Source organism: Burkholderia sp. Bp9004, assembly GCF_003858025.1.
In the GTDB taxonomy this organism is placed as follows: domain Bacteria; phylum Pseudomonadota; class Gammaproteobacteria; order Burkholderiales; family Burkholderiaceae; genus Burkholderia; species Burkholderia diffusa.
The window spans coordinates 169,626-261,546 of the sequence record NZ_QTQD01000006.1; the positions used below are offsets into that span (position 1 = coordinate 169,626).

80 protein-coding genes and 2 pseudogenes (1 of these 82 running past the window's edge) are annotated in these 91,921 nt (G+C 66.9%); 36 read left to right on the forward strand and 46 right to left on the reverse strand.

Annotated elements, in window-relative coordinates:
- The 3 genes in view from hydA to DIE08_RS09830 are tightly spaced (at most 51 nt apart) and all read right to left on the reverse strand, a layout consistent with a single transcriptional unit that may run on beyond the window.
- A protein-coding gene (gene hydA, locus DIE08_RS09820) for a dihydropyrimidinase (RefSeq protein ID WP_124901763.1) crosses the window boundary here: on the reverse strand, nucleotides 1-1,210 show its 5' portion. 206 nt of this gene lie to the left of the window's left edge; the window shows 1,210 of its 1,416 coding nt (coding positions 1-1,210); it begins with the start codon at nucleotides 1,208-1,210; its stop codon lies beyond the left edge, outside the window.
- Between the two features lie 10 nt (nucleotides 1,211-1,220).
- Nucleotides 1,221-1,949 carry an aspartate/glutamate racemase family protein gene (locus DIE08_RS09825; RefSeq protein ID WP_059604763.1) on the reverse strand — a complete coding sequence of 243 codons (729 nt, stop codon included), beginning with the start codon at nucleotides 1,947-1,949 and terminating at the stop codon, nucleotides 1,221-1,223.
- Nucleotides 1,950-2,000: 51 nt separating this feature from the next.
- Nucleotides 2,001-3,299, reverse strand: coding sequence for an MFS transporter (locus tag DIE08_RS09830; RefSeq protein ID WP_124624587.1), 1,299 nt, complete (start codon nucleotides 3,297-3,299; stop codon nucleotides 2,001-2,003).
- 172 nt (nucleotides 3,300-3,471) lie between these two features.
- Here DIE08_RS09830 and DIE08_RS09835 point away from each other — a divergent pair, with 172 nt between their 5' ends.
- Together DIE08_RS09835 and DIE08_RS36145 are read left to right on the forward strand one after the other, a co-directional pair.
- Entirely contained in the window at nucleotides 3,472-4,185 is a 714-nt protein-coding gene (locus DIE08_RS09835; RefSeq protein ID WP_124901764.1) for a GntR family transcriptional regulator, read from the forward strand.
- 103 nt (nucleotides 4,186-4,288) lie between these two features.
- Nucleotides 4,289-4,411: pseudogene (locus DIE08_RS36145) on the forward strand (AsnC family transcriptional regulator); the annotation flags it as partial.
- Between the two features lie 9 nt (nucleotides 4,412-4,420).
- On the opposite strand, the gene DIE08_RS09845 reads toward DIE08_RS36145, so the two are convergent.
- The 16 genes from DIE08_RS09845 to DIE08_RS09920 all read right to left on the reverse strand — a co-directional run bounded on the left by DIE08_RS09845 (nucleotide 4,421) and on the right by DIE08_RS09920 (nucleotide 24,607).
- Nucleotides 4,421-5,038 carry a PolC-type DNA polymerase III gene (locus DIE08_RS09845; RefSeq protein ID WP_059604755.1) on the reverse strand — a complete coding sequence of 206 codons (618 nt, stop codon included), beginning with the start codon at nucleotides 5,036-5,038 and terminating at the stop codon, nucleotides 4,421-4,423.
- 227 nt (nucleotides 5,039-5,265) lie between these two features.
- Complete coding sequence (locus DIE08_RS09850; protein ID WP_124901765.1) at nucleotides 5,266-6,990, reverse strand: tannase/feruloyl esterase family alpha/beta hydrolase; 1,725 nt, start codon at nucleotides 6,988-6,990, stop codon at nucleotides 5,266-5,268.
- Between the two features lie 27 nt (nucleotides 6,991-7,017).
- Complete coding sequence (locus DIE08_RS09855; RefSeq protein ID WP_059604750.1) at nucleotides 7,018-8,166, reverse strand: porin; 1,149 nt, start codon at nucleotides 8,164-8,166, stop codon at nucleotides 7,018-7,020.
- A gap of 66 nt (nucleotides 8,167-8,232) precedes the next feature.
- Nucleotides 8,233-9,438, reverse strand: coding sequence for a 3-(3-hydroxy-phenyl)propionate transporter MhpT (mhpT, locus tag DIE08_RS09860; RefSeq protein WP_124901766.1), 1,206 nt, complete (start codon nucleotides 9,436-9,438; stop codon nucleotides 8,233-8,235).
- Nucleotides 9,439-9,580: 142 nt separating this feature from the next.
- Entirely contained in the window at nucleotides 9,581-11,488 is a 1,908-nt protein-coding gene (locus DIE08_RS09865; protein WP_124901767.1) for a feruloyl-CoA synthase, read from the reverse strand.
- A complete protein-coding gene (locus tag DIE08_RS09870; RefSeq protein WP_124901768.1) occupies nucleotides 11,485-12,933 on the reverse strand; it encodes an aldehyde dehydrogenase in 1,449 nt (482 codons plus the stop codon). The genes DIE08_RS09865 and DIE08_RS09870 overlap by 4 nt, the downstream gene beginning before the upstream one ends.
- A gap of 47 nt (nucleotides 12,934-12,980) precedes the next feature.
- A complete protein-coding gene (locus DIE08_RS09875; protein WP_124901769.1) occupies nucleotides 12,981-13,811 on the reverse strand; it encodes a p-hydroxycinnamoyl CoA hydratase/lyase in 831 nt (276 codons plus the stop codon).
- 231 nt (nucleotides 13,812-14,042) lie between these two features.
- A complete protein-coding gene (locus DIE08_RS09880) occupies nucleotides 14,043-14,558 on the reverse strand; it encodes a MarR family winged helix-turn-helix transcriptional regulator (protein ID WP_059604738.1) in 516 nt (171 codons plus the stop codon).
- A 158-nt stretch (nucleotides 14,559-14,716) separates the two neighbouring features.
- Nucleotides 14,717-15,616, reverse strand: coding sequence for an SMP-30/gluconolactonase/LRE family protein (locus DIE08_RS09885; RefSeq protein ID WP_124901770.1), 900 nt, complete (start codon nucleotides 15,614-15,616; stop codon nucleotides 14,717-14,719).
- Between the two features lie 51 nt (nucleotides 15,617-15,667).
- On the reverse strand, nucleotides 15,668-16,687 hold the full coding sequence (gene araH / locus DIE08_RS09890; RefSeq protein ID WP_124624613.1) for an L-arabinose ABC transporter permease AraH: 1,020 nt from the start codon (nucleotides 16,685-16,687) through the stop codon (nucleotides 15,668-15,670).
- Between the two features lie 32 nt (nucleotides 16,688-16,719).
- Nucleotides 16,720-18,261: an L-arabinose ABC transporter ATP-binding protein AraG gene (gene araG, locus DIE08_RS09895; RefSeq protein ID WP_124624616.1), complete on the reverse strand. Its 1,542-nt coding sequence runs from the start codon at nucleotides 18,259-18,261 to the stop codon at nucleotides 16,720-16,722.
- A gap of 20 nt (nucleotides 18,262-18,281) precedes the next feature.
- Nucleotides 18,282-19,295 carry an arabinose ABC transporter substrate-binding protein gene (locus DIE08_RS09900; RefSeq protein WP_124624619.1) on the reverse strand — a complete coding sequence of 338 codons (1,014 nt, stop codon included), beginning with the start codon at nucleotides 19,293-19,295 and terminating at the stop codon, nucleotides 18,282-18,284.
- A gap of 83 nt (nucleotides 19,296-19,378) precedes the next feature.
- Nucleotides 19,379-20,308: a Gfo/Idh/MocA family protein gene (locus tag DIE08_RS09905; protein WP_059604726.1), complete on the reverse strand. Its 930-nt coding sequence runs from the start codon at nucleotides 20,306-20,308 to the stop codon at nucleotides 19,379-19,381.
- Between the two features lie 24 nt (nucleotides 20,309-20,332).
- Entirely contained in the window at nucleotides 20,333-21,262 is a 930-nt protein-coding gene (locus tag DIE08_RS09910; protein WP_059604723.1) for a dihydrodipicolinate synthase family protein, read from the reverse strand.
- 50 nt (nucleotides 21,263-21,312) lie between these two features.
- Nucleotides 21,313-22,671 (reverse strand): MFS transporter, encoded by a 1,359-nt coding sequence (locus tag DIE08_RS09915; RefSeq protein WP_059604721.1) that lies wholly within the window; start codon nucleotides 22,669-22,671, stop codon nucleotides 21,313-21,315.
- Between the two features lie 184 nt (nucleotides 22,672-22,855).
- A complete protein-coding gene (locus DIE08_RS09920) occupies nucleotides 22,856-24,607 on the reverse strand; it encodes an IlvD/Edd family dehydratase (RefSeq protein WP_059604718.1) in 1,752 nt (583 codons plus the stop codon).
- A 114-nt stretch (nucleotides 24,608-24,721) separates the two neighbouring features.
- Between DIE08_RS09920 and DIE08_RS09925 the strand changes: the two genes are divergently transcribed.
- Entirely contained in the window at nucleotides 24,722-25,672 is a 951-nt protein-coding gene (locus DIE08_RS09925; protein WP_124624626.1) for a LysR family transcriptional regulator, read from the forward strand.
- A gap of 117 nt (nucleotides 25,673-25,789) precedes the next feature.
- On the opposite strand, the gene DIE08_RS09930 is transcribed toward DIE08_RS09925, so the two are convergent.
- Nucleotides 25,790-26,266, reverse strand: coding sequence for an OsmC family protein (locus tag DIE08_RS09930; RefSeq protein ID WP_124901771.1), 477 nt, complete (start codon nucleotides 26,264-26,266; stop codon nucleotides 25,790-25,792).
- 135 nt (nucleotides 26,267-26,401) lie between these two features.
- Between DIE08_RS09930 and DIE08_RS09935 the strand changes: the two genes are divergently transcribed.
- Nucleotides 26,402-27,043 (forward strand): GntR family transcriptional regulator, encoded by a 642-nt coding sequence (locus DIE08_RS09935; RefSeq protein WP_124901772.1) that lies wholly within the window; start codon nucleotides 26,402-26,404, stop codon nucleotides 27,041-27,043.
- Between the two features lie 105 nt (nucleotides 27,044-27,148).
- On the opposite strand, the gene DIE08_RS09940 is transcribed toward DIE08_RS09935, so the two are convergent.
- The gene (locus DIE08_RS09940) at nucleotides 27,149-28,183 is read right to left on the reverse strand and encodes a LacI family DNA-binding transcriptional regulator (protein ID WP_059604706.1); all 1,035 of its coding nucleotides are present in this window, start codon (nucleotides 28,181-28,183) and stop codon (nucleotides 27,149-27,151) included.
- 191 nt (nucleotides 28,184-28,374) lie between these two features.
- On the opposite strand from DIE08_RS09940, the gene DIE08_RS09945 reads away from it, so the two are divergent.
- The 8 genes from DIE08_RS09945 (at nucleotide 28,375) to DIE08_RS09980 (ending at nucleotide 37,416) form a co-directional block, all read left to right on the forward strand.
- On the forward strand, nucleotides 28,375-29,523 hold the full coding sequence (locus DIE08_RS09945; RefSeq protein ID WP_124901773.1) for an ABC transporter ATP-binding protein: 1,149 nt from the start codon (nucleotides 28,375-28,377) through the stop codon (nucleotides 29,521-29,523).
- A gap of 9 nt (nucleotides 29,524-29,532) precedes the next feature.
- The gene (locus DIE08_RS09950; RefSeq protein ID WP_124901774.1) at nucleotides 29,533-31,524 is read left to right on the forward strand and encodes a beta-galactosidase; all 1,992 of its coding nucleotides are present in this window, start codon (nucleotides 29,533-29,535) and stop codon (nucleotides 31,522-31,524) included.
- A 63-nt stretch (nucleotides 31,525-31,587) separates the two neighbouring features.
- Complete coding sequence (locus tag DIE08_RS09955) at nucleotides 31,588-32,847, forward strand: ABC transporter substrate-binding protein (protein ID WP_059604697.1); 1,260 nt, start codon at nucleotides 31,588-31,590, stop codon at nucleotides 32,845-32,847.
- A gap of 54 nt (nucleotides 32,848-32,901) precedes the next feature.
- Nucleotides 32,902-33,846 carry a carbohydrate ABC transporter permease gene (locus DIE08_RS09960; RefSeq protein WP_124901775.1) on the forward strand — a complete coding sequence of 315 codons (945 nt, stop codon included), beginning with the start codon at nucleotides 32,902-32,904 and terminating at the stop codon, nucleotides 33,844-33,846.
- A 17-nt stretch (nucleotides 33,847-33,863) separates the two neighbouring features.
- Nucleotides 33,864-34,715: a carbohydrate ABC transporter permease gene (locus DIE08_RS09965; protein ID WP_124901776.1), complete on the forward strand. Its 852-nt coding sequence runs from the start codon at nucleotides 33,864-33,866 to the stop codon at nucleotides 34,713-34,715.
- A gap of 341 nt (nucleotides 34,716-35,056) precedes the next feature.
- The gene (locus tag DIE08_RS09970; RefSeq protein WP_124901777.1) at nucleotides 35,057-35,803 is read left to right on the forward strand and encodes an SDR family oxidoreductase; all 747 of its coding nucleotides are present in this window, start codon (nucleotides 35,057-35,059) and stop codon (nucleotides 35,801-35,803) included.
- A 153-nt stretch (nucleotides 35,804-35,956) separates the two neighbouring features.
- A complete protein-coding gene (locus DIE08_RS09975) occupies nucleotides 35,957-36,811 on the forward strand; it encodes a DJ-1/PfpI family protein (RefSeq protein WP_059604685.1) in 855 nt (284 codons plus the stop codon).
- A gap of 122 nt (nucleotides 36,812-36,933) precedes the next feature.
- Nucleotides 36,934-37,416: an SgcJ/EcaC family oxidoreductase gene (locus tag DIE08_RS09980; RefSeq protein ID WP_059604682.1), complete on the forward strand. Its 483-nt coding sequence runs from the start codon at nucleotides 36,934-36,936 to the stop codon at nucleotides 37,414-37,416.
- 92 nt (nucleotides 37,417-37,508) lie between these two features.
- Here DIE08_RS09980 and DIE08_RS09985 read toward each other — a convergent pair whose 3' ends face one another.
- Nucleotides 37,509-38,396, reverse strand: coding sequence for a GlxA family transcriptional regulator (locus tag DIE08_RS09985; protein ID WP_260436501.1), 888 nt, complete (start codon nucleotides 38,394-38,396; stop codon nucleotides 37,509-37,511).
- On the opposite strand from DIE08_RS09985, the gene DIE08_RS36150 reads away from it, so the two are divergent.
- Nucleotides 38,340-38,549 carry a hypothetical protein gene (locus tag DIE08_RS36150; RefSeq protein ID WP_260436502.1) on the forward strand — a complete coding sequence of 70 codons (210 nt, stop codon included), beginning with the start codon at nucleotides 38,340-38,342 and terminating at the stop codon, nucleotides 38,547-38,549. The genes DIE08_RS09985 and DIE08_RS36150 overlap by 57 nt on opposite strands.
- 51 nt (nucleotides 38,550-38,600) lie before the next feature.
- Here the strand turns inward: DIE08_RS36150 and DIE08_RS09990 are convergent, their stop codons facing one another.
- The gene (locus DIE08_RS09990; RefSeq protein WP_124901778.1) at nucleotides 38,601-40,076 is read right to left on the reverse strand and encodes a nitronate monooxygenase; all 1,476 of its coding nucleotides are present in this window, start codon (nucleotides 40,074-40,076) and stop codon (nucleotides 38,601-38,603) included.
- Between the two features lie 196 nt (nucleotides 40,077-40,272).
- Entirely contained in the window at nucleotides 40,273-41,043 is a 771-nt protein-coding gene (glcC, locus tag DIE08_RS09995; RefSeq protein WP_124901779.1) for a transcriptional regulator GlcC, read from the reverse strand.
- A gap of 232 nt (nucleotides 41,044-41,275) precedes the next feature.
- Between glcC and glcD the strand changes: the two genes are divergently transcribed.
- From glcD to DIE08_RS10035, 8 genes are all read left to right on the forward strand, one after another.
- The gene (gene glcD, locus DIE08_RS10000) at nucleotides 41,276-42,775 is read left to right on the forward strand and encodes a glycolate oxidase subunit GlcD (RefSeq protein WP_124901780.1); all 1,500 of its coding nucleotides are present in this window, start codon (nucleotides 41,276-41,278) and stop codon (nucleotides 42,773-42,775) included.
- Nucleotides 42,775-43,857 carry a glycolate oxidase subunit GlcE gene (glcE, locus tag DIE08_RS10005; RefSeq protein WP_059604667.1) on the forward strand — a complete coding sequence of 361 codons (1,083 nt, stop codon included), beginning with the start codon at nucleotides 42,775-42,777 and terminating at the stop codon, nucleotides 43,855-43,857. The genes glcD and glcE overlap by 1 nt, the downstream gene beginning before the upstream one ends.
- Nucleotides 43,858-43,881: 24 nt before the next feature.
- Complete coding sequence (glcF, locus tag DIE08_RS10010) at nucleotides 43,882-45,102, forward strand: glycolate oxidase subunit GlcF (RefSeq protein ID WP_124901781.1); 1,221 nt, start codon at nucleotides 43,882-43,884, stop codon at nucleotides 45,100-45,102.
- A 22-nt stretch (nucleotides 45,103-45,124) separates the two neighbouring features.
- The gene (locus tag DIE08_RS10015; protein WP_059604661.1) at nucleotides 45,125-45,529 is read left to right on the forward strand and encodes a heme-binding protein; all 405 of its coding nucleotides are present in this window, start codon (nucleotides 45,125-45,127) and stop codon (nucleotides 45,527-45,529) included.
- A 36-nt stretch (nucleotides 45,530-45,565) separates the two neighbouring features.
- Nucleotides 45,566-47,740, forward strand: coding sequence for a malate synthase G (locus DIE08_RS10020; RefSeq protein ID WP_124629532.1), 2,175 nt, complete (start codon nucleotides 45,566-45,568; stop codon nucleotides 47,738-47,740).
- Between the two features lie 551 nt (nucleotides 47,741-48,291).
- The gene (locus DIE08_RS10025) at nucleotides 48,292-49,854 is read left to right on the forward strand and encodes a sensor domain-containing diguanylate cyclase (RefSeq protein ID WP_124901782.1); all 1,563 of its coding nucleotides are present in this window, start codon (nucleotides 48,292-48,294) and stop codon (nucleotides 49,852-49,854) included.
- A gap of 115 nt (nucleotides 49,855-49,969) precedes the next feature.
- Entirely contained in the window at nucleotides 49,970-51,349 is a 1,380-nt protein-coding gene (locus DIE08_RS10030) for a cache domain-containing protein (RefSeq protein WP_124901783.1), read from the forward strand.
- Between the two features lie 31 nt (nucleotides 51,350-51,380).
- Complete coding sequence (locus tag DIE08_RS10035) at nucleotides 51,381-52,025, forward strand: response regulator transcription factor (RefSeq protein WP_059680172.1); 645 nt, start codon at nucleotides 51,381-51,383, stop codon at nucleotides 52,023-52,025.
- 127 nt (nucleotides 52,026-52,152) lie between these two features.
- Here the strand turns inward: DIE08_RS10035 and DIE08_RS10040 are convergent, their stop codons facing one another.
- On the reverse strand, nucleotides 52,153-52,749 hold the full coding sequence (locus DIE08_RS10040) for a phospholipid-binding protein MlaC (protein ID WP_124629529.1): 597 nt from the start codon (nucleotides 52,747-52,749) through the stop codon (nucleotides 52,153-52,155).
- 327 nt (nucleotides 52,750-53,076) lie between these two features.
- Between DIE08_RS10040 and DIE08_RS10045 the strand changes: the two genes are divergently transcribed.
- Both DIE08_RS10045 and DIE08_RS10050 read left to right on the forward strand, forming a co-directional pair.
- A complete protein-coding gene (locus DIE08_RS10045; protein ID WP_124901784.1) occupies nucleotides 53,077-55,710 on the forward strand; it encodes an MMPL family transporter in 2,634 nt (877 codons plus the stop codon).
- Nucleotides 55,703-56,704, forward strand: a complete 1,002-nt coding sequence (locus DIE08_RS10050; protein ID WP_124901785.1) for a VacJ family lipoprotein — start codon at nucleotides 55,703-55,705, stop codon at nucleotides 56,702-56,704. The genes DIE08_RS10045 and DIE08_RS10050 overlap by 8 nt, the downstream gene beginning before the upstream one ends.
- 120 nt (nucleotides 56,705-56,824) lie before the next feature.
- On the opposite strand, the gene DIE08_RS10055 is transcribed toward DIE08_RS10050, so the two are convergent.
- The 5 genes from DIE08_RS10055 to DIE08_RS10075 form a co-directional block, all read right to left on the reverse strand.
- Nucleotides 56,825-57,481, reverse strand: a complete 657-nt coding sequence (locus DIE08_RS10055; RefSeq protein WP_059604817.1) for a phosphorylase — start codon at nucleotides 57,479-57,481, stop codon at nucleotides 56,825-56,827.
- A 54-nt stretch (nucleotides 57,482-57,535) separates the two neighbouring features.
- On the reverse strand, nucleotides 57,536-59,509 hold the full coding sequence (shc, locus tag DIE08_RS10060) for a squalene--hopene cyclase (RefSeq protein WP_059604640.1): 1,974 nt from the start codon (nucleotides 59,507-59,509) through the stop codon (nucleotides 57,536-57,538).
- Between the two features lie 11 nt (nucleotides 59,510-59,520).
- Nucleotides 59,521-60,774 (reverse strand): hydroxysqualene dehydroxylase HpnE, encoded by a 1,254-nt coding sequence (hpnE, locus tag DIE08_RS10065; protein WP_124629526.1) that lies wholly within the window; start codon nucleotides 60,772-60,774, stop codon nucleotides 59,521-59,523.
- A gap of 4 nt (nucleotides 60,775-60,778) precedes the next feature.
- The gene (gene hpnD / locus DIE08_RS10070; protein ID WP_124901786.1) at nucleotides 60,779-61,627 is read right to left on the reverse strand and encodes a presqualene diphosphate synthase HpnD; all 849 of its coding nucleotides are present in this window, start codon (nucleotides 61,625-61,627) and stop codon (nucleotides 60,779-60,781) included.
- 257 nt (nucleotides 61,628-61,884) lie between these two features.
- Entirely contained in the window at nucleotides 61,885-62,217 is a 333-nt protein-coding gene (locus DIE08_RS10075) for a hypothetical protein (RefSeq protein WP_059604635.1), read from the reverse strand.
- A gap of 212 nt (nucleotides 62,218-62,429) precedes the next feature.
- On the opposite strand from DIE08_RS10075, the gene DIE08_RS10080 reads away from it, so the two are divergent.
- Nucleotides 62,430-63,314: an alpha/beta fold hydrolase gene (locus DIE08_RS10080; RefSeq protein WP_124901787.1), complete on the forward strand. Its 885-nt coding sequence runs from the start codon at nucleotides 62,430-62,432 to the stop codon at nucleotides 63,312-63,314.
- 38 nt (nucleotides 63,315-63,352) lie between these two features.
- Here the strand turns inward: DIE08_RS10080 and DIE08_RS10085 are convergent, their stop codons facing one another.
- The 3 genes from DIE08_RS10085 to DIE08_RS10095 are packed head-to-tail and all read right to left on the reverse strand — an operon-like array spanning nucleotide 63,353 to nucleotide 65,287.
- Nucleotides 63,353-64,303 (reverse strand): GGDEF domain-containing protein, encoded by a 951-nt coding sequence (locus tag DIE08_RS10085; RefSeq protein ID WP_059604628.1) that lies wholly within the window; start codon nucleotides 64,301-64,303, stop codon nucleotides 63,353-63,355.
- Entirely contained in the window at nucleotides 64,300-64,926 is a 627-nt protein-coding gene (locus DIE08_RS10090) for a chemotaxis protein CheC (RefSeq protein ID WP_059604625.1), read from the reverse strand. The genes DIE08_RS10085 and DIE08_RS10090 overlap by 4 nt, the downstream gene beginning before the upstream one ends.
- Nucleotides 64,919-65,287 (reverse strand): response regulator, encoded by a 369-nt coding sequence (locus tag DIE08_RS10095; protein WP_040138947.1) that lies wholly within the window; start codon nucleotides 65,285-65,287, stop codon nucleotides 64,919-64,921. The genes DIE08_RS10090 and DIE08_RS10095 overlap by 8 nt, the downstream gene beginning before the upstream one ends.
- A 467-nt stretch (nucleotides 65,288-65,754) precedes the next feature.
- Here DIE08_RS10095 and DIE08_RS10105 point away from each other — a divergent pair, with 467 nt between their 5' ends.
- The gene (locus DIE08_RS10105; RefSeq protein WP_124901788.1) at nucleotides 65,755-67,998 is read left to right on the forward strand and encodes a hybrid sensor histidine kinase/response regulator; all 2,244 of its coding nucleotides are present in this window, start codon (nucleotides 65,755-65,757) and stop codon (nucleotides 67,996-67,998) included.
- A 45-nt stretch (nucleotides 67,999-68,043) separates the two neighbouring features.
- Here the strand turns inward: DIE08_RS10105 and DIE08_RS10110 are convergent, their stop codons facing one another.
- Complete coding sequence (locus DIE08_RS10110) at nucleotides 68,044-68,598, reverse strand: NADPH-dependent FMN reductase (protein WP_124901789.1); 555 nt, start codon at nucleotides 68,596-68,598, stop codon at nucleotides 68,044-68,046.
- A 373-nt stretch (nucleotides 68,599-68,971) separates the two neighbouring features.
- On the opposite strand from DIE08_RS10110, the gene DIE08_RS10115 reads away from it, so the two are divergent.
- A complete protein-coding gene (locus tag DIE08_RS10115) occupies nucleotides 68,972-69,568 on the forward strand; it encodes an RNA polymerase factor sigma-70 (protein ID WP_124901790.1) in 597 nt (198 codons plus the stop codon).
- Nucleotides 69,549-69,788, forward strand: a complete 240-nt coding sequence (locus tag DIE08_RS10120; protein ID WP_124901791.1) for a zf-HC2 domain-containing protein — start codon at nucleotides 69,549-69,551, stop codon at nucleotides 69,786-69,788. The genes DIE08_RS10115 and DIE08_RS10120 overlap by 20 nt, the downstream gene beginning before the upstream one ends.
- A 212-nt stretch (nucleotides 69,789-70,000) precedes the next feature.
- On the opposite strand, the gene arsC is transcribed toward DIE08_RS10120, so the two are convergent.
- Nucleotides 70,001-70,357, reverse strand: a complete 357-nt coding sequence (gene arsC, locus DIE08_RS10125; protein ID WP_059604814.1) for an arsenate reductase (glutaredoxin) — start codon at nucleotides 70,355-70,357, stop codon at nucleotides 70,001-70,003.
- Between the two features lie 945 nt (nucleotides 70,358-71,302).
- On the opposite strand from arsC, the gene parA reads away from it, so the two are divergent.
- Together parA and DIE08_RS10135 are read left to right on the forward strand one after the other, a co-directional pair.
- Nucleotides 71,303-71,965, forward strand: coding sequence for a ParA family partition ATPase (parA, locus tag DIE08_RS10130; RefSeq protein ID WP_040138954.1), 663 nt, complete (start codon nucleotides 71,303-71,305; stop codon nucleotides 71,963-71,965).
- A gap of 23 nt (nucleotides 71,966-71,988) precedes the next feature.
- Nucleotides 71,989-73,050: a ParB/RepB/Spo0J family partition protein gene (locus DIE08_RS10135; RefSeq protein WP_124901792.1), complete on the forward strand. Its 1,062-nt coding sequence runs from the start codon at nucleotides 71,989-71,991 to the stop codon at nucleotides 73,048-73,050.
- Between the two features lie 90 nt (nucleotides 73,051-73,140).
- On the opposite strand, the gene DIE08_RS10140 is transcribed toward DIE08_RS10135, so the two are convergent.
- Entirely contained in the window at nucleotides 73,141-74,505 is a 1,365-nt protein-coding gene (locus DIE08_RS10140; protein WP_059604605.1) for a replication initiation protein, read from the reverse strand.
- A 1,816-nt stretch (nucleotides 74,506-76,321) separates the two neighbouring features.
- Here DIE08_RS10140 and DIE08_RS10145 point away from each other — a divergent pair.
- A complete protein-coding gene (locus DIE08_RS10145) occupies nucleotides 76,322-77,503 on the forward strand; it encodes a DNA-binding protein (RefSeq protein ID WP_124901793.1) in 1,182 nt (393 codons plus the stop codon).
- Nucleotides 77,504-77,642: 139 nt separating this feature from the next.
- Here DIE08_RS10145 and DIE08_RS10150 read toward each other — a convergent pair whose 3' ends face one another.
- From DIE08_RS10150 to DIE08_RS10160, 3 genes are all read right to left on the reverse strand, one after another.
- A complete protein-coding gene (locus DIE08_RS10150) occupies nucleotides 77,643-78,656 on the reverse strand; it encodes a tyrosine-type recombinase/integrase (RefSeq protein WP_124901794.1) in 1,014 nt (337 codons plus the stop codon).
- A gap of 102 nt (nucleotides 78,657-78,758) precedes the next feature.
- Nucleotides 78,759-79,136, reverse strand: coding sequence for a DUF2471 family protein (locus DIE08_RS10155; RefSeq protein ID WP_059604597.1), 378 nt, complete (start codon nucleotides 79,134-79,136; stop codon nucleotides 78,759-78,761).
- 130 nt (nucleotides 79,137-79,266) lie between these two features.
- The gene (locus tag DIE08_RS10160; protein WP_040138960.1) at nucleotides 79,267-79,878 is read right to left on the reverse strand and encodes a helix-turn-helix domain-containing protein; all 612 of its coding nucleotides are present in this window, start codon (nucleotides 79,876-79,878) and stop codon (nucleotides 79,267-79,269) included.
- Between the two features lie 161 nt (nucleotides 79,879-80,039).
- On the opposite strand from DIE08_RS10160, the gene DIE08_RS10165 reads away from it, so the two are divergent.
- Both DIE08_RS10165 and tdh read left to right on the forward strand, forming a co-directional pair.
- Nucleotides 80,040-81,239 carry a glycine C-acetyltransferase gene (locus DIE08_RS10165; RefSeq protein WP_124901795.1) on the forward strand — a complete coding sequence of 400 codons (1,200 nt, stop codon included), beginning with the start codon at nucleotides 80,040-80,042 and terminating at the stop codon, nucleotides 81,237-81,239.
- Nucleotides 81,240-81,252: 13 nt separating this feature from the next.
- Nucleotides 81,253-82,281 carry an L-threonine 3-dehydrogenase gene (gene tdh / locus DIE08_RS10170; RefSeq protein WP_059529060.1) on the forward strand — a complete coding sequence of 343 codons (1,029 nt, stop codon included), beginning with the start codon at nucleotides 81,253-81,255 and terminating at the stop codon, nucleotides 82,279-82,281.
- A gap of 524 nt (nucleotides 82,282-82,805) precedes the next feature.
- On the opposite strand, the gene DIE08_RS10175 is transcribed toward tdh, so the two are convergent.
- Entirely contained in the window at nucleotides 82,806-83,207 is a 402-nt protein-coding gene (locus tag DIE08_RS10175) for a hypothetical protein (protein ID WP_124901796.1), read from the reverse strand.
- A complete protein-coding gene (locus DIE08_RS10180) occupies nucleotides 83,204-83,842 on the reverse strand; it encodes a GNAT family N-acetyltransferase (RefSeq protein WP_059604589.1) in 639 nt (212 codons plus the stop codon). The genes DIE08_RS10175 and DIE08_RS10180 overlap by 4 nt, the downstream gene beginning before the upstream one ends.
- 191 nt (nucleotides 83,843-84,033) lie before the next feature.
- Between DIE08_RS10180 and DIE08_RS10185 the strand changes: the two genes are divergently transcribed.
- Nucleotides 84,034-84,648 carry a TetR/AcrR family transcriptional regulator gene (locus DIE08_RS10185; RefSeq protein ID WP_124901797.1) on the forward strand — a complete coding sequence of 205 codons (615 nt, stop codon included), beginning with the start codon at nucleotides 84,034-84,036 and terminating at the stop codon, nucleotides 84,646-84,648.
- Between the two features lie 55 nt (nucleotides 84,649-84,703).
- Nucleotides 84,704-85,183 (forward strand): nuclear transport factor 2 family protein, encoded by a 480-nt coding sequence (locus DIE08_RS10190; RefSeq protein ID WP_059604582.1) that lies wholly within the window; start codon nucleotides 84,704-84,706, stop codon nucleotides 85,181-85,183.
- 443 nt (nucleotides 85,184-85,626) lie between these two features.
- Here DIE08_RS10190 and DIE08_RS10195 read toward each other — a convergent pair whose 3' ends face one another.
- Complete coding sequence (locus tag DIE08_RS10195; RefSeq protein WP_124901798.1) at nucleotides 85,627-86,712, reverse strand: tartrate dehydrogenase; 1,086 nt, start codon at nucleotides 86,710-86,712, stop codon at nucleotides 85,627-85,629.
- Nucleotides 86,713-86,829: 117 nt separating this feature from the next.
- Between DIE08_RS10195 and DIE08_RS10200 the strand changes: the two genes are divergently transcribed.
- Nucleotides 86,830-87,753, forward strand: a complete 924-nt coding sequence (locus DIE08_RS10200) for a LysR substrate-binding domain-containing protein (protein ID WP_175816307.1) — start codon at nucleotides 86,830-86,832, stop codon at nucleotides 87,751-87,753.
- 168 nt (nucleotides 87,754-87,921) lie between these two features.
- On the opposite strand, the gene argC is transcribed toward DIE08_RS10200, so the two are convergent.
- Complete coding sequence (argC, locus tag DIE08_RS10205; RefSeq protein ID WP_124901800.1) at nucleotides 87,922-88,860, reverse strand: N-acetyl-gamma-glutamyl-phosphate reductase; 939 nt, start codon at nucleotides 88,858-88,860, stop codon at nucleotides 87,922-87,924.
- A 118-nt stretch (nucleotides 88,861-88,978) separates the two neighbouring features.
- Here argC and DIE08_RS10210 point away from each other — a divergent pair, with 118 nt between their 5' ends.
- The gene (locus DIE08_RS10210) at nucleotides 88,979-89,863 is read left to right on the forward strand and encodes a LysR family transcriptional regulator (RefSeq protein ID WP_124901801.1); all 885 of its coding nucleotides are present in this window, start codon (nucleotides 88,979-88,981) and stop codon (nucleotides 89,861-89,863) included.
- A 76-nt stretch (nucleotides 89,864-89,939) separates the two neighbouring features.
- Here the strand turns inward: DIE08_RS10210 and DIE08_RS10215 are convergent, their stop codons facing one another.
- The 3 genes and pseudogenes from DIE08_RS10215 to DIE08_RS10225 all read right to left on the reverse strand — a co-directional run.
- Complete coding sequence (locus DIE08_RS10215) at nucleotides 89,940-90,404, reverse strand: hypothetical protein (protein WP_059604569.1); 465 nt, start codon at nucleotides 90,402-90,404, stop codon at nucleotides 89,940-89,942.
- A gap of 60 nt (nucleotides 90,405-90,464) precedes the next feature.
- Nucleotides 90,465-91,682, reverse strand: a complete 1,218-nt coding sequence (locus tag DIE08_RS10220; protein WP_185633855.1) for a patatin-like phospholipase family protein — start codon at nucleotides 91,680-91,682, stop codon at nucleotides 90,465-90,467.
- 129 nt (nucleotides 91,683-91,811) lie between these two features.
- A pseudogene (locus tag DIE08_RS10225) lies at nucleotides 91,812-91,921 on the reverse strand (3-hydroxybutyrate dehydrogenase); the annotation flags it as partial.

Sequence of the window (91,921 nt, forward strand, 5' to 3'; positions counted from 1 at the left end):
CGACGATATCCGCATCGGCGCCGACCGCGATCGTCCCCTTGCGCGGATACAGCCCGTACAGCTTCGCGGGCCGCAGCGACGTCAGCTCGACGAACTGGTGCAGCGACAGGTGACCCTTGCGCACGCCGTCGAACAGCAGCGGCAAGCGGGTCTCGAGCCCCGGAATTCCGTTCGGGATATGGTCGAACGACACGGTATGCCCACCCGGATGCTTGCCGCACGGATCGTCGTAGTTGAACGGCGCGTGATCGGACGAGAATACCGAGAACACGCCCTGCTTCAACGCCTTCCACACGGCCTGCTGGTTCGCCGGATCGCGCGGCGGCGGGCTGCACACGCACTTCGCGCCTTCGTACCCGTCGTGACCGCCATGGCCGAGATCGGCTGCCGTCAGGTACAGGTACTGCGGGCAGGTTTCGGCCAGGATCGGCAACCCGCGCGATTGCCCCCAGCGGATCTGCTCGATCGCCTCGGCACCCGACACATGCACGATCAGGATCGGCACGTCGACGAGTTCCGCGAACGCGATCGCACGATGCGTCGCCTCGCGCTCGACCACCGCCGGCCGCGCATGCGCGTGGAAATGCGGCGCGACGTGGCCGTCGCCGAGCAGCCGCTCGGTCAGCCAGCCGATGCAGTCCGAGTTCTCCGCATGCACCATCACGAGCGCGCCATGCTCGCGCGCGACCGACAGCACGTCGAGCATCTGCCGGTCGTTCAGCTTCAGGTCGTCGTAGGTCATGTACACCTTGAACGACGTGTAGCCGTTCGCGATCAGCCGCGGCAGTTCCTCGGCCAGCACGTGCGGCGTCGGATCGGCGACGATCAGGTGAAAGCCGTAGTCGATCAGCGCGCGCCCTTGCGCGCGCCGGTGATAGTCGTCGACGGCCGCCTGCAGCGACTGCCCCTTCGCCTGCGCGGCGAACGGCACCACGGTGGTCGTGCCGCCGCACAGCGCGGAGCGCGTGCCGGACAGGAAGTCGTCGGCCATCTTCAGCCCGTCGGGCATCGGCTGGTCGAGATGGCAATGCGCATCGACGCCGCCCGGCATCACCAGCATCCCGGTCGCGTCGAGCTCGCGCGGCGCGCGCGGGAGCCCGTGGCCGAGCATGGCCACGCGCCCCGCGCGGATGCCGATGTCGCACGAGAACCGGTCCGCCGCCGTCACGACGTCCGCGTGACGGATCACGAAATCGAGATCGTTCGACATGGCGCGCGCCTCAGATCACGTCGCTGAAGAGACGCCCCCAGCCCTTCACCTGCCGCGTGTCGTAGTCGGCGAGCTGCAGCGACTTCCACACGACGGTCGAGATCGTGTCGTAGATCGGAATGCCCGTCTCTTCCTCGAGCGCCGGCACCAGGTGCGCGGCGTTCAGGTTCGTGCAGAAGATCGAGATCGCGCGCGGGCCGGCCTTCGCGACTTCGCGGACCATCCCGCCGATCTGGTCGCCCGTCACTTCGGAGAACGAGAAATTGACCTTGAGATTCAGGTGGCGCTCGGCGATGCAGTTCAGCCCCGAGCGGCGGTAGTTGTCGACGATCTTCGTCTGCACGTCGTCGAGGTACGGCGTAACGAGGCCGAACTCGTGCGCGTGGGTCTTCTTCAGGATCTCGTTGAGCGCGAGCACGGAGGTCGTGGCGGGAATCCCCGTCGCCTCGGTGATGCGCTGGCACAGCCGCTCGTCGGCCTCGAAGCCGAGCCAGCCGGACGACGTGCCGTTCCACGCGATCACGTCGACCTTCGCGTCGGCGAGCAGCATCGCGGCCTGGATGATCTTGTCGTCGTCGAACTGGCCGAGCGCCTGGCCCGTCAGCGAGATCTCGGTGACCGGGAAGCGCGCGAAGTGCGCGGACACGCCCGGCAGGCCGGCGACCATCGCGCTCGTCAGCGGCTCGAGCGACGTGTTGGACGACGGGGTGAGCATGCCGAGCAGGGTACGTTTCTTCATGATGGGTTTCTCTCTACCAGTGAATGCAGTCGATGCAGTGAAAGCGGTCGGTCAGACCGGGAGCTTGTTTTCGTAGTCGATCGCGCTGGAGCACACGAGCAGGCCGACGCCGGCCGCCGCGAACACCATCAGCGCAAGGAAATAGGAACCGGTGAACTGCACGATCGTGCCGACGACGATCGGCACGGTGATGCCGCCGATGTTGCCGCCGAGGTTCATGAAGCCGCCGAGGAAGCCGATCTTGTTGCGCGTGCCGAGCGACGACGGAATGCACCAGTACAGCCCGCACCAACGCAGGAAGAACAGGGTCGACGACAGCAGCGCGACGCACACGACCGGGCTCTTCACGTAGGCGACCGAAAAGATCGACACGGTCGCGATCACGGCCGCGATGCCGAACAGCGTGCGCATCACGACGTTCGGACGGCCGCCCGCGGCCTTCCACTTGTCGGCGATCCAGCCGCCGAGCAGCTCGCCGACGAAGCCGCAGAAAAAGATGATGAAGGTCGAGCCGCCCATCTGCTTGATGTCGAAGCCGTGCACCTTGTGCAGGTAGTTCGGCATCCACGTGAGCAGCCCGTAGAACACGCTGTTGAAGCACATCCAGCCGAAGAACATGCACCACACCGAGCGGTACTTGAAGAAGTCGCGCGAGCGGCCCGACGCATTGGCCGGCTCGGCCGCGAGATCACTCGCGTGCGACGCCTCGATGTAGTCGGCTTCGAGATCGTTGACGCCCGGATGCTCGCGCGGCGTATTGCGGATGTAGTACCACGCAAGGAAACCGGCCAGCACGGTGCCGACACCGGCGACCGCAAACGCGAGCCGCCACGAGCCGAGCAGCGCGATCAGCCCGGCGATCAGCACCGCGCCCAGGGCCGCGCCGAGCGGCGCGCCGCCGTCGAGCAGCGTGGCGCCGCGACCGCGCTCGGTTTGCGTCATCCAGATCGCGTTGAGCTTGCCGCCGGCCGGATAGATCGGCGCTTCGGACGCGCCGAGGCCGAGGCGCGTGAGCAACAGCGACGGCGCGTTCGTGCACAGCGCGGCGATCGCCTGGAAGAAGCCCCAGAACACGGTTGCCGTCGCGATCACGATGCGCGGCTTGAACCGGTCGGCCAGCATCCCGCCCGGGATCTGCATCACCGCATAGGTCCAGAAGAACGAACTGAGGATCAGACCCTCCATCGCCGGCCCGATGTTGAACTCTTGCGAGATGTAAGGCATGGCGACGGACAGCGACGCGCGATCGACGTAGTTGATCGCGATGAGGCTCAGCATGACGACGAATATCTTCCAGCGGACGGCGGATTTGCCGACCGTCATGGCGGCGACACCGGAGGTTGAAGACATGGACGGACTCCAGGAGTGAACGAGGATGGTCAGGACGTCGCGCAACGTGGAGCCGAGTATAGGATTAGAAATTTATAATTACCGTTATCGTAAACACTTGGTTTCATTGAATTTGTTGTATCACTAAGATGGTGCAGGGTAAGCCCCGATATCGTGATAAGCTTGCCCCATCATGAGCCAGACACCCCGCAATCCCCTGCTTCTGCGCACCCGCGGCATGGCCGCGGAGATCGCCGCGCGCCTGCGCGTGATGATCGACGAAGGCGAATTGCCGCCCGGTGCGCGGATCGACGAAAAGGAACTGAGCCTCGCGTTCGACGTGTCGAAGACGCCGCTGCGCGAAGCGCTGAAGGTCCTCGTCGCGGAGGGCGCCGTCACGCATCGCCAGTACATCGGCTATCGTGTCGCACCGATCGACGTCGACGATCTCGTGTCGACGTTCGAGCTGCTGCACGGGCTCGAGGCGATGGCGGGAGAGTTGCTGCGCAAGCGCATCGCCGCGTCGACGCTCGCCGCGTTGCAGGCGAAGCACCGGCGGATGGTGGAGTGCCACGAGGCCGGCAAGCGTGTCGAATATTTCCGGCTGAACCAGCAGATTCATCAGATGATCGTCGACGCGGCGGGCAACCCGGTGTTGTCGGGCATTTATGCGTCGCTGATGTCGAAGGTGCACCGCGCACGTGGCGCCGCGAACGCGGACACGCTGCGCTGGGCCGAATCGCTGCACGAGCACGAAGCCATCATGGCCGCGCTCGCCGATCCCGACCACACGCAGCTGCCGCAGGTGCTGCGCAGCCATTCGGAGAACACCGCGCGCGAAGTGCTGGCGATCCTCGATCGCACGAGCACGGCCGACGCGCCGGGCAAGCGGGCGGCCGAAGCGTAACCGCTTCGTGACAGCCGCCCTGTTCCGGCGGCCTGACGCCCGTTACACCGCCTTCAACGCGCGCCGCGCCACTTCCGCGAAATAGCGCGCACCGACCGGCCATCAGCACCACGCGCTCACGCGCGAGCTGTTCTTCGCGAACAACAACGCGAAGCGGTTCAAGACGCTGGTGAGCATGAGCCGCGTGAAGGTCGGGCTCGAAGTGCCGGTGGAGATCGGCGAGTGACGATCGACGTCAGCGCCGGTCGGCGGCCAATGATCCGAAAAACGTCGCGACCTTGGCCTTGCTCGTCGCCTGCAATCGCGACATGAGCCCGTGATCGACTTGTCGCAGCCCGTAAGTCTCGCCGATGTCGCGCTGCATCCGGCACCACAGATGGCTCGCGATCTCCGCGTCGACCATCGCGCGGTGCGCACGGCCTGCCTTCGGCAGCCGCAGCATGTCGGCGAGGCTCGACAGCCGGTGACTTTGCGCGTGCGGGTAGATGCGCCGCGCGACGAGCATCGTGCACGCGAACGCATGCTCGGCCGCCATGCCGAGCATGCCGAGCTCGGCCTGCCAGAATCGCTTGTCGAAGCCGGCGTTGTGCGCGACGACGGGGTGGCTTCCGACGAATGCGGCGGCTTCCTTCATGACCTTCGACACCGGCGGCGCCGACGCAATCATCTCATTCGTGATTCCGGTGAGCGCGACGACGTCGGACGGAATGCGGCGCCCCGCGTTCATCAGGCTCTGGTAGCGGTCGACGATCTCGCCGTCGCGCAGAAGAATCACGGCGATCTCGGTCGCCCTGTCTCCCATGTTCGGGGAAAGCCCGGTTGTTTCGAAGTCGAGTACCGCAACGGTTTGCATGGTCGAATCAGAGGAAGGATACCTGGCGAGCAACGTCGATCAGGACGCGTCGCGCCGATGGAAAAGCGCCATAGTATCCCCGGATGCGGCGTCCGGCGGCAAACGCCATCGTCGTGCGCGGCGCATCGCCGCTTCCGTTCAGGCCGGCACGATCGCCACGTCCCCTGCAAAACGACGGTGAATGTACCGATGCACCCGCGCATCGGTACATTCACACGTCCGCTAGGTCAGCGACAACTGAAGCTCGCCGCCGAATTCACGTCGCCCGACCCGTTGTAGCGCGCGACCTGCGGATACGGACACAGCGGACGCGTGCGCCCCGTTCCCCACGACGTCGGCACGTCCGCATTCGGCACCGCGTTCGTCGTGTCGCGCGCCGCGGCGACGATCGCCTTGGGCGCCTGCCCCTGCTCGACCCACGCGACGAGCGGCGTCAGCATGTCGAACTGGTCGGCTGCCGGCCCGCCCGAGCAGTGGTTCATGCCCGGCACGGGATAGAAGCGCGCGAAGTCCGACGCGTCGCCGCCGTTCACCTGCGCGAGCCGCCCGTACCAGTCGCTCGTGTCGTTGTACGAGAAGACCGGGTCGCCGGTGCCGTGATAGGCCAGCAGCTTCGCGCCGCGCGACTTCAGCGCGGACAGGTTGGTCTCGTCGGGCGGCGTCATGAACGACCACGCGGATTGCGTGTATGGGCCGTTCGTCGCGAAGATCGCCGGCGCGTCGTTGTCCATGTCGAAGCCGAGCGCGAAGCCGGCGAGGTTCGCGAGCGTCGCGGCGGTTTTCGGCGGCGTCATGAACGTGAACGCCATCGCGGCCGGGTCGAGCGTGATCGAATTCGACTGCTTCCACGCGGCCCAGCCGCCGCCGGCAATGCCCGGATCGTACGGAAAGCTCGCATAGAGCGCCGTGCCCGCGCTGTTGCGCGCGCCCGCGAACACGTTCTCGAGCGCGCTCTTCTGCGCGACCGTCAGGCAGGTGCCGGTACGCGTGCCGTTCGCGCAGGTCGGGATGTCCGTCTCGACGCTGAAATGCGCCTGGCATGCGGCGACGTCCTGCACCATCCCGTCGGCCACGCCGTCGAGCGCATCGCACTTGTCGAGAATCGTCGCGCCGACGAACCGGCGCTCCGCGTCGTTGAAGCCGCTACGGATGTCCGGCAGCCCGTTCGAGCCGGTCGCCGACGCGATCTTCGCGAACTGCTGCGCGCCGTACATCTCGCCGATCGCCGCCTTCGGCAGATGGAAGCCCGGGTCGCCCGCGATGATGCCGTCGTAGTCGGCCGGGTTGCGCACCGCCGTGACCATCGCATGACGGCCGCCGTTCGAGCAGCCGCCGAAATAGCTGCGGTCGGGCGCCTTGCCGTATGCAAGCCGGATCACCTGCTTCGCCATCGGCGTGAGCGCGTCGACCGCGCCGTAGCCGTAGTCGATGCGCGCCTGCGGGTCGACGCCGAACAGCGGGTTCTGTGCGGCGCTGTGCCCGGAATCCGAGCTGATCACCGCGAAGCCCATGTTCAGCGCGTCGGTCAGCGGCCCGCCGCCGCCGATCTCGCCGGTCGCGGTCACGACGTTGCCGTCGAGCCCGCCGTTCGCCTGGTAGAAGAAGCGGCCGTTCCACGCTTTCGGTAAGCGCATCTCGAAACCGATCGCATAGGTCTTGCCGTCGACCGCGCTCACGCGCTCGTTCATCTTCCCGTCGATCACGCAGTGCTCGGCGATCGGCTTGCCGGCCACCGTCAGCGCGCCGGCGGCCGCGGTCGTCACCGACGTGAACGACGCGTTCGCATACGACAGCTTCGCGGCAAGCGCGTCGCAGGTCTGCGTCATCGCGGCCGGCGTCGCGGCGCTCAGGTGCGTCGGCGTGGCGCTGACCGAATCGTCGCCGCCGCACCCGGCGAGCATGGCCGCCGCCGACAGCGGTGCAATGCAAAGGAATGCAGATTTTCTGTTCAAGATAGCTCCCGTTCGTCAGGCTGCGGATCAGAACATGTGCCGCACGCCGACCATCGCGCCGAGCTGCCCCATCCCCGCGCCGGGCGTCGTGCCGGGCCCGCCGCCGCTGACCGCGTAGCGTGCATGCGCGCTGTTCCACAGATACGACGACTGCGCGTAGACAGCCGTGCGCTTGGTCAGCAGATAGGTCGCGCGCAGCGTGGCCATCGTCGCGCGCGTGTCGTGCGCGCTGTTGACGATCCGGTAACCCTCGCCGTCGACGACGAAGTCGGGCTTGATCGCATACGACGCACCGACGAAGAACAGGTCCGAATGCGCGCCGGGCGCGGCCGGCGAACCGGTCGACACGCGCCGCCCGATCCAGCCCGCGCCGATCTTCGCGCCGGCCGCCTGCGCATACGCGCTCACGTGCGTGCGCGCGTCCTTGCCGCCGCTGCTGGTGAAGGGGACGGGCGCCACGCCGTCGAAGAAATTCGCGGCCGCGCCGGTGCCGCCGCGCTGCTCCTCGTACGACGCCGCCGCACCGAAATACGCGCTGTCATACTTGAGCATCACCGACCAGTTGCGGCACTGGACGGCATCGCCCGGCACCTGCCCCGCGCACGTGCCCTGCCCCGGCGAGTTGCCGGTGCCGGCGCCGTCGCGGCCGAACGAATACGCGGCGCCGAGCGTCACGCCGCGATATGTGCCGACGTAGGTCACCGCGTTGTCGGCGCGGCCGTTCGGCACGTATGCGTCGAACGAGCCGAGCCCGTAGATGTCGGGGCCGATGATGTCCGCGCCCTGCAGCGCGAGATAGGTCATCGTGTACTGGCGGCCGAACGCGAGCGTGCCGAAGCCGCTCTTCAGCCCGACGAACGCCTGCCGCCCGAACAGCCGGCCGCCCTGCCCGAGATCGCCGCCGCGCACGTTGAAGCCGCTTTCGAGCGTGAATACCGCCTGGTAGCCGCCGCCGAGATCCTCGGTGCCGCGCAGGCCCCAGCGCGACGGCAGCTCGCCCGTCACGCCCGGCATGCGCACGACGTGGTCGCCGGCGGCGTTCGCGTGCGACACGAACTCGACGCCGGTGTCGATGATCCCGTACAGCGTCACGCTCGACTGCGCGTGCGCAACCGGCGCGGCCAGCGCGCAGCACGCGCCGGCGGCCAGCAGGCCGTTCCTTGTCTTCGTCTTCATTTCGTTGCGTCTCCAGACCTTGATGAATTGCGCGCTCTGTCGGCGCGCATGGATAAAAACGAAACGTCAGTCGCTCGCTTGCGGGCGGCGAATCAGCACCAGCGCGGCGACGGCCGCGACGAGCGTGACGGGGATGCTCGCGCCGATCACGACGGGCGCGCTGCGGCCGGCGGCCAGCAGCGTCGCGGCCGCGAGCGGCCCGACGACGGAACCGAGCCGGCCGACTGCCACCGCCGCGCCGACGCCGGTGCCGCGCATCGCGGTCGGGTAATAGATCGCCGCGAGCGCATACAGCACCGACTGCCCGCCGACCACGAACATCCCCGCCGCGAACGCGGCCGCCGCGAGCGACGCGAAACCGGGCGCGGCCGCGAGCGCGGCGAGCGACAGCACGATCCCGACATACATGCCGCCAACCACGCGCGACGCGCGCATCCGGTCGAGCGCCGCGCCGATGCCGAGCGCGCCGAGCCCCGCGCCGACGTTGAACGCGATCTGCACGAGGCCGACGTGCGCGCGATCGAGCCCGCGCGAGGCCATCAGCGACGGCAGCCAGTTCAACAGGAAGTAGAGGACGATCAGCGTGCAGAAGTAGCTGACCCACAGCGCGACCGTCGATGTCGTGCGGCCGTCGCCGAACAGCGTGCGCGCGACGCTGGTGCGCGCGGCCGGCGTGCCGGCGACGTCGAGATACGCGCGCGATTCCGGCAGGAACAACGCCAGCAGCGGCACGAGCAGCAGCGGCCCCACGCCGCCGACGTAGAAGATGTGCCGCCATTCGGTATCGCCGGCGAGCAGCACGCCGATCAGCGACGCGATCACGCCGCCGAACGGGATGCCGCAGTACATCGTCGCCACCGCGCTGCTGCGCGAGCGCGGCTCGACCGCCTCGGACGACAACGCGATCAGGTTCGGCATCGCGCCGCCAAGGCCGATGCCGGTCAGCACGCGCACGACGACGAGCATCGCGAAGGTCGATACCTGCGCGGTGGCGATCGACAGCAGTCCGAACAGCACGGTCGACGCGATCAGCACGCGCTTGCGTCCGATCCGGTCGGCGAGCCACCCGCCGAGCATCGCGCCCGGCAGCAGCCCGAAGGTGCCCGCGCTGAACGCGATGCCCATCTCCGACACGGAAAGCCCGAATTCGCGCGCCATGCGGGGCGCGGCGACGCCGACCGACTGCAGGTCGAGCCCTTCGAGGAGTGCGATCGCGAAACACAGCGCGAGCGTGGTCGCGACCGTGGGTTTTTCGGCAACGTAAGTGTTCATCGTGTCTCCAGTCCCATGTCTTGTAGTCGGTCGGCCCGTACCGGCCGACCTTATCAGGCAGCCTGATTCACTGGCCGCAAGAATGCCTGCCGGTATCGTGGCCGGCAGGTCGTTGTTCCTGCTTGCTTCGGTTTGCTTCTGCTTACGCGTAGATCACGTCGGGATCGCGTCGCGCCGGGTCGTACAGCGCGTCGATCGTCGCCGCGCGATGCTTCTGCACGGCCGCCTGGTTCAGCGAACCCTTGTCGGTCACTTCACCGAGATCGAGCGACGGCGGCGTGTCGATCAGCCGGATGCGCGCGACGAACGTCGAACCGCCGCTTGCATGCCGGTTCAGCCCGGTGAGCCATGCTGCGAACGCCGCGCGCACGGCCGGTGCGCGCAGCACGTCGGAAACCGATGCATCGGCTGCGAGCCCCGCCAGCGCACGGCACGCGTCGATGCGCGGAAACACCAGCAGCCCGATGTCGTCGCGATTGATCCCGGTGACGACCACGTCCTGCACGTACGGCGCGCCGCTCGACACCGCGTTCGCCCGCAACGGCCCGACGCTGACGAACGTGCCGCTGCTCAGCTTGAAATCCTCGGTCAGCCGGCCGTCGAACAGCAGCCCGAGTTCCGGCCGCGCCGGATCGGCAAAGACGCCCGCGTCGCCGCTGCGGTAATACCCCTCGTCGTCGAACACGTCGCGCGGATCGACGTCGGCATGCCAGTAGCCGCGCATCACGTTCGGCCCCTTGAAGCGCAGTTCGAGCTTGCCGCCGCACGGCACGAGCTTCGCGTCGCAGCCGGGCGCGGGCAGGCCGATATAGCCGGCGCGCATCAGCGGCCCGGTCGTGAACAGGCACGACGGCGACGCCTCCGTCATCCCGAGGCCAGCCATGATCCGGATGCGCTCGCCGCAATGCGCGTCGGTCACGCGGTCGAGCCGGTCCCACGCGGCCTGCGACAGCCCCGCGCCGCCGAAGAAATACAGCTTCACGCGCGAGAAAAACGTGTCGCGCAGCACGGCATCGCGCTCGAGCGCGGCCGTCAACTCTTCCCAGCCCTTCGGCACGTTGAAGTAGATCGTCGGCGCGATCTCGCGCAGGTTGCGCACGGTTTCGTCGAAGCGGCCCGGCATCGGGCGGCCGTCGTCGATGTACAGCGTGCCGCCGTTGTACAGCGCGATGCCGAGGTTGTGACTGCCGCCGAACGTGTGATTCCACGGCAGCCAGTCGACCAGCACCGGCGGTTCGCGCGTCAGCTCGGGCATCGTCTGGCGCAGCATCTGCTGGTTGCTGCACAGCATCCGGTGCGTGGTCGGCACCGCCTTCGGCAGCTTCGTCGAACCCGACGTGAACAGGATCTTCGCGAGATGATCGGGGCCGATCGCTTCATGGATCGCGTCGATCGTACGCGGGACGGTCGCGAGCAGGCGCGACAGCGGCACGACGCTGCCGGCCGCGCCGGTTTCCGCATCCGCATCGTTCGCGACGATCAGCGCCGCATCGCCCGGCAGCGTCGCGTCGAGGGCACGCGTGAACGGCGCGCGTTCGGCGACGAACACCGCGCCCGGCCGCAGCACGCCGAGCGTGTGACGCAGCTTGCCGTAGTCGGTCGACACCAGCGAATACGCGGGCGAGATCGGCGCATAGGGCACGCCGGCCAGCATCGCCGCGAACATCAGCTGCAGATGCTCGAGATCGTTGCCGGACAGCACCGCGAGCGGCCGCTCGACCGACAGCCCGAGATCGACGAGGCCCTGGCCGAGCGCGCGGGCGCGTTCGAGCATCTGCGCGTAAGTGATCTCGATCCAGCGGCCGTCGGCGCCGCGCCGCGCGGCGAGCACGCGGTCGGGATGCGCGTGCGCGCCGCGCACGAGGCAGTCGGTCAGGCGCGTCGGATAGTCGCCGAGCGGTTCGCGCGAGCGCAGGTACCACGTGCCGTTTTCCGCGCGACGAATCTCGGCCGAGCCGACCGCGACGGCCGCCGCGCGATAGCGCACGCCGTCCGTGTCGTTCGCCGGCCCGCTCGCGGGCGTCGCAACATTCATCGTCGGCTCGCTCATATCGGGTAGCGACGCGGTGTGGTCTGCACGGTGATCCAGCGCAGCTCGGTGAATTCGGCGATCGACGCGCGGCTGCCGAAGCGGCCGTAGCCGCTCGCCTTCGTGCCGCCGAACGGCATCTGCGCCTCGTCGTGCACGGTCGGCCCGTTGACGTGGCAAATCCCCGATTCGATCCGGCGCGCGACCGTCATCGCGCGTGCGATATCGCGGCTGAACACGCTCGCCGACAGCCCGAACTCGCTGTCGTTCGCGAGCGCGACCGCTTCGTCGTCGCTGTCCGCGCGCAGGATCGCCACCACCGGCGCGAACGATTCCTCGCGATAAAGCCGCATGTCGCGCGTGACGCCGTCGACGATCGCGGGCTGCATCGTCGCACCCTCGATCCGGCAGCCGAGCGGCAGGCGCGCGCCGTGCAAACGCGCATCCTCGACGAGCGACGCGGCACGCGCGGCCGCGGCCGCATCGACCATCGTGCCGAGCGCATGGCCCGCCAGCAGATCGCCGGCGACCAGCGTGCGCGCCTTGTCGGTCAGCCGTTCGACGAGCGCATCGGCGACCGGCCGCGCGGCGATCACGCGCTCGGTCGACATGCAGATCTGCCCCTGGTTGAAGAACGCGCCGAACGCGATCGCGTCGACGGCCGCATCGAGATCGGCATCGTCGAGCACGAGCACCGGCGCCTTGCCGCCGAGTTCCAGCAGCACGGGTTTCAGGTGCGCGGCCGCATGGCGCGCGATGATGCGCCCGACGTGCGTGGACCCGGTGAAGTTGATCCGCTTCACGTGCGGATGCGCGATCAGCCGCTCGACGAGTTCGGGTGCGTCGGCCGCCGCGTGCGTGATCACGTTGACCACACCCGCGCCGAGCCCGGCGTCATCCAGCACCGCGCCGATCAGCGCGTGCACGCCCGGGCACGCTTCGGACGCCTTCAGCACGACCGTATTGCCGCACGCGAGCGGCATCGCCAGCGCGCGTGTGCCGAGGATCACCGGCGCGTTCCACGGCGCGATGCCGAGCACGACGCCGCACGGCACGCGCATCGCGAGCGCGAGATTGCCGGGCACGTCGGACGGGATCACGTCGCCGTCGATCTGCGTCGTCATCGACGCGGCCTCGCGCAGCATGTTCGCCGCGAGCGTCACGTTGAAGCCGAGCCAGCCGGGTGTCGCGCCGGTTTCGGCCACGCCGGTCGCGATGAACGCGTCGATGCGCGCGTCCATCAGGTCGGCTGCCTTCAGCAGCCGGCGGCGCCGCTCGGTCGGCGCGAGCGCCGCCCATGCGGGGAACGCGCGGTGCGCGGCATCGATCGCCGCGTCGGCGTCGGCCACGCCGGCCGCCGGCGCGCGCGACGCGAGCGCGCCCGTCGCGGGGTTGAATCGGTCGAAGGTTCGGCCGTCGCGGGCGGTACACCACTCGCCGGCGATCAGCATCCGTCTGTCGGTCATGTCGTCTCCTGCCTTGCCTGTCTCTGTCGATTGCGTCGGCGCTTGTATCAGCGCTTGTATGCCTGCAGGCCCGGCTTGATCGTCTTTTCGTCGAGGAACTGCTTCAGCCCCTGCTCGCGGCCGCGCTCCGGATCGCGCAGCTGCGCCTGGTCGAGCTTCGCATACAGGTAATCCTCGCACTGCTCCCACGTGAGTTCGCGCGAACGCTTGAAGCCGTGCTTCGCCGCGCGCAGCACGACCGGGTTCTTGTCCATCAGCCGCGCGGCGAGCGCGATCGTCGCGTCGCGCAGGCCGGCCAGCGGCACGCTGCTGTTCACGAGGCCCATTTCAGCGGCCTCCACACCGGTGAACGTGTCGCCGGTCATGATGTAGTGCAGCGCGCGGCGATGCCCGACCGTGTCCGCCATCGCCTTGCTGACGAGGTTGCCCGGCGGGATGCCCCAGTTGATTTCCGACAGGCCGAACACCGCTTCGTCCGCCGCGATCGCAAGGTCGCACGCGACGAGCGGCGAGAATCCGCCGCCGAAGCACCAGCCGTTCACCATCGCGATCGTCGGCTTGTTGTACATCCGCAGGCGGCGCCACTGCCACTCCGACGCGTCGCGCCGCACCTTTTCCTGCAGCGCGTCGGAGCCGCCGTCGATCTCGCGGAAATATTCCTTCAGATCCATGCCGGCCGTCCACGCGGCGCCCGCGCCGGTCAGCACCAGCACCTTTGCCTCGTCGTCGAATTCGACCGCGTCGAGGACTTCCAGCATCTCCCGGTTCAGCGTCGGGCTCATTGCGTTGCGCTTCTCGGGGCGGTTCAGCGTGACCCACGCGATGCCGGCCTCCACCTTCACTTCAACGGTCTGCCAGCGGTTGTCGTACTTGCTCATGTCGGTTCCTGTCGTTCGTTCCTGTGCGATTCGGTGCGCAGCATTCCTGCTGCGGACGGCTTCATTTAATATCAGGCTACCTGATATTGCAAGCGGCACGAGCGCCGGTGTAAACCCGGAGCGGAACGCGGCGGCAACGATGGAATCGGGGAACGGTCAGGCGACCGGCGAGCAGGCGGGAAAGCGAACACGGGCCGCACGGGCCCGTGTCGTGGAGGTTCGGGGAAAGGGTCAGCCGCGCAGGTTGCGTGCGAACAGTTCGAGCGCGCGCTGCACGTGCGTGGCGTCGTCGATGGAGACGTCGCCGAGCATCCGCGTCTCGAGCGGACGCAGCACGGCTTCGCATTCGCGCAGCATCGCCGCTCCTTCGTCGGTCAGCGTCAGCAGGATGATGCGGCCATGCGACGGGTCGGCTTCGCGCGTGACGAAACCGCGGGCGGCCATCACGCTCATGACCTCGTTCGCCGATTGCGGCGTGATGAACGAGCGCTCCGCCAGCTGCGCGTTCGACGACGCACCGCGCGCCTCGAGCACCGACAGCGCCGTGTATTGCGCGAGCGTGATGCCGAGCGGCGCGAGCGCGTCGGTCATGTGGCGGCGCAGCAGCCGTTCGAGACTGCCGACCACGTAGGTCAGGCGCTGCGGCACGCGGGCCTTCGGCTTGTCGCCCGTCGCACGGGCGGCGTTCTTCGCGGCGTTCTTCGCGGCGTTTTTCGGGTTCGCGGGCTTGGTCGGTGCGGAACTCATGGTGCGGGCGGGATGGAATTGCGGGCCATCTTACCAGCACGTCGGGGCGCGAACGGCGTGCTCCGGCAAGCCGGACTGCCACCGTGCGTTCGTGCATGCGCGGCAGACCGCGCGCCTGATCGCCTGGCGCGCCGCGTCAGACGCATCCCATGAACGGGTCAGCCGCGCGGCGCCCCCGCGAATCGCGCCGTCGGCAGCCCCATGTAGCGCGTCCGGGCGACGAATACGCCGCCGGCGTGCGCATCGCTCGCCAGCGCGTCGTCGCTCAACCCGACACGGGCGCTCGTCACATAAAGCCGGCCTTCGCCGTCGAGCGTCACGCAGCTCGGCTGCGCAGTCGGCACGGTAACGCGGTCCGTCTCGACGCCGTCCGGCCCGTAGCGCACCACCCGCCGGCCGCCCCACTGCGCGTTCCACAGGCCGCCGTCGCGATCCATCGTCGAGCCGTCCGGGTCGCCGTCCGCATCGGTCAGTCGCGCGAACGGCCGCACATTGGCCACGTCGCCGCCCGCGCCGTAATCGCAGACGAGAATCTCGCGCACCATCGAATCGCAGAAGGTCATCTTCGTGCCGTCCGGCGAGAACGCGATGCTGTTCGCGATCGCCGCCGCCGGCAACGCAAGCCGGTCGAGCGTGAGGTCCGGATTGAGCCGGTAGAAGCCGCCGACCGCGCGCGGCGGGTCGCCGCCTTCGTCCTTCATCCCGAACACGAACGCGCCGAACGGATCGCAGCGGCCGTCGTTCAGGCGCGCCGGCAGATCGGGTTCGACGTCGACGATCCGCGTGAATTCGCCGCTGCGCAGATCGAAGAACGCAAGATGCGTCGCGAGCCCGACGAGCAGCACATTCGGCTCGTTCGTCAGCGCGAAGCACGCGAGCCGTTCAGGCATCGGCCACTGCGCGAGGTCCGAGCCGTCCGCGCGGCAGCGCCACAGTCGCGCGCCTTCGATGTCCGTCCAGTACAGTGCGTGCGTCGCGTCGCACCACGTCGCGCCTTCGCCGAGCGTATTGCGGCTGTCGACCAGCAGCGCCGCCGCGCCCGGATGAATCTGTTGCATGCCGTCTCCCGATGTCTGTCGCCTTCGCGGGCGGCCGCGCGTTCGTCAGGGTCAGATCTTCATCGCGCGCCGCTGGTTGCGACGATACTGGTCGAACAGCACCGCGAGCAACAGAATTCCGCCGCGTATCAGATATTGGTAAAAGGTCGGCACGTTCAGCAGGCTCATCGCGTCCTGCACGGAACCCATGATCAGCACGCCGACCAGCACGCCGGAAATCGTCGCGACGCCGCCCGTCAGCGACACGCCGCCGAGCACGCACGCGGAGATCACGCCGAGCTCGAGGCCGACGGACGTTTTCGGATCGCCGAGGCTCATCCGCGACGCAAGCATCACGCCGGCGAAGCCGGTCACGAGCCCCTGCAGCACGAACACCGCGATCTTGATGCGCATCACCGGCAGCCCCGCGAGCAGCGCGGCCTCGCCGTTGCCGCCGACGGCCAGCACGTTCTTGCCGAACACCGTCTTGCGCAAGAGGAAGCCGAACACGACGAAGCCGACGATATTGCTCCAGATCGGATACGAGATGCCGAGGAACGACCCGCCGCCGAGCTCGAAGAAGCGCTCCTCCGAAATCATCACCGCGTCGCCGTTCGACGTGATGAACGCGAGCCCGCGCACGACTTCCATCATCGCGAGCGTGACGATCAGGGAATTGATCCGCCAGCGCGCGATCAGCACGCCGTTGACGAGCCCGACCGCACCGCCCGCGAGCACGCCGGCCGCGATGCCGAGCACGACGCTGTGCGTCGCGGTGATCAGCGTCGACGCGACGACGCCCGAGAACGCGACGATCGACGCGACCGACAGGTCGACTTCGCCGAGCGCGAGCACGAACATCATCGTCACCGCGATCGAGCCGATCAGCGTGACCGACAGCAGCAGGCCCTGGATGTTGCGGGGTGTGAGGAAGTCCGGCACGGTCAGCGACAGCGTCGCGAACAGCACGAGAAACACCATCACGATGCCGGAACGGTTGATCAGCTGCCACACGCCGCCGCGCGCGCGTGCGGGCACGGCGGCGGCATCGGGGGACGGGGAAGTGCGTTGGGGTTGCATTGCCTGGCTCATTTCATTTGCATCCGGTTGATCGTTGCGGGGCGCTAGCGCGGCAGCGCGAGCTTGATCAGCGCGTCGGGCGTCGCCTGCGCCTTCGCGACCTCGCCCGCGATCCGTCCTTCCTTCATCACGACGATCCGGTCCGACACGCCGATCACCTCGGCCAGGTCGCTCGACACGATGATCACCGTGCGGCCCGCTTCCGCGAGCTCGTAGAACAGGTTGTAGATTTCCGCGCGCGCGCCGACATCGATGCCGCGCGTCGGCTCGTCCATCAGGAACACGTCGATGCGCTCGGCCAGCCAGCGCGCGAGCACGACTTTCTGCTGGTTGCCGCCCGACAGCGCGCCGATCGGCGTCTCGCCGTCGCGGGTCTTGATCGCCAGCCGCTCGATGTAGCGTTGCGCTAGCTCGCGTTCACGCCGTGCGTCGAGCAGCACGCGCGCCGGGCTGAAATGCCGGCGCGCGCTGATGTTCAGGTTGTCGGCCACCGACGCGATCGCGACGATGCCTTCCTGCTTGCGGTCTTCCGGGCACAGCGCGATGCCGGCACGCACCGCGTCGCGCGGGCTCCCGAACGCGACGCGACGCCCGTTCAGCTCGACGTGCCCCGCACTCGGGCGCGCGGCGCCGTACAGCAGCTTCATCAGCTCAGAACGGCCCGCGCCGACGAGCCCGAAGAAGCCGACGATCTCGCCGCGCCGCGCGGCGAACGACACGGGCTCGGATAACCCGGGCCCCGCCAGCCCTTTCGCCTCGATCAGCACGTCGCCGGCCGTGCGCGGCCGGTAGCCGTACACGTCCTCGATCGAGCGGCCGACCATGCAGCCGATCAGCCGGTCGCGATCGAGATCGGCGACGGATTCGAACGTGTCGATGCGGCGGCCGTCGCGAAACACGGTCACGCGGTCGCACAGTTCATACACTTCCTCCATCCGGTGCGTGACGTAGATGATCGCGCGGCCTTCCGCGCGCAGCGCGCGGATGATGCGGAACAGCTGCTTGGTTTCGCGCGCGGACAGCGAGCTGGTCGGTTCGTCGAACGCGATCACGCGCGCGTCGCGCATCAGCGCCTTGCCGATCTCGATCATCTGGCGCTGGCCGATCGACAGATACTTCACCGGAATGCCCGGATCGATGTGCTCGCCGAGCCGCTCCAGCGCATCGAGCGCGCGCACGGCAAGCGCACGTTCGTCGACCACGCCGAGCCGGCTCGGCAACTGACCGAGCATCAGGTTCTCCGCGACCGTCAGCTCGGGCACCAGATGCAGTTCCTGGTAGATGATCGCGATGCCGGCCTCGAGCGCCGCGCGCGTCGACGCGAAGCGCTGCACGGTGCCGTTCAGCGTCAGCGTGCCGGCCTGCGGCTGGTTCACGCCGGACAGCACCTTCAGCAGCGTCGACTTGCCCGCGCCGTTCTCGCCCATCAGCCCGTGCACTTCGCCCGCGCGCACCGACAGCGACACGCCATCGAGCGCGCGCACGCCCGGGAACGTCACCGTGATGCCGTCGAGCGCGAGCAGCGCGCCGCCGGAGGTGGCCGCGTCGTCGTTGTCGGAAACGGCCGTCATCGTCTGCATCGTCATCGCGTCGTCGCCCCGCACGCTCAGATGCCGAGCTCGGTGCGCACGGCCTGCCAGTTCGCGCGCGTCATCAGCTTGCCGCTCGTCTGCGTGTCGGCGGGCGGCGTCTTGCCGTTACGGATCCAGTCGACGAGGTTCTGCGTGCTGTCCTTGCCGTGGTTCGTCGAGCTGACCGCGATCGTCCCGTAGAAGCCGGTCGGTTCCTTCTTCTGGAATTCGGCGAACGCCTCGCCCGCGCCGTTGATGCCGACGCCGATCACGTCGGCCGCCGGGATGTGCAGCTGTTCGGTCGCGCGCACCGCGCCGAGCACGGTTTCCTCGTTCAGCGCGAAGACCACCCACTTCTTCACGTTCGGATGGCGTGAGAGCACCGGGAAGGCCGCTTCGAGGCCGCCGCTGTCGTCGGTCGTCTTCTGCGGCGCGTCGAAGATGTTCTCCTTGCGGAAGCCGTTCGCGAGCAACGCCTGCGTCGCACCGTCGGTGCGCAGCTTCGCCGTCGGCAGTTCGTAGTTGGTGATGCGCAACGCGCCGACTTCCTCAGGCTTCCAGCCGCGTCGCTTCATCTCGTCGGCGATCGCCTGGCCGACCTGGTTGCCGATCTTGGTCGCCGACATCCCGAGGTGCGGCACGTTCGTGAGCGGCTTGCCGGTCGAGTCGACGAGCTGGTCGTCAACCGTCACGAACTTCATGTTGTAGCGCTTCGCGCGCGCGGCGATCGCCGGCCCGAGGCGCACGTCGGGTGCGCAGATCACGAAACCCTGCGCGCCTTGCGAGTTGAGGTTGTCGATCGCGGCCAGCACCTTCTCGCCATCCGGCGTGCCGATCTTCACGACCGAGAAGTTCTCCTTCTGGCCCAGCGCGGACGCCGCGTTCTGCTCGTTGATGAACCATGCCTGCTCGGGCATCTTCACCAGGAAGCCGATCTTCAGCGGCGCGTCGGCATGCGCGGCGCCGTGCATGCCGAGCGGCGCGATGCAAAGCGCGGCCAGCAGCGCGCGCAGGGTGTGCCGGCGAATCGTTCGGTTGGTTCGGTTCATGCGGTGTCTCCTTGTCTATTGGCTGGGGTCTTCAATACTCATCGCGCCGGGTCGCGCTCGCTGTGGCGTGCGCCGGCACGGTGTCAGCGGCCGAACGCGTCGGTCCCGACGCGCCGCCCGAACAGAAACGCGTCGGCGACGAGCCGCAACGGCCGTACGTCGACGTCGCTTTCGCCGCGCGCGATCAGCGCGCGGAAATGCGCATACAGCGCCGGATACTCGCGCTCCGGCCCGATCTCGACCGGCGCGCCGTCGATCGACAACTGCGCGCCGCCGCGGCTGATCGCGAGCACGCCGTCCGACGTGTCGACCGCGATCTCCCACTGCTCGACCGGGCCGTGGCGCCAGTCGAATTCCGCACGCACCGGCACGCCGTCCGTATCCGCGCAATCGAGTTCGGCCGCGATCGGCATCTGCGCGTCGCTCGGCACATAGAGCGTCGCTTCGCGCAGCACGAGTTCGCGCGGCAGGATCCGCGTGACGATCGACAGCGCGTTGATGCCTGGATCGAACACGCCGAGGCCGCCCGGCTCCCAGATCCACTGCTGCCCCGGATGCCAGCGTCGCACGTCTTCCTTCCAGCGCACCTGCACCGCGCGGATCGTGCGCGTCGCGAGCCATGCCCGCGCCGGCTCGACCGCGCTCGCGCAGCGCGAATGCCAGGTCGCGAACAGCGTGAGGCCGCGTTCGCGCGCGAGCGCGTCCAGCGCAGCCACTTCGCCGAGCGTCGCGCCCGGCGGCTTCTCGAGCATCACGTGCTTGCCGGCTTCGAGCGCGGCGCGTGCCTGCGCGTAGCGCACCTGTGGCGGCGCGCACAGCGACACGGCGTCGAGTTCGCGCTCGGCGGCCAGCAGCGCGGTCAGATCCGGATAATTGCGTACCCCATTGACCTCCGCGTGACGGCTCGCGCAGGCGGTCAACACGAAGCCCGGCTCGGCGGCGATCGCCGGCAGATGCTGGTCGCGCGCGATCTTGCCGATCCCGATCACGCCCAGCGAAATCACCTTGCTCATGTGCGTTTCTCCTTCGCCATTCGCTCAGCGCGCCCAGCGCAGCACGAGCGGATCGAGCCGGCGTGCGATCGCGATCAGCTCCGCACGCGTATCAGGGTGCAGTTCCGGCATCGGATGCCGCGGCCGCTCGCACGCGATCACGCCGCCTTCGCGCATCAGCGCCTTCGCAGTCAGAATCCCGGACTGGCGGTTCTCGTGATTGATCAGCGGCAGCCACGCCTGATAGCGCGCGAACGCATCGTCGTGCCGCCCTTCGCGGAACGCTTCGAGGATCGGCCGGATGCCGTCCGGAAACCCGCCGCCCGTCATTGCGCCGGTCGCGCCCGCATGCAGGTCAGCGAGCAGCGTGATCGCTTCCTCGCCGTCCCACGGCCCTTCGATCGCGTCGCCGCCGAGCCGGATCAGCTCGCGCAGCTTGTTCGCCGCACCGGGCGTCTCGATCTTGAAGTACGCGACCTGCTCGATCTCGCGCGCCATCCGCGCAAGGAACGGCGCGGACAGCGCGGTGCCGCTCGCGGGCGCGTCCTGGATCATGATCGGGATGTCGATCGCGTCCGACACGCGCGCATAGAAATCGAAGATCTGCGCTTCGGGCACGCGGAACGTCGCGCCGTGGTACGGCGGCATCGCCATCACCATCGCCGCGCCGAGCTGCTGCGCGCGCAGGCTGCGCGCCGCGCAGACCTGCGTGCTGTAGTGCGATGTCGTGACGATCACCGGCACGCGGCCGGCGACGTGCTCGAGGATCGTGCGCGTGAGCACGTCGCGCTCGTCGTCGGTGACCGCGAATTGCTCGGAGAAGTTCGCGAGGATGCACAGGCCGTCCGAGCCGGCGTCGATCATGAAATCGACCGCGCGCTTCTGGCTCGCGAGGTCGAGCTCGCCGGTGTCGGTAAACGTCGTCGGGACGACGGGGAAGATGCCGCGATAGCGCGGTGTGCTGCTCGATGTCATGGTTCGGTCCTGCGTCAGTCGAAGCGGCGTTCAGCCGGAAAACAATGCGTTCAGGATTCGCCGGCGAACGCGCCCGCGGCCGGCTCGGGCGTGCGCAGCGCGGCGCGGACCACGAACGTCATCAGCACCGCGAACAGCAGCGTGGCCGCGAGAAAATACAGGCCGGCCGCGAGGCTGCCGGTCGATGCCTTGATCAGCCCGATCCCGTAAGGTCCGAAGTAGCCGCCGAGATTCGCGAGCGAATTGATCGCCGCGATACCGACCGCCGCGCTCGTGCCGGTCAGGAATTCGCCGGGCAGCGCCCACACGACGGCCTGGATCGAATAGAGCGAGAACGCGGTCAGGCAGATGAACATGAACTGCAGCGCCGGTTGCCGCACCCACGCGCTCGCGGCCATCGTCACCGCGGCCGCCGCCGACACGACGACGATGTGCCAGTAGCGCTCGCGCTTGCGATCCGAATGGCGCGGCACGACGAGCAGGCCGACCACCGCGAACAGGTACGGCACCGCGGACAGCAGCCCGGTCGCCGCATCGCCGGTGCCGAATGCGTGGATGATCGTCGGCAGCCACAGCGAAAGCCCGTAAATGCACAGCGGAAACGGCAGGAACAGCGCGGCGAGCAGCAGCACGCGGCGGTCGCGCAATGCGGCGAGCGGATTGCCGTGCGAATCGGGGCGATAAGTGTCGCGGTCGGCGGCGAGCTGCCGTGCGATCCAGCGGCGTTCGTCGTCGTTCAGCCAGCGCGCATGCGCGGGCGACTCCGGAAGCAGCCGCAGCGTGGGCCATGCGAGCAGCACAGCCGGCAGGCCGCTCACGACGAACAGCGTCTGCCAGTCCGACAGGCCGAACAGCCCGTGCGTGGACAGCAGCCAGCCGGCGAGCGGGCCCGTCACGATGCCGGCGAGCGGCTGCGCGAGCACGAGCAGGCCGATCACGCGGGCACGATCGCGCATCGGGAACCATTGCGTGAGGAAGTACAGGATGCCGGGATAGAGGCCGGCTTCGGCAGCACCAAGCAGAAAGCGCAGCACGTAGAAGCTGGTCGGCCCCTGCACGAGCGCCATCGCCATCGTGATCACGCCCCACGTCGCGAGGATGCGCGCGAACCACACGCGCGCGCCGAAGCGTCCGAGCGCGAGGTTGCTCGGCACCTCGCACAGGAAGTAGCCGATGAAGAACAGGCCGGCGCCGAGTCCGTACGCGGCATCGCCGAGGCCGATCGCCGCGTTCATGTGCAGCTTCGCGAAGCCGACGACGGTACGGTCGACGTAGGCGACCACGTAGATCAGCGCGAGGAACGGCACCAGCTTGCGTGTGAGCAGCCGCGTCAGTTGCCGTTCGTCGACGGCTGCCGGCGAATCGGACTGTTCCGCCGCGATGTGCGCGGGCGTGTACTGCGTCGTCATCTTGTCTCCTGTCGGTCTGCGTTAGCGCTTTGGCGCTTGCGTACGTCCCATGCTTCGCGGTCGGTCTGCGTTTGCGCCTTAGCCCTTACGCTGCGCCTTCCTGAGCGCTCGACCACATCCAGCGCATCACCCTGCTTCCCTCAGGCCCCGCCGCCGCCCTTGTCGGTATGCACCTGCCCGCCGCTCAATGCGAATGGCTCGGCACGTCCGCGCCGCGCGTACCGACCAGGAAGTCGAGGTCGCACCCCTCGTCGGCCTGCAGCACGTGATCGATATACAGCCGTGCGTAACCGCCCTTGCCGAGCTGCCCGGCCACGCCCGGTGCCGCGGTCGGATCGACGTCCGACAGGCGGCGCTGCAGTTCGTCATCCGTAATATCCAAGTGCAGCGTGCCGGCCTCGCAATCGAGCTCGATCCAGTCGCCGTTGCGCACGGCGGCGAGCGGCCCGCCGGCAGCTGCTTCCGGCGCCACGTGCAGCACGACCGTGCCATACGCGGTCCCGCTCATCCGCGCATCCGAGATCCGCACCATGTCCTTCACGCCCTGGCGCAGCAGCTTCGGCGGCAGCCCCATGTTGCCGACCTCGGCCATCCCCGGATACCCGCGCGGCCCGCAGTTTTTCAGCACCATCACCGAGCTCGCATCGATGTCGAGCGCTTCGTCGTTGATCGTCGCCTTGTAGTGCTCGAGGTTCTCGAACACCACCGCGCGGCCGCGATGCTTCAGCAGCTCGGGGCTCGCCGCCGACGGCTTCAGCACCGCACCGCGCGGCGCGAGATTGCCGCGCAGGATGCAGATTCCGCCGTCCGCGATCAGCGGCCGGTCGAGCGGGCGGATCACTTCGTCGTCGTAGTTCGGCGCTTCGCGCACGTTGTCCCACAGCGACTTGCCGTTGACCGTCAGCGCGTCCGGATGCGGCAGCAGCCCGCCTTCGCCGAGCCGGCGCAGCACGGCCGGCAGCCCGCCCGCGTAATAGAACTCCTCCATCAGGAAGCGTCCCGACGGCATCAGGTCGACGATCGTCGGCGTGCCGCGGCCGATGCGCATCCAGTCTTCCAGTTCCAGCGGCACGCCGATGCGGCCCGCGATCGCCTTCAGGTGAATCACCGCGTTGGTCGAGCCGCCGATCGCCGCGTTTGCACGAATCGCGTTCTCGAACGCGGCGCGCGTCAGGACCTTCGACAGCACGAGCCCTTCGAGCGCCATCTCGACGATGCGAATGCCGGACATGTGCGCGAGCACGTAGCGGCGCGAATCGACGGCCGGAATCGCCGCGTTGTGCGGCAGCGCGACGCCGAGCGCCTCGGCCATGCACGCCATCGTCGACGCGGTGCCCATCGTGTTGCAGGTGCCGGCCGAGCGCGACATGCCGGCTTCGGCCGACAGGAAGTGATGCAGGTCGATCTCGCCGGCCTTCAGCGCTTCATGCAGCTGCCACACGGCCGTGCCCGAGCCGATGTTCTTGCCTTCGAGCTTGCCGTTCAGCATCGGGCCGCCCGATACGACGATCGCCGGCACGTCGCAGCTCGCCGCGCCCATCAGCAGCGCCGGTGTCGTCTTGTCGCAGCCGGCGAGCAGCACGACTGCGTCGATCGGGTTGCCGCGGATCGCTTCCTCGACGTCCATCGAGGCAAGATTGCGCGTGAGCATCGCGGACGGCCGCAGGTTCGATTCGCCGTTCGAGAACACCGGGAACTCGACCGGGAAGCCACCGGCCTCCGAGATCCCGCGCTTCACGTGCTCGGCGAGCTTGCGGAAGTGTGCGTTGCACGGCGTCAGTTCGGACCACGTGTTGCAGATGCCGATGATCGGCCGGCCGTCGAATTCGTGATCGGGAATGCCCTGGTTCTTCATCCAGCTCCGGTACATGAAGCCGTTCTTGTCGTTCGTGCCGAACCATTGGGTGGAGCGCAGCCTGGGTTTTGTTGCCGACATCGTCAGTCCTGTGGTGACGGGATACCGGCGCAGTCTAGGCAGAATTTTGATAACTCGCTAATGACGTTTTAGGCGATTACGATATCGATTCCGATATCGATATAAACCCGTACGATGACCGAAGCCAGCCCGTGGGGAAACCGCAATCGCCTGAAGACGCGCCAGTTGCTGCTGGTCGTCGCGCTCGCCGACGAAGGCAGCATTCACCGCGCGGCGGCCGCGCTGAACATGACGCAGCCGGCCGCGTCGAAGCTGCTGCGCGAGCTCGAGGAATCGATCGGCGCCGTGCTGTTCGAGCGGCTGCCGCGCGGGATGCGGCCGACGCTGTATGGCGACGCGCTGATCCGCCACGCGCGCGCGGCGCTCGGCAGCCTCGACCAGGCGCGCGAGGAACTGGCCGCGCTGAAGGCCGGCCATCTCGGGCACGTGGCGGTGGGCGCGATCACGTCGCCGGGATTGCGGCTCGTGCCGCCGGCCGTCGCGGCCGTGAAGGGGACACATGCGAACGTGCGGGTGTCCGTCGCGATCGACACGAGCAACGCGCTGCTCGAACACCTCGCGCAGGACAAGCTCGACATCGTGCTCGGCCGGCTGTCCGCCGAGCACGACAAGCTGCACCTGCGCTACGAGCCGCTGACCGGCGAGCCGGTCGCCGCGGTGGTGCGGCCCGGCCATCCGCTGCTCGCGCAGGCGCCGCTGTCGCTCGCCGACGTGCAGCGCGCCGCGTGGGTGATGCCGCCGGCCGGCAGCGTGCTGCGCCATCGGTTCGAGCTCGTGTTCCAGCGCGCGAGCCTCGCGCCGCCGGCGAACGTCGTCGAGACGGCCGCGCTGCTGTTCATCACGCAGTTGATCGAGCAGAGCGACATGATCGCGGTGCTCGCGGAGGATGTCGCGCGGTACTACGCGCGACACGGGATCGTCACGGTGCTGCCGCTGGAAATGGACTGCCGGATGGACGATTTCGGAATCATCACGCGCACCGACCGGCTGCATTCGCCGGCCGTCGAGGTGATGGCCGACGCGATTCGGGCGGCTGCGCGGGAGGTTTACGGCGTCGCGCTGTGACGCAGCGACGGGGTGTGTGGCCCGCCCGCGTTGACTTCTTCGAGCACGAAGTGCTGCGCCATGCGTTCATTGCTTGAGTCGTAGAAAAGCTTCATCTTGCTTTCCATCGCCAACGCGTCACGCGGCTGCAAACTCGATCACCGGTTCGCAGCGGATCGGGAAGTTGACCGAATTCGCGATATAGCACTTCGCGTGCGCATCGTGATGCAGGTGTTCCGCCCGCTCGCGATCGTCACCGGCCTGGATGGTCACGTGCGGGCGCAGCACGATTTCGGTGAAGCGCCCCTGCTCGGGACTGTCGAGCATCGTCCCTTCCGCGTTGTCGACATACGCGAGCACGCGGATGCCGGCCTCGGCGCACAGATGCAGATACCAGAGCTTGTGGCACGCCGATGCCGACGCCAGCAGCAGGTCTTCCGGATTCCAGCGCGACGCGTCGCCGCGGAAGGCTGCATCCGACGAACCGGGAATGTCGGGCTTCGAACCGGCGCGGATCACATGATCGCGGCCATACTCGCGATACCCCGACGTGCCGGTGCCGCGGTTGCCCGTCCACTGCACTGCAACTCGATACTTGTGTTCGCCAGACGCCATCTCGCTCTCCAGTGATGTCGGTTGTTTGGACCAGGCCCGATTTCATTTCGTGAAGCCCGCCAATGGCCGCCATTTTGGCACCTGAATTCCATTTGGTATACCATTATTCCAAAATGAAATGAGGAACACGCAGGCATGGAAGCCAAACTCGACTCCACGGCGGACGCGGTGGCCGCATCGCTGCGGGACATGATCGTCAACGGCGAGCTGGAAGCCGGCGAACGGCTCGTCGAACGCGACCTGGCCGACCGGTTCGGCATCAGCCGGATTCCGATGCGCGAGGCCATCCAGCGTCTGGAACGCGAAGGATTGCTGGATATCTTCAGGAATCGCGGCGCCGTCGTGCGCATGCTGAGCCCGTCGGACGTGCAGGAAATCTACGATCTGCGCGCGCTGCTCGAAGGCGATGCGATCTACCGGAGCGTAAAACGGCTCGACGACGAGACGCTCGCGCGCGCCGAACTCGTTCATCGCCTGCTCGGCGACGCGACCGTGCCGCGCCGGCAGGGAGAACTGAACCGCGAATTCCACGCGTTGCTGTATTCGTGCTGCGGCAACGCGCGGCAGTTGAAGTCGATCGGGGAACTGCGCAGCCAGGTCGAACGCTACGAGCGCTTGCAGGTCACGCTGCTCGCGGATACGCCGTCGTTCCAGGTCGAGCACGAGGAGATCCTGCAGGCGTGCCGCGCGCGCAATGCGCGCGCCGCCCGTTCGATGACGGTCGCGCACCTCGAATCGGCCAGAAGCATCGTGATGCGGCTCGTCGAAGGCGGTTGAGGCCGGCGCCGCGTCTGCCGTGTTCCACACCGCACGCGGCTGCGCGGCGGGCCGCGCCGGTTGCGGCGGGAACCTCGAAGTGCTCCGCGCCGCCCCGCGCGATATCTACCGCGTCGCGCTCTCACTCGATACACGGCCTGTCGTACCGCGCACCACCAGCCGCGGGGCCGACGCCGTTCGCACGCGCGACGCATCGTCGATCTGCCCGCCCGCCTCGCGCAATGCATTGAGCAGCTCGACCGCGAGCCCCGCCGCCTCGCCAGTCGGGATCGCGACCGTCGTCAACGTAGGCCGCGTATCGCTCGCCAGATGAATATCGGTAATGCCGACGATCGACAGGTCGTCAGGCACGCGCCTGCCGCGATCGGCCGCTGCGTGCAGCGCGCCGATCGCGGGCAGGTCGTTGGTCGCGACCAGCGCGGTCAGCCCGGGATGCGCGTCCAGCAACTGCCCCGCCGCGTGCACGCCGCCTTCGATCGAATCGTGCCCGGCGCCGACGCGTGACGCGTCCAGCCCGGCTTCGCGCATCACATCGACGAAGCCGTCGTAGCGCGCGGCCTGCACGCCGTTTGCCGACCCGCCGACGATCACGCCGATCTCGCGATGCCCGAGTTCGACCAGATGCCGCGTCGCGATCCGCCCCGCCTCGCGGAAATCCACCGCGACGCACGGCAACCCTTCCGGCGGCGCATCGGGCCGCTCCCACAGACACAGCACGACCGGCACGCCGCGCCGCGCAACGTCGGCAAGATCCGGCAGGTGCAGGTTCGCGTTCGTCACGAGGATGCCTTCGGAGATCGTACCGGCGATCTGGTCGAGATACGCGCGCCCCTGCAGCGGGTCTTCATTCGTATTGCAGACGATCAGGAACTGCCCGTTGCGGCGCACCGCGCGCTCGACCGCGAGCGCGAACTCCGGATAAAACGGGTTCGCGATGCTCGACACCATCAGCGCGACCGTCGGCGCGCGCCCTTCCGCCAGCGCCCGCGCGGCCAGATGCGGCCGGTAGCCGAGCGCCTGCACCGCTTCGAGCACCCGCGCGCGGGTCTCATCGCCAACCCGGCCGCGATTGCGCAGCACGTTCGACACCGTCGCGGCCGTCACGCCGGCGCGGCGGGCCACTTCATCGAGTGTCGCCATCCATTGCTCACTATATGAGACGTTGATCCAGTATTTGCTTCGCTCATCGAAGCGGCGCATCATCGCCGCACACCTTGCCGCCCCCGCGACGGGCGCGACTCGGCCGCGATCGCTATCGGCTCTTTTTTTTGATCGCGATGATTAAGCGCTTAAGCATCGACGAAAGCGCATTAAAACATGGAGCGGAGACAATGGCGAGCATCTCGATGCGGCGCGTGCAGAAAGCCTATGGCGAGCACGCGCCGGTCATTCGCGACGTCGATCTGGAGATCGGCGCGCACGAGTTCTGCGTGTTCCTCGGTCCGTCTGGCTGCGGCAAGTCGACCCTGCTGCGGATGATCGCGGGCCTCGAGGACCTGAGCGACGGCGAGCTCTCGATCGACGGCCGCCGCGTCGACGACGTGCCGGCCGCCGAACGCGGCGTCGCGATGGTGTTCCAGAGCTACGCGCTGTTTCCGCACATGACGGTCTACGAGAACATGGCGTTCGGGCTGAAGCTCGCGCGCGTGCCGAAGGCCGAGATCGACCGGAAGGTGCGCGACGCCGCGCGGATCCTGCAGCTCGATACGCTGCTCGAGCGCAAGCCGAAGGCGCTGTCGGGCGGGCAGCGGCAGCGCGTCGCGATCGGCCGTGCAATCGTGCGCGAGCCCGGCGTGTTCCTGTTCGACGAGCCGCTGTCGAACCTCGACGCGGCGCTGCGCGGTCAGACCCGCGTCGAGATCGCGAAACTGCACCGGCAGTTCGAACGCGCGAGCGTCGTGTACGTGACGCACGACCAGACCGAAGCGATGACGCTCGCCGACAAGATCGTGCTGCTGCATGCCGGCGCGGACACCGCGCGGCACGGCAGCATCGCCCAGGTCGGCGCGCCGCTCGAGCTCTATCACCATCCGGTGAGCCGCTTCGTCGCCGGCTTCATCGGCTCGCCGCGAATGAACTTCCTGCCGGCCGTCGTCGCCGCATGCGACGCGCAGCGCACGACCGTCACCGTCGTGCCGTCCGGCGAAACCTTCACGCTGCCGCGCGACGGCTCCGCGCTCGCGCCCGGTGCCGCCGTCACGCTCGGCATCCGCCCCGAACACCTGACGCTCGGCGCCGCGCTCGACGCGACGACGCTCGCGCGCGACGTCGTGCTCGTCGAACGTCTCGGAGAGCAGACCTACGTGCACCTCGATCAGCCCGGCGGCACGCCGCTCATCGCGAAAGTGCCCGGCGACGCGGCTGTGCGCAGCGGCGAGCGCGTGCACGCGCATGCGCCGGCCGCGGCCTGCCATCTCTTCACCGAAGACGGCCGCGCGGTGCCCGCGTGCGCCGAACTTCCCGTCCACCACTACGCATAAGGATCGGGCATGCGCCTTGGAGTCTGTTACTACCCGGAACACTGGCCGGAATCGATGTGGGCCGGCGACGCCCGCCGGATGAAGGCACTCGGCATCGCGCAGGTGCGGATCGCCGAATTCGCGTGGAGCCGCATCGAGCCGTCGCCCGGAGAATACGACTGGGGCTGGCTCGATCGCGCGGTCGACGTGTTCGGCGCGGCCGGGCTCGAGATCGTGATGTGCACGCCCACCGCGACGCCGCCGAAGTGGCTCGTCGACCGTCATCCCGAGATCCTCGCGATCGGCGCGGACGGCCTGCCGCGCAAGTTCGGCTCGCGCCGCCATTACGACTTCTCGTCGCCGACCTATCTGGAAGCGTCGCGCCGGATCTGCACCGCTGTGGCCGAACGCTACGGCCGCCATCCGGCCGTGCGCTACTGGCAGACCGACAACGAACTCGGCTGCCACCAGACGGTCGTCAGCTACTCGCCGGCCGCGCTCCTGCGCTTCCGCGAATGGCTGAAGGCGCGCTACGGGACGATCGACGCACTGAACCGCGCGTGGGGCACCGTGTTCTGGAGCATGGAATACCGCCACTTCGACGAAGTCGACGCGCCGGTCGGCACCGTGACCGAAGCGCATCCGTCGCACCGCCTCGACTACCGGCGCTTCGCGTCGGACGAAGTCGCGCGCTATCACCGGATGCAGGTCGACGTGATCCGCGCGCATTCGCCGGGCCGCGCCGTCGCGCACAACTTCATGCAGCTCTTCACCGAGTTCGACCACTACGAAGTCGCGCGCGACCTCGACGTCGCGACGTGGGACAGCTACCCGCTCGGCGCGCTCGAGGAGCAATGGTTCGCGCCCGACGTGAAGGCGCGCTGGCTGCGCACCGGCCACCCGGATTTCGCGTCGTTCAATCACGACCTCTACCGCGGCATGTCGAAGCTGCCGTTCTGGGTGATGGAGCAGCAACCGGGGCCCGTGAACTGGGCGCATTGGAACCCAGCGCCGCTGCCGGGCATGGTGCGCCTGTGGAGCTGGGAGGCGTTCGCGCACGGCGCCGGCTGCGTGTCGTACTTCCGCTGGCGCCAGGCGCCGTTCGCGCAGGAGCAGATGCATGCGGGCCTGCACACGCCCGACGACAAGCTCGACGAAGGCGGCCGCGAGGCGCAACGGGTCGCGCATGAAATCGCCGCGGTGCTCGGCGCCGGCGCAGATGCCGATGCGAACGGGGCCGTGCGTGCGCCCGTCGCGCTCGTGTTCGACTACGAAGCGAAGTGGCTGCTCGAAGTGCAGCCGCAAGGCGCCGATTTCCACTACCCGCGTTTCGCATTCGAGTACTACTCGGCGCTGCGCTCGCTCGGCCTCGATGTCGACATCGTGTCGGCACACGCCCCGCTCGACGGCTACCGGCTTGTCGTCGTGCCGCCGCTGCCGATCGTGCCGGACGACTTCGCGGCGCGGCTCGCCGCGTCGGGCGCGCACGCGGTGTTCGGCCCGCGCACCGGTTCGAAGACCATCGACCTGCAGATTCCGCCGACGCTGCCGCCCGGCCCGCTCGCCTCGATCCTGCCAATGCGCGTATGGCGCGTCGAATCGCTGCGGCCGAACGTGACCGAGCGGATCGACGGCACGCTGCGCGACGGCTCGCCGCTCGCTGGCGAGGCACGCCACTGGCGTGACTTCGTCGAGCTTCACGACAACACGCGGAGCGTCGTGCGTGCGCGCTTCGCCGACGGCCATCCGGCCTGCGTGTCGCACGGCACGCTGCACTACTGGGCCGCGCTGTTCGACGATGCGACCACCGTCCGGCTGTTCGCCGATGTCGCGGCCGAAGCCGGCCTGACACCGACGCCGCTCGGCGACGGCGTGCGCGTGAGCCGGCGCGGCGGCCTGACCTACGTTTTCAACTATGGCGACGCGCCGCACACGATCGACGCGGTGCCGCCGTCCGCGTTCGTGCTCGGCACGGCGCACGTCGGGCCGCAGGACGTGGCCGCGTATCGAAGCCGTTCGTAACAACCGTCACCGGCGTCACGATGCGCCGGTGACGCACAACGACACCCAGAACAGGAGACACGTATGACACATCGCCCCCTTCGCGTCGCCACCCGGCTCGCCACGGCCGCCGCTGTCGCACTGGCATCGCTCGGCACGACGGCGCCGGCCGATGCCGGCACGCTGACGATCAACATCGCGTTCAAGGGCGCCAGCCAGCGTGCGGTCTGGCAGTCGACGCTCGAGGCGTTCCACAAGGCCCATCCTGACATCGAGGTGAAGCCCACCTTCGTCGACGAGGAAGCGTACAAGGTGCAGCTTCCCGCGTGGCTCACGACCGTCGCACCCGACGTCGTGAACTGGCACGCGGGCGAGCGGATGGCGTACTACGCGAAGCGCGGGCTGTTCGAGGACCTGAGCGGCGACTGGGCGAAGAACGGCTGGGGCGCGATGTACGCGTCGACGCGCGACGCATCGTCGTACAACGGCAAGCAGTACGCTGCGCCGACCGTCTATTACTCGTGGGGGCTGTTCTACCGCAAGGACCTGTTCCGCAAGGTCGGCATCGCCGACGAGCCGAAGACGTGGGACCAGTTTCTCGATGCGTGCAAGAAGCTGAAGGCGGCCGGCATCACGCCGATCGCGGTCGGCGGCCGCGATGCATGGACCCTCGCCGGCTGGTTCGACTATCTCGACTTGCGCCTGAACGGCAATGCGTTCCACCAGCAGTTGATGGCCGGCGACGTGCCGTACACCGACCCGCGCGTGAAGAAGGTCTACACGACGTGGAAATCGCTGATCGATTCGGGTTATTTCATCGACAACGCGCTGTCCTACGATCTCGACGGCGCGCAGCCGTTCCTGTTCCAGGGCAAGGCCGCGATGATGCTGATGGGCACCTTCATCGCCGCGGGCTTTCCGCCGAACGTGAAGCAGGAAATGGGCTATTACCGCTTCCCGATCATCGACCCGAAGGTGCCGACCGCCGAGGATGGCCCGGTCGAATCGCTGCACATCCCGACCAAGGCGAAGAACAAGGCCGACGCGCACACGTTCCTCGCGTTCGTCGAAACGCCTGAAATGGGCGCGAAGCTCGCGGAAGGGCTCGGCTCGCTGTCGGCCAACAGCAAGTCGCCGGAGCCGGCCGATCCGATCTCGCGGATCGGCTTCCGGATCCTCGCCGACACCCGGGGCGGCGTCGCGCAGTTCTACGACCGCGACATGACGAAGGAAATGGCCGACGAAGGGATGAAGGGGATGCAGCAGTTCCTTGCCAATCCCGCGCAGCTCGACACCGTGCTCGCGCAGCTCGAGCAGACCCGCAAGCGGATCTACAAGAAGTAACCGCGTGACCCCTGCGGCGGCCCCGTGCCGCCGCGTCCGCCCAGGAGGCTTGCCGTGTCCAGTCCGATCACGTCCAGACCCGTCGAAACGCCTGCCGCGCCGCCGGCCGGCAGGTCGCCCGCCGCACTGCGCGCGCGCCGGCCGTCGCCAACCGCGCGGCGGCAACGGCGCGCCGCGTGGCTCTTTCTGGCGCCCGCGTGCGCAATGGTTGCCGTCTATGTGATCTGGCCGATCCTGTCCACGCTGTGGCTGAGCCTCTGCAACTGGGACGGGATGACCGAGCGCACGTTCGTTGGTCTCGCGAACTACGCCGAGCTGCTGCACGCGCCGACGTTCTACACCGCGCTGCGCAACAACGTGATCTGGCTCGCGCTGTTCATGCTCGCACCGCCGCTCGGCCTCGCGCTCGCGCTGTACCTGAACCAGGCGGTCGCGGGCATCCGGCTCGTGAAGTCGCTGTTCTTCGCACCGTTCGTGTTGTCCGGCGTGGTCGTCGGCCTGATCTTCTCGTGGTTCTACGATCCGACCTTCGGGCTGCTCGCGCTGATCGCCGGACACGGCATCCCGGTGCTCGGCGACGCGCGCTATGCGACGTTCGGCATCGTGTTCGCCGCGCTGTGGCCGCAAACCGCGTACTGCATGATCCTGTACCTCACCGGCCTCACGTCGGTGAACCCGGAGCAGATCGAAGCCGCGCGGATGGAAGGCGCGCGCGGTTTCGCGTTGTTGTGGCACGTGGTGCTGCCGCAGTTGCGGCCGACCACGTTCATGGCGATCGTCGTCACGGTGATCGGCGCGCTGCGCAGCTTCGACCTGATCTCGGTGATGACGAGCGGCGGCCCGTTCGAGAGCTCGACCGTGCTCGCGTATTACATGTACGACCAGGCGATCAAGTACTACCGGCTCGGCTATTCCGCGGCGATCGCGGTCGTGCTGTTCGCGATCATGCTCGTCTACATCGTGTTCCAGTTGCGCCGCATGCTGCGCAACGAGCAATAACCTGACCGGTGGCCATCATGTTTCCGACTCCCGTTGCTCAATGGAAGCCTGTCTCGCGCAGGCTGTACAAGTTGTCGCTGCCCGTTGCGCTGCTGATCTGGCTGCTGCCGATGATCGCGGTGTTCGTCACGTCGGTGCGCTCGACCGAGGAACTGGTCGAAGGTCACTACTGGGGCTGGCCGCGGCACTTCTCGATGATCGAGAACTATCGCGACGCGCTGACCACGTCGCCGATGCTGCATTACTTCTGGAACAGCGTGCAGATCACGGTGCCGTCGGTGCTCGGGGCGATCGCGCTTGCCGCGATGGCCGGGTTCGCGCTGGCGACTTACCGGTTTCGCGGGAATGTCGCGTTGTTCGGGACGTTCGTCGCGGGGAATTTCGTGCCCGTGCAGGTGTTGATGATTCCCGTGCGTGATTTGTCGCTCAGGCTTGGAGTATTCAATACGGTCGAGGCGTTGATTCTCTTTCACGTCGCGTTTCAGACGGGGTTCTGCACGCTGTTTCTGCGGAATTTCATCAAGCAGTTGCCGTTCGAGCTGATCGAGGCGGCACGGATCGAAGGGGCCGGCGAGTGGACGGTGTTCTGGCGGATCGTGTTGCCGTTGATCCGGCCGGCGTTGGCCGCGCTTGCGATCCTCGTGTTCACGTTCGTGTGGAACGATTACTTCTGGGCGCTGTGTCTCACGCAAGGCGACGAGGCCGCGCCGATCACGGCGGGGGTAGCGGCGCTGAAGGGGCAATGGACGACGTCGTGGAACCTGGTCTCGGCCGGGTCGATTCTCGCTGCGTTGCCGTCGGTCGCGATGTTCTTCGCGATGCAGAAGCATTTCGTCGCGGGGCTGACGTTCGGGGCGACCAAAGGGTGAACGCGCCCTGACCGCCGATCGCGGATTCGGATCTCCCCCTCTTCATCGAGAGGATTGCCCGCTTCGGCGGGCTTTTTTATTGTTGGCGGAGCCGAGCGGAATATCGGTTATCGACTCGCTTCAGTCCAGCTGTGTCTGCCTGACACTGGCGTGACTGAACGCCGGATACGTTTTCGTCAGTTCGGATGCGGTGGCGCGTTTTGAGGGTTATACGACCTTTGCGCCATTGACCTCACGTTCCATACTTCCCTCGGACGATCAAGCCGGGAAAGGCGCACGAACGCGATTGCGTTTCGCGCTTGCGGCCTGATCAATCACACGACCATGGAAAGGAATGGAAGATGAGGCTCAAGAACAAGTCAGCTCTGATCACCGGTGGAACCAGTGGCATCGGTCTTGCAACCGCGAAGCTGTTCATTGCCGAAGGCGCCCGAGTCGCGGTTACGGGTCGCGATGACGCCGTGTTCGAGCGTGTGCAGGCCGAGCTTGGCGAGAATGCGATCGTTCTCAAGGGTGACGTGCGCTCGATCAAGGACATGCGCGCGATTGCCGCCGAGGTAAAAGAGCAGTTCGGCGGTCTCGATATCGTGTTCGCCAATGCTGGCTGGGCTTTCCCGTCAGCAGTCGACGACATCGACGACAAACTCTACAACGAGATCATGGACGTCAACGTCAAGGGTGTGGTGTTCACGCTTCAAGCGGTGCTTCCTGACTTGCGGGACGGTTCCTCAGTGATCCTCAATACGTCGTTCGTGGCGCAGACCGGTAAGCACGGCATCTCGCTGACTGCGGCGGCGAAAGCCGCGGTGCGATCGCTTGCCCGCAGCTGGTCCTATGAGTTTCTCGACCGGAGGATCCGCTTCAACGCGATCGCGCCCGGCGCAATGAACACGCCGCTGATCACAAAGTGGGGCATGTCCGACGAATGGGTTCGCGACCGTCGGGCCGAGTTCGCTGCAGCGATTCCGGTGGGCCACCTGGGCAAGGCCGAGGACATCGCCTACGCGGCGCTCTATCTCGCGAGCGACGAGTCTGCCTACGTCGTTGGCGCCGAACTGGTCGTCGATGGCGGTGCCTCGCAGCTTTGAGCCTGCGGTTCACGATTCCGGAGCCAGACGCGCAACGCCGGCTCATCCACATCCCGATCTCGCGTCCGCCACACCTTTCGTCGTGGCGGTCATTCAATCCGGCCCAGCCTGGTAGCGTTCGCAGAGGGGGCCGCAGTGCAAGGAGAAGTCATCTTGACCGACAGTAGCGAAAACAATGCTTCCGTAACGCAACTCACCCGAGCAGGCAGTTCGCGCCGCAATATGCTCAAGCTTGGCAGCGCCGCCACGCTCGGCGCCGTCCTGGGTGGTGGCGCCTTGCTCGGGCACGTCACGCCTGCTCTCGCACAGGCGGGCAGCGAAGGGCGACTTGCGCCGAATGCACCCCTCGATATTCTGATCGTCAACTACGACGGCGGTACGCTGCTCGATTTTGCCGGCCCCAGCGAGATTTTCCACCGGTTACCCAATACGAACGTTCGCTACGCGAGCCTCAATGGCGGCAACGTGACGCTCGAATTCGGCGTCGTATATGGCAAGACCGAACGACTGGCCGACATCGAGAAGACCGATGTGATCCTGGTCCCCGGCGGGTCCGATCTGACGGCCCCGATGCGACCGGAGTATCAGGCGCAGATCCGGCGTCTGGCGGAAAGCGCCAAACACGTGACGTCGGTTTGCAACGGATCGCTCGTGCTCGCCGCAACAGGCATTCTCAACGGCAAGCGAAGCGCATGCCACTGGGCCTTCGTCAACAAGCTGTCCGAGTATGGCGCCATTCCCGTTCCCGATCGCTTCGTGGAAGACGACAACGGCAGGTTCATGAGCGGCGGCGGCGTGACGGCAGGCATCGACTTCGCACTTCGCGTGGCAGCGAAGCTGCGCGGCCGACAGGCCGCCGAATTCACGCAGCTCGTGATCGAATACGACCCCGCTCCGCCGTTCCATTCCGGTCATCCGAGGGACGCGCGGCCGGAAGTCATCGCGATGGTCGACAAGGAACTGCCCGGCGCATCCAGGGGGCTCGCACGAATCCCCGGTGTGCGCTGAAACGCCTGCCTGCAATGCGTGCATGGCCGCCGCCTGGCGCGCTGGAGGCCGAGGCCGACGTTGCCGGCCCGCCCGCCCACGTGGCGCCGCCCTTTCAACTCAAGTCAGTTCGACATCACTCGATGAAACAGATACGTTCTTGCACCGCTGCGCTTGCAGCCTGCGCTTCCTTTTTTGCATTCACCGCGCCCGCCATCGCCGACGGTTCGCAACGCCCGCCCGAAGCGGCCATCAAGGCCGAGAACGCGCGATGGGCGGATGCCTTTGCGCGAGGAGACTACGAGGCGATTGGCCGCCTTTATACCGATGACGGCACGCTCCTGCCGCCCGGAGGCGACAAGGTCACGGGAAGCCGTGCGATCACCGAGTACTTCGCCAAGGGGTACGCCGGATCGAAACCCGGCACCGTATCGTTCAGTCATGACGAGTTCTACGGTGACGACCGGACCGTGACGGAAGTTTCGGATGCGGAAGTCCGCGACCACGACGGCAAGCTCCGGATCCGCGCCAAGCAGATTCTCGTCTTCGTGAAACAGGCCGGCGTGTGGAAGCTGCACCGCGACATGTGGAATGACTACGGTCCGGTCAGAAGCGCCGCACAGTGAGCGCCCGTCGAACTGGTGCGTCACGTTCCCACGCGTCGATAGAACGCCAGCGGGACATTGACCACGCAGCACGCTGATCGGCCGGCAGTCGATCAGCGCGCACCGTTCGATCTGCTCTCGCGCCGAATCGCCTGCGGTGGGTGCCCATGCAGCTTGATGAAGGCCCGCCGCATCCGTTCCGGATCGGTGAATCCCACAGCCAGGGCAATCTGTTCGATCGGTTCGCTGCCTCCCTGCAGGCGCAGCCGCGCAGCTTCGACTCGCAAGCGCTCGACCGCCCTGGCAGGCGTTTCACCGGTTTCCCGGCGAAAAGCGCGTCCGAACTGCCGCAAACTCAATCTTGCGGCATCAGCGAGCCGCTCGACAGGCAAGGCTTCAGCGAGATGTTCCCGCGCAAAATTCAGTGCGATGCGGATGCGATCCGATTCCGGCTCCATCCGCGACATGGCGGAGAATTGGGACTGCCCTCCTGGTCGACGATACGGAACCACCAGAAGCCTGGACACGGCGCGCGCAATCTCCGCGCCCATGTCGCGTTCAATGATGCCGAGCGCCAGGTCTATCCCGGAGGCGATGCCCGCCGACGTCCAGACGCGGCCATCCTCGATATAGATGCTGTCGCCGTCGACCCGGATGCGAGGGAAGCGCGACTGCAATTGCGTAGCGTATCGCCAGTGGGTCGCCGCTCTCAAGCCGTCCAGCAAGCCGGTTTCCGCAAGCAGAAAGGCGCCCGTACACACGCTCGCCACGCGCGAGGCCTTGGCGGCCAATTTCCCGGCCGCGGCAATATTCTCCGATGTCTGCATCGGATCGATATCACCACCCACGAAAATGACGGTATCGAACGCGCGCCTTCCGATCGGCATCGTCTCGATCGAAAGGCCCGTATTGCCATGAACCAGGCCTCCGGATCGCGAGATGACATGAAGCTCGTATGGCGTATGGCCGGCAGCTGTGGCCACCTGATTGAAAGCCGACAACGGCCCGCCAAGATCAAGCGCATCGTAGCCACGGCAAACGAAGAATCCGATTCTATGCATGACGAAGCAATGACTGAAATTCCGGAAGGCGCATTTTACTGGGAACCCTCGAATAGCGTCATCTGGCCTGAAACGAGGGAAAAACGTCGTTGACGCCGGCATCGCTTGCCCACGGAGGCGCTCGTCAGAGCGACGCGGGCCAAATCATTGCCCCTCCCCCCTCTCCCTCAACCGCGCATCCACCGCGCCGATATTCTTTTCGTGCGCGACCAGCATCAACGACAGCGCATGATGAATATCCGGATCCGCCAGCGTCGGCAGCAGCGTCTGCAGTTTGCGCACGACCCAGCGTTGCCCGCGGTTCAGAAACGCCATCCGCTCGGCCAGATCATCGATCGCCATCGCCTTTTCATAGAATGAACCGGTCGCACGCGTAGGCATTGCACCGAGCGTCTGAATCGCGTCGACCAGCACGCTGCACCAGTGCGCCTCGTCCTGCCGAATATGCGCGATCAGCCGGTGGAGTTCGGCGTCTTCGGTAACCGCTGCCGCTGTCTCGGATGCAACGCGCGCCCCCGCCCGCTCCGCCTCCAGCAATTCATCGAGCGCCGCGAGCAACGCCGCACGCGCCTCATTCACTTCACCAGCCGATGAAGCCGCGCTTGTCTCGACGATCGCCGCCGCATCGCACACGATCCGGCGCAGCACCTCGCCGGCCGACTCGATCGCTCGAATTCGCCCGGCCCCCGTGCCCGCATACAACGCCATCGCCTCGAAATCACCGGTCATCGTACGCAACGGCGAGTCGGTGCTGAACAGATAAATGGGCCGCCCTTCCTCGTCGCCGATCACCACGCGCGCATCATTGAACGGATCACCGCGCTCGCCACGCGTGACACTCGACGGCAGCACGCGCACCCGCGCGCCGCGCGGCCAGTTGATGTGAAAGATATCGGTCAACAGCGTGTCGCCTTCACGCGCATCGACGATCCGCTGCTGGTGATACGCATGCGCGAACGATTCGTGCGTCGCGATGAACGCCGTACCCATCACCGCCCCCTGCGCACCGAGCGCCATCGCGGCGGCCACGTCGGGGCCGTCGACGATCCCGCCGGCCGCGAGCACCGGCAACCGCGTCGCGCGAATCACTTCAGGCAACAACTCGGCCAACGGCCGATCACCACGCACGTGGCCGCCAGCCTCGCGCCCCTGGGCGATCAGCGCCTGCGCTCCGGCCGCCTCGGCCGCGCGCGCATCGTCGAGCGAGCCCACCTGATGAACCACCCGCACGCCCGCATCGCGCAGACGCCGCACGACGCCCGGCATCACATCCCAGAACAACGCAACCACGGGCACACGCAACTCGATACACGCATCGATCTGCGCATTGAGCAATTCGGTCGGCGTCGACGCGGGAATCAGGTTGACGCCGAATGGCCGCTCGGTGGCCGCGCGCACCTTTTCGACCTCGCGCCGGATCAGCGCGACCGGCTCGCGCACCATCCCGAGAAAACCGAACCCGCCGGCGGCGCTCACCGCACTCGCGAGCTCCGCCCGCGCGACGCCGCCCATGCCCGCGAGCACGATCGGCCATGCACAGCCGAGCAGGTCGCAGACGGGGCGATGCAGGATCTGGACGGCGCGGGCCTCCGGCCCGTCGCCACGCGTCGGAATCGACATGCAGCGTCCTCCTTCAAGGATTGGCGGCGCGTCACGGTCAACCGCGAAGGCGCGTGTCGCGCAAGGGCGAAACCGGTCGTGTCGGGCCACGCATCAAATGGGTCACATTGTGACATATTGATCCATGAGACCGCGCGACCAGCGCAATATGCCTGATGCACGTCACGGCGCCAACGGCCACGCCGGTTCAAGCGGCTCAGGTCCATCCTTCGAGGCGCAGCGTCGAGCGCACGAGCCGCTGCTCCTCCGCTTCGATCTCGCGCAGATAATCGACGCACTGCCGGATATGCTCGCTCGCGGCCTTGCGCGCCTGGTCGGGCAACCGCCCGGTCACCGCGTTGTAGAGCCGCGCGTGCTGACGGTCGATCTGCTTCTTCAGCGGCTCGCGGTGATAGAGGTTGTTCACCGACGCGAACACGGAACTGAGCAGCAGATCCGTCAGCGACTGCAGCGTGTTGACGAGCACCGGATTGTGCGACGCCTCGCAGATCGCGAGATGGAACGCATGGTCGAGCTTCGCGCGCGCGGCCGGGTCGAGATCCTGCGCGTCGGCCGCGGTCATTTCCTCGTATCGACGCTTGATCAGGATGAAGTCGGCGGGCGTGCCGCGCAGCGCGGCGAGCCGCGCGGCTTCGGTCTCGAGCATCCCGCGCACTTCGAACAGGTCGTACAGCGTGCGCGGCTGCGAGCCGAGCAGATGCATCATCGGCGAAACCTCGCGCTGCGGGGTCAGGCTCGCGACGAACGAGCCCTTGCCGTGCGTCGTGTCGATGATCCCGCGCGCGCGCAGCAGCTTCATCCCTTCGCGCACGGCCGTGCGCGACACGCCGAGCTTCTCGGTGAGCCGCCGCTCGGACGGCAGCGCCTGCCCGGCCTTGAGCACGCCGTCGACGATCAGTTGCTCGATCCGCTCGGCGACGACGTCGGCGACATTGCGCGCCGGCGCGTGTCGATCCTGCTTTTCCATACTGGTATGACCACTTTTGGCGAATGTCGTCGATTTTCTCACAATCCCTTGTTTGGATTGGGTTTTTCCCTTCGATCGATGCCCCTCGACAGGCACGCCTCGAAAAACTGGTATGACCACGCTGGCGGCGTCTGGACATGCCCCCTCCGCCCGCCAAGAATGCCGTCCATCCGGTGCGCCGCGCATCCCGCGGCCGCCTGCATGATGAAGAGGGTGGAGACGGAGACACACGATGAGTTTCACCTACGACGAACGGATCGACGGCCCGCTGGCGACCGTCGACCGCGACACACTCGTTGCCGCACTGCACGCGGCTGCGCCCGGCCTCGACGTGCTGCACGAGCGCGAGGCGCTCAAGCCGTTCGAATGCGACGGCCTCGCCGCATACCGCACGGTGCCGCTCGCGGTCGTGCTGCCCGACACGGTCGAGCAGGTGCGCGCGGTGCTGCGCGTCGCGGCCGCGCACGGCGTGCCGGTGGTCGCACGCGGCGCGGGCACCGGCCTGTCCGGCGGCGCGATGCCGCTCGAAAAGGGCCTCCTGCTCGTCATGTCGAAGTTCAACAAGATTCTCGACATCGACCCCGATGCCGGCATCGCGCGCGTGCAGCCCGGCGTGCGCAACCTCGCGATCTCGCAAGCGGCCGCGCCGCACGGCCTCTACTACGCGCCCGATCCGTCGTCGCAGATCGCGTGCTCGATCGGCGGCAACGTCGCCGAAAACGCGGGCGGCGTGCATTGCCTCAAATACGGGCTGACGGTGCACAACATCCTGAAGGTCGAGATCCTGACGATCGACGGCGACACGCTGACGCTCGGCGCCGACGCGCTCGACGCCCCCGGCTTCGACCTGCTCGCGCTGTTCACCGGCTCGGAGGGGATGCTGGGCATCGTGACCGAGGTGACGGTGAAGCTGCTGCCGAAGCCGCCGAGCGTGAAGGTGTTGATGGCGAGCTTCGACGACGTCGCCGAAGCCGGCGCGGCGGTCGCGCGGATCATCGGCGCGGGCGTGATCCCCGGCGGGCTCGAGATGATGGACAACCTCGCGATCCGTGCGGCCGAAGACTTCATCCACGCGGGCTATCCGGTCGACGCGCAGGCGATCCTGCTGTGCGAACTCGATGGCGCGGCGACCGATGTCGACGAAGACGCCGAACGCGTCGCCACGCTGCTGCGTGAGGCCGGCGCGTCGGAAATCCGCGTCGCGCGCGACGAAGCGGAGCGGCAGCGTTTCTGGGCCGGCCGCAAGAACGCGTTCCCGGCAGTCGGCCGCATGTCGCCCGACTACTACTGCATGGACGGCACGATCCCGCGCCGCGAACTGCCGCGCGTGCTCGAAGGGATCGCCGCGCTCTCGGCCGAATACGCGCTGCCGGTCGCGAACGTGTTCCATGCGGGCGACGGCAACATGCATCCGCTGATCCTGTTCGACGCGAACCGTCCCGGCGAGCTCGACCGCGCGGAGGCGCTCGGCGGCAAGATCCTCGAGCTGTGCGTCGCCGTGGGCGGCAGCATCACCGGCGAACACGGCGTCGGGCGCGAGAAGATCAACCAGATGTGCGTGCAGTTCAACGCCGACGAAATCACGTTCTTCCACGCGGTGAAGGCCGCGTTCGATCCGCGGCGCCTGCTCAATCCCGGCAAGAACATCCCGACGCTGCATCGCTGCGCCGAGTTCGGCGCGATGCACGTCCATCACGGCAAGCTGCCGTTTCCCGAACTGGAGCGCTTCTGATGCGACGCGAACGCGAATCCGAATCGATCGACGATAGCGCGGCGCTCGTCGCACAGGTCGACGCCGCGATCCACGATCGCCAGCCGCTGCACATTCGCGGCGCGGGCACGAAGGCGTTCGTCGGCCGCGCCGTCGAAGGCCGCACGCTCGACGTGCGCACGCATCGCGGCATCGTCGCGTACGACCCGACCGAACTCGTCATCACCGCGCGCGCGGGCACGCCGCTCGCCGAACTCGACGCGATGCTCGACGCGGCGGGCCAGATGCTGCCGTGCGAGCCGCCGACGTTCGGCGGCGCGGCCACCGTCGGCGGGATGTTCGCGGCCGCGCTGTCGGGGCCGCGCCGCCCGTGGGCCGGCGCGGTGCGCGACTTTGTGCTCGGCTGCCGCGTGATCACCGGCCACGCGAAACATCTGCGTTTCGGCGGCGAGGTGATGAAGAACGTCGCGGGCTACGACGTGTCGCGGCTGCTGGCGGGCAGCTTCGGCTGCCTCGGCGTCGTGACGGAGGTGTCGCTGAAGGTGCTGCCGAAGCCGCGCGCGACCGGCGATCTCGCGTTGCCGCTCACTGCGGGCGAAGCCGTTCAACGCGTCGCCGGGTGGCGGCGCGCGGGGCTGCCGCTCGCGGGCGCCTGCCACGCGGACGGCGTGCTGCGCGTGCGCCTCGAAGGCGGCGAGGGCTCGGTGAAGGCCGCGCGCGACACGATCGGCGGCGAGCGCATGGACGATCGCGACGACGGGTTCTGGGCGCGGCTGCGCGACCTGTCGCTGCCGTTCTTCGACGATCCCCGCCCGCTGTGGCGCGTGTCGGTGCCGGCCGCCGCGCCGCTCGATGCGCTCGCCGGTGCGGTGCTCGTCGACTGGGGCGGCGCGCAGCGCTGGCTGAAAACCGACGCCGCACCGGCCGACGTGCAGCGGTTCGCCGCGCAGTGGGGCGGCCACGCGACCTGCTTCACGGCCGGCACGACGTCCGAGCCGTTCCAGCCGTTGCCGCCCGCGCTGCTGCGCGTGCATCGCCAGCTGAAGGCGCAGCTCGATCCGCATGCAATTTTCAATCCCGGCCGCCTGTACGCGGACGTCTGACGCCAACCCGACTCCGAACCGCCGATGCAAACCAATCTCAGCGAAGCCAGCAAGGCCCTCGACCGGGCCGACGAAGCGGAAGCGATCCTGCGCGCGTGCGTGCACTGCGGCTTCTGCAATGCGACCTGCCCGACCTACCAGGTGCTCGGCAACGAGCTCGACGGGCCGCGCGGACGCATCTACCTGATCAAGCAAATGCTCGAAGGCGAACCGTGCGGCGAGCGCACGCAGCAGCATCTCGACCGCTGCCTGACCTGCCGCAACTGCGAAACGACCTGTCCGTCCGGCGTGCGCTATCACACGCTGCTCGACATCGGCCGCGCGGAAGCCGAGAAACGCGCGCGGCGTCCGGCGCGCGAGCGCCTGCTGCGCGCCGGCCTGCGTCACGTCGTGCCGCGGCCGGCGACCTTCGCCGCGCTGCTGAAGGCCGGCCGCGCGCTGCGCCCGCTGCTGCCCGGCGCGCTGCAGGACAAGATCCCGGCCACCGTGCCCGCCGCCATGCCGCGCCCGCCCGTGCGCCACGCCCGGCGCGTGCTGATGCTGGAAGGCTGCGTGCAGCCTTCGCTGTCGCCGAACACGAACGCGGCCGCCGCACGCGTGCTCGACCGGCTCGGCATCAGCGTGACGCCCGCGCGCGAGGCCGGCTGCTGCGGCGCGACCGAATATCACCTGAACGCGCAGGATGCCGGGCTCGCACGCGCACGCCGCAACATCGATGCATGGTGGCCCGCGATCGCGGCCGGCGCGGAAGCGATCGTGCTGACGGCGAGCGGCTGCGGCGCGTTCGTGAAGGAATACGGCGACCTGCTGCGCTCCGACCCTGTCTATGCGGACAAGGCGCGGCGCGTCAGCGCGCTCGCGCGCGACCTCGCGGAAGTGATCGCGGCCGAGCCGCTCGACGCGCTGGCCGATGCGACGCAGCGCCGCGTCGCGGTTCATTGCCCGTGCACGCTGCAGCACGCGCAGCGGCTCGGCGGCGCGGTGGAGAGCATCCTGACGCGGCTCGGCTTCGATCTGACGAATGTCGCCGACGGCCACCTGTGCTGCGGCTCCGCCGGCACCTATGCGCTGACGCAGCCCGAACTCGCCACCAAACTGCGCGACAACAAGCTCGACGCGCTCGAAGCCGCACGGCCGGACCTGATTGTCACGGCCAACATCGGCTGCCAGACTCACCTGAACGGCGCGGGCCGCACGCGCGTGCGCCACTGGATCGAGCTCGTCGACAACCGACTCGTCAACTGACCGCTGATTCCGGAGGAACGCCATGAAAACGAAGCCCGAACTCGAACTCGCCGACGTCGACCGCATGCTCGCCGCCGCCCGCGCGGAAGCCGAGCGTCACGGCTGGGCCGTGTCGATCGCCATCGTCGACGACGGCGGGCACCTGCTCGCGTTCGCACGCCTCGACGGTGCATCGGCGGCCAGCGCCTGCATCGCGCAGGACAAGGCGCGCGCGGCGGCGCTCGGCCGTCGCGAGACGAAGGCGTATGAGGATATGATCAACGGTGGCCGCACGGCGTTTCTGAGCGTGCCGCTGACGGGGTTGCTCGAAGGCGGCGTGCCGGTGACGGTGGATGGCCGCATTGCGGGCGCGATCGGTGTGTCTGGCGTAAAGTCCGAACAGGATGCGCAGATCGCCCGCGCCGGCACACAAAGCGTCGCGGCCTGATCCGCGCGCGTTTTTCATTCCCCGGGAGGAATCACGATGATCGACCAAGCAGGACTGCAAGTCGCGCCAGCGCTGAGCCAGTTCATTGAAAACGAAGCACTGCCGGGCACCGGTATCGACAAGACCGCATTCTGGAGCGGTTTCTCGGCCCTGGTGCACGACCTCGCGCCGCGCAACCGCGAACTGCTCGCGGAACGCGACCGCCTGCAGCAGGAACTCGACGCGTGGCATCGCGCGCACCCCGGCCCGGTGCGCGACCATGCCGCGTATCGCGCGTTCCTCGAACAGATCGGCTACCTCGTGCCGGTCCCGTCGAACGTCGCGGCAGCCACCGCGCACGTCGACAGCGAGATCGCGACGCAGGCCGGCCCGCAGCTCGTCGTGCCGCTGTCGAACGCGCGCTATGCGCTGAACGCCGCGAACGCACGCTGGGGCAGCCTGTACGACGCGCTGTACGGCACCGACGCGCTGCCGGAGGACGGCGGCGCCGAACGCACCACGGCCTACAACCCGACGCGCGGCCAGCGCGTGATCGACTACGCGCGTGAAGTGCTCGACAACGCGGCGCCGCTCGCGAGCGGCTCGCACCGCGACGCACTGCGCTATCGCGTGGAGGACGGCCAGCTCGCCGTCGAAACCGGCAAGGGCGTCGTGCATCTCGCGCAGCCGGCGCAGTTCGTCGGCTATCAAGGCGCGGCAGGCGCACCGTCCGCGATCCTGCTGAAGCACAACGGCCTGCACCTCGAGATCCAGATCGATGCGTCGACCCCCATCGGCCGCGCCGATCTCGCGAACGTGAAGGACGTCGTGCTCGAAGCCGCGGTCAGCACGATCATCGACTGCGAGGATTCGGTCGCGGCGGTCGACGCCGACGACAAGGTCCAGCTGTATCGCAACTGGCTCGGCCTGATGCAAGGCACGCTGGTCGAGGAAGTCGCGAAGGGCGGCAAGACCTTCACGCGCCGCCTGAACGCCGATCGCGAATACACGACGCCGGCCGGCGGCACGGTGACGCTGCACGGCCGCTCGCTGCTGTTCGTGCGCAACGTGGGCCACCTGATGACCAACGGCGCGGTGCTCGACCGCGACGGCAACGAGATTCCGGAAGGCATCCTCGACGGCGTCGTCACGGTGCTGTGCTCGCTGCATGACCTGAAGGCGAAGCGCAACTCGCGCACGGGCTCGATCTACATCGTGAAGCCGAAGATGCACGGCCCGGTCGAAGTCGCGTTCGCCGACACGCTGTTCGCGCGCATCGAGGACCTGTACGGCCTGCCGCGCAACACGCTGAAGATGGGCATCATGGACGAGGAGCGCCGCACCAGCGTGAACCTCGCCGCCTGTATCGCGGCGGCCGCCGCGCGCGTCGCGTTCATCAACACCGGCTTCCTCGACCGCACCGGCGACGAGATGCACACCGCGATGGAAGCCGGCCCGATGATCCGCAAGGGCGACATGAAGTCGTCGGCATGGATCCAGTCGTACGAGCGCAACAACGTGCTCGCGGGCCTGTCGGCCGGCCTGCGCGGCCGCGCGCAGATCGGCAAGGGCATGTGGGCGATGCCGGACCTGATGCATGCGATGCTCGAGCAGAAGATCGCGCATCCGCGCGCCGGCGCGAACACCGCGTGGGTGCCGTCCCCGACCGCCGCGACGCTGCACGCGCTGCACTACCACCTCGTCGACGTGCAGGCCGTCCAGCAGGAACTCGAGAAGACGCCATATGCGAGCGAACGCGACGCGCTGCTCGAAGGCCTGCTGACCGTGCCGGTCGTCGAACGCGCCGAGTGGAGCGAGGCCGAGATCCTGAGCGAAGTCGAGAACAACGCGCAGGGCATCCTCGGCTACGTCGTGCGCTGGGTCGAACAGGGCGTCGGTTGCTCGAAGGTTCCGGACATTCACGACGTCGGCCTGATGGAAGACCGCGCGACGCTGCGCATCTCGAGCCAGCACATCGCGAACTGGCTGCGCCACGGCGTGATCACCGAGGCGTTCGTGCTCGACGTGTTCAAGCGGATGGCGCGCGTCGTCGATCAGCAGAATGCCGGCGACCCGAACTATCGCCCGATGGCGCCCGGCTATGACCAGTCGACGGCATTCAAGGCCGCGTGCGCGCTGGCGCTGCAGGGCACGTCGCAGCCGAGCGGCTATACCGAGCCGCTGCTGCATCGGTTCCGGCTCGCGTACAAGGCGCAGCAACACGGCGCGTAAACCCTTGGCATGCGGGCTTTCCCGCATGCGGTTTCGCGAAACGGGCGGCCATCGTGGCCGCCCGTTTTTCATCTGCGAATTCATGCGGATACCGAAATGGATAATCGGTCCGTATCGCATGACCTCAAGTTCCTGCTTCACCGGCCGTTAAAGCAGTAAAACCGGCCAGCGTGGAATTCGCGCCGCTCCTGCCCCTGGCGCAAAGCCTTGCGCCGCAACACTCCACGCGCGATTGGCAAGTGTCGGCCACGGCGATAAGTTGATCCGGATCAACGGTCCGCAACATTCTCCGCGCATACGAATACGCGCGTTATACTCGGATCAATCCGCGCCGCCCGATTCGTCGGATCGTCGGATCGCGGCCAATCCTCCCGGTGAACGGAGTGATTTTTGCGGTTTATCTGGCCGCAATCATCGATGATCGGCTCCCGTTCCCCGGTCGATCGGGCGGCATGCGCATCGGAGACCGCATACCGGATCGCCGCCGGCAAATCATACGAACAATCGCATCGGCCCGCCGCCTGGCGCAGATGCCCATCGATCCACGAACCATGGCAGAAACCGACTACGCAATGCCCAGCGAATCCGGCCTGACGGGCCGCATCGCCGCGCAATTTCGCCGGTTCCTGCTGCCGCACCTGATCTTCTATTCAGGGCTGCTGATCGCGCTGCTCCTGTTGCTGCTGTGCGCCATCGTGCTGTACGAAGGCCGTATCGACGCACGCGATATCGCGCGCACCACCCAGCAGAACATCGCGCTGATGGCGTCGTGGGACATCGAGCGCAACATCGAGATCTATTCGCTGTCGCTGCAGGCGGTCGTCGACGGCTCGAACGATCCCGAAGTCGCCAGGCTGCCGATGTCGCTGCGCCGCCAGGTGCTGTTCGACCGCGCGACGACGGCCAAATATCTCGGCGGCATCTACGTGCTCGACGCGAACGGCGACATCGCGGTCGACGGCATGAGCGATGTGCCGCGCAAGGTCAACTTCGCCAACGAACCGTATTTCACGGTGCACCGCGACCACCCGGACGTCGGCCTGTACATCAGCGATCCGTACCATTCCCGACTGCGCGGCGGCTCGCTGAGCATCGCGCTCAGCCGGCGTATCACGCGGCCCGACGGGTCATTCGGCGGCGTCGCCGTAATGTCGATCCGGCTCGAATATTTCCAGAACCTGTTCTCGCGCCTGGCGCTCGGCGATCGCGGCTCCGTCGCGCTGATCAACACCGACGGCCGGATGGTCGCGCGCAAGCCGTACGATCCGGCGATCGTCGGCCGCGACATCAGCAAGGCCAGCACGTTCCGGCACTTCATGACCGCGAACGAGGGCAGCTTCGCCGATACCGCGTCGATCGACGGCGTGCGGCGCCTGTACGTGTTCCGGCATCTCGAAAACGTGCCGCTGATCATCATGGTCGCGCGCTCGGAAGCCGACACCTACGCAGCGTGGTACGACCGTGCGATCCCGATCGGTTCGGCGATGGTCATGCTCGCGCTCGGCTTCGCCAGCTTGTCGCTGCTGCTCGACGTGCAGCTGCGCAAGCGGCACCGTGCGGAAACCGAACTGCAGGCGCTCGCGCGCACCGACGGCCTCACCGGCCTCGACAACCGCCGGATGCTCGATGTCACGCTCGCGCGCGAATGGCGCCGCGCGGCACGCTCGCAACACGCGCTGTCGCTGCTGTTCGTCGACGTCGATCACTTCAAGCGCTACAACGACACGCAAGGCCACCAGGCCGGCGACGACGCGCTCGCCGCGGTCGGCCGCTGCATCGCGGGCTGCCTGCGGCGCCCGGCCGACTATGCGGCCCGCTACGGCGGCGAGGAATTCGTCGTCGTGCTGCCCGACGTCGACACGCCCGGCGCCGTGACGATCGCCGAAGCGATCCGCACCGGCATCCTCGATCTCGGCATCCGGCACGCCACGGGCTCGTCCGACCGCCTGACCGCGAGCATCGGCGTGACGACCTGCTACCCGGAACGCGACGACAGCATCCAGGCCGCGCTGAAGCTCGCCGACGACGCGCTGTACCGCGCGAAGGAACGCGGGCGCAACCGGGTCGTCGTGCAGACGGCCGAGAGCCTGGATCGCACGCCGCGGCGCGCCTGAGCCACGGCGGGCCGGCAGGCCGCCGCCCCGCCGACCCCGGGCGAAATCGCCGACAATGTCGGCTCGCCGCCGCGCGACACATGTGCCGGCCGGCCCGCGCCCGCTTCACACCACCATGAGACTCAAGGCAAAGATTTTCCTCCTGGCCATCGTGCCATTCCTGCTCGCGATCGCCGGCATCGGCTTCGGCGTGCGCCAGCAGGCGACGTCGCTCGCGCGCACGCAGCACGCGACGATCCAGACCGCCTACCTGTCGAGCAAGGAAGTCGAGCTGAAGCATTACGTCGAGCTCGCGACGAGCGCGATCATGCCGCTGTACGACGCGAGCGGCCGCAATGCGCGCGACGACGCGCTGCTGCGCACCCAGGCGCTCGCGATGCTGCAGAAGATGGATTTCGGCCCCGACGGCTATTTCTTCGTATACGACCTGCACGGCAATGCGCTGATGCATCCGCGCGAGCCCGAGCGCGTCGGCCACAACTACTGGTCGATGCGCGACCCGCAGGGCGCGCTGACGATCCAGCAGCTGATCGGCGCCGCGTCGCACGGCGGCGGCTACGTGCGCTACACGTGGCAGCGGCCGTCGACGGGCAAGCTCGCGCCGAAGCTCGGCTACGTCGTCGCGCTCGAACGCTGGGGCTGGATGGTCGGCACCGGCATCTATCTCGACGACGTCGACAACGCGTTGCAACGCATCGACGCGCGCGCGTCCGCGAACATCGAGCGGACGATGAGCTGGCTCACCGCGATCGCGCTGACCGGCGCGGCGGCGATCGCCGTCTGCGCGCTGGTGCTGAACGTCAGCGAGTCGCGCAGCGCCGACGCGAAGCTCAAGCAGCTCGCGCAGCGTGTCGTCGAATCGCAGGAACAGGAGCGCGAGCGGCTGTCGCGCGAACTGCATGACGGGATCAGCCAGATGATGGTGTCCGCGAAGCTGATGCTCGAATCCGCGCTCGCGCGCTTCGAGCGCGGTGCGACGCGCATGCCCGAAGCCGAGCAGGCGCTCGCGTCGGGTGTCGGACGTCTCGGCGAGACGCTGCGCGAAGTGCGGCGCATCTCGCATGCGCTGCGCCCGGCGATGCTCGACGATCTCGGCCTTGCGGCCGCGCTCGAGCAGCTCGTGCGCGAACTCGGCACGGAAAGCGGCATCGACATCGGCTATACGCAGGTGGCGCACAGCGGCGCGCGGCCGTTGCCCGCGCCGGTCAATACGGCGCTGTTCCGGATCGCGCAGGAAGCGCTCAGCAACATCGTGCATCATGCGCAGGCGTCGCGCGCGGCCGTCACGCTCGACGTCGGCGCGCATTCCGCCACGCTGACCATCGCCGACAACGGCTGCGGCTTCGATGCCGAGCGGTCGCAGACCGATGCGCGCCGCGGCATCGGGCTGCGCAACATGCGCGAGCGCCTCGACGCGCTCGGCGGCACATTGACGATCACGTCGCAGGTCGGCCACACCGTCGTGGCCGCGCGCGTGCCGCTGCGCGCCGCCTGACCACGCGCCCCATAACCGGAGACCTTTGCCCATGAGCGCCCCCGACACCGCCCGGCCCGCCGCCCGACTGCTGCTTGTCGACGATCACCCGCTGGTGCGCGACGGCCTGCGGATGCGGCTCGAGGCGGCCGACCTGTCCGTCGTCGGCGAAGCCGGCAACGCGGACGAGGCGCTCGCGCTCGCCGCGTCGCTCGAGCCCGATCTCGCGCTGATGGACGTCGGCATGAACGGGATGAACGGCATCACGCTCGCCGGCGTCTTTCACGAGCGCTTTCCGGGGATTCGCGTGCTGATGCTGTCGATGCACGACAACGTCGAATATGTGACGCAGGCCGTGCGCGCCGGCGCGAGTGGCTATCTGCTGAAGGATTCACCCGCGAGCGAGATCGTGCGCGCGATCGGCGCGGTGCTCACGGGGCAGACGTTCTTCAGCGAAGGGCTCGCCGCGCGGATGATCCAGGCGAGCGCGACCGCGTCGCCGCTCGACCGCCTGACGCCGCGCGAACGCGACATCCTCGATGCGCTGGCCGAGGGGCTGTCGAGCAAGCAGATCGCGCAGCAGACGGGGCTCTCGGTGCGCACGGTGGAAACGCACCGGCTCAATCTGAAGCGAAAGCTCGAGATCGAGGGGCAGGCGGAGCTGATCAAGTTCGCGGTCGAGCATCGGCGGCGGTAGCCCCCCCGACACCGGCGTTGCGTCGTGCCGAACATGACGCCGCCACCGCGAACCCGCAACGAAAAGGGCGCCCGAGGGCGCCCTTGATGCATGCCGACATGCTGAACAGCCGGCCGACTGGCGGCGATCAGTTCGTCCGCGAGTTGTGCTTCTGCAGATACGCGATCAGGCCGTCGATGCCGCCCGACGCGAGCTGGCTCTTGAACTGGCCCTGGTAGACCTGGATCAGCCACGCGCCCGACATGTCGATGTCGTAGATTTTCCAGTCGTTACCGACCTTGCCGAGGCGATAGCCGACCGACTGGCTGTCGCCCGGCGTCGTGACCGTCGACTGCACCAGCGCATCGGCGCCCGACGCACCGCCGGCCTTGAACGAGAACTTCGCGTCCTGGCCGCCGAGCTGCGCGAGCGACGCGGCATAGGTGCGCGTCATCAGCAGCTTGAACTGCTTGTAAAGCTCCTGCTGCTGTTGCGGCGTCGCCTGCTTCCAGGCATCGCCGACCGCGATGCGGGTCGTGCGTTCGAAGTTCGTCGCGGGCAGGAAGCGCTGCTCGACGACTTGCGTGACTTTCGCCATGTCGCCGCCGCGCGCGCCCGGATCGGCCTTCATCGCGTTGACGGTGCCTTCGACCGCATTGCGGACGATGTCGACGGGCGCGCTCTGCGCGAAAGCGGAAACCGACACGGCGGCCGCCGCGACGAAAGCAAAGAGATGACGTTTCATACGGATATCGCACTCGATGAGAAAAAACGGCCGGCGAATTGCATCGGTGGCATTGGCCGGTGGGTCGAAGTATAGCGGCCCGGCGCCCGGCCTGCCGCGTGGTGACCGACTGTTACCTTTCAACCCCTTTTGTCACAGGCCCCGTCGCGGCGCGACGCCAGTCGATTATGTAAGCATCCCCATACAAATCGCCGGGCCCCGCGCGCCGATTCCTGCGCTGCGGAGCAAATATCCTTCCCGCCCCTTTACGCTCCAACGTCGCGACCGACGCCACGTTGCGCCGGTATACTCGTTGTTTTGTCCTTGCCAGCCCCTCCCCGCCGCCACATGGTGACATCTCTCATCGTCCGACTCGTCGCATGGTCGGTACGCCGCCCCGTCTGGGTCGTCGTGCTGTCGCTCGTCGTCGCCGTCTTCAGCGGCGTCTACGTCGCGCAGCACTTCAAGATCAACACGGACATCAGCAAGCTCGTCGATGCCGAACCCCAGTGGGCCGCGCTCGGCCAGGCCGTCGACAAGGCCTTCCCGCAACGCAACGGCACGATCCTCGCGGTGGTCGAGGCCCCGGCACCCGAATTCGCAACCGCCGCCGCGCATACGCTCACCGAAGCCCTGCAGAAGCAGGCCGACGCCGGCCGCATCGGCCAGGTCGCCGAACCCGGTGGCGGCCCGTTCTTCGAGCACAACGGGCTGTTGTTCCTGTCGCCGCAGGAAGTGTCGGACACGACGACACAGCTCGCGAGCGCGCGGCCGCTCGTCAACGAACTCGCGAAGAACCCGAGCCTGACCGGGCTCGCGACCACGCTGTCCACCACGCTCGGCCAGCCGCTCCTGACCGGCCAGGTGAAGCTGCCCGCGATGGCGAAGCTGCTCGCGCGCAGCGCCGCGACGGTCGACGACGTGCTGGCCGGCAAGCCCGCCGCGTTCTCGTGGCGCGGGCTGGTCGACAGCGATGCCGCGCGCCAGCCGGCCCGCGCGTTCGTCACGGTGCAGCCGGTCGTCAACTACGGTGCGCTGAAGGCCGGTGCCGAGACGACCCAGGTGATCCGCGACACGGCGAAAGCGCTCGGCCTCGAGCAACGCTACGGCGCGGTCGTGCGGCTGACCGGCGAACAACCGCTCGCCGACGACGAATTCGCGTCGGTCGAAGACGGCGCCGCGCTCAACGGCGCGCTCACGCTCCTCGCCGTGCTCGTGATCCTGTGGCTCGCGCTGCGCTCGAAGCGGATGATCGGCTCGGTGCTCGTCACGCTGTTCGTCGGCCTCGTCGTGACCGCGGCGCTCGGCCTTGCGATGGTCGGTTCGCTGAACATGATCTCGGTCGCGTTCATGGTGCTGTTCGTCGGCCTCGGCGTCGATTTCTCGATCCAGTACGGTGTGAAGTACCGCGAGGAACGCTTCCGCGATCCGCGCATCGATCACGCGCTGATCGGCGCCGCGCACTCGATGGGCATGCCGCTCGCGCTGGCCACCGCGGCCGTCGCGGCGAGCTTCTTCTCGTTCATCCCCACCGCCTATCGCGGCGTGTCCGAACTCGGCCTGATCGCAGGCGTCGGGATGTTCGTCGCGCTGCTCACCACGCTCACGCTGCTGCCCGCGCTGCTGCGCCTGTTCGCGCCGCCGGGCGAATCGAAGACGCCGGGCTTCCCGTGGCTCGCGCCGGTCGACGACTACCTCGATCGCCATCGCAAGCCGATCCTGATCGGCACGCTCGTGGTCGTGATCGGCGCGCTGCCGCTGCTCGCGTTCCTGCACTTCGACTTCAATCCGCTGCATCTGAAGGATCCGAACAGCGAATCGATGGCGACATTGCTCGCGCTGAAGGATTCGCCGGAAGCGGCCGTCAACGACGTCACGCTGCTCGCGCCGTCGCTCGCCGAGGCCGACGCGGCCGCGAAGCGCCTCGACGCGCTGCCGGAAGTGGGCCGCACGACGACGCTGTCGACCTTCGTGCCGGCCGACCAGCCGGCCAAGCGTGCGGCGATCGCCGCCGCCGCGAGTGACCTGCTGCCCGCGCTGACGCAGCCGCCCGCGCCGCCCGCGACCGACGCGCAGCGCGTCGCCGCGCTCAAGCGCGTGTCGGACCTGCTGAGCTACGCGGCCGAAGATCACCCGGGCCCGGGCGCGGCCGCCGCGCAGCATCTGTCGGCATCGCTCGCGAAGCTCGCCGCCGCGGATGCGGCGACGCGCGACCGCGCCGAACGCGCGTTCTCCGACACGCTGCGCATCGCGCTCAATCAGCTCGCGACGCTGCTGCAACCGCAGGACATCACGCGCGAATCGCTGCCGCCGCAGCTCGTGCGCGACTGGATCGCGCCGGACGGCCACGCGCTCGTGCAGATTTCGCCGAAGGTGCCGACGGGCGTCGATCCGAACGACGACACGATGCTGCGCCGCTTCGCGAAGGCGGTGAAGGCCGCCGAGCCGGGCGCGATCGGCGGCCCGATCTCGATCCTGCATTCGGCCGACACGATCATCAACGCGTTCCTGCATGCGGCGCTGTGGTCGATCCTGTCGATCACGATCCTGCTGTGGATCACGCTGCGACGCTTCGGCGACGTGCTGCGCACGCTGGTGCCGCTGCTCGTGTCGGGGCTCGTCACGCTCGAGATGTGCGTCGTGCTCGGCATGTCGCTGAACTTCGCGAACATCATCGCGCTGCCGCTGATGCTCGGCGTCGGCGTCGCGTTCAAGGTGTACTTCGTGATGGCATGGCGCGGGGGCCAGACGGGCCTGCTGCATTCGAGCCTCACGCACGCGGTGCTGTTCAGCGCCGCGACGACGGCAACCGCCTTTGGCAGCCTGTGGCTGTCGCATCATCCGGGCACGTCGAGCATGGGCAAGCTGCTCGCGCTGGCGTTGACCTGCACGCTGATCGGCGCCGTGGTGTTCCAGCCCGTCCTGATGGGCAAACCGCGCGTCAAACGCGCCAAGAACCAATCGCAAGGAATCAATGAATAAGGTGCGAATCATTGCGGCGACCGTTGCCGCCACCGCAGTGCTGTCCGGCTGCGCGACGGGACCGAACCGCAACCCCAATGACCCGCTCGAGCCGATGAACCGGGCGATGTACAAGTTCAACGACACCGTCGACACGAACATCGCCCAGCCGATCGCGAAGGGGTACCAGAAGGTCACGCCGACGCCCGTGCGCACCGCGATCAGCAACTTCTTCTCGAACCTCGGCGATCTCGGCAACATCGCGAACAACCTGCTGCAGCTCCGCATCACCGATGCAACCGAGGATCTGATGCGCGTGGCGATGAACTCGGTGTTCGGCGTCGGCGGCCTGATCGACATCGCGACACCGGCCGGGCTGCCGAAGCATCATCAGGATTTCGGGCTGACGATGGCGCGCTGGGGCGTGCCGTCCGGCCCGTACCTCGTGCTGCCCGTGTTCGGGCCGAGCACGATCCGCGATGGCGTCGGCCGCGCGGTGGACGTTCGCTTCAACCTGCTCAACTACATCGAGCCGGCCGTGCGCAATCCGATGTACATCGCGCAGTTCATCAGCGCGCGTTCGGACCTGCTCGGCGCAACCGACCTGCTGAAGCAGGCCGCGCTCGATCCGTATTCGTTCGTGCGCGACGCATACCTGCAGCAGCGCAAGTCGCTGACGTATCGCAGCCAGTCGGCATCGGGCACGCTGCCGACTTACAACGAACCGGGTGAATCGGGCGCGGTGCCGGCGGCCACGCCGGCCGTGCCGGGGTTGCCGAACTACGCGGATCCGGGCGAGGGTGCCGCACCGAACAACGCGCCGGCTGCGCCGGGGTTGCCGCAGTATGACGATCCGGGTGCGGACGGCGCGACGCCGGCGAGTGCGCCTGCGAGTACGCCTGCGAGTGCGCCGGCGGCTGCGTCGGCCGGGGCGACGACCGCGCCGGCCGCCAACGGCGCGCCGATCGCGCCGGCGATGCCGACGGTGCCCGCGAGCGGTCCGGCCGCGCAGTAACGCGCACGGCATCCGCCCGCAAGCCGAAGAGCGCTGCATCATGCAGCGCTCTTTTTTTTGCGTGTCCGGAAAACGAAAAAGGGAAGGGGGAGAGGAGAAGCCGAACGCGGCGAGCGCCGGTCAGACGATCCGCATCGCGCCCGCACGTTCGAACGCGTGCCGCGCCTGGATCAGCGTCGTGCGCGCCGCGCGCGCATCGCCCGCGACCTGCAGCAACGGGCCAAGCTGCGACGGCTGCTTCAGCAGCTCGCGCAGGATCGGCAGAATGGCCGTGCTGCCGTCGTCGCGCAGGCCGGCCGTCGCCGCGCGCGGCAGCGTGCGCCACGCAGGGTCGACGATCGCGCGGCATACCGCGAACGGCACGCCGCGCGACGCCGCGAAGGCCGCGGCGATATGCGATTCCATGTCGACGGCAAGCGCGCCCTTCGTGCGATGCAGCGACGCCTTTTCCTGCTCGCTGACCACCGGCGCGCCGACTGCCGCCATCGTGCCGCGCGTGACGCGCGCCCACACCGGCGTGTCGTGCAGCGCGGCGACGAGCCGCGCGCTCCAGCCCGGATCGGTCTGCACGCGGCCGAACGGCCCGTCGATCGCGTCCGCGATCACGAGCGCGCCCGGTGCGAGATCGGGTGCGAGCCCGCCCGCCGTGCCGAAGCTCACGATGCCCGCGCAACCGCGCGCGGTCGCCTCGGCCAGCGCGCGCTCGAGCCGGTCGGCCCGCGCGGCGAACACGGCCTCGACGCCGTGACCGCGCGCGATGCGTGCCTCGAATGCCATCCCCGTGACGGCGATGACGGGCAACGTGCCGTTGTGCTGCGCCGGTGCCACGCGTTACATCCCGACCGTCACGCGCGTCGCATTGGCGCGCTTCAGGTTGCGATAGCGCGCGAGCGCCCACAGCGGGAAGAACTTGCGATACCCGTGATAGCGCAGGTAGAACACGCGCGGGAAGCCGGTCGCCGTGAAGCGCGTCTCGTCCCACAGGCCTTCTTCGTTCTGCTGCGCGATCAGGTAGTCGACGCCGCGTGCAACGGCCGGGTTGTTCACCTCGCCGGCCGCCATCAGGCCGAGCAGCGCCCAGGCCGTCTGCGACGCGGTGCTCGGCGCCTGCTCGAAGCCGCGGTAATTCAGCTTGTAGCTGTCGCCGTCCTCGCCCCAGCCGCCGTCCTTGTTCTGGATCGACAGCAGCCACTGCGCGCCGCGCTTCACCCGCGGATCGTCCGGCGTCAGGCCGGCCGCGTTCAGCGAACACAGGGCCGTCCACGTGCCGTACACGTAGTTCATCCCCCAGCGGCCGTACCAGCTGCCGTCCGGTTCCTGCTCCTTCAGCATGTAGTCGAGCGCGCGACGGGCCGGCTCACTGTTCAGCGCACTCTCGCCAAGTTGCGACAGCATCGACAGGCAGCGGCCCGATACGTCCGAGGTCGGCGGATCGAGCAGCGCGCCGTGATCCGAGAACGGGATGTTGTTCAGGTAGTACTGCGTGTTTTCCGGTTCGAACGCGCCCCAGCCGCCGTCGCTGCTCTGCATGCCGACGACCCATTCGCGCGCGCGCGCCATCGATTCGCGATACGTATCCGTCTGCTTGAGCTTCTGCGCACGGTCCATCGCCATCACGACCACCGCCGTGTCGTCGACGTCCGGATAGTGCGCGTTCGCATACTGGAACGCCCAGCCGCCCGGCCGCACGTTCGGGCGGCGCGAGATCCAGTCGCCGCGCACGTCGAGGATCTGCAGCGGGCGCAGCCAGTCGAGGCCGCGCAGCACGGCTTCCTCGGCACGCGCGTCACCGGTTTCGAGCAGCGCATGCGCGACAAGCGACGTGTCCCACACCGGCGACAGGCACGGCTGGCAATACGCTTCGTCCTCGTGCACGACGAGCAGCTTCTCGATCGACTTGCGCGCGATCGCGCGGTTCGGATGATCTTCCGCATAGCCGAGCACGTCGTACATCATCACCGCGTTGGCCATCGCCGGATAGATCGCGCCAAGGCCGTCCTCGCCGTTCAGGCGCTCGTCGACGAACGACACGGCCTGGCGGATCGCGCGTTCGCGCGTGTAGCTCGGGAACAGGCCGTCGACCGCGCGCAGCGCGTGGTCGACCACGCGGAAGAACGCGAACCAGCCAGGGCTCTGGTGGCCCTGGCGCGGCAGCAGGCCGGCGTTGACGGGCGGGTCGATGAACAACTCGTCGATGCGCACGCCGCGCGGGTTCTTCGCGATCGGACGCTTCGCGTTCAGCACCAGCAGCGGCACGATCACGGTCCGCGCCCAGTACGACACCTTCGACAGGTGGAACGGGAACCACTGCGGCAGCAGCATGATCTCGACCGGCATCATCGGCACCGCGCGCCACGGAATCGCACCGTACAGCGCGAGCTGGATCCGCGTGAACACGTTCGACATCTCGGCGCCGCCCATCGCGTGGATCGCGCGGCGCGCACGCTGCATGTGCTCGGCGTTCTCGTCGTCGCCAATCACCTTCAGCGCGAAATACGCCTTCACGCTCGCGCTGATGTTCGGCGCGCCGTCGGTGAACAGCGGCCAGCCGCCGTCGGCCTGCTGGATGCGACGCAGATAGCGGCCGATCTTCTGTTCGAGCTCGAGGTTCGGCGTCTCGCCGAGATAGTGGACGAGCAGTATGTATTCGGCGGGAATCGTCGAATCGGCTTCGAGTTCGTAGACCCAGTGTCCGTCCGCGTTCTGCGCGGCCAGCAGCGCGTCGGTCGCGCTGGCGACAGCCGCGTCGAGTCCGGCCGGCACGGTGCCGGCGGACAGGTTAGCCATATCGGTGAGATCGTTCATCGGTCCCTCTCTTATTGTGTCTGGAGCACGTCCGCGGCCAGTTGGCCGGAACGGATCGCGCCCTCGATCGTGGCGGGCAAGCCGGTGGCAATCCAGTCGCCCGCCAGCACGAGATTGGTCCAGCGCGTACGCACGGCCGGACGTTTCATTTCCTGCGACGGCACCGCCGCAAACCCCGCGCGCGGCTCGACGACGAGCTGCCACGCGGGGAGGGTTTCCGGGTTCGCGCCGGTCACGCGCGCGACGTCTTCCCAGATGCGCCGCGCGAGCACATCGCGCGGCATGTCGAGCCAGCGGCCCGCGTCGCGGATCGTCGCCGCGAGCGGACCATCGCCTGCGCGCACCGCGTCGACGATGCCGTTGACGACGGCCGTCTGCAGCGGGCTGCCCGCCGGTGTATCGACCGCGAAATACGCGGTCACGACCGCGCTGAACGTGTCGGGCGCGGTGAGATCCGGGACGAGCGGCTGCGCGACCTCGGGCGGCACAGCCAGCACGACCGCGTCGCCCGGCGCGAGATCGACACGCTCGCCGCCGATCGCGACCGCATCGACCGCGTTGCCGTGCGCGCCGAATTCGAACGCATCGAGCCGCGAGTTCAGGCGGATCTGCGCGCCGCCGTGCTGCAGCATCCGCAGCGCCGGTTCGACGAATGCGCTGCCGAGGCCGTGGCGCGCGACGAGCGGGCGCCAACCGGGGCCGCCCGCGGCAAACATGCCGCACAGTGCCGCGCGCGCGAGCTCGGCGCTCGCGTGGCGCGGTTCGACGTTCAGCACCCCGAGAAAATACGGCCGCAGCCAACGATCCCACAGCACGCCGTCGCATCGCATCGTCTGTGCGAGTGAGCGCCCGGTGCGCGCGAACGCGAGCGACGCCAGCGCGAGGTAGTCGAGCGGCGTGGTGCCCGGCGCACGCGACGCGGCATCGAACAGCCACGACGGCCAGCGCCCGTTGCCGAAGCGCAGCGTCCAGCGCTGCTGCGACGCGACGTCGATCACCGGATATTCAGGCAGTGCGGGCCCCGTGAGCTGATCGGCCGCGCCGATCGCGCGCAGGTAGCGCTGCGTCGCGGACTGCCCCGCGAAGACCTGGTGCAGCCCGCCGTCGAGCGTCGTGTTCAGCGTCTCGTCGAACCACGAGCGGCAGCGGCCGCCAGCATGCGCATGCGCGTCGTGCAGCACGATGCGCCGCCCGCGGCGTTGCAGCTCGACGGCAGCCGACAGGCCCGCGAGTCCTGCACCGATCACGTGGACGGTTCTGGGCATTGGCTCAGAACAGCGCGTAGCGCGCGGCGATCATCAGCATGCGCGCCTTCGGCTTGCGCAGCGGCACGCGCGGGGCGGCGAAGCCACGCGCGATCGCGGCTTCCAGAATGCAGCGGTACGCGCCTGACATGATGCGCGGCGCCTTGACCTGCGCGCGCGTGCAGCGATCCATCACGGCGTCCGCCGCGCGGAAATGCTCGAGCGCACGCTCGACGAGCGTTGCGCACACGCGCGGCAGCGCCGGGTCGCGCACGATCGTCGCCGGATCGGTGATCGCGATGCCTTCGCGCGCGAGCAGCTCGCGCGGCAGGTAGCAGCGGTTGATCGCCGCGTCGTCGTCGATGTCGCGCAGGATGTTCGTCAGCTGCAGCGCGCGGCCGAGGTGGTGCGACAGCTCGATGCCTTCCGCCTCCGGGATCCCGAAAATCCTCACCGACAGACGGCCGGCCGCACTCGCCACGCGATCGCAGAACAGGTCGAGCGTCGGTTCGTCCGGCGCGCAGATGTCCTCGGCGGCGTCCATCGCCATCCCGTCGATCATCGCGTGGAAGTCCTCGCGCTTCAGGTCGAATGCGCGGATCTCGCGCTCGAGCGCGACCAGATTGCGCGGCGGCTGGCCGGCGAAGCACGCGTCGATGTCCGCGCGCCAGCGATCGAGGCCCGCGTTGCGCTCGGCGCGCGGCAAGTCGCTGTCGGCGATGTCGTCGACCGCGCGGCAGAACGCGTAGACCTGGAACATCGCGTCGCGCTGCACCGCCGGCAGGATGCGCATCGCCAGATAGAAAGAACTGCCCGATGTGACGGCAGCGGCGTCGGTTTCTTGTTCGTCCACGACGAGATTGGAAACGGCCAAGACGAGCTCCACGGAGACACCCACGCGGGGCGATTGAAGAAGCCATGCCCGGCTGGGTTGGTCAGGGCGTCAAATGCGTGCGAGATATGCGAACGATCGACGCAGACAGGCACAAATTACCGGCCGGATGCCGGAATTGGGCGAAAGTATAGCAATCTTTGAAGTTCGAAGGGCGGAGACGCGCCGTGCCCGGCAGGCCGTCAGGGGGCTCGGGCCTGCGTGGCCGGGCGCGCCCGAGAGCGGCGTCGCGCCGCCCGTCAGCCGTAGACGATGTCGCGCTGCAGATCGAGCGCAATGAGCCCCATTTCACGGGTCAGCTGCAGCATCGAGCGGCGTTCGAGGCGCGAGCCCATGAAGCTCGTCACGCGCCCGTCGGGGTCCGCCGTAAACTGGAACGACGGGCCGCCGGTGCCGAACCACGCGCCCGGCACGTCGGGCGACTCCTGCCAGTCGATCTGCTCGAACACGCGCGCGATCCCCGCGCGCACCACGTCGCCAGGGCCGATCGGCGGCGCGATCTCGCCCAGGTCGTCGAGCGAATAGGGGCCAGGCTTGTCCGGCCGCCGGTAGAAGAGGTAGTCGACGTTCATGGGGCGCAATCGGAAGCAAAGCGTCAAATTAGCGCGCTTCGGCGCAAATTCAAATCAGATCAGGACGAATTGTGGCCTGAACGAGACAAGAGGGCCTCATCGCGGCAGCCGATCCGGGCACGCGCACGCGCGCGGTCGGGCCGCGCGTTCATGCTTGGACGCGCGCGGCTTCGTCTAAGATGAACACCTCTCTCGAAAAAGACACGGACACCATGGAGACGAATGTAACCGCTGCCGCGCAATCCGGCCATCCCGTTTTCGTGCTTGTGCACGGCGCGTGGCATGGTGCGTGGTGCTACGCGCACGTCGCGGCCGCGCTGGCCGCGCGCGGCTACCTGTCGATCGCGCGCGACCTGCCCGCGCACGGCATCAACGCCCGCTTTCCCGCGTCGTATCTCGAACGGCCGCTCGACGAGGACGCATTCGGCGCCGAGCCGTCGCCGGTGGCGAATACCACGCTCGACGATTACGCGACACAGGTGATGCAGGCGGTCGACGACGCATACGCGCTCGGGCACGGCAAGGTCGTGCTCGTCGGCCACAGCATGGGCGGCCTCGCGATCACGGCCGCGGCGGAGCGCGCGCCGGAGAAAATCGCGAAGATCGTCTATCTCGCGGCGTTCATGCCCGCGTCGGGCGTGCCGGGCCTCGACTACGTGCGTGCGCCCGAAAACAAGGGCGAAATGCTGGGCCCGCTGATGCTCGCGAGCCCACGCGTCGCGGGCGCGCTGCGGATCGATCCGCGCAGCGGCGATGCCGCGTATCGCGCGCTCGCGAAGCGCGCGCTGTACGACGACGTCCCGCAGGCCGACTTCGAGGCGGTGGCGAACCTGATGACCTGCGACGTGCCGGCCGCGCCGTTCGCGACCGCGATCCCGACGACCACCGCGCGCTGGGGCGCGATCGATCGTCACTACATCAAGTGCCTGGCGGATCGCGTGATCCTGCCCGCGCTGCAGCAGCGCTTCATCGACGAAGCCGACGCGTTCGTGCCCGGTAATCCGACGCACGTGCACCAGCTCGACAGCAGCCATTCGCCGTTCATGTCGCAGCCGGCCGTGCTGGCCGGCGTGCTCGTGGATATCGCGAAAAGCTGAACGGCGCGGATCGCACGCGTGAAGCGGCGACGCGGCGGTTACGCGTAGGCGACCGACCGATCGCGCCCGAGCCGCTTCGCGCGATAGAGCGCGGTGTCGGCCTCGTTGACGAGCGTGTCGAACGCCAACGCGCCCGCCGTCGCGCACGCGCAGCCGACGCTCGCCGTCACCGGCACGCTGACGCCTTCCGCGTCGACCGGCGTGCTGCCGATCGCGTCGCGCACCTTGTCGGCCACCCGCATCGCCTCGTCGAGATTCGTGCACGGCAGCAGCAGCGCGAATTCCTCGCCGCCGAAGCGGCCGAACGTATCCTGCGCGCGCACGATCGACGCGACGCGGCGCGCCGTCTCGCGCAATACCGCGTCGCCGGCCGCATGCCCGAACCGGTCGTTGATCGTCTTGAAGTGGTCGAGGTCGAACAGCAGCACCGACAGGTCACCGCCGTAGCGCTGCCAGCGCGCGAACTCGTCGCCGAGCCGCGCCTCGAAGAAGCGCCGGTTCGCGATGCCGGTAAGGCCGTCGCGATTCGCATGCTCGCGCAGCTTCGCGACCGCCTCCTCGCGCTCGCGCTGCATCACGCTCACGTGCGTGACGTCCGAGATCGTCACGCACACGGCCTCGACTTCGCGGCCACGCGTGAGCGGCATGAACGTGCAGTCCTGCTGCATGTAGTCGACGCCGCCGGTGATCGGCCGGTCGTGTTCGAAGCGAAACAGGTAGGGCCGCTGCTCCCACGAGCTGAATGCGAAACTGCCGAGCTGGAACACGCTCTCGAGCTTGCGTTCGAGCCATGCGCGCGGCAGTTCCGGAAAGCGGTCGAACAGGTTGCGGCCGATCACGTCGGCAGCCGGGATACCGCTGTGGTCCTGCATGAAGCGATTCCACATCAGCACGTTCATCGTGCGGTCGAGCACGAACAGGCCGAAGCCGACCCGTTCGATCACGAGGTCGCTCAGCGACGCGGCGGTGGTGATCGGGGTAGCGGTCATAGCGCGGACAGCAACGCGTCGAGCGCGTCGCCCATCAGCCGGATCGAATCCTCGGCCATCAGCATCACGAAATGTGCGCGGAATGCGTGATCCTCGAGGCCGAAGTTCACTTCGAGCAGCAGCGCGACGCTCCATGCGAGCGCGGTGGGCTGGAACACGTCGTCGAACGACACGTTCGCGCCGAGCAGCCCCGGCGGGAAGAACACGGGCTTGCGGCCGAGTTCGTCGAGAATCGACGCGACGCACGCGCTCATCAGCACGTTCGCGACGTCGAACACGAGTTCGTCCTGCGTGGCCATGCCGGCGTACACGCCGTCGCCGAACGTGCGGTCCATCAGCGACATGAGCCGCGCGACGCCCGCGCTGCGGCACAGCACGATCGCCTCGCCCTTGATGTCGGAACGGAATCCCTGGCGCACGGCTGTCACGTTCTCGTGGATGCCCGTCATCTCGCGCAGCGCGTCGCCCGCATCGGCGGCCTTCACGACGCGCACGCGCGGGACCGAGAGCTCGATAAAATGCCCGAGAAGGAGCGCGAGCCGTGCGGCGGCGCGGCCCATCGCGAGGTTGGCGATCTCCTGCAACGCGTCGCGTTGCTCCGCCGTGAACACCGATTCAGGCATACAACCCATACTCCTTGAGAATGGGCAGCAACGCCTCCGACGTCACGGGCTTGGCAACGAATGCGATCGCGCCCAGCTCGCGCACGCGTGCTTGCGCCTGCGGCTGAATATCGGCGGATACCACGATCACGAACGTGTTCAGATCTTCGTGGCGCAGTGTCTCGAGCACCTGATAGCCGTTCATGTCGGGCATCGTCAGGTCCAGAAACATCACGGAAGCTTTGCCGTCACGATAGAGCGCCAGAGCCTCGCGACCATTCGCCGCATACGCGACGTCGACGTCCCAGTCTCCCGGCAGTGCCTTTGTCAGAAGTTTGCGAGCGAGCAAGGAGTCGTCGGCGATCACGATCGGCAAAGGCATGGCGGCGAAGCGGTATACGGAATGGTCTCTCTCGCGTTAACGACTGCGCGGCGCACTTCTTGAGGCGCCATGCAATCAAGCGTGGGCCCCACCGTGCGGCCGCGCGTGGGCGTCGCGGCGCGAGGCACGCGACACACCGCGCCGCGAACGCCGGCGGGCGCATATATCTGTCATAGGGAAAGCAAGGCGCGATTCTCTGAGTAAACCGAGGGCAGTGCAACTCGCCATTTTCACCATTTCGAACAGAATCGGTTCGATCGCGCGGCATTCCGAAAACAGTCGCGGCCATTTTCAAGATAAGCACGCAAAATTTTTCTTTGTGTACGTTTGCGCTGCCGGATTCATAGCGTTTTCAAACTTTCATTTCGCACCTGTCGGAATCATCAGGTTGCACATCCGTGCGCCGGTACGGCGAGCAAGCGCAACTCGTTTATGATTGAACATCTCAGCCTGGCCCGCATTCCTCAATGACGTCCGAACGTCCCGCCGACTCCCGCACACCCGCCTCCCCGCCCGCCGACGACTGGCAGGACGACGGCAGCTATGCGTCCGGCGCACCCGAGCACGATTTCGCCGTCCGGCGCGTGACGCTGATCGTGCTGCTGGTCGCGGCGATCGTGCTGCCGTGCATCTACGTGTCGGTCATGGCGTACAACGACCTGACGGCACGCGAGGCCGCGGCGAGCGACGTGACGATGCGCACCGTGCGCGTCGCCGAGGAGCATGCGCTCAAGGTGTTCGACCTGAGCGAGACGCTCGATGCGCGCATCGTCGACCTCGTGCAGGACATGGACGACGCCACCGTGCGCCGCCACGAATCCGACATCCACGAAGCGCTGAACACGATCGGCGGCGGCTATCCGCAGGTGGCCGCGGTGTCGATCTTCGGTGCGAGCGGGATGCTGCTCGCGAACAGCCTCTACTATCCGGCGCCCTATGCGTCGATCGCGTACCGCGACGACTTCGCCGGCATCCGCGACGGCAAGGTGATCGAGCACATCTCGAAGCTGATGATGGGGCCGCTCAAGCTCGAGAACATCCCCGTGTTCAACACGGGCGTCGCGCGACGCCACAGCGATGGTTCGTTCGCCGGGATGGTGTCGATCGCGCTGAAGTCGTCGTATTTCAATGCGTTCTACCGCGACCTGCTCGGCGGCGCGGCCACGCCGATGACGATGGCGCTCGCGCGCTCCGACGGCGCGGTGATCGCGTCGTATCCACCGCCGCCATCGCTCGCGCATACCGATCTCACGGCCACGTTCGGCAACGCGCGCAACGATCCGCGCGCGGGCGTCGTGCACGTGCGCCACGACGGCGCCAGCAGCGAGATCGTCGCGTACCGCCAGGTCGGCAGCTACCCCGTGTACGTGACGTGTGCGTACCGCACCTCCGCGATCTGGCATGAATGGTACGAACACCTGAGCGTGCTGTTCATCTCGATGTTCGCGCCGTCGATCGCGCTGTGGTCGGTGATCTGGCTGTCGCTGAAGCGGTTGAAGGCGGAAGAGGAAGCCTGGGACCGCTGGCAGGCCGAAGCGTCGATGCGGCGCTCGATCGAATCGGCATACCGGCAGTCGCGCAAGATGCAGGCGCTCGGCAACCTGGTCGGCAGCGTCGCGCATGACTTCAACAACCTGCTGATGATCATCTCGAGCAACGTGCAGATCGCGCGGCGACGCGGCGTCCAGCATCTCGACAAGGAACTCGGCGCGATCGAACGCGCGCTGAAGAACGGCCAGTCGCTCACGCGCCAGTTGCTCGGCGTCGCGCGCAAGCAGCCGCTGCACAACGAAACGATCGACGTCGGCCAGTGGCTCGGCACGTGCCGCGAACTGCTGAAGACGTCGCTCGGTTCGAAGTCGTCGCTGGTCGTCGCGATCGAGCCCGGCATCTGGCCGATCCGGGTCGATGTCGCGGAGCTCGAGCTCGCAGTGATCAATCTCGCCGTCAACGCGCGCGATGCGATGACGGTCGGCGGCCGCTTCACGGTCGGCGCGCGCAACGTGACGCTGCGCCGCGAGGACGGCTTTCCGCTGATCGGCGACTTCGTTCAGATCTCGCTCGACGATACGGGCTCGGGCATGGCGCCCGACGTGCTCGCGCGCGCGTTCGAGCCGCTGTTCACGACGAAGGCGCAGGGAATGGGAACGGGGCTCGGGCTGCCGCAAGTGTTCGCGTTCTGCGAGCGCTCGGGCGGCCTCGCGACGATCGACAGCGCAGTCGGCGCCGGGACGTCGGTGCGCCTTTACCTGCCGCGCGCACGCGTCGAGGACATCGTCCCGCGGTCACAGCCCGTCTCGCACGACGCCGGCGCGCTGGCGGGCCTGCATGTGCTGCTGGTGGAGGACAACAGTGAAGTCGCAGCCGGCACCGAAGCGCTGCTGGCGCTACTCGGGCACCGCGTCACCTACGCACCCACCGCCGACGACGCGTTGCGCCTGATCGAGGGCGCGGCCGCGAACGACGCATTCGATCTGGTGATCTCGGATATCCACATGCCGGGCCGCCTGAACGGCATCGATCTCGCCGAAGCGATCGACAAGCGGCCGGGGAAGCTGCCCGTGATCCTGGTCACGGGATACGCGGAGGAACTCGACCGCACGCGTACCGTCAACGTGCGCGTGCTGTCGAAGCCGTTCGACATCGCACTGCTCGACGAGATCCTGCTCGGCATTCGCGAAGCGCGCGATGCGCGGCACGCCGGCGCCTGACCCGCGGCATGCGGGCCGGTGCCGGCGGCGGGAAGGGGATGGCGATCAGGCCGCCTTCAGCACGCGCACCCAGTCGGCGTAGCGATCGACGAAACCCTGCAGGAACTTGCGGGTGTCCTCGCTGACGATCTGCCCCTCGTCGTCGATGCGCGCCGGGTCATGCTTGATGAACATTTCCGGCTGCCCGAGCATCTTCACGTCGAGATACGCGAGCACGTTGCGCAGGTGCTGCTGCGCGAGCGCGGTACCGACCGCGCCCGGCGACGTGCCCAGCACGGCGCCCGGCTTGCCGGACCACGAGTTGTGACCCCACGGGCGCGAGCCCCAGTCGAGCGCGTTCTTCAGCACGCCCGGGATCGAACGGTTGTATTCGGGCGTGACGAACAGCAGCGCGTCGGCCGCTTCGATCGACTGCTTGAAGCGCTTCGCGACTTCCGGAAAATCCGTGTCGTAGTCCTGGCTGTACAGCGGCAGTTCGCCGATCTCGACGAATTCGAAAGAGAAATCGGCGGGGGCGAGCGAGATTGCGGCGTGCGCGAGCGCGCGGTTCCAGGAACCGCGACGCAGGCTGCCGACGACGACTGCAACACGATAGGACATGGCTTTCTCCTTCCGGTGAGTGAGGAATCGGATCGATTGATTCCGAACAGGCAAAAAAGGTCTGTTTATAGGCAAGCCAGCCCGCGAGCCGTCCCACGGGGCAAACCAGCCGACTTTCCACAAGGTTTTCCACAGAAATTGTGGATAACTTGACCGTTATGATCTGATGTTACAGAACGCCCGCGTCGCGATTTCGCAACGCGCGACGCGGGGCTCCGGAAAGCATAGCGCAGCGCGCCGACCGGCTTCATGAATTCGTGACGGAACATCCATTGCGGCGCGGCGTCTCGCCCAGTAAGCTGCTCGCACCGCGATGCGCCCGCCCGGTGGCGCGCACACCATCGCCTCCGCTTCGTAAGGCTCCCGATCCGCCATGCCGTCCGCATACGACGACCCTGCCTATCTCGCGCAACTGCGCCGCGACCTGTTGCGCTTCGCACGACTCCAGCTACGCGATGCCGATGCGGCCGAGGATGCCGTGCAGGAAGCGCTGACCGCTGCATGGACGCATGCGGGCGAGTTCGCGGGACGGTCGGCCCACAAGACCTGGGTATTCGGCATCCTGCGCAACAAGCTGATCGACATTCTGCGTTTACGGCAGCGGACGGTCAGTCTGTCCGCACTCGATGCGGAGCTCGACGGCGAATCCGTGCTCGATCGCGAGTTGTTCAAGGAAAACGGGCACTGGGCCGCGCACACGAAGCCGCGACCGTGGGCGGGCCCCGAAACGCTGTTGCGGCAACAGCAGTTCTGGACGCTGTTCCAGGCCTGCCTCGACCATCTGCCGGAACACATCGGACGCGTGTTCATGATGCGCGAATTCCTCGACGTCGAGATTGACGACATCTGCAGCGAACTTACGTTGACGACGAATCATTGCAGCGTGCTGCTGTATCGGGCGCGCACGCGCCTGCGCACCTGCCTGAGCGAAAAAGGACTGACGACCGAAGATGCTGCTGGGGAAATGTAAAGACGTGACGCGACTGCTCTCGGATGCGCTCGACCGAGCGTTGACGCTCCATGAGCGCATGCAGGTGCACGTGCATCTGCCGGCTTGCAGTGGATGCCGCGCATATCGCGAGCAGATCGCGCTGCTGCGAACGGCGGCGCATGCGGCAGCGGGGCGGGGGACAGGGGATGAAGCGGGGGGTGATGCGGATGAATCGTCGGGCGACGGGCGAGAGGGCTAGGTTGCCGATGTCGATCCGTGGTGACGCGTTGCAGTTGGCGATGTCGTTGTTGACGTCGTAGGTCGACGCTCGAGGCAGCTCGCGGGGCGCGCGTCGAATACGGGCTGTCCGCTGCGCGGCGTCGGAGGTGGTTGGCGATTGCGAATGCTGTCGGTCGATCCCGGCGCGCTCGCACCGGGATGATTCGATAAGAAAAATACGTCGAACTAAAATTATTCGAACAGCGCCCGCACCGACTCGGGCGGGCGGCCGATGGCTGCCTTACCTCGATACACGACGATCGGACGCTGCAGCAAAATCGGATGCGCCGCAATCGCTTCGTAGGCCTCCGCGTCCGTCAGATTCGCACGGGCCAGATCCAGCGTCTTGTACGGCTCCTCGCCTTCGCGAAGCATGTCGCGCACCGGGCGCCCAAGCTGACGATGCAGCGCTTCCAGTTCCTCGACCGTCGGCGGCGTCTTCAGGTACTCGACGACGTTCACCGGCGTGCCAGTGGTGTTCAGCGTCTCGATCAGTGCAAGTGTCTCGCGGGACTTCGAGCAGCGGGGGTTGTGGTAGATCGTGATCATCGTTCGGGCCTGCATGAGAAAGGCCCGTATTGTAGCCAGTCTGGTTGCGGGTGTTTCGGCGGGATGTCTGCGCACGGGAGGAAGGGGGATTGGAGTCTCGGTGTGGCATGCAGAGAGCGTGCGTTGCGCCGACGAGCGCGCAGCCGGCTTGATGCGTTTATGCGCATAAAGTGCGGTGCATGGGAAATTTCCGAGGCCTTCTTCGTCGGCGAATAGCCCGGGGGATAAGCTCATCGTCATGCCGTGGTGCCGGCGCCGACACAGAGCCACCGCATGTTTCCGTCGCGGGGTTTATGCGCATAAAGCTATCGCGTGCCTGGGTGGAGACGACCGCTGATATCGCGGTCGGCCCGGACACTTCGATGCCCCCGAACGATCATCAGCGCAATATGCGATGGCGTCCGGGGCATCGCCGTACGGTTGTCCTTATGCATGTCTGCCGACCGTGCGACCGTTGATATCGGCAGAGCCGCTCGATCGTTTATGCGCATAAACACAGCGGGGGACGGCCAGCACGCTTCGTCACTGAACATGGCACGTATGCACCGCATCGGCCTGAGCCGCGCGGCGTTCGTCATCGGAGTGGGGCGCGCGAGCGAGGACTCAGACTCGCCGATGCTCTCCAATACCGCCGAAGTTTATGCGCACAAACTCCCCGACACCAAGGCAGCAGCCCCCTTCAATGATCGAAAGGGCAGCACCGATACATTGCGCCGATCAGCGTGCCGAACGTGAGACCGAAGCCGCCCGCCGTCACGACTATCTCCGTTCATCCTCCAACGCAGTAACCTCGCGTCCACCGGTGCCAGCCATCCGGCATCACCCGCTCGTTTATGCGCATAAACCAATAGCCCGAATGGCTAACGCGTAGTTGGCGAACGACAATTTCATTGAAATATAAATATCGTCCTGTAGAATTCCAACGACCAAAAACAGGAGTGAAAATTGGCCGCGGAAATCATTGCAGTCACTCAACAAAAAGGTGGCGTCGGCAAAAGCACGATTGCCATGCACCTCGGCGCGGCATTCCATGAGAAAGGGAAGCGCGTCCTCGTCATCGACGCAGACGGTCAAAACACTTTGGTTCACTGGTCGAGCGCATCCGGTGACAGCGACGCCGGCATCCCGTTCCCGGTCGTCAACCTCGCCGAAGCCGGCGGCCAGATCCATCGCGAAATCAAGAAGTTCATCAACGACTACGACATCATCGTCGTCGATTGCCCGCCGTCGATCACCGAGAAGGTCTCCGGCGTCGTGCTGCTGGCCGCATCGATCGCCGTGATCCCGACTTCGTCGTCGCCGGCCGATTACTGGTCGAGCGTTGGGCTGGTCAAGCTGATCCAGCAGGCGCAGGTGATGAACGAGGACCTCCGCGCCGTCTTCCTGCTGAACAAGACGGAAGAGAAGCGCATGCTGACCCGCGAGCTCAAGCGCGCACTCGAGGAACTCGGCTTCCCGTTGCTGAAGACGCAAATCCCGACCCGGGAAGCGTACAAGCAGGCGATGGCGCTCGGTCAGACCGTGCTGCAGATGAACGATCGCGGCGCCAAGCTGGCCGCTGCGGAAATCCGCGCATGTGCCGACGAAATCGTCGCCATGCTGCCCTGACTTTATGCGCATAAAGGAGTCGCATGAAACCCTCCCAATTTGCAAAAGGATTCCAGGCGCGCCCGGATATCACGACGAGCGAGAAGCGCACGGCGCTTGATCGGCTGAATGCCATCGATGGCATCGTCAAATCCGAGACGGCCACGCCGGCCTCGACGAAGTCCGCCAAGAAGGACATCGCGCCGCCGCCGGCACCGGACGTCCTGCTCGATCCGCCGACCGATGAGTCACCGCAATATCGCGCGTGGCGCCTCGAGAACCGCTATGCGCCCGGCCAGGTGATCGAGCTGTCGCTGAAGGCGATCAAGCATAGCCCGTTCAACCCGCGGCACTTCTATCTGAAGTCGTCGATTGCCGAACTCGCGGTCAACATCGCGAAGCAAGGGCAGCAGCAGGCGATCCATGTGATTCCGGACTACGACAATCCGGGTTCGTATTTCGTCAGCGACGGCGGCCGTCGTGTGCGTGCGTTGAAGGAAGCGAACAAGGAGTCGGTGAAGGCGATCGTGATCGACGTGCCGATCGGAATCCAGAGCTACAAGCTCGGCTACGACCTGAACGTGCAACGCGATTCGCAGACGGTGTTCGACAACGCCGTCGTATGGCGCCGCTTCCTCGACGACAAACATTTCCAGAGTCAGAAGGAACTGTCCGAGCATCTCGGCCTCGACGAGTCGACGGTCGCGGTTGCGCTGTCGATCGGCAAGCTGCCGGAAAGCGTGATGCAGGAGATGGTCGCACGCCCCGATCGCTTCGGTTCGAACATGGCGTATCAGGTCGGCCGTTATCACAATGCGCGCGGCACCGAGGCGACGCTGCGGCTGATCAACAAGATCGTGTCCGACGATCTCAGCACGCGCCAGGTGTCGGACATCGTCAAGGGCCGCGTCGCGGCACAGGAAACGCCGAAGCCGGCGGGCCGCCAGCGCTATGCGCAGCGTCTCGAGATCAAGCTCGGCGGCAAGTCGGTCGGCGACCTGAAGTCGTATGGCGAAGACCGCATCGAACTGCGCCTGCGCGGCCTCCCGAAGGACAAGCGCGACGCAATCCTCGAGCAGCTCGAGCGGATGCTGTTGTCGGACTGATGGAAATGGCCGACAGGGCCTGGCGAGGCGCCGGGCCCGCCGGACGGGAGGGCGGCCGGCGACGGCCCGTCAGAGGGACCTGAACGGGCCTCAGGCGGCCCGGGATTGATTCAGCGTGAACGACAGCAGGTCGCCGTCGGTCGGCTCGCCCCAGGTTTTCTGGGCAAGCCAGTCGAAAAAGGCCGTCTCGGCCAGCTTCGAATCGAGACCGCGCTTGCGCCAGTCGTCGCGCAGGTGCGAGCCCATCGTCGGCAACACTTCCGACTCGAACGACTCGCGCGCCACTTCGCGCTCCGCGTCGCCCTGCTCCTCGTACAACACCTTCGCTTCCTTGCGGCGGAACGCCGCGAATTCGCTCAACAGACGTGCCTTCAGATCGTCCGGCTGCGCCGAAACGGCCTTCGCGGCAGGCGCGCCGGAAGGCAGCGCGTCGACGGACTCGACCGGCGGCGCATAACCCTTCTTCAGCGCGTCCTTGAACAACGCGGGCGCACTGCGCACCGGCGGCAGCGTCGTGCTGCGCATCCGCTGCTCGGTCATCTGCAGCGCGGCGCGAATCCGGTTCTCCTCGCTGTCCGCGTAGAGCGTCTGCGCTTCCTTGAGCGGAATCCCGAGCTTCACCATCCGGTCGACCAGCGTGCTGTCGAACACGTTCGGATGCTCGTCGAGCGCGAGCATCGGCTGCTTGCGCTCGGTCACGCGGAACTGGATCTCCGCGACCCGCCGCCCTTCCCGATGCTCGATCAGCTCGACGAAAATGTTGGTGACCGCATTGACCTCTGCGATCGCCGGACGCAGGTAGTCCCGCTTGAAGTACTTGTACTCGCGCTTCGCCTCGTCGCCGGCTTCCGTATCGGGCGTGCCCGACAGGATCGGACGCCACCATTCCCACGGCTCGCGCATCGTCAGATGGCTCGGGTTCGTCAGGTAACGCACGCAGATTTCGTAGAGCGCAAGACCAGCGCTGCTGCGCAGCTGGCTCTGGAACTGCAGGCTCAGACGCGCGTACTGGACCGGGTCGAGCAGCTTCTTCTTGATCTTCGGTGCAAATGAAAATTCGACCCACACGCGGCGCGTGGCCGGATCCTCAAGAATTTCGGCATCGGCGATCAGTGTCGAGATCCCCCACTTGCGGCCCGGCTTCTGGCTCGACGTCCCCGAGCTCCATTCGACCTGGACCGACACCATACGGCGCAGGTGTTCCTTCACCAGCGCGGTGTCGTTCGAATCGAAGGCGGAGTTGGCGACGATGTCCGACAGCAGCGCGCGATAGGTATCGCCCGAGTCGTCGGCCTGCTGCGCGACGGCGAGCAGGACGTTGAACAGCTTGCGGGTCAGGAGCGTGATCTTGCCGCTCTTCGGCTGAATTGCGATCGCCTCGACGGCCTTACGCAATTCGGCTGAACTGGCACTCACCACATCCACATCGGTTTTCTTGGCGCGCTTCGTGGCCATGCGTCAGGTCGGAGGAGAAGTTTCACGGAAGGATAGCGCCTGTGGTGATATGCGTCCAGAACGACATGCTCACCATAGCCGGTGAAGCGCACGTGCAAAACGGCACTCACCCCAACCCTCTCCCGAAAACCCTCACCGGTCCGGATTTAAAGCGTTTCGGACTCGTCCAGACGTGTCGCGGGATGCGCGGATTCACAGATTTTTGCCTGTGCTCGATACGTGCGAAATTTGCTCCCGTATCGGCTCACCTTTCGATTTGTCGTAATTTTACGACTGCACTTCCGGGTCCTCGTCACAGGGTCGCCACTGGCTGTCACGGCATCGAGCGGACAGGCCCGCAACGCCCTGTATGCATGTACAGGCTCGTCTGCCGGGGCGACCGCGACCGGTGTCCGGAAACCCGCGCCGAAGAGGGACTCCGCGACGTCGATCGAAACCGTTTCAACGGCCCGGGCGCGCATTGTACAGCGCACAGAAACCATTCAGTCCCGAAAATTCTCACCTTATCGGCTCGAAATTCTGTGACCCTGATATCGACGAATCCCCGACACACGCGGGATCAGCAGCCAGAGGCTCCCGAAAAACCTCACCTTGACGACAAAAACGGCATTCCAACGGATGCGGAAGCGACTCCCGAAAAATCTCACCGTAACCGCCGCGGTATCAAAAATGTCAATGACATCCGATACTTATGTACGTCAGGCGTTCCGCTGTGTCCGGCGACCATCTCCCGAAAAACCTCACCTTTACGGTGTTCGGGCGGACGCGACAGCCGTGTGCCGATTCCCGAAAAATCTCACCTGTGCCAAAAAGTGGCACAGGGAAAATCAGATTTCCGCCAGTCCCGGTGGGCTTTTCAGCGAATTCGCCCCGCTCCGGATCCCGGAAAGCCTCACCTTTGACCAATTCTTGAGCAAATAGCGCTCCTGAAAAACCTCACCTGTAAGACATCCGACGGCCTGTGATCCATGCCCCGAAAAAGCTCACCTTATCGGCATCCGGGCAGGAAAACCCGCATTTCGCTCCCGAAAAGCCTCACCTTTTGGGCCTCACAGGCTCCACAGGGCACTTTTGCTGTGCAAAATGACGGTCGATTCCCGGAAATCCTCACAGCAAATCCCTGTGGAGTCCCGTGAAACCTCACCTTTCCCGAAAACTGCCCAAAAGATGGGCAGAATGGGGGCGCGAAGAAGGTCCCGCAAATGCTCACCCATGTCTGCACAGGCAGAAAACTGTGCGTTCAGGCACAGCATGGGTTCCGTGGCTGTGTGGCCCCGAAAAACCTCACCTTTGGGAAATCTCGTGTTTCACTGTGATCCCGAATCCGCTCACGACCTTTCCTGCATCGGCTCACGCAGATCCCTGAATCCCATCACTTCAGCTCCCGCAGAAGATCACCTTGGTTCCCGTAAAACTTCACCTTGTCGGTCGGAAAGCCTTGCTACATAAGGCTGTGCCGTGGCGTTAACGTTTTTAACTAAGGGTTCAAGGGTGTTTACTTCTAATACTCTCAAGACATCCGTCATCGAGTTTTCCACAGAGACCCCAACCCCAGAACACCGGCCGGCTACGATGACGCCTGGCATGTGAAACAAATGCACTTTTTCGGGGCCTACCCGAAAACGCTTCCAGAACAAAGACTTGCCTTGTTTTCTTCGCTTTGTTTCACGGAATCGAAGTGCTGGTTCGTCCGGATTGGCTCACAGCCCAGATTTCCGTGCACAGCGATGTAAATTCACCACGCTGTGCGAAAACAAGTATCAAAAAATACGTATTTCGTTATGATCGCAACATGTCAATGTCTGCGAGTCCTCCCATGACGCTGGATGAAATGCGTGGAGTCATCCGAGAAGAACTGGAATCGCTTCGTGCGAGCGGCGCGCGCCGCCAGGAGTTGTCGCTGCATGCGTGCAAGCGGTTGTTCTTCGATCTCGGTATCCGACCATCGGCTGCCAACGTTCGCGACCTGACCCAGACCGGCAGCGCCAGCGACATTCCGAAGGACATCGATCATTTCTGGGAACGAATCCGTTCCGCCTCGAAAATCCGGCTCGACGGTGCGGCGATCCCGAAAGCGGTCGAGGAAAAGGCAGGCTCATTGCTCGGAGCGCTATATGAAGAGGCGTTGAAAGCGGCCAGGGAAAGCCTCGATGTCGATCGCGAACAGGTTCGCGCCTGCATGGCGGATGCGGAACAGCGGCTGCGCGACGCAACGGTTCGCCAGGAAACCCTAGAGGGCGCACTGACGCGCAGCGAAACCCGCAACGAGCAACTGCAGGCGCGTGTGACCGAGCTCGAGGTGCAGCTGGCCTCGCAATCGACGCACGGTTCGGCAAACGAGGCGACGCTGCTCACCACAGTCGGTCGACTTGAAAAGGAGCTGGCTGTCATGGCTGCCCGTGTCGACGCGGAGCAGACGCAGAACGCGACGCTGCGCGACCGCATCGACACGCTCCAGGCCGAATTGCAGCAGCGTACCGAACACTATGCGCAGCAGATCAAGGATGCCGTGGCCGAAGCCGAGCGCCGCGTCAAACCAATGCTGGTCGAGCTGGACTCGCTGCGCAGCATGGCGTCGAGCTACCAGAGCGGCCTGCGCGACGTGCAGCGCAAGGAATTCGATTTTCTTCAGCAGCTGAGTTCGGCCAAGGCCCGCGCGGACCGGCTCGAGGAACAGCTGCGCACCCAAAGCGACGAATTGGACCGTGCGACACGCGACGTGAACACGCTGCGCGCGAGCCGCGGGATGAATCCGGAGATTTCCGCGCTGATCCGGCGCTTGGCCGATGCAGGTCAGCTCGATGCGGATGCGTTTTCCGCGATCGGGACGTCACTGGACCATGAGATTCCGGTGCCGACCCAGTGCCCGCACTGCGACGGCGAACCGGAATTGTCGCAGGGCGACGACGGGTTCGAAGTGTCTTGCCCCGAATGCGAACATGCGTCGGGGCCCTGGCCTTCCCGATTCGAAGCGGTCGCGCGCTTTACGCGCGACTGACGTGTCGCCCGGCACAGGGATCGCACAGGTGAGGAAATTCGGGACGCGTGAGGTGAGGTTTTACGGGAGCTGTGAAACGGTGAGGCTACGCCGCACAGGGCTGCTCACGGATCATGCCGCGTGAGCAGCCGGGTCGGCATCAGTGAGTTTCGTCCTGCTCGGACGCGTCACCATTCGCGAGATCATCGCGCCAGTTTTTCCATGCGCGATGAAGGCGGTTCGACGAGATCGGCCGCATGAAGCCGAGCCATTTGCCGACCCGCTCGGGTGGCACGTCGTGCTCGAACAGTTCGGCAGCGTAAGTGTTGCGCAGCGTTTGCGGGCTCGCGCGCGCGGTGCGTGACGACGTGAGCCCCGCGGATTCAACGATTGCATCGATCGCGCGCAGCATCGTCGCCTTGTGCATCGGCCGCCCGGCGTGCGATGCCGGAAACACGAGCTCGCCCGGAATCTCCTGGCGCTTGCGTTCCACGAGCCATGCTTCGAGCAACGCGATCGCGAACGAGGCCAGATGGGTTTCGCGCGCGAAATCGGGATGTGTCGACGGGATCTGCAGCGACGTTCCGCTTGCATTGATGCAACTAATCGTAAGCGCGCGTGCTTCGCCGGTTTTCACGCCGGCCCCGAGAAATGCGGCGACGAGCGCGCGGTCACGCCGCTCCTTCCAGTATGCGGAGCCAGATACGCCAATCGGCGAAAACAGGTAGGCCAGCAACTTCGCGCGTTCGGCCGGTGTCAGGAAACCGGTCGGCTCGTTGTCGCGTGCCTGACGCCAATCCGCTTCGCCATCCTGAGCAATGAAGCGGGCCGGGTTGGTGGACGCGATCTCGGTGCGCCGGATGTGGTCGAGCACGCGTTCGATCAGCCTCAAATAGCGCATTCGCTGCGTTTTTCGTATGGGAAGCTCGCTGACGAAATTCGCGATCGTTGCGGTATCGACCGTGGCCAGGTTTTTCTGATGTGCACGTAGCCACGCGAGAAAGGCGCCCCATTGTGCGCGGTAGACGTCGGCCGACGAACGGCGGTAGTCCTGCATGGCAAGCCATGCGTCGAACGCGGCTTCGGGCGAGATGATCCAGTCGGACGCACCACGGTCGAACAGATCCTTTTCTTCCGGGCGTGCGGGCGTGTCGGAGGGGGTGGGAAGGGACATGTTGTTTATTCCGTTAGTTGCGTATATGGTAGCCCTATCCGCAACGTGGCGGGCAGCAGGATGCGGGAGCCGGCCGCCGTGCCGAACGGCCAGGGCCTTATGTCAGTCACCCCACGCCTTGGATGGGCGATGAATGCGCTCGCTGGGTGCCGCTTCCTGCGATCTGGCCGCCGCTTCATACGCGAGAACCGCGAACGAGAAGACAGCGGGTAGCGCATTCGATCGTCCGAAATCGATCGGATCATCCGTTTCGGGAAAAGTCATGTCCGACGGCCGTTCGAACAGCTGGCGCATGCCGGCTTCGTGCCGACTGGCAAACCCGAGATCCGCGAGTGCCTCGGCTTCGATGGCGTGCAGCAGGCGCCACGACAGCGGGACGCGCTGATGGATGTAGCGCCCGGCTATATGGCGCACAATCAACTCGAGGTCGTGCGCGGCAGCCTTGAAGCTGAGCGCGGCCAAATCTTGTTCTTCTGTCATCGCAGGCTCCTGTCGACCGGAGCGGGCGCCTCGGTGCGGCGGCCCCGGCCAATGCATGGCGGAATGTCCGTATACTGTACAAACATACAGTGTTTTCCGCAACTGGCCTTTCGGCCAGCTATTCGCATCGTCAGCGATGAATCACGATCAGTAGTGCGCGCGCTTCCGCCTTGCCGGGATTGCGGATGGCGTGAGGCGTGTCGGCCGGGTAGCGCGCGGTATCGCCCGCTTTCAGGCGTCGGCTCGCCGCCGCGGCTTCGATTTCCATCGCGCCCTGGAGCACGGTGAGGTGCTCGCGCGTGCCGGGTTCGTGCGCGTTCGACACGAGCGCGCCGCCGCCCGGCAGCGTCAGTTCGTACCACTCGAACTTGCCGGCCAGGTCGATCGGGCCCCATACGCGCAATTGATAGCGGCCGTCGTGGCCGGCGAGCGTCGGGATGTCGTGCGGGCCATCCACGCGGATCGTCTCCGGCGCTTTCGGTTGCGAGAACAGTTCGTCGAGCGTGATGCCGAGCGCGTTCGTGAGCCGCCATGCGACCGCGATCGTCGGATTGGCCTTGTCGCGCTCGATCTCGGAGAGCATCGACTTCGATACGCCGGCTGCGCGCGACAGGTCGTCGAGGGTCAGCTTGCGCTCGTTGCGCAGTCGCTGGATTTGCTCGCCGACGCGCGGCGGCGTCACGCCCGGCGGCTGCGGTGCGGCGCCGGCAGGCGTGCGCCGCGACGCGGAGGAACTTGCCATTTGGTTTCCGTTCGCTTAGAGTTGTTCGGTATTTCGAATTCTAGTTCGGAATATCGGATAAATGCGGTCAACCGAACGACCGACTATAACAGTAGCAGGCCGTTGCGCAGCCGCCACGAGCGGCGCGCGGCGGATTGCGAATCCCTGTCAGGAGCTTTGCGATGCGTGATGCCTTTCTCGCCCAGGTGCGCGGGACGCTCGACCAGATCCGCGCGGACGGTTTTTACAAGACCGAGCGCGAGATCGCGAGTCCCCAAGCGGCGGCCGTGCGGCTCGCCAGCGGTGCCGGCGTGCTGAATTTCTGCGCGAACAACTATCTCGGTCTGGCGAACGATCGGCGCCTGATCGCCGCGGCGCAGGCCGGTCTCGACCAGGACGGCTTCGGCATGGCGTCGGTGCGCTTCATCTGCGGCACGCAAACCGTGCACAAGCAACTCGAAAGCGCGTTGGCGTCGTTTCTCGGCACGGAAGACAGCATCCTCTATTCGAGCTGCTTCGATGCGAACGGCGGCCTGTTCGAGACGCTGCTCGACGAGAACGACGCAGTGATCAGCGACGAGCTGAACCACGCGAGCATCATCGACGGTATCCGCCTCTGCAAGGCGAAGCGTTTCCGTTACAAGAACAACGATCTCTCCGATCTCGAGGCGAAGCTGAAGGAAGCCGACGCAGCGGGCGCGCGCCACAAGCTGATCGCGACCGACGGCGTGTTCTCGATGGACGGCATCATCGCCGACCTGAAAGGCATCTGTGACCTCGCCGATCGTTACGGCGCGCTCGTGATGGTCGACGATTCGCACGCGGTCGGCTTCATCGGCGCGCATGGCCGCGGCACGCCCGAGCACTGCGGCGTCGATGGTCGCATCGACATCATTACCGGCACGCTCGGCAAGGCGTTGGGCGGTGCATCGGGCGGCTATGTCGCGGCCCGCCGCGAGGTCGTCGAATTGCTGCGCCAGCGTTCGCGCCCGTACCTGTTCTCGAACACGCTGACGCCGAGCATTGCCGCGGCGTCGCTGAAGGTGCTGGAACTGCTCGGCAGCGAGGAAGGGGCGAAGCTGCGCGAACGTGTGCGCGAGAACGGCGTGCGTTTCCGCGAGCAGATGACCGCCGCGGGTTTCACGCTCGTGCCCGGTGCGCATCCGATTATCCCGGTGATGCTCGGCGACGCGCAGCTTGCAACCAACATGGCCGACAAGTTGCTCGAAGAAGGCGTCTACGTGATCGGCTTCTCGTTCCCGGTCGTGCCGCGCGGTCGCGCACGCATCCGCACGCAGATGAGCGCCGCGCATACGCCTGAACAGATCGATCAGACGGTCGCCGCGTTCGTGCGCGTCGGCAAGTCGGTCGGCATCGTCTGACGGAGGCGCGACCATGAAAGCACTGGCAAAGCTCGAGCGCGGCCCGGGCCTCACGCTCACGCGCGTGAAGCGCCCCGAAGTCGGACACAACGACGTGCTGATCAAGATTCGCCGCACGGCGATCTGCGGCACCGACATCCATATCTGGAAGTGGGACGACTGGGCGCAGAAGACGATTCCCGTACCCATGCACGTCGGCCACGAATACGTCGGGGAGATCGTCGAGATGGGGCAGGAAGTGCGCGGCTTCGCGATCGGCGACCGCGTGTCCGGCGAAGGCCACATCACATGCGGCTTCTGTCGCAACTGTCGTGCCGGCCGCCGGCATCTGTGCCGCAACACGGTCGGCGTCGGCGTGAATCGAGAGGGCGCGTTCGCCGAGTATCTGGCGATTCCCGCGTTCAACGCGTTCAAGATTCCGCCCGAGATCTCCGACGATCTCGCGTCGATCTTCGATCCGTTCGGCAACGCGACGCACACGGCGCTGTCGTTCAATCTCGTCGGCGAGGACGTGCTGATCACGGGCGCGGGCCCGATCGGCATCATGGCCGTCGCGATCGCGAAGCACGTCGGCGCGCGCAACGTCGTGATCACCGATATCAACGACTACCGGCTCGAACTCGCGCGCAAGATGGGCGCGACGCGCGCGGTCAACGTCGCACGCGAGTCGCTGCGCGACGTGATGGCCGACCTGCACATGACGGAAGGCTTCGACGTCGGCCTCGAGATGTCGGGCGTGCCGAGCGCGTTCACCAGCATGCTCGAGGCGATGAATCACGGCGGCAAGGTTGCGCTGCTCGGCATTCCGCCCGCGCAGACGGCGATCGACTGGAACCAGGTGATCTTCAAGGGGCTCGAGATCAAGGGCATCTACGGGCGCGAGATGTTCGAGACCTGGTACAAGATGGTCGCGATGCTGCAAAGCGGCCTCGATCTGTCGCCGATCATCACGCATCGTTTTGCAGCCGACGATTACGAGCAAGGCTTCGCCGCGATGCTGTCCGGTGAAAGCGGCAAGGTGATCCTCGACTGGACGGTCTGAGTGCCGGTGGGGCGGCTCGGCGCGTTTGCCGAGTGCCCCGTTCGTGTCGGCATGAGCGTTTGTCGAGGCAGGGCGGCTTCGACGAACGCGTGAGGTGAGATTATTCGGGAGCTGTTTGCGTGCCGCATGATGGCTCGATCGTGCCTTCGTGTGACGCGCAGGCGAAGAATTCAACGACGGCACCGCGTTTTTTCTTGACGATATGAGGGCGATCGCGCTTCGCTGCCGCAGCACGTATCGATGACATGCAATCACGCATGCATCTCACTCGTCAGCGTCGCGCTCCCGCCCGCACTCTCGCGTCGCTCGGCGCGAGTGTCTCTTCCTGCCCTTCCGTTTCGTTTGCCGCGCCTGAATAGCGCCGCTCTGTCGCACCGCCCGCCTGGGCCACGGTCTTGCCGTGCTTTCGTGACAGCACGTCACCACGCAACGCCGTCACGGCGCCTTCTTGATGCGTGAGCCGATCAACGACGTGCGAACTCACCTGTCCGCCTGCCAGGCCGCATTGATTGGTGCGCTTCCCGCTACCTGATGCGCTCACCGTTCAACCACCGCGGTTCGAGTTGCAGACTCAACACGACGAGCCAGCGTTTCGGGCATTGCGGTGCGATCTCGATCAGTTCGCCATGCTCACCGGACACCGTCACGAGCCCACGCTTCGACGCATGCCGATACGCGCGGGATGCGTCCGCCTGAAGCCAGAAGCTGACGAGCGCGCACGTGACGAAGCGGAACAGCAGCAACGTCGCGGCTTCCGGTGCGTAGCCGACCGCGACGAGCAGGGCGTCGAACACGAGCGTCAGAGTTTGCGTGACCGCGATCGTGACGACCGTCAGCTTCACCAGCCCGCGCATGCGCAGCGCTGCCCGCGTGCGGGCATGCCTCAGTGCGAGCCGCGCACGATCGTCGTCGGCTTCGTGTTTCATGACGCCGCTCCGGCACGCCGCTCGACGTGGATCGACGTCATGTCGGATGCAGGTATCCGCCCGTCCGATACGCCAACGGCCTTGCACAGGATCGCGCTGTCATAGCTGTGTCCTGCAAACCGCATCACGTCGATCAACTGAAACCCTTCGCGTCGATAGAAGTCGACGAGCCGGACAGCCGCATGCGGCGCATCAAGCGCGAGGTGCGTCGCGCCACGCGCGGCCGCGCGCCGTTGCGCGAACGCGAGCAGCGCACGGCCGATGCCGCGATCCTGCCAGACCGGATCGACGGCCAACTGGCCGAGCGTCGCGACGCGTCGGCTGCGGTACGGATCGCACCGCGAATCGGGATCGTGCGGCTGCATCGTGATCGTCGCGACCAGATGCCCGTTACCGAGCGCGACGAAACACTCGCCGGTGAGCATGCGTTCGCGCGTCTCCGACGCCGGCTGGTCGACACCGGGACAGTTGAAGCCTGCGGCGCCGAGCGGCGCGTACGCGCGATGCAGCAACGCGGTAAGCGATTCATACGAATCGCTGGACGGATCGAAACGCCGTACGACGACGCGGCCATCGAGCCGCTTCGCATAAGCCGCATAGGCACGCTTGGCGCGTGCGGATTCCGGTCGCTGCATGATGTCCTTTCGGCCAGACGGGGTGACCGAAGTGTAGTGAGCACCCTGCGCCAGCTTCAAGAAAAAATGTCGTAAACGCCGCCTGCGATGCGCTGCCCGCCACCGAAACCATGCGGCGTTCGGCCCTTCCGACGGCAGGGCCTTTTCACATGGGTGTTGACGATGGAGAACGATCGTTCTACCGTAAACCCATGAACACACATGATGACTTCTCCGGCGAACCGGCCGTTCGCGATCGACTGCTCGACGCGGCCGAAGCGCTGATCTACTCGGGCGGCATCCACGCCACGGGTGTCGATGCGATCGTGAAGCGATCCGGTGCCGCGCGAAAGAGTTTTTATTCGCAGTTCGAATCGAAGGAGGCGCTGGTTGTCGCCGCCCTCGAGCGACGCGACGAGCGCTGGATGCGCTGGTTCGTCGACGCCACGCTGGCGCGCGGCAAGTCGCCGCGTGCGCACTTGCTCGGCATGTTCGATGTGCTGCGCGACTGGTTCTCGCAACCCGATTTTCACGGCTGCGCGTTCCTGAACGCGTCCGGCGAGATTGCCGACGCCGACGATCCGATACGCGTCGTCGCGCGTATGCACAAGGCGCGCTTGCTCGCGTTCGTACGCGAGCGGCTCGACGCGTATGCCGACGACGCCGGCATCGAGCGCCGCGGCCTGGCTCGCATCGCGCGCCAATGGCTGGTGCTGATCGACGGCGCGATCGGCGTCGCGCTCGTCAGCGGCGAAGCGACCGCGGCGCGCGATGCGCGCGCAACCGCCGAGCTCTTGCTCGAAACGGTGTCTCGAGCGTCGAAGTAACGCGTCCCAACCGGCTGCGTTCGTGCGCAGCCCCAACCTTGAACAGGAGCATCCCATGTCCGCTTCCCCGGAAATTCGTCCGCCCGTTCCGCCCTTCACGCTCGATACGGCGCGCCAGAAAGTGCGTGCCGCGGAGGATGCGTGGAACACGCGCGACCCGCAGCGCGTCTCGCTTGCCTATACGCCGCAGAGCCGGTGGCGCAATCGCGCGGAGTTCGTGACGGGCCGCGACGAGATCGTCGGACTGCTGCAGCGGAAATGGACGCGCGAGCTCGACTACCGGCTGATCAAGGAGCTGTGGGCGTTCGGCGGCAATCGCATCGCGGTGCGATTCGCATACGAATGGCATGACGACGCCGGCAACTGGTTCCGCTCATACGGGAACGAAAACTGGGAGTTCGACGAAAACGGCTTGATGGCGCATCGCCACGCGAGCATCAACGACCTGCCGATTCGCGAAGCGGATCGCCTGTACCACTGGCCTCTCGGTCGCCGTCCGGACGATCATCCCGGTCTGTCCGATCTTGGGCTGTGACGTAGCACGATGGCGTCGCGTGGACGCGCGCTATTGGGCATCGAGCGTGACGCCTGTGCTCAACGGTGAGGGAATACGGGAGCCGCTGGTTGAGGTGAGCGTTTTCGGGAGAGGAGACATTTCGTGCGGGACGGTGTGATTCTTCACGCCCTGCATCTCACCGATCAATCTTCGCAGGAAACGGTGCGGTTGCACTGAGCGAAGCGTTGCTCGCATGCGGATCGAATGCGACATCGGCGGCGCACTTGCTGCATACATGCGTGGTGGTGAGATTCAATCGGTGTGTATCGATGTGCGATCCAACTCACCGTTCGTCATCGACATGCACGCATCCAGGCGTGCGCGTCGAAATCGGCGAAGGTGCGCGGCAGTCAGTCGTGCTGCTCACCCTTGAGCATGACATCGATCGAACACTTCCGAGCCGCGCGCCTTCGGACGTTCCGTCAGCCGGCGATCCGCGCCGCGATCGCCTCGCCCACTTCCTGCGTCCCCACCTGACCGCCGAGATCGCGCGTGCGCGGCCCGGTGCGCAGCACGTCCTCGATCGCCGCGACGATCGCATCGTGCGCCTCGCGTTCGCGACCCGCGCCGTTGCCGAGGAAGTCGAGCATCATCGCCGCCGACCAGATCATCGCGATCGGGTTCGCGACGTACTGGCCCGCGATGTCCGGCGCGGAGCCGTGCACCGGTTCGAACAGCGACGGAAACGTGCGATCCGGGTTCAGGTTCGCCGACGGCGCGATGCCGATCGTGCCCGTGCAGGCCGGCCCGAGGTCGGACAGGATGTCGCCGAACAGGTTCGACGCGACGACGACGTCGAAGCGGTCAGGCTGCAGCACGAAGCGCGCGCACAGGATGTCGATGTGCTGCTTGTCGACGGCGATCTCGGGATAGCGTTCGCCCATCTCGGCCGCGCGTGCGTCCCACCACGGCATGCTGATCGCGATGCCGTTGCTCTTCGTCGCGACGGTCAGGCGCTTCGCGCGGCGCTGCGCGAGCTCGAACGCGAACTTCAGCACGCGCTCCGTGCCGTGGCGCGTGAAGATCGACTGCTGCATCACCACTTCGCGCTCGGTGCCTTCGAACATCGTGCCGCCGACCGACGAATATTCGCCTTCGGTGTTCTCGCGCACGATCATGAAGTCGATGTCGCCTGCTTTGCGGCCGGCGAGCGGCGACGGCACGCCGTCGAACAGGCGCGCGGGCCGCAGGTTGATGTACTGGTCGAATTCGCGGCGGAATTTCAGCAGCGAACCCCACAGCGAAATGTGATCGGGCACCGTTGCGGGCCAGCCGACCGCACCGAACAAGATCGCGTCCATGCCCGAGAGCCGGGCCTTCCAGTCGTCCGGCATCATCTTGCCGTGCTGGGCGTAGTAGTCGCAGCTCGCCCAGTCGATCTGCTCGAACTGGAAACGGATGCCGAAGCGCGCCGTCACGGCGTCGAGCACGCGCAGGCCCTCGGGCATCACTTCACGGCCGATGCCGTCACCGGGGATGACGGCAATCTTGTACGTCTTGTCGCTCATGCAAGCCTCCTTGGCTGATCGGGCCGCCGGCAGCGTGCGCAGCGGTACACGATGCCATTTTATTTATTTCCATTCAGATTAAAATCGTGCGAAAGGTTAATCGACTTTCCACGAATCGTGAACAAATCGCCGAATCTCGACGACCTGCGCGTCTTCAGCCTGGTCGTCCGCCTGACGAGCTTCAGCGCGGCGGCCGAGCAGCTCGCGGTATCGCCCGCATATGTGAGCAAGCGCATCGCGCTGCTCGAGGCGCAGCTCGGCACGCGGCTGCTGCATCGCTCGACGCGCCGCGTGACGGTCACGGAGGCCGGCGAACGCGTGTTCGCGCGTGCCGAGAAGATTCTCGATGACGTCGACCATCTCGTCGAGGACGTGTCGACCACGCGCACGGTGCCGCGCGGCACGCTGCGTATCTCGAGCAGCTTCGGCTTCGGCCGTCATGTCGTCGCGCCGGCGTTGCTCGACTTCTCCGCGCGTTATCCGCAGCTGAACGTGCGGCTCGATCTGTTCGACCGGCTCGTCGACGTCGCGGGCGAAGGCTACGACCTCGACGTGCGCATCGGCGACGAGATCGCCGATCACCTGATCGCTCGCCGCCTTGCCGCGAACTATCGCGTGCTGTGCGCGTCGCCCGACTATCTCGCACGGCGCGGCACGCCGCGCACGCTCGCGGATCTCGCATCGCACGACTGCCTCGCGATCAAGGAGCGCGACCATCCGTTCGGCGTCTGGCGGCTGAACCTGCGCGGAGAAACGGCAACGGTGAAGGTCGGCGGCGCGCTGTCGACGAACCACGGCGAGGTGGCCGTGCAATGGGCGCTGGCCGGGCGCGGGATCGTGCTGCGCTCGATCTGGGAAGCGGGGCCGCTGATCGAACGCGGCGCGCTGCGTCGCGTGCTGTCGGACGTGATTCAGCCGGCGAACATCTGGGCTGTGTATCCGGAACGCGTCGCGGCTTCGGCGAAAGTGCGCGTGTGCGTCGATTTCCTCGCGGAGGCGCTTGCCGGGTTGAATGCCGCGGCGGGTGACGATGCGGCCTGAAATCGGCCAAAGGTGAGCTTTTACGGGGGCATGTAAGAAGCGTCGGCAGACGCCCGTTGACGGCTCGCAACCGCGTCGCGAGCCGGTAGCGTGCCGCAGGCACCGACGCACCGACGCACCGACGGCCGCGATGCGCCGGGCCGGCCGATGATGGTGGCCGCCTGGGGCTTACGCCGCTTTCGCCGCACCGAGCATCAGATCGAGGTTCTGCACGGCCGCGCCGGATGCCCCTTTGCCGAGATTGTCGAACACGGCGGACAGCAGCACCTGGCCGTGCTCGGCATTCACGAACACGCCAAGCCGCAGGTCGTTCGTACCGTTCAGCGCTTGCGGATCGAGATGCGTGATCGTGCGCGTATCCGCGAGCGGCGTGACCTCGACGTGGCGCGCGTCGGCGTAATGGTGCGCGAGACACGCATGCAGCAACTCACCGGTCACGCCGGCCGGGAGAAGGCGCAGCTCGATCGGCACGGTCAGCACGATGCCTTGCCGATAGGCGCCGTAAGCCGGCACGAACAGCGGACGATGCGCGAGCCCCGCGTGCAGCTGGATCTCGGGCACGTGCTTGTGCGCGAGCGCGAGGCCGTAGACCTGCAGCGGTTTCGTGCGTGCGGCCCCGTTCGATTCGAATTCGTCGACGGCGGTCCGGCCGCCGCCCGAGTAACCGGACACGGCATGGATGCTCGCCGGGTAGTCGCGTGGCAGCAGGCCAGCTTGTTGCAGCGGCCGGAGCAGGCCGATCGCGCCCGTCGGATAGCAGCCCGGATTGGTGACGCGCCGCGCGTGCGCGATCGTCTGCGCATGTCCGTGGACCATCTCGGGAAAACCGTAGACCCATTCCGGATCGGTGCGATGGGCCGAGCTCGCGTCGATCACGCGTACCGCCGAATTCCGGATGAAGCCGACCGCTTCGCGCGCGGCGGCGTCGGGCAGGCACAGAATCGCGATATCGGATGCGTTGATCGCTTCGCTGCGCCGCGCGGGGTTCTTGCGCTCGGCATCCGGCAGCGTGACGAGCCGCAGATCGGTGCGATCCCGCAGGCGCTCGTGGATCAGCAGTCCGGTCGTACCTTGGTCGCCGTCGATGTAGACAGTGGAGAGGCTCATGATGGTCGCGTTTCTCGCTTCGGACGTCGGGAAAGCCGTATCGTCCATCGAACGCCTAGAATAGGAAAAGTTGAATTTCCTGATTGCGAGATTCAGATTTTCTGAACGAGAGGTGGGAATGCGCGAGATCAGTCTGGATCGACTGCGTACGCTGGTCGCGATCGCCGACCAGGGATCCTTCGTGGCTGCCGCGCAACTGCTTCATCTTGCGCCGCCGACGGTCAGCCTTCATGTCGCCGAACTCGAAAGCCGCATCGGTGCGCCGTTGCTGTCGCGCACGCGCGGCAACGTGCAGCCGTCGACCATCGGTGCGGTGCTGGTGGAGCGGGCGCGCCGTCTGCTGGCCGAGGTCGAGTCGACTCTCGACGACCTGGAGCGACAAGTGCAGGGGCTGACCGGGCGCGTGCGTCTCGGCGCATCGACCGGGGCGATCGCCCATCTGTTGCCGCAGGCGGTGGCCCGGCTGCGCGAGCGGCATCCGGACATCGATGTTCAGATTGCCGTGCTCACGTCGCACGACACACTGGCGCGCATTGCGCAGGGCACGCTCGACGTCGGACTGGTGGCGTTGCCGCAGCCGGCGGTCGCGGGGCTCTCGATCCGCGCGTGGCGGCGCGATCCGGTGCTGGCCTTTCTGCCTGCGGACTGGCGGCTTCCGGCGCGTGTGACGCCGGCCTATCTGGCCGCGCGTCCGCTGATTCTTAACGATGCGACTACCCGCCTGTCGCGGCTCACCGCGGAATGGTTCGCGCTCGGTGGCCACCGCCCCGAGCCGCGCATCGAACTCAACTACAACGATGCGATCAAGAGTCTGGTCGCCGCAGGCTACGGCGCGACGCTGCTGCCGCACGAGGCGGGCGCCCCGTTGCCGGATGCACGCATCGTCATGCGGCCGCTGCGTCCGGCGTTGTGGCGCGAACTGGGCATCGCGCATCGGGCAGGCCCGGTCGAGCGGTCGACCCAGCACGTGCTCGACGCGTTATGGGCGCTCGGCGCGCGCTAGAAAGCAGCGGGCGTCATGCGCCGTGCGTCGTGCGTCGTGCGCGGCCGTGCCGGCGTCGGCACGCGGCAGTGGCCCGTTACAGCCGGCTATCCCTCGCGAGCATCAGCACGCGCGCCCAGCGCCGCGCATCGTGCTTGTCCATCATCGGCAGCTTCCATTCGCCGCGTGCGGCGTCACGCACACGCACGACCAGATGCCAGCGGCCGTCGATCGGCTCGGCTTCGCAGCCGTCGAGCTGCGACAACGTATAGCGGCCGTCCGCACCGTCGTGCGACAGCCACAGCAGCCCCTGCGTCGCTGACACGCGCACGTCGCCCCACTCGCGATGCACGACGTGGGTCCAGCCTTGTTCCTTCGCGTTCGGTGCGATGTCGCGACGGCGCTTGATCCACCACGCGATCAGCGCGATCAGGATCGCGGCGGCGAACAAGGCGGCCGCGATCGCGACCGGCTGGCCGAACTGCGCGGCGATGACGTGAAACAGATGAACCGCGCCCCATCCCACGGCGATGAGCGCGAACAGCGCAATGAAAATCGGCATGTCGAATCGGAAAGGAGGACGGACCGGCGCAGGCAGCGCGCCGGTCCGTCGCACGCGGCATTACCGGCGGCGGTGAATGTCGTGCGTGACGAAGCCTGCGTCGTTGGCGGGCAGCGCGAGGCCGTCCTTGACCGCGAGCGTCTTGCGGATGTCGTCGAGACCCGCGCTCCAGTGGTCGCGCATCGTCGACAGACCGAACTGATAGTCCTTGTAGTGGTGCTCGTACGCCTTCTGCTGATAGATCAGGTGCTGGATGTTGTACTTCTTCCCGCTCGACATCGCTTCAGCCTCTACGCACCACGGGTCGCTCTTGCGCTGCGCTTCCGGCACCTGCTCGAGCACGTGGCGCAGCACGTTGCGGTAGCGCTGTTCGCGCTGCAGCGTGTCGGTGACGAAACGCGTGCGGCTCGAATACTGCACGTCTTTCGTGCGTTCCGCGACGTCGGCCATCGTGCGGGGCAGCGGCCCGCGTGCGCTCCACAGGTCGACCTGGAACGCGAGCGTGTCGCGTCGCGGACGCGCGCTCAGCACTTCCATCAGCGGCGTGTTCGATACGACGCCGCCGTCCCAGTAGTATTCGCCGTCGATCTCGACCGGCGGGAACGCGGGCGGCAGCGCGCCGGACGCCATGAAGTGCTCGGGCGCGAGGCGGATGCGCGAGTTGTCGAAGTACACGAAGTTGCCCGTTCCGACGTTGACCGCGCCGACCGACACGCGCGTCTCGCCCGAGTTGATCCGGTCGAAATCGCACAGCCTGAGCAGCGTCGCGCGCAGCTGCGACGTGTCGTACCAGCTGATTTTTTCCGGATGATCGGACACGCCCGGCAGCGGCGGCGGCAAGCGCGGCACGAAGAAGCCCTGCTGGCCCTGCATCATCGCGCTCGCGGCCTGCGACGCGGTGAAGAACGTGCGGATCTGGTCGATGCTGTTGAACAGCGCGAACTCGAACGCGGCCGGAATTGCGGGAAAGAATGCCGGCTGGCAGATCGTTTCCCAGAATTCGCGCAGCCGCTCGACGCGATGTTCGGGCGCATTGCCGGCGATCAGCGCGGTGTTGAGCGCGCCGATCGAGATGCCGGCGATCCAGTCGAGCGGAACGCCCGCTTCGTGCAGCCCTTCGAACACGCCGGCCTGATACGCGCCGAGCGCGCCGCCGCCCTGCAGGACGAGCGCGATCGTTTCGTATGGCAGCGACCGCGCAGCGGCCGGCGCGCCGGCTTCGTGTTGCAGGTCCGCCGCATCGACGGCCTGCTTTTCTGTACGCGCGTGCGGTTTCATCAGTTGCTCCGAGAAATCCCGCCGTAGATGGCGGAGACGGATGGCATACCGTCGAGCGACGGTATGCCATCACGAGTCGTGAGAATGGACGTGGTGCGGGAATCGCCTCCCGTCCGGGAGGCGAGGACGTTACTGCATGAACCAGCCGTGGCTGACGACGAACGACTGGCCCGTGAGCGCGGCGCTCGGGAACGCCGACAGGAACAGCACCGTCTGCGCGACGTCCTGCACCGTCGTGA

Excerpts from the sequence above, each read along its gene's own strand:
- DIE08_RS10185 (WP_124901797.1), top strand. The coding sequence starts at position 84,034 with ATGAACACACATGATGACTTCTCCGGCGAACCGGCCGTTCGCGATCGA.
- DIE08_RS09920 (WP_059604718.1), bottom strand. The coding sequence starts at position 24,607 with ATGTCGGCAACAAAACCCAGGCTGCGCTCCACCCAATGGTTCGGCACG.
- DIE08_RS09980 (WP_059604682.1), top strand. The coding sequence starts at position 36,934 with ATGAAACAGATACGTTCTTGCACCGCTGCGCTTGCAGCCTGCGCTTCC.
- DIE08_RS09925 (WP_124624626.1), top strand. The coding sequence starts at position 24,722 with ATGACCGAAGCCAGCCCGTGGGGAAACCGCAATCGCCTGAAGACGCGC.
- DIE08_RS09865 (WP_124901767.1), bottom strand. The coding sequence starts at position 11,488 with ATGAGCGAGCCGACGATGAATGTTGCGACGCCCGCGAGCGGGCCGGCG.
- DIE08_RS10050 (WP_124901785.1), top strand. The coding sequence starts at position 55,703 with ATGAATAAGGTGCGAATCATTGCGGCGACCGTTGCCGCCACCGCAGTG.
- DIE08_RS10020 (WP_124629532.1), top strand. The coding sequence starts at position 45,566 with ATGATCGACCAAGCAGGACTGCAAGTCGCGCCAGCGCTGAGCCAGTTC.
- DIE08_RS09955 (WP_059604697.1), top strand. The coding sequence starts at position 31,588 with ATGACACATCGCCCCCTTCGCGTCGCCACCCGGCTCGCCACGGCCGCC.
- DIE08_RS10210 (WP_124901801.1), top strand. The coding sequence starts at position 88,979 with ATGCGCGAGATCAGTCTGGATCGACTGCGTACGCTGGTCGCGATCGCC.
- DIE08_RS10090 (WP_059604625.1), bottom strand. The coding sequence starts at position 64,926 with ATGCCTGAATCGGTGTTCACGGCGGAGCAACGCGACGCGTTGCAGGAG.
- DIE08_RS09870 (WP_124901768.1), bottom strand. The coding sequence starts at position 12,933 with ATGACCGACAGACGGATGCTGATCGCCGGCGAGTGGTGTACCGCCCGC.
- DIE08_RS09875 (WP_124901769.1), bottom strand. The coding sequence starts at position 13,811 with ATGAGCAAGTACGACAACCGCTGGCAGACCGTTGAAGTGAAGGTGGAG.
- DIE08_RS10110 (WP_124901789.1), bottom strand. The coding sequence starts at position 68,598 with ATGTCCTATCGTGTTGCAGTCGTCGTCGGCAGCCTGCGTCGCGGTTCC.
- araH (WP_124624613.1), bottom strand. The coding sequence starts at position 16,687 with ATGAGCCAGGCAATGCAACCCCAACGCACTTCCCCGTCCCCCGATGCC.
- DIE08_RS10035 (WP_059680172.1), top strand. The coding sequence starts at position 51,381 with ATGAGCGCCCCCGACACCGCCCGGCCCGCCGCCCGACTGCTGCTTGTC.
- DIE08_RS09905 (WP_059604726.1), bottom strand. The coding sequence starts at position 20,308 with ATGAGCAAGGTGATTTCGCTGGGCGTGATCGGGATCGGCAAGATCGCG.
- glcE (WP_059604667.1), top strand. The coding sequence starts at position 42,775 with ATGCGACGCGAACGCGAATCCGAATCGATCGACGATAGCGCGGCGCTC.
- DIE08_RS10140 (WP_059604605.1), bottom strand. The coding sequence starts at position 74,505 with ATGGCCACGAAGCGCGCCAAGAAAACCGATGTGGATGTGGTGAGTGCC.
- DIE08_RS09970 (WP_124901777.1), top strand. The coding sequence starts at position 35,057 with ATGAGGCTCAAGAACAAGTCAGCTCTGATCACCGGTGGAACCAGTGGC.
- DIE08_RS09835 (WP_124901764.1), top strand. The coding sequence starts at position 3,472 with ATGAGCCAGACACCCCGCAATCCCCTGCTTCTGCGCACCCGCGGCATG.
- DIE08_RS10145 (WP_124901793.1), top strand. The coding sequence starts at position 76,322 with ATGACGCTGGATGAAATGCGTGGAGTCATCCGAGAAGAACTGGAATCG.
- tdh (WP_059529060.1), top strand. The coding sequence starts at position 81,253 with ATGAAAGCACTGGCAAAGCTCGAGCGCGGCCCGGGCCTCACGCTCACG.
- DIE08_RS09830 (WP_124624587.1), bottom strand. The coding sequence starts at position 3,299 with ATGTCTTCAACCTCCGGTGTCGCCGCCATGACGGTCGGCAAATCCGCC.
- DIE08_RS10160 (WP_040138960.1), bottom strand. The coding sequence starts at position 79,878 with ATGGCAAGTTCCTCCGCGTCGCGGCGCACGCCTGCCGGCGCCGCACCG.
- DIE08_RS36150 (WP_260436502.1), top strand. The coding sequence starts at position 38,340 with ATGAAGCTCGTATGGCGTATGGCCGGCAGCTGTGGCCACCTGATTGAA.
- argC (WP_124901800.1), bottom strand. The coding sequence starts at position 88,860 with ATGAGCCTCTCCACTGTCTACATCGACGGCGACCAAGGTACGACCGGA.
- hpnE (WP_124629526.1), bottom strand. The coding sequence starts at position 60,774 with ATGCCCAGAACCGTCCACGTGATCGGTGCAGGACTCGCGGGCCTGTCG.
- glcC (WP_124901779.1), bottom strand. The coding sequence starts at position 41,043 with ATGGAAAAGCAGGATCGACACGCGCCGGCGCGCAATGTCGCCGACGTC.
- DIE08_RS10155 (WP_059604597.1), bottom strand. The coding sequence starts at position 79,136 with ATGACAGAAGAACAAGATTTGGCCGCGCTCAGCTTCAAGGCTGCCGCG.
- DIE08_RS10055 (WP_059604817.1), bottom strand. The coding sequence starts at position 57,481 with ATGGCATTCGAGGCACGCATCGCGCGCGGTCACGGCGTCGAGGCCGTG.
- DIE08_RS09880 (WP_059604738.1), bottom strand. The coding sequence starts at position 14,558 with ATGAGTTCCGCACCGACCAAGCCCGCGAACCCGAAAAACGCCGCGAAG.
- arsC (WP_059604814.1), bottom strand. The coding sequence starts at position 70,357 with ATGATCACGATCTACCACAACCCCCGCTGCTCGAAGTCCCGCGAGACA.
- DIE08_RS10215 (WP_059604569.1), bottom strand. The coding sequence starts at position 90,404 with ATGCCGATTTTCATTGCGCTGTTCGCGCTCATCGCCGTGGGATGGGGC.
- DIE08_RS10165 (WP_124901795.1), top strand. The coding sequence starts at position 80,040 with ATGCGTGATGCCTTTCTCGCCCAGGTGCGCGGGACGCTCGACCAGATC.
- DIE08_RS10040 (WP_124629529.1), bottom strand. The coding sequence starts at position 52,749 with ATGAAACGTCATCTCTTTGCTTTCGTCGCGGCGGCCGCCGTGTCGGTT.
- DIE08_RS10080 (WP_124901787.1), top strand. The coding sequence starts at position 62,430 with ATGGAGACGAATGTAACCGCTGCCGCGCAATCCGGCCATCCCGTTTTC.
- DIE08_RS10190 (WP_059604582.1), top strand. The coding sequence starts at position 84,704 with ATGTCCGCTTCCCCGGAAATTCGTCCGCCCGTTCCGCCCTTCACGCTC.
- DIE08_RS09915 (WP_059604721.1), bottom strand. The coding sequence starts at position 22,671 with ATGACGACGCAGTACACGCCCGCGCACATCGCGGCGGAACAGTCCGAT.
- DIE08_RS09950 (WP_124901774.1), top strand. The coding sequence starts at position 29,533 with ATGCGCCTTGGAGTCTGTTACTACCCGGAACACTGGCCGGAATCGATG.
- DIE08_RS10045 (WP_124901784.1), top strand. The coding sequence starts at position 53,077 with ATGGTGACATCTCTCATCGTCCGACTCGTCGCATGGTCGGTACGCCGC.
- DIE08_RS09930 (WP_124901771.1), bottom strand. The coding sequence starts at position 26,266 with ATGGCGTCTGGCGAACACAAGTATCGAGTTGCAGTGCAGTGGACGGGC.
- DIE08_RS10105 (WP_124901788.1), top strand. The coding sequence starts at position 65,755 with ATGACGTCCGAACGTCCCGCCGACTCCCGCACACCCGCCTCCCCGCCC.
- DIE08_RS09910 (WP_059604723.1), bottom strand. The coding sequence starts at position 21,262 with ATGACATCGAGCAGCACACCGCGCTATCGCGGCATCTTCCCCGTCGTC.
- DIE08_RS10095 (WP_040138947.1), bottom strand. The coding sequence starts at position 65,287 with ATGCCTTTGCCGATCGTGATCGCCGACGACTCCTTGCTCGCTCGCAAA.
- DIE08_RS09945 (WP_124901773.1), top strand. The coding sequence starts at position 28,375 with ATGGCGAGCATCTCGATGCGGCGCGTGCAGAAAGCCTATGGCGAGCAC.
- DIE08_RS10115 (WP_124901790.1), top strand. The coding sequence starts at position 68,972 with ATGCCGTCCGCATACGACGACCCTGCCTATCTCGCGCAACTGCGCCGC.
- DIE08_RS09845 (WP_059604755.1), bottom strand. The coding sequence starts at position 5,038 with ATGCAAACCGTTGCGGTACTCGACTTCGAAACAACCGGGCTTTCCCCG.
- DIE08_RS10150 (WP_124901794.1), bottom strand. The coding sequence starts at position 78,656 with ATGTCCCTTCCCACCCCCTCCGACACGCCCGCACGCCCGGAAGAAAAG.
- DIE08_RS10180 (WP_059604589.1), bottom strand. The coding sequence starts at position 83,842 with ATGCAGCGACCGGAATCCGCACGCGCCAAGCGTGCCTATGCGGCTTAT.
- DIE08_RS10085 (WP_059604628.1), bottom strand. The coding sequence starts at position 64,303 with ATGACCGCTACCCCGATCACCACCGCCGCGTCGCTGAGCGACCTCGTG.
- DIE08_RS09900 (WP_124624619.1), bottom strand. The coding sequence starts at position 19,295 with ATGAACCGAACCAACCGAACGATTCGCCGGCACACCCTGCGCGCGCTG.
- DIE08_RS10195 (WP_124901798.1), bottom strand. The coding sequence starts at position 86,712 with ATGAGCGACAAGACGTACAAGATTGCCGTCATCCCCGGTGACGGCATC.
- DIE08_RS10075 (WP_059604635.1), bottom strand. The coding sequence starts at position 62,217 with ATGAACGTCGACTACCTCTTCTACCGGCGGCCGGACAAGCCTGGCCCC.
- DIE08_RS10030 (WP_124901783.1), top strand. The coding sequence starts at position 49,970 with ATGAGACTCAAGGCAAAGATTTTCCTCCTGGCCATCGTGCCATTCCTG.
- DIE08_RS10025 (WP_124901782.1), top strand. The coding sequence starts at position 48,292 with ATGGCAGAAACCGACTACGCAATGCCCAGCGAATCCGGCCTGACGGGC.
- mhpT (WP_124901766.1), bottom strand. The coding sequence starts at position 9,438 with ATGAACACTTACGTTGCCGAAAAACCCACGGTCGCGACCACGCTCGCG.
- glcD (WP_124901780.1), top strand. The coding sequence starts at position 41,276 with ATGAGTTTCACCTACGACGAACGGATCGACGGCCCGCTGGCGACCGTC.
- DIE08_RS09990 (WP_124901778.1), bottom strand. The coding sequence starts at position 40,076 with ATGTCGATTCCGACGCGTGGCGACGGGCCGGAGGCCCGCGCCGTCCAG.
- DIE08_RS10120 (WP_124901791.1), top strand. The coding sequence starts at position 69,549 with ATGCTGCTGGGGAAATGTAAAGACGTGACGCGACTGCTCTCGGATGCG.
- DIE08_RS09855 (WP_059604750.1), bottom strand. The coding sequence starts at position 8,166 with ATGAAGACGAAGACAAGGAACGGCCTGCTGGCCGCCGGCGCGTGCTGC.
- DIE08_RS09885 (WP_124901770.1), bottom strand. The coding sequence starts at position 15,616 with ATGCAACAGATTCATCCGGGCGCGGCGGCGCTGCTGGTCGACAGCCGC.
- DIE08_RS10135 (WP_124901792.1), top strand. The coding sequence starts at position 71,989 with ATGAAACCCTCCCAATTTGCAAAAGGATTCCAGGCGCGCCCGGATATC.
- DIE08_RS09825 (WP_059604763.1), bottom strand. The coding sequence starts at position 1,949 with ATGAAGAAACGTACCCTGCTCGGCATGCTCACCCCGTCGTCCAACACG.
- glcF (WP_124901781.1), top strand. The coding sequence starts at position 43,882 with ATGCAAACCAATCTCAGCGAAGCCAGCAAGGCCCTCGACCGGGCCGAC.
- araG (WP_124624616.1), bottom strand. The coding sequence starts at position 18,261 with ATGACGATGCAGACGATGACGGCCGTTTCCGACAACGACGACGCGGCC.
- DIE08_RS09965 (WP_124901776.1), top strand. The coding sequence starts at position 33,864 with ATGTTTCCGACTCCCGTTGCTCAATGGAAGCCTGTCTCGCGCAGGCTG.
- DIE08_RS09940 (WP_059604706.1), bottom strand. The coding sequence starts at position 28,183 with ATGGCGACACTCGATGAAGTGGCCCGCCGCGCCGGCGTGACGGCCGCG.
- DIE08_RS09935 (WP_124901772.1), top strand. The coding sequence starts at position 26,402 with ATGGAAGCCAAACTCGACTCCACGGCGGACGCGGTGGCCGCATCGCTG.
- shc (WP_059604640.1), bottom strand. The coding sequence starts at position 59,509 with ATGAACGATCTCACCGATATGGCTAACCTGTCCGCCGGCACCGTGCCG.
- DIE08_RS10015 (WP_059604661.1), top strand. The coding sequence starts at position 45,125 with ATGAAAACGAAGCCCGAACTCGAACTCGCCGACGTCGACCGCATGCTC.
- DIE08_RS10220 (WP_185633855.1), bottom strand. The coding sequence starts at position 91,682 with ATGAAACCGCACGCGCGTACAGAAAAGCAGGCCGTCGATGCGGCGGAC.
- DIE08_RS10175 (WP_124901796.1), bottom strand. The coding sequence starts at position 83,207 with ATGAAACACGAAGCCGACGACGATCGTGCGCGGCTCGCACTGAGGCAT.